The 115,343-nt window shown below is 58.3% G+C and carries 101 protein-coding genes (1 of these 101 cut by a window edge); 37 read left to right on the top strand and 64 right to left on the bottom strand.

Features of this window, described 5'->3' with window-relative positions; all coding sequences use genetic code 11:
• Positions 1-239 precede the first annotated feature (239 nt).
• Positions 240-1,262 (top strand): substrate-binding domain-containing protein, encoded by a 1,023-nt coding sequence (locus ABRP31_RS13175; protein ID WP_349972008.1) that lies wholly within the window; start codon positions 240-242, stop codon positions 1,260-1,262.
• A gap of 170 nt (positions 1,263-1,432) precedes the next feature.
• Here the strand turns inward: ABRP31_RS13175 and ABRP31_RS13170 are convergent, their stop codons facing one another.
• From ABRP31_RS13170 to ABRP31_RS13140, 7 genes are all read right to left on the bottom strand, one after another.
• Positions 1,433-2,383: a FecR domain-containing protein gene (locus tag ABRP31_RS13170; RefSeq protein WP_087273476.1), complete on the bottom strand. Its 951-nt coding sequence runs from the start codon at positions 2,381-2,383 to the stop codon at positions 1,433-1,435.
• Positions 2,380-2,895 (bottom strand): sigma-70 family RNA polymerase sigma factor, encoded by a 516-nt coding sequence (locus ABRP31_RS13165; RefSeq protein ID WP_087273475.1) that lies wholly within the window; start codon positions 2,893-2,895, stop codon positions 2,380-2,382. The genes ABRP31_RS13170 and ABRP31_RS13165 overlap by 4 nt, the downstream gene beginning before the upstream one ends.
• Before the next feature lie 252 nt (positions 2,896-3,147).
• Positions 3,148-4,113: an L-arabinose ABC transporter permease AraH gene (gene araH, locus ABRP31_RS13160; protein ID WP_027902022.1), complete on the bottom strand. Its 966-nt coding sequence runs from the start codon at positions 4,111-4,113 to the stop codon at positions 3,148-3,150.
• 63 nt (positions 4,114-4,176) lie between these two features.
• On the bottom strand, positions 4,177-5,715 hold the full coding sequence (gene araG / locus ABRP31_RS13155; RefSeq protein ID WP_349972007.1) for an L-arabinose ABC transporter ATP-binding protein AraG: 1,539 nt from the start codon (positions 5,713-5,715) through the stop codon (positions 4,177-4,179).
• A 186-nt stretch (positions 5,716-5,901) separates the two neighbouring features.
• Positions 5,902-6,918, bottom strand: a complete 1,017-nt coding sequence (locus ABRP31_RS13150) for a substrate-binding domain-containing protein (RefSeq protein ID WP_087273472.1) — start codon at positions 6,916-6,918, stop codon at positions 5,902-5,904.
• Between the two features lie 219 nt (positions 6,919-7,137).
• Entirely contained in the window at positions 7,138-8,016 is an 879-nt protein-coding gene (locus ABRP31_RS13145; RefSeq protein ID WP_349972005.1) for an SMP-30/gluconolactonase/LRE family protein, read from the bottom strand.
• Positions 8,017-8,092: 76 nt separating this feature from the next.
• A complete protein-coding gene (locus tag ABRP31_RS13140; RefSeq protein ID WP_349972004.1) occupies positions 8,093-8,815 on the bottom strand; it encodes a FadR/GntR family transcriptional regulator in 723 nt (240 codons plus the stop codon).
• A 342-nt stretch (positions 8,816-9,157) separates the two neighbouring features.
• Here ABRP31_RS13140 and ABRP31_RS13135 point away from each other — a divergent pair, with 342 nt between their 5' ends.
• Positions 9,158-10,306: an aldose epimerase family protein gene (locus ABRP31_RS13135; protein ID WP_349972003.1), complete on the top strand. Its 1,149-nt coding sequence runs from the start codon at positions 9,158-9,160 to the stop codon at positions 10,304-10,306.
• Between the two features lie 167 nt (positions 10,307-10,473).
• On the opposite strand, the gene ABRP31_RS13130 is transcribed toward ABRP31_RS13135, so the two are convergent.
• The 13 genes from ABRP31_RS13130 to ABRP31_RS13070 form a co-directional block, all read right to left on the bottom strand.
• Positions 10,474-11,367 carry a metal ABC transporter substrate-binding protein gene (locus ABRP31_RS13130; protein ID WP_349972002.1) on the bottom strand — a complete coding sequence of 298 codons (894 nt, stop codon included), beginning with the start codon at positions 11,365-11,367 and terminating at the stop codon, positions 10,474-10,476.
• A gap of 16 nt (positions 11,368-11,383) precedes the next feature.
• Entirely contained in the window at positions 11,384-12,253 is an 870-nt protein-coding gene (locus ABRP31_RS13125) for a metal ABC transporter permease (protein WP_349972000.1), read from the bottom strand.
• 148 nt (positions 12,254-12,401) lie between these two features.
• Positions 12,402-13,145, bottom strand: a complete 744-nt coding sequence (gene aztA, locus ABRP31_RS13120) for a zinc ABC transporter ATP-binding protein AztA (protein WP_349971998.1) — start codon at positions 13,143-13,145, stop codon at positions 12,402-12,404.
• Complete coding sequence (locus tag ABRP31_RS13115; protein WP_349971997.1) at positions 13,142-13,273, bottom strand: hypothetical protein; 132 nt, start codon at positions 13,271-13,273, stop codon at positions 13,142-13,144. Before ABRP31_RS13115 ends, aztA begins: the two co-directional genes overlap by 4 nt.
• A gap of 75 nt (positions 13,274-13,348) precedes the next feature.
• Positions 13,349-16,117 carry a cystathionine beta-lyase gene (gene metC, locus ABRP31_RS13110; protein ID WP_349971995.1) on the bottom strand — a complete coding sequence of 923 codons (2,769 nt, stop codon included), beginning with the start codon at positions 16,115-16,117 and terminating at the stop codon, positions 13,349-13,351.
• 208 nt (positions 16,118-16,325) lie between these two features.
• Positions 16,326-16,922, bottom strand: a complete 597-nt coding sequence (locus tag ABRP31_RS13105; protein WP_087273458.1) for a cysteine dioxygenase — start codon at positions 16,920-16,922, stop codon at positions 16,326-16,328.
• Between the two features lie 126 nt (positions 16,923-17,048).
• Positions 17,049-17,885 (bottom strand): amino acid ABC transporter ATP-binding protein, encoded by an 837-nt coding sequence (locus tag ABRP31_RS13100; protein ID WP_087273456.1) that lies wholly within the window; start codon positions 17,883-17,885, stop codon positions 17,049-17,051.
• On the bottom strand, positions 17,872-18,663 hold the full coding sequence (locus tag ABRP31_RS13095; protein ID WP_349971993.1) for an amino acid ABC transporter permease: 792 nt from the start codon (positions 18,661-18,663) through the stop codon (positions 17,872-17,874). Before ABRP31_RS13095 ends, ABRP31_RS13100 begins: the two co-directional genes overlap by 14 nt.
• Positions 18,653-19,387 carry an amino acid ABC transporter permease gene (locus ABRP31_RS13090; RefSeq protein WP_087273452.1) on the bottom strand — a complete coding sequence of 245 codons (735 nt, stop codon included), beginning with the start codon at positions 19,385-19,387 and terminating at the stop codon, positions 18,653-18,655. Before ABRP31_RS13090 ends, ABRP31_RS13095 begins: the two co-directional genes overlap by 11 nt.
• A complete protein-coding gene (locus ABRP31_RS13085; RefSeq protein ID WP_349971992.1) occupies positions 19,384-20,601 on the bottom strand; it encodes an aminotransferase class I/II-fold pyridoxal phosphate-dependent enzyme in 1,218 nt (405 codons plus the stop codon). The genes ABRP31_RS13090 and ABRP31_RS13085 overlap by 4 nt, the downstream gene beginning before the upstream one ends.
• The gene (locus ABRP31_RS13080; RefSeq protein ID WP_349971991.1) at positions 20,598-22,034 is read right to left on the bottom strand and encodes an FAD-binding oxidoreductase; all 1,437 of its coding nucleotides are present in this window, start codon (positions 22,032-22,034) and stop codon (positions 20,598-20,600) included. Before ABRP31_RS13080 ends, ABRP31_RS13085 begins: the two co-directional genes overlap by 4 nt.
• Positions 22,031-22,870 (bottom strand): transporter substrate-binding domain-containing protein, encoded by an 840-nt coding sequence (locus ABRP31_RS13075; RefSeq protein WP_349971990.1) that lies wholly within the window; start codon positions 22,868-22,870, stop codon positions 22,031-22,033. The genes ABRP31_RS13080 and ABRP31_RS13075 overlap by 4 nt, the downstream gene beginning before the upstream one ends.
• Before the next feature lie 157 nt (positions 22,871-23,027).
• Positions 23,028-23,861, bottom strand: a complete 834-nt coding sequence (locus ABRP31_RS13070; protein ID WP_349971989.1) for a transporter substrate-binding domain-containing protein — start codon at positions 23,859-23,861, stop codon at positions 23,028-23,030.
• A 245-nt stretch (positions 23,862-24,106) separates the two neighbouring features.
• Between ABRP31_RS13070 and ABRP31_RS13065 the strand changes: the two genes are divergently transcribed.
• The 5 genes from ABRP31_RS13065 to ABRP31_RS13045 all read left to right on the top strand — a co-directional run bounded on the left by ABRP31_RS13065 (position 24,107) and on the right by ABRP31_RS13045 (position 29,642).
• Positions 24,107-24,976: a LysR substrate-binding domain-containing protein gene (locus ABRP31_RS13065; RefSeq protein ID WP_349971987.1), complete on the top strand. Its 870-nt coding sequence runs from the start codon at positions 24,107-24,109 to the stop codon at positions 24,974-24,976.
• Positions 24,977-25,243: 267 nt separating this feature from the next.
• The gene (locus ABRP31_RS13060; protein WP_349971985.1) at positions 25,244-26,464 is read left to right on the top strand and encodes a putative DNA modification/repair radical SAM protein; all 1,221 of its coding nucleotides are present in this window, start codon (positions 25,244-25,246) and stop codon (positions 26,462-26,464) included.
• Positions 26,461-27,303 carry a TIGR03915 family putative DNA repair protein gene (locus ABRP31_RS13055; protein WP_087273439.1) on the top strand — a complete coding sequence of 281 codons (843 nt, stop codon included), beginning with the start codon at positions 26,461-26,463 and terminating at the stop codon, positions 27,301-27,303. Before ABRP31_RS13060 ends, ABRP31_RS13055 begins: the two co-directional genes overlap by 4 nt.
• Before the next feature lie 123 nt (positions 27,304-27,426).
• A complete protein-coding gene (locus tag ABRP31_RS13050; RefSeq protein WP_087273436.1) occupies positions 27,427-27,768 on the top strand; it encodes a helix-turn-helix domain-containing protein in 342 nt (113 codons plus the stop codon).
• A 290-nt stretch (positions 27,769-28,058) separates the two neighbouring features.
• Positions 28,059-29,642: an aldehyde dehydrogenase (NADP(+)) gene (locus tag ABRP31_RS13045; protein ID WP_349971983.1), complete on the top strand. Its 1,584-nt coding sequence runs from the start codon at positions 28,059-28,061 to the stop codon at positions 29,640-29,642.
• Between the two features lie 133 nt (positions 29,643-29,775).
• Here the strand turns inward: ABRP31_RS13045 and ABRP31_RS13040 are convergent, their stop codons facing one another.
• Complete coding sequence (locus ABRP31_RS13040) at positions 29,776-30,627, bottom strand: PhzF family phenazine biosynthesis protein (RefSeq protein ID WP_349971981.1); 852 nt, start codon at positions 30,625-30,627, stop codon at positions 29,776-29,778.
• 357 nt (positions 30,628-30,984) lie between these two features.
• Here ABRP31_RS13040 and ABRP31_RS13035 point away from each other — a divergent pair, with 357 nt between their 5' ends.
• A complete protein-coding gene (locus tag ABRP31_RS13035; RefSeq protein ID WP_349971979.1) occupies positions 30,985-31,839 on the top strand; it encodes an NAD-dependent protein deacetylase in 855 nt (284 codons plus the stop codon).
• Between the two features lie 48 nt (positions 31,840-31,887).
• On the opposite strand, the gene ABRP31_RS13030 is transcribed toward ABRP31_RS13035, so the two are convergent.
• On the bottom strand, positions 31,888-34,251 hold the full coding sequence (locus ABRP31_RS13030) for a DNA polymerase II (RefSeq protein ID WP_349971977.1): 2,364 nt from the start codon (positions 34,249-34,251) through the stop codon (positions 31,888-31,890).
• Positions 34,252-34,434: 183 nt separating this feature from the next.
• On the opposite strand from ABRP31_RS13030, the gene ABRP31_RS13025 reads away from it, so the two are divergent.
• Together ABRP31_RS13025 and ABRP31_RS13020 are read left to right on the top strand one after the other, a co-directional pair.
• Positions 34,435-34,902, top strand: a complete 468-nt coding sequence (locus tag ABRP31_RS13025; protein WP_087273432.1) for a RidA family protein — start codon at positions 34,435-34,437, stop codon at positions 34,900-34,902.
• Positions 34,903-34,905: 3 nt separating this feature from the next.
• On the top strand, positions 34,906-35,430 hold the full coding sequence (locus ABRP31_RS13020; protein WP_349971976.1) for a GNAT family N-acetyltransferase: 525 nt from the start codon (positions 34,906-34,908) through the stop codon (positions 35,428-35,430).
• On the opposite strand, the gene ABRP31_RS13015 is transcribed toward ABRP31_RS13020, so the two are convergent.
• The 4 genes from ABRP31_RS13015 to ABRP31_RS13000 form a co-directional block, all read right to left on the bottom strand.
• On the bottom strand, positions 35,322-35,831 hold the full coding sequence (locus ABRP31_RS13015; RefSeq protein WP_349971975.1) for an AraC family transcriptional regulator: 510 nt from the start codon (positions 35,829-35,831) through the stop codon (positions 35,322-35,324). The genes ABRP31_RS13020 and ABRP31_RS13015 overlap by 109 nt on opposite strands.
• Before the next feature lie 246 nt (positions 35,832-36,077).
• Positions 36,078-37,028 carry a GlxA family transcriptional regulator gene (locus ABRP31_RS13010; RefSeq protein WP_349971974.1) on the bottom strand — a complete coding sequence of 317 codons (951 nt, stop codon included), beginning with the start codon at positions 37,026-37,028 and terminating at the stop codon, positions 36,078-36,080.
• Between the two features lie 153 nt (positions 37,029-37,181).
• The gene (locus ABRP31_RS13005) at positions 37,182-37,715 is read right to left on the bottom strand and encodes a DUF4174 domain-containing protein (RefSeq protein WP_087273425.1); all 534 of its coding nucleotides are present in this window, start codon (positions 37,713-37,715) and stop codon (positions 37,182-37,184) included.
• A gap of 101 nt (positions 37,716-37,816) precedes the next feature.
• Positions 37,817-38,143 carry a multidrug efflux SMR transporter gene (locus tag ABRP31_RS13000; protein ID WP_087273423.1) on the bottom strand — a complete coding sequence of 109 codons (327 nt, stop codon included), beginning with the start codon at positions 38,141-38,143 and terminating at the stop codon, positions 37,817-37,819.
• A 321-nt stretch (positions 38,144-38,464) separates the two neighbouring features.
• On the opposite strand from ABRP31_RS13000, the gene ABRP31_RS12995 reads away from it, so the two are divergent.
• Together ABRP31_RS12995 and ppnN are read left to right on the top strand one after the other, a co-directional pair.
• Entirely contained in the window at positions 38,465-40,423 is a 1,959-nt protein-coding gene (locus tag ABRP31_RS12995; RefSeq protein ID WP_349971973.1) for a DNA topoisomerase III, read from the top strand.
• A 323-nt stretch (positions 40,424-40,746) separates the two neighbouring features.
• Positions 40,747-42,120, top strand: a complete 1,374-nt coding sequence (ppnN, locus tag ABRP31_RS12990) for a nucleotide 5'-monophosphate nucleosidase PpnN (protein ID WP_087273420.1) — start codon at positions 40,747-40,749, stop codon at positions 42,118-42,120.
• 156 nt (positions 42,121-42,276) lie between these two features.
• Here the strand turns inward: ppnN and ABRP31_RS12985 are convergent, their stop codons facing one another.
• Positions 42,277-43,521 (bottom strand): aspartate aminotransferase family protein, encoded by a 1,245-nt coding sequence (locus ABRP31_RS12985; protein WP_349971972.1) that lies wholly within the window; start codon positions 43,519-43,521, stop codon positions 42,277-42,279.
• A 101-nt stretch (positions 43,522-43,622) separates the two neighbouring features.
• On the opposite strand from ABRP31_RS12985, the gene ABRP31_RS12980 reads away from it, so the two are divergent.
• The 11 genes from ABRP31_RS12980 (at position 43,623) to ABRP31_RS12930 (ending at position 54,370) form a co-directional block, all read left to right on the top strand.
• Positions 43,623-44,540: a LysR family transcriptional regulator gene (locus ABRP31_RS12980; protein WP_087274646.1), complete on the top strand. Its 918-nt coding sequence runs from the start codon at positions 43,623-43,625 to the stop codon at positions 44,538-44,540.
• Between the two features lie 518 nt (positions 44,541-45,058).
• Entirely contained in the window at positions 45,059-46,273 is a 1,215-nt protein-coding gene (locus ABRP31_RS12975) for a methyl-accepting chemotaxis protein (RefSeq protein WP_349971971.1), read from the top strand.
• A 9-nt stretch (positions 46,274-46,282) separates the two neighbouring features.
• A complete protein-coding gene (locus ABRP31_RS12970) occupies positions 46,283-46,651 on the top strand; it encodes a response regulator (RefSeq protein WP_122664303.1) in 369 nt (122 codons plus the stop codon).
• Between the two features lie 38 nt (positions 46,652-46,689).
• Positions 46,690-46,980, top strand: coding sequence for an STAS domain-containing protein (locus tag ABRP31_RS12965; protein ID WP_349971970.1), 291 nt, complete (start codon positions 46,690-46,692; stop codon positions 46,978-46,980).
• Positions 46,981-47,026: 46 nt separating this feature from the next.
• Entirely contained in the window at positions 47,027-49,153 is a 2,127-nt protein-coding gene (locus ABRP31_RS12960) for a chemotaxis protein CheA (RefSeq protein WP_349971968.1), read from the top strand.
• 31 nt (positions 49,154-49,184) lie between these two features.
• Positions 49,185-50,843 (top strand): methyl-accepting chemotaxis protein, encoded by a 1,659-nt coding sequence (locus ABRP31_RS12955; RefSeq protein ID WP_349971967.1) that lies wholly within the window; start codon positions 49,185-49,187, stop codon positions 50,841-50,843.
• 38 nt (positions 50,844-50,881) lie between these two features.
• Entirely contained in the window at positions 50,882-51,421 is a 540-nt protein-coding gene (locus tag ABRP31_RS12950) for a chemotaxis protein CheW (protein ID WP_087274635.1), read from the top strand.
• 19 nt (positions 51,422-51,440) lie between these two features.
• Complete coding sequence (locus ABRP31_RS12945) at positions 51,441-52,247, top strand: protein-glutamate O-methyltransferase CheR (protein ID WP_193441885.1); 807 nt, start codon at positions 51,441-51,443, stop codon at positions 52,245-52,247.
• Positions 52,244-52,771 carry a chemoreceptor glutamine deamidase CheD gene (gene cheD / locus ABRP31_RS12940; RefSeq protein WP_087274633.1) on the top strand — a complete coding sequence of 176 codons (528 nt, stop codon included), beginning with the start codon at positions 52,244-52,246 and terminating at the stop codon, positions 52,769-52,771. Before ABRP31_RS12945 ends, cheD begins: the two co-directional genes overlap by 4 nt.
• A complete protein-coding gene (locus tag ABRP31_RS12935; protein ID WP_349971966.1) occupies positions 52,734-53,810 on the top strand; it encodes a chemotaxis response regulator protein-glutamate methylesterase in 1,077 nt (358 codons plus the stop codon). Before cheD ends, ABRP31_RS12935 begins: the two co-directional genes overlap by 38 nt.
• Before the next feature lie 119 nt (positions 53,811-53,929).
• A complete protein-coding gene (locus tag ABRP31_RS12930; protein WP_349971965.1) occupies positions 53,930-54,370 on the top strand; it encodes a CBS domain-containing protein in 441 nt (146 codons plus the stop codon).
• Positions 54,371-54,517: 147 nt separating this feature from the next.
• On the opposite strand, the gene ABRP31_RS12925 is transcribed toward ABRP31_RS12930, so the two are convergent.
• Complete coding sequence (locus ABRP31_RS12925; RefSeq protein ID WP_349971964.1) at positions 54,518-55,447, bottom strand: homocysteine S-methyltransferase family protein; 930 nt, start codon at positions 55,445-55,447, stop codon at positions 54,518-54,520.
• Positions 55,448-55,646: 199 nt separating this feature from the next.
• On the opposite strand from ABRP31_RS12925, the gene ABRP31_RS12920 reads away from it, so the two are divergent.
• The 3 genes from ABRP31_RS12920 (at position 55,647) to ABRP31_RS12910 (ending at position 58,546) form a co-directional block, all read left to right on the top strand.
• On the top strand, positions 55,647-56,468 hold the full coding sequence (locus tag ABRP31_RS12920; protein WP_372489396.1) for a transporter substrate-binding domain-containing protein: 822 nt from the start codon (positions 55,647-55,649) through the stop codon (positions 56,466-56,468).
• Positions 56,465-57,298 (top strand): amino acid ABC transporter permease, encoded by an 834-nt coding sequence (locus tag ABRP31_RS12915; RefSeq protein WP_349971963.1) that lies wholly within the window; start codon positions 56,465-56,467, stop codon positions 57,296-57,298. Before ABRP31_RS12920 ends, ABRP31_RS12915 begins: the two co-directional genes overlap by 4 nt.
• 99 nt (positions 57,299-57,397) lie before the next feature.
• Complete coding sequence (locus tag ABRP31_RS12910) at positions 57,398-58,546, top strand: MalY/PatB family protein (RefSeq protein WP_349971962.1); 1,149 nt, start codon at positions 57,398-57,400, stop codon at positions 58,544-58,546.
• Between the two features lie 170 nt (positions 58,547-58,716).
• Here ABRP31_RS12910 and ABRP31_RS12905 read toward each other — a convergent pair whose 3' ends face one another.
• Positions 58,717-58,968 carry a hypothetical protein gene (locus ABRP31_RS12905; RefSeq protein WP_349971961.1) on the bottom strand — a complete coding sequence of 84 codons (252 nt, stop codon included), beginning with the start codon at positions 58,966-58,968 and terminating at the stop codon, positions 58,717-58,719.
• Between the two features lie 167 nt (positions 58,969-59,135).
• On the bottom strand, positions 59,136-60,686 hold the full coding sequence (locus tag ABRP31_RS12900) for a TerC family protein (RefSeq protein ID WP_349971960.1): 1,551 nt from the start codon (positions 60,684-60,686) through the stop codon (positions 59,136-59,138).
• Between the two features lie 409 nt (positions 60,687-61,095).
• On the opposite strand from ABRP31_RS12900, the gene ABRP31_RS12895 reads away from it, so the two are divergent.
• Both ABRP31_RS12895 and ABRP31_RS12890 read left to right on the top strand, forming a co-directional pair.
• Positions 61,096-62,202, top strand: coding sequence for a Gfo/Idh/MocA family protein (locus ABRP31_RS12895; RefSeq protein ID WP_087272259.1), 1,107 nt, complete (start codon positions 61,096-61,098; stop codon positions 62,200-62,202).
• Positions 62,203-62,445: 243 nt separating this feature from the next.
• On the top strand, positions 62,446-64,020 hold the full coding sequence (locus ABRP31_RS12890; RefSeq protein ID WP_349971959.1) for a lactate dehydrogenase: 1,575 nt from the start codon (positions 62,446-62,448) through the stop codon (positions 64,018-64,020).
• Positions 64,021-64,142: 122 nt separating this feature from the next.
• Here ABRP31_RS12890 and ABRP31_RS12885 read toward each other — a convergent pair whose 3' ends face one another.
• Both ABRP31_RS12885 and ABRP31_RS12880 read right to left on the bottom strand, forming a co-directional pair.
• Positions 64,143-64,535, bottom strand: coding sequence for a hypothetical protein (locus ABRP31_RS12885; protein ID WP_349971958.1), 393 nt, complete (start codon positions 64,533-64,535; stop codon positions 64,143-64,145).
• A 63-nt stretch (positions 64,536-64,598) separates the two neighbouring features.
• Positions 64,599-65,492: a LysR family transcriptional regulator gene (locus tag ABRP31_RS12880; RefSeq protein ID WP_349971957.1), complete on the bottom strand. Its 894-nt coding sequence runs from the start codon at positions 65,490-65,492 to the stop codon at positions 64,599-64,601.
• Between the two features lie 127 nt (positions 65,493-65,619).
• On the opposite strand from ABRP31_RS12880, the gene ABRP31_RS12875 reads away from it, so the two are divergent.
• Positions 65,620-66,981 carry an MFS transporter gene (locus ABRP31_RS12875; protein ID WP_349971956.1) on the top strand — a complete coding sequence of 454 codons (1,362 nt, stop codon included), beginning with the start codon at positions 65,620-65,622 and terminating at the stop codon, positions 66,979-66,981.
• Between the two features lie 73 nt (positions 66,982-67,054).
• Here the strand turns inward: ABRP31_RS12875 and ABRP31_RS12870 are convergent, their stop codons facing one another.
• Positions 67,055-67,939, bottom strand: a complete 885-nt coding sequence (locus ABRP31_RS12870) for a LysR family transcriptional regulator (protein WP_349971955.1) — start codon at positions 67,937-67,939, stop codon at positions 67,055-67,057.
• Positions 67,940-68,035: 96 nt separating this feature from the next.
• Between ABRP31_RS12870 and ABRP31_RS12865 the strand changes: the two genes are divergently transcribed.
• Positions 68,036-69,160 carry a DSD1 family PLP-dependent enzyme gene (locus tag ABRP31_RS12865; protein ID WP_349971954.1) on the top strand — a complete coding sequence of 375 codons (1,125 nt, stop codon included), beginning with the start codon at positions 68,036-68,038 and terminating at the stop codon, positions 69,158-69,160.
• A 655-nt stretch (positions 69,161-69,815) separates the two neighbouring features.
• On the opposite strand, the gene ABRP31_RS12860 is transcribed toward ABRP31_RS12865, so the two are convergent.
• Both ABRP31_RS12860 and ABRP31_RS12855 read right to left on the bottom strand, forming a co-directional pair.
• Positions 69,816-70,826 (bottom strand): aldo/keto reductase, encoded by a 1,011-nt coding sequence (locus tag ABRP31_RS12860; RefSeq protein WP_349971953.1) that lies wholly within the window; start codon positions 70,824-70,826, stop codon positions 69,816-69,818.
• A 101-nt stretch (positions 70,827-70,927) separates the two neighbouring features.
• A complete protein-coding gene (locus ABRP31_RS12855; protein ID WP_349971951.1) occupies positions 70,928-71,821 on the bottom strand; it encodes a LysR family transcriptional regulator in 894 nt (297 codons plus the stop codon).
• 498 nt (positions 71,822-72,319) lie between these two features.
• Here ABRP31_RS12855 and paoA point away from each other — a divergent pair, with 498 nt between their 5' ends.
• The 5 genes from paoA to ABRP31_RS12830 all read left to right on the top strand — a co-directional run bounded on the left by paoA (position 72,320) and on the right by ABRP31_RS12830 (position 79,657).
• Positions 72,320-72,946, top strand: coding sequence for an aldehyde dehydrogenase iron-sulfur subunit PaoA (gene paoA, locus ABRP31_RS12850; RefSeq protein WP_238599616.1), 627 nt, complete (start codon positions 72,320-72,322; stop codon positions 72,944-72,946).
• On the top strand, positions 72,943-73,899 hold the full coding sequence (locus ABRP31_RS12845) for a xanthine dehydrogenase family protein subunit M (protein WP_349971950.1): 957 nt from the start codon (positions 72,943-72,945) through the stop codon (positions 73,897-73,899). Before paoA ends, ABRP31_RS12845 begins: the two co-directional genes overlap by 4 nt.
• A complete protein-coding gene (paoC, locus tag ABRP31_RS12840) occupies positions 73,896-76,094 on the top strand; it encodes an aldehyde oxidoreductase molybdenum-binding subunit PaoC (RefSeq protein ID WP_349971949.1) in 2,199 nt (732 codons plus the stop codon). The genes ABRP31_RS12845 and paoC (ABRP31_RS12840) overlap by 4 nt, the downstream gene beginning before the upstream one ends.
• A 117-nt stretch (positions 76,095-76,211) precedes the next feature.
• On the top strand, positions 76,212-78,407 hold the full coding sequence (paoC, locus tag ABRP31_RS12835; protein ID WP_349971948.1) for an aldehyde oxidoreductase molybdenum-binding subunit PaoC: 2,196 nt from the start codon (positions 76,212-76,214) through the stop codon (positions 78,405-78,407).
• 257 nt (positions 78,408-78,664) lie between these two features.
• Positions 78,665-79,657 carry an aldo/keto reductase gene (locus ABRP31_RS12830; RefSeq protein ID WP_349971947.1) on the top strand — a complete coding sequence of 331 codons (993 nt, stop codon included), beginning with the start codon at positions 78,665-78,667 and terminating at the stop codon, positions 79,655-79,657.
• A 240-nt stretch (positions 79,658-79,897) separates the two neighbouring features.
• On the opposite strand, the gene ABRP31_RS12825 is transcribed toward ABRP31_RS12830, so the two are convergent.
• The 8 genes from ABRP31_RS12825 to ABRP31_RS12790 form a co-directional block, all read right to left on the bottom strand.
• Positions 79,898-80,371: a cupin domain-containing protein gene (locus ABRP31_RS12825; protein WP_349971946.1), complete on the bottom strand. Its 474-nt coding sequence runs from the start codon at positions 80,369-80,371 to the stop codon at positions 79,898-79,900.
• Between the two features lie 57 nt (positions 80,372-80,428).
• Positions 80,429-81,208, bottom strand: a complete 780-nt coding sequence (locus ABRP31_RS12820; RefSeq protein ID WP_349971945.1) for a carboxymuconolactone decarboxylase family protein — start codon at positions 81,206-81,208, stop codon at positions 80,429-80,431.
• 139 nt (positions 81,209-81,347) lie between these two features.
• On the bottom strand, positions 81,348-82,241 hold the full coding sequence (locus tag ABRP31_RS12815) for a LysR family transcriptional regulator (protein WP_349971944.1): 894 nt from the start codon (positions 82,239-82,241) through the stop codon (positions 81,348-81,350).
• A 79-nt stretch (positions 82,242-82,320) separates the two neighbouring features.
• A complete protein-coding gene (locus ABRP31_RS12810) occupies positions 82,321-82,620 on the bottom strand; it encodes an antibiotic biosynthesis monooxygenase family protein (RefSeq protein ID WP_349971943.1) in 300 nt (99 codons plus the stop codon).
• Between the two features lie 555 nt (positions 82,621-83,175).
• Complete coding sequence (locus ABRP31_RS12805) at positions 83,176-84,132, bottom strand: 2-hydroxyacid dehydrogenase (RefSeq protein WP_349971942.1); 957 nt, start codon at positions 84,130-84,132, stop codon at positions 83,176-83,178.
• Positions 84,133-84,163: 31 nt separating this feature from the next.
• Positions 84,164-84,928 carry an SDR family oxidoreductase gene (locus ABRP31_RS12800; protein WP_349971941.1) on the bottom strand — a complete coding sequence of 255 codons (765 nt, stop codon included), beginning with the start codon at positions 84,926-84,928 and terminating at the stop codon, positions 84,164-84,166.
• A gap of 225 nt (positions 84,929-85,153) precedes the next feature.
• Entirely contained in the window at positions 85,154-85,852 is a 699-nt protein-coding gene (locus ABRP31_RS12795) for a fumarylacetoacetate hydrolase family protein (protein WP_349971940.1), read from the bottom strand.
• A 107-nt stretch (positions 85,853-85,959) separates the two neighbouring features.
• A complete protein-coding gene (locus tag ABRP31_RS12790; protein WP_087272203.1) occupies positions 85,960-87,309 on the bottom strand; it encodes an MFS transporter in 1,350 nt (449 codons plus the stop codon).
• A 584-nt stretch (positions 87,310-87,893) separates the two neighbouring features.
• On the opposite strand from ABRP31_RS12790, the gene ABRP31_RS12785 reads away from it, so the two are divergent.
• Positions 87,894-88,817, top strand: coding sequence for a helix-turn-helix transcriptional regulator (locus ABRP31_RS12785; protein WP_372489394.1), 924 nt, complete (start codon positions 87,894-87,896; stop codon positions 88,815-88,817).
• A gap of 917 nt (positions 88,818-89,734) precedes the next feature.
• On the opposite strand, the gene ggt is transcribed toward ABRP31_RS12785, so the two are convergent.
• From ggt to ABRP31_RS12680, 21 genes are all read right to left on the bottom strand, one after another.
• A complete protein-coding gene (gene ggt / locus ABRP31_RS12780; RefSeq protein WP_372489393.1) occupies positions 89,735-91,363 on the bottom strand; it encodes a gamma-glutamyltransferase in 1,629 nt (542 codons plus the stop codon).
• Between the two features lie 8 nt (positions 91,364-91,371).
• Positions 91,372-92,151, bottom strand: a complete 780-nt coding sequence (locus ABRP31_RS12775; protein WP_087272195.1) for an ABC transporter permease — start codon at positions 92,149-92,151, stop codon at positions 91,372-91,374.
• On the bottom strand, positions 92,144-92,914 hold the full coding sequence (locus tag ABRP31_RS12770) for an ABC transporter ATP-binding protein (RefSeq protein WP_349973107.1): 771 nt from the start codon (positions 92,912-92,914) through the stop codon (positions 92,144-92,146). The genes ABRP31_RS12775 and ABRP31_RS12770 overlap by 8 nt, the downstream gene beginning before the upstream one ends.
• Positions 92,911-94,218, bottom strand: a complete 1,308-nt coding sequence (locus tag ABRP31_RS12765) for an acyl-CoA thioesterase/bile acid-CoA:amino acid N-acyltransferase family protein (protein WP_349973109.1) — start codon at positions 94,216-94,218, stop codon at positions 92,911-92,913. The genes ABRP31_RS12770 and ABRP31_RS12765 overlap by 4 nt, the downstream gene beginning before the upstream one ends.
• Positions 94,215-95,288 carry an ABC transporter substrate-binding protein gene (locus ABRP31_RS12760; RefSeq protein ID WP_349973112.1) on the bottom strand — a complete coding sequence of 358 codons (1,074 nt, stop codon included), beginning with the start codon at positions 95,286-95,288 and terminating at the stop codon, positions 94,215-94,217. The genes ABRP31_RS12765 and ABRP31_RS12760 overlap by 4 nt, the downstream gene beginning before the upstream one ends.
• Positions 95,289-95,297: 9 nt before the next feature.
• Positions 95,298-96,884, bottom strand: coding sequence for a class I adenylate-forming enzyme family protein (locus ABRP31_RS12755; protein ID WP_349973115.1), 1,587 nt, complete (start codon positions 96,882-96,884; stop codon positions 95,298-95,300).
• Positions 96,881-97,669, bottom strand: coding sequence for a VOC family protein (locus ABRP31_RS12750; RefSeq protein ID WP_349973118.1), 789 nt, complete (start codon positions 97,667-97,669; stop codon positions 96,881-96,883). Before ABRP31_RS12750 ends, ABRP31_RS12755 begins: the two co-directional genes overlap by 4 nt.
• A 2-nt stretch (positions 97,670-97,671) precedes the next feature.
• Positions 97,672-98,091, bottom strand: a complete 420-nt coding sequence (locus tag ABRP31_RS12745; protein WP_087272180.1) for a PaaI family thioesterase — start codon at positions 98,089-98,091, stop codon at positions 97,672-97,674.
• 220 nt (positions 98,092-98,311) lie between these two features.
• Positions 98,312-99,328: a zinc-binding dehydrogenase gene (locus ABRP31_RS12740; protein ID WP_349973120.1), complete on the bottom strand. Its 1,017-nt coding sequence runs from the start codon at positions 99,326-99,328 to the stop codon at positions 98,312-98,314.
• 39 nt (positions 99,329-99,367) lie between these two features.
• A complete protein-coding gene (locus ABRP31_RS12735; RefSeq protein ID WP_349973122.1) occupies positions 99,368-100,351 on the bottom strand; it encodes an ABC transporter substrate-binding protein in 984 nt (327 codons plus the stop codon).
• 20 nt (positions 100,352-100,371) lie between these two features.
• Complete coding sequence (locus tag ABRP31_RS12730) at positions 100,372-101,139, bottom strand: ABC transporter permease (protein ID WP_349973123.1); 768 nt, start codon at positions 101,137-101,139, stop codon at positions 100,372-100,374.
• Between the two features lie 5 nt (positions 101,140-101,144).
• Positions 101,145-101,906 (bottom strand): ABC transporter ATP-binding protein, encoded by a 762-nt coding sequence (locus tag ABRP31_RS12725; RefSeq protein ID WP_349973126.1) that lies wholly within the window; start codon positions 101,904-101,906, stop codon positions 101,145-101,147.
• Complete coding sequence (locus ABRP31_RS12720) at positions 101,903-102,628, bottom strand: GntR family transcriptional regulator (RefSeq protein ID WP_349973128.1); 726 nt, start codon at positions 102,626-102,628, stop codon at positions 101,903-101,905. Before ABRP31_RS12720 ends, ABRP31_RS12725 begins: the two co-directional genes overlap by 4 nt.
• Before the next feature lie 408 nt (positions 102,629-103,036).
• A complete protein-coding gene (locus ABRP31_RS12715; RefSeq protein WP_349973130.1) occupies positions 103,037-104,707 on the bottom strand; it encodes an ABC transporter ATP-binding protein in 1,671 nt (556 codons plus the stop codon).
• Positions 104,704-105,600: an ABC transporter permease gene (locus ABRP31_RS12710; RefSeq protein ID WP_349973132.1), complete on the bottom strand. Its 897-nt coding sequence runs from the start codon at positions 105,598-105,600 to the stop codon at positions 104,704-104,706. The genes ABRP31_RS12715 and ABRP31_RS12710 overlap by 4 nt, the downstream gene beginning before the upstream one ends.
• Positions 105,597-106,604 carry an ABC transporter permease gene (locus ABRP31_RS12705; protein ID WP_349973134.1) on the bottom strand — a complete coding sequence of 336 codons (1,008 nt, stop codon included), beginning with the start codon at positions 106,602-106,604 and terminating at the stop codon, positions 105,597-105,599. Before ABRP31_RS12705 ends, ABRP31_RS12710 begins: the two co-directional genes overlap by 4 nt.
• A gap of 126 nt (positions 106,605-106,730) precedes the next feature.
• On the bottom strand, positions 106,731-108,338 hold the full coding sequence (locus ABRP31_RS12700) for an ABC transporter substrate-binding protein (protein ID WP_349973136.1): 1,608 nt from the start codon (positions 108,336-108,338) through the stop codon (positions 106,731-106,733).
• Positions 108,339-108,467: 129 nt separating this feature from the next.
• Positions 108,468-109,808, bottom strand: coding sequence for an LLM class flavin-dependent oxidoreductase (locus ABRP31_RS12695; protein WP_349973139.1), 1,341 nt, complete (start codon positions 109,806-109,808; stop codon positions 108,468-108,470).
• 14 nt (positions 109,809-109,822) lie between these two features.
• Complete coding sequence (locus ABRP31_RS12690) at positions 109,823-112,276, bottom strand: TonB-dependent receptor (RefSeq protein WP_349973141.1); 2,454 nt, start codon at positions 112,274-112,276, stop codon at positions 109,823-109,825.
• Positions 112,277-112,281: 5 nt separating this feature from the next.
• Positions 112,282-113,253 (bottom strand): ABC transporter substrate-binding protein, encoded by a 972-nt coding sequence (locus ABRP31_RS12685; RefSeq protein WP_349973143.1) that lies wholly within the window; start codon positions 113,251-113,253, stop codon positions 112,282-112,284.
• 2 nt (positions 113,254-113,255) lie between these two features.
• Positions 113,256-114,086: a class II aldolase/adducin family protein gene (locus ABRP31_RS12680; protein ID WP_349973144.1), complete on the bottom strand. Its 831-nt coding sequence runs from the start codon at positions 114,084-114,086 to the stop codon at positions 113,256-113,258.
• A 722-nt stretch (positions 114,087-114,808) separates the two neighbouring features.
• On the opposite strand from ABRP31_RS12680, the gene ABRP31_RS12675 reads away from it, so the two are divergent.
• Positions 114,809-115,343 carry the 5' portion of an ABC transporter substrate-binding protein gene (locus ABRP31_RS12675; protein ID WP_349973147.1) on the top strand. Its footprint extends 1,097 nt past the window's final position, so 535 of the gene's 1,632 nt are visible here — the first part of the coding sequence; it begins with the start codon at positions 114,809-114,811; the stop codon falls past the right edge of the window.

Here is a 115,343-nt window from a genome sequence, read left to right as displayed (position 1 = left end):
AGCATTTAGAGAAATAAATGATGCTTTTCAGTCAGTTACAAAACATTAAAAAACACTGAAAAAAATAACCCAAACGTTTGGGTAGTGTTGCGCAGCGGTTCGTGCAATCTTTTGGTACGCAGCGCTCCATGCTGGCGCAAAGACCCTGCGCACATCAGAATTCGCGACAAAACTGCGTGAATCATTTGGCGAAATGCGAACATTGCGCCCTGCTCACCCGCGTTACGAGGCATGCCCCTATGAACAGACGCCCAGCCACGCTTCGCGGTATAGCCCAGCAACTCAACGTGCATGTCTCAACCGTGTCCCGCGTGCTCAATGGCACTCTGGATCATGCGGGTCGGGCGGCGTCCAAAGACACTATTGAACGCATTCGCGCCCTCGCCGCCAGCCTTGATTACCAACCCAATACCCACGCACGCACCCTGAAGACCCGGCACAGTCGAGAAATCGCGATTCTGGTCCCGAGACTTTCAGACATCGTGCTGGCCACGGTTTATGAAGGCATCGACGAAGCCGCCAGCGCACGTCGTTATACCTCGTTCGTCGCCAATACCCTCGATCGTCCGGAACGCCAGCGAGAACTGGCCGAACGTGCCCTGGCGCGTAATGTTGAAGGCTTGATCATCAGCGATGTGCATTGCACCCCGGAACCGGGATTTCTAGAGGAGCTGGCGGAGCGGCAAGTACCATTCGTGCTGGTCAGCCGCAGACGTGGTCAGCATTGCTCAGTGACCTCGGACGACGAGATGGGAGGTCGCCTCGCCGCTGAGCACTTGTTTACTCAAGGTCATACTCGCGTCGCGGTGATCGCCGGCGAAGCGCACAGCAGCAACTCCAGCGAACGCACCGCGAGCTTTGTCGCTTACTACCGAGAACGCGGCATTATCATTGCGCCAGAATGCATTGTGCCTGGTCACTTCGACACCGCAGCGGGTTTCAGCACGGGCGAATACCTGCTCAATCTTGCACAACCGCCCACGGCGATCTTTGCGGTCAACGACTTCCTGGCGATCGGCCTGTTCGGGGCCATGCGCAATCGCGGTCTGGTCGCTGGGCGGGATATCGCGGTGGTCGGCTATAACGACACGCCGCTGGCTGCGCACCTGCAACTGACCAGCATCAGCACCAGCATGCATGCGCAAGGCGTACGCGCGGTAGAGACCCTGCTGCAACGCATAGCGGGTGAACCGGTGCAGTCGCATCGCTTCCCGACCGTGCTCACCGTGCGGGATAGCAGTTGTTGCAAACCACTGAGTTGAAATACCTCACTCATCAAACAACATGCAAACTGCTGGATTGAAATGCATTTCCTGTAGGAGCTGCCGAAGGCTGCGAAGCATTTATCCTGACACACCGTGATCGCAGCCTTCGGCAGCTCCTACAGGTCCTGTGTTTGCCGCACAACGCCTGTAAAGACCAGTCTTCCAACTCACGCAGCAACCTGGCGCGCCGTTAGCGTCACCCAATACCGCGTCCGGGTTTGCACTTGCAAAGGCAAGGTAGCAGCGAGCAGGAACAGGATCTTGTCAGTGTCATCCAGGCGGAAGGTACCGGTGACCCTCAACGATTCCAGCGCTGGGTCCCAGCGCAGGATGCCTGGTCGATAGCGGCTCAGATTTTCCAGAAAGCGACCCAGCGGCTGGTTTTCCACGCTTAGCACTCCCTGCCGCCAACCAGGCTGCCGGGTATCGAAAGGCTGCACCGAGGTAATCGCGTCTGCGCTCATGGTCGCTCGCTGGCCGGCTTGCAAACGCATCGACTGACCCTGCTGCGGAGTGAGTTCAACCATGCCGCGCCAAACCGAGACCTGACAGCTTTGTCCGCGCTGACGGATACACAACTCGGCGCCAGTCGCCAACACCAGCCCTTGACCGGTCTTGATGGTCATTGCCGGGGCATTGCTGGCCATGTTCAGCGCCATCTCGCCCTCAATCAGCGACAATAGCCGCCTGCCCTGCTCCAGATCCATATTCAGAGCAGTCGCGGTGTCCAGCTGAAGCAGGCTGCCATCTGGCAAACGTAAGTCTCTGCGCTCCCCCGATGCAGTGCGCAGGTCAGCGCGCCACGCGGCAACCGGCGTTTGCTGGGCCAGCAACCAGCCAGCAGGCAACAAAGCGGCGACTATCAACGTGCGTTTGAGCACCGCACGACGTCCAGAATCGGGTCGATCAAGACTGGCCATCGCCAACTCTGGCGGCAACCCGGCAAAACGCTGACGCAGGCCCTGAGCCTTCTGCCAGGTCTGCTCGTGATGAGTGGACTGCTCGCGCCAACGCTGCAAGCGTGCCCGGTCTTCGGCATTGGCGCCGCCGGACTCCAGCAGGACCAGAAAGTCTGCTGCGTCTTCAGCAATCTGCCGGGACTGCGTAGCGCTGTTCATAGCTCGACCATCAGGCAATGAGTGTAAGCCTGAGCCATGTAGCGTTTTACCGTTCGCTCGCAGACCTGCAAGCGCTCCGCAATCTGCGAGTAATTGAGACCTTCCAGTTGCGCCCAGAGAAATGCACGGCGCACGGGCAAAGGCAGCGCGTCGAGCAGTTCATCGAGTGCTTGCAGGGTTTCCAGCAGAACCCAACGCTGTTCAGGTGACGGAATCACATGTTCGGGCAACGTCGCCAGCGCTTGAAGATAGGCCTGCTCGACGCTGCGACGCTGGTAGTGGTTGATCAGCAGGCGCTTGCCTACCGTCAGCAAGTAAGCACGCGGCTCACGCAATGAGCTCAGTGGTTCGCTGTGCTGGCTGGCCAGCACTTTGACGAACGTATCCTGACTAAGATCGGCAGCATCCCATGCATTGCCAAGGCGACCGCGCAGCCAGCTTTCCAGCCAGCTGCGATGATCGCGGTAGAAACTTTCCAGGGTAGGCTCCAACGGCCCTGCTGCTTCCCTCATCGTCAACCGCTCACTGTGAGTCACTACTTAAAATGAGAATCATTCTAATTAGTTCGGAGGCGAGCGCCAACTTTATTTGTTGAGTTTGCGGTGTGTGCCAGTTTTGCGGCGCCCAAATCGCGGGAAAGCACCGCTCCCACATTAGATCGCACTCCCCCGTGTGAGAGCGGTGCTTGGTCCGGGCCGCATCCGGACGATTTGGGCGCTAAAAATCTTTCCTGAAATAACCTCTCAGGAAGTCTCCCCGACATCTCAACGCCGCTTCATCCGGTCTATGATCACCGCCAGCAACAGGATCGACCCGCGGATCACGTACTGATAAAACGTATCGATGTTCTTCAGGTTCATCGCATTTTCTATGATTGCCAGAATCAACACCCCGGCAATCACATGGCGGATCATGCCAATCCCGCCACTCAGCGACACACCGCCCAGCACGCAAGCGGAAATCACCGTCAGCTCAAAGCCCTGCCCGATCATGGGCTGACCGGACGTCATCCGCGACGCCAGCACCACGCCCGCCAGCGCACCGATCAGACCATGTACCGCGAAGATAATGATCTTGGTGCGATCCACATGCACACCGGCCAGCAACGCCGCTTCCTGGTTACCACCAATCGCCAGGGAGTTACGCCCGTAAGTTGTGTAATTCAACAGCCAGCCGAAAAAGGCAAAACACACGATGGTGATCAGAATCGGCACCGGTACGCCGTACAGCTGGCCGTTACCGAATACGAAGAAATCTTCGTTGGAGACGCCCACCGCCTTGCCATTTGAAAAGATGTACGCAAGGCCACGAACAATCTGCATCGTCGCCAACGTCGCGATCAGTGCGTTGATGCGCAGCTTGGCAATCACAATCCCGTTGATCAGCCCTACTACGAGGCCCATGGCCAACGCGGCGGAGATGCCGAGAAACAGGCTGTCCGTATCGCGAATCACGATCCCGGCGATCACACCTGAGCAAGCCAGCACCGAGCCCACCGACAAATCGAAATGCCCGGATGCCAGGCAAAACAACATGGTGCAGGCGGCGATGCCCACGGTGGAAATCGCCAGCCCCAGACCACGCATGTTCAGGGGTGACATGAAGTTATCGATGAGAAGCGTGCAGAGCACAAAGATGCCCACGGCGGCCATCAGCATCGCCCAGTCATCAATGAAACGACGCACGTTAAGGCCCTGACGCGGAGCCGTCAGACTGGATTCGGTAGACATACGCACCTCTTTCTTGTTTTTCATTCTTGTTTTTCTGCTTGTGCGACACGTAGCGGGTCCGTGTCAGACACGGGTTCGCGGCAATGCCAGTTGCAACAGACGCGCTTCATTTGCTTCGTCGCGATTGAGTTCGCCGGTAATAGCGCCTTCACTCATGACTAGAATCCGGTCAGCAATACCCATGACTTCCATCAAGTCACTGGACACTACGATTACCGCAATGCCGTCAGCCGCCAGGTTATGGATGATCTGGTAAATCTCGGACTTGGCACCGATATCGATACCTCGCGTCGGCTCATCCAGCAGCAGGACTTTCATGGGCATCGACAGCCAGCGCCCGAGGATCGCCTTCTGTTGATTGCCCCCGGAGAGAAACAGCATTTGCTGATCCGGCGAAGGGGTTTTGACGTTCATTGCCTGAATCTGGTGTTTGGCGTTGCTCTTCTCCCAGCGGCCCTGAATCAGGCAGCCCATCGTCACGTGGCGTGGACGCGCACCAATGTTGATGTTTTCGGCAACGCTGGAGAGCGGCACGATGCCTTCTTTCTTGCGGTCTTCTGGGCATAGCAGGATTCCTGCAGCAATCGCATCACGAGGGGAACGAAGCTCAAGGTTCTTGCCGTCGATCTGCAACGTACCGGACTTGCTGCGCGTCAGGCCCGATAACATGCGGAACATCTCGGTACGACCAGCCCCCACCAATCCAAAGAAGCCCAGCACTTCGCCTTTTTGCACGGCGAACGTCACCGGTTCCTGCAAACCAGGCCCCAGTAGCCCGGTGACCCGCAAGCCGGGCCCCTGATGCTGTCTTGGCCGATAGTTGTAAATGTCCTGAATATCGCGACCGACCATGCAGGTCACCAACCGGTCGTGGTCCAGCTCAGCCATATCTTCGAACGTGCGCACGAAGCGCCCGTCCTTGAACACCGTGACGGCATCGCAAACACGGAAGATTTCTTCCATGCGATGGGACACATAAAGGATCACCCGGCCTTCGTCCCGCAGCTTGACGATGATTGCCATCAAGCGATCGATTTCCCGCGCCGACAGGCTGCTGGTGGGTTCATCGAACGCAATCACATGGGCGTTACGTGACATGGCCTTGGCGATTTCCACCAGTTGCCGCTGACCGAGTGACAAGTCGCCAAGCCGGGTCGACGGATCAATCTCGTCGGCCAGCCCTTTGAGCAGCTCCCGCGCCTGACGCAACATGGCGCGGCGGTTGACCATGCCCCAGCGGCTCGGCATGTGGCCGAGCAGCAGGTTCTCGGCGACAGACATCTCAGGCACCAGTTGCAGTTCCTGGTGAATGACCGCGACACCGGCAGCAATGCTGTCGGCGGTGGATTTGAAGGTGTAAGCCTGCTCACCAATCGACAAGTTGCCGCTGCTCGGCTGATAGGAGCCGCCAAGGATTTTCAACAGCGTGGACTTGCCCGCGCCGTTCTCGCCCATCAGCGCATGAACGCTGCCGGGACGTGCTTCAAAAGTGATCTCCGACAGTGCGCGCACGCCGGGAAAGGTTTTGCCGATACCGTTAAAGCGCAGGCTGCCTGCGGGTACAGGCTGTGAGGCGGATTTGACAGTAGCTTGCGATTGCATGAAACCTCCCATTATCAGGATCGAACACCATTCCTGTAGGAGCTAGCTTGCTTGCGATGGCGCCGGGTCAGGCGATAATTTATTCGCTGATATACCGACATCGCGAGCAAGCTCACTCCTACAGGGTCCCGTAGTGCGAGACAGTTCAGCATGAGAAACGCAGAGCGCGAACCTCACGCAGCTCTACTACTTCCAGAGACCAATCTTGGTCAGTACTTCCTGAAAGTTCGCCCGGGTGATCAGTGTCACGTCATCCATCGCGGTGTATTTAGGAGGCTCTTCGCCGGTGGTCACCCACTTGTACATCTGCAGCGCGGTGTTGTAGCCCTCTTTATCCGGGCTTGGCAGCATCGAGCCGAAGAAGCCGCTTTCCTTCTTCTTCAATTCATCGATGGCGTCAGTGCCGTTGATACCGATACCGATCACGTTCGCAGGCTTGAAGCCCGCGCCGGCCGTTGCACGTACACCACCCAGAACGGTGTTGTCGTTCATACCGCCGATGATCAGGTTCTTCGCTGCGGCAGGCAGTTTGGGCAATGCCGAGTTGGTGGAATCCATACTGCCGGGTACGTCGAGGGTCTTTTGCGCTGTGAAGAGGATATGGTCTTCCGGGAGGCCTGCTTTCTTCAGTGCATCTACCGAACCATCGGTGCGCTTCTTGCCGGTATCCAGCTCGTTATAGGTGTTGATAATCGCGTAGGTTTCTTTCCAGTCCCAGTTACGATTCTTCGCCTCGGCGACCATGGCTTCGCCCTGTTTCTGGCCGACTTCGAACGCGGCCATGCCCAGGTACGGGACGTCTTCCATGAACTTGCCACTGGAGTCGACAAATCGATCATCCACGGCCATGACTTTCAAGCCGTTGGCTTTGGCCTTGGCAACAATGGCAGGGCCAAGCGATACATCGGGCGGGCAGATGACGAAGCCTTTGGCACCGTTGGCGGCCAGGCTATCGATAGCGGAAAGGGTTTTTTCACCGTCAGGGACGGCAATTTTGATCACTTCAAAACCATGGTCCTTGCCAGCTTTCTCAGCAAAGGCCCATTCGGTTTGAAACCATGGCTCTTCAGCCTGTTTGACGAGGAAGCCGATTTTGACAGGCTGGTCGGTAGAGCCAGCAGCAGAAACTCCACCCGACAAACCCAGCACAGCAGTAGCAACAGCGGCACAGCAAAGGGAACGGATCCCATGACGACTCAACATAGCTAACTCCTTATTTTTATTGAATAGCTACAGCGTCCAGCGATGAGTTGTGTTGAGGTCATCCGAACCCGAAGGCAATCTGGATCGACATCAAAACAAGAACAAAACAGTCATATCATATTATCAATGACCGGAATGTAACCTAGTGTCACGCCTGCTAAAGCACCGACATGGAACGCTCCTTTTCGAGAAATGAAACAAGTCTTTTGATAACCGCCGTCAGCCCGCGAAACGCGTCGACGACAGGCCCTGTATGCCAACATCGGCCGCCAATAGCGCGCCGTCGAATTGCCCGTGAGCATCGCCCGGTGCCGCGCTGGTGACATACAGCGTGGTCATGTCCGGGCCGCCAAACACGCAACTGGTGGGATGACTGACCGGCAGTTCGACGATCCGCTCAACACTCCCGTCCGGCGCAAAGCGGATCAGGCAGTTGCCGCCCCAACGGGCATTCCATACATAGCCTTCAACATCCATCGCCGAGCCGTCCGGCACGCCGCGAGCGTGCTCGGACGCCCACATCGAGCGCGATCCAAGTTTTCCATCGGCAAGAATCGGGTAGCGATAGATCACACCATCAAGACTGTCGGCGCTGTAAAGCTCATCGCCTTTGGCAGTCCACAACAGTGTATTGACGATGCCCTGGCCTTCAAGCAAAGGCGTGACTGAAGTATCGGCATCTACCCGGAACAAGCCGCCGGAACGTCGAGTGATCGGCAAATCGCCGCCCTCCTCGTCGAGATTGTTCTGCATGGAGCCCAGCCACAAGCGGCCTTGCGCATCGCAACGGGCTTCATTGGCGCGATTGCCGGCAACCGGGTCGGCCTTGCACAACAGCGTTAGGTTTGGCGTGTAGCCAGGAGAATCCAGATCAAGACGGTAGACGCCGCTAGCCAGTGTCACCAGCGCGTCGCCCCGGCGGGTGGGGATGAAGGCCGAGACCGGCTCGGGCAAATGCCATTGCTGATACTGCTCTTCGAACAGGCGGCAAGCCAGTCGGGCCGCAATGTCGACCCAGTACAGGGTCTGGGTTTCTGCGTCCCAGAACGAGCCTTCGCCCAGCATGAAACGGTGCGCTGAAACAGGCAGCCATTGCATATGAAAATGTCCTTTGTTCTTGTTTTTTTAGGTGCTTCTTATAGGTGCTTCAGGGTGTTCGTTTATCAGTGCAACGTTAGTCGGTGAAGCTGTTTGATGCCAAAGCCTGACGGGCAAACGATTCGGCAATCACCCCGGCGGCCTGCTCGATCAAGGTCATACAGGCCCAGACGCCACGTGCTGCATCACGACTGGCAATCGCGTCGGCGAGGTCCTTGTGCAGTGGCAAGGTTTTACCCAACTCACCTGGCACCGCCGACGACACCTCGAACGACACCGCCAACAAGGCACCCAGCGCAGGCAACATCTGCTCGATGAAGCGGTTATGGCTGGCCGCCAGAACTGCTTCATGAAAGCGCCGGTCGGCCAGGTTGTAATCACCCATGTCCGCTACCGATTCTGCCAATGCCGCATACGCCAACTGAATCTCGCTGATCTGCTCGGCGCTGGCCCGCTCGCACGCCCAACGCACCGCCATGGGCTCGATGGTCCTGCGCAAATCCAGCAAATCCTTCACAAAATCTTCTGGCAATCCTTTGCGTGCCAGCCAACTCACAACCTGAGGATCGAACAGATTCCAGTTACGCAACGGTAAAACCCGGGTGCCCACCTTGGGCCCTACTTCCAGCAGTCCCTTGGCGACCAGTGTCTTGATCGCTTCGCGGATCACCGTCCGGCTAACACCCAACTCTTCAGCCAACACCCCTTCGACTTTCAACACCTGACCCGGCAGCACGTTGCCCGCCGCGATCCACGCCCCCAGCCAATCGACTGTGGACGCATGAAAATTATTGCTCATGTGCTGCGCCTCACTACGCGGTCACTTCCGCGATTCGAGGCTAATCATCACATGATTGGCTGTCAAACCTGCCTATGGTGTTGCTTGTAGGAGCTGCCGAAGGCTGCGATGGCTCTAATACTGGTGAAACACCAAATCGCAGCCTCCGGCAGCTCCTACAGAATCGATGCGACCATCAAATAGTATTACGATTAAATTTTCAAGTGGCGTTTTATCGGCTATAAATCCTGATAACTCGCTTTTATAGGATGAATAGTCAGACCAATAAACGTAATGAGTAAGAACCCGGTCCGCATCGAAGGTTCGGTGCAGCCCACCACAACAACAAAAAAGGTACATTCAATGAAACCCTCTTCACTGCTCAGCAGCTTCGGACTGTCCTTGATGATCGCTACCCTCACGGCCAACGCGGCCAGCCTTACCAATGAACACAGCGCCTTTGGCAAGACAGCCGATGGCACTGCCGTCGAGAAATACACCCTGCGCAACAGCCACGGCGTGGAAGCCAACATCATTACCTACGGCGCGACCCTGCAATCGCTGCTCCTGCCGGACAAGAACGGCAAGGTTGAGGATGTGGTGCTCGGGTTCGATGATGTGAAAGGTTATCAGGACAATGGCACCGTCTATTTCGGCGCAACCATTGGCCGTTTCGGCAACCGTTTGGCCGATGGCAAATTCAGCCTGGATGGCAAGACCTATCAGGTGCCGCAAAACGACAAGACCAATGCCCTGCACGGTGGCACCCAAGGTTTTGACAAGCGGGTATGGAAAGCCGAACCCAGCAATGCAGACGGCTCGGTGGGCGTCAAACTCACCTATGTGTCACCGGATGGCGAGATGGGTTTCCCCGGCGAGCTGAAAACCGAGGTGACCTACAGCCTCAATGAGAAAAACGAGCTGCGCATTCACTACAACGCCACCACCAACAAGCCCACCGTGCTGAACCTGACCAACCACAGCTACTTCAATCTGGCGGGCGCGGGTAACGGTGATGTACTCAAGCAAGTCGCTACCCTGCACGCTTCGCATTACACGCCGGTCAACGAGAAGCTGATCCCCACCGGCGAACTGCCTGCGGTCAAAGGCACGCCCATGGATTTCCTGACGCCTACGGCCATCGGCAAGAACATCAAGGCGGACCATCAGCAATTGAAATATGCCGAGCCGAAACAAGGCGGGTTTGACTTCAACTGGGTGCTGGACACTAAAGGCGACGTCAGCAAACTGGCTGCCGAAGTCAGCGACCCGCAATCCGGTCGACGCCTCCAGTTGTTCACCAGCGAGCCTGGCGTGCAGCTGTATACCGGCAACTTCCTGGACGGCAGCATCCATGGCAAAGGCGGCAAGGTCTACCCGCACTGGGGCGCCTTTACTCTGGAAACCCAGCACTACCCGGACGCGCCGAACCAGCCGAAATTCCAGAGCACCCGGCTGGATCCGGGCAAGGCGTATACCCAGACCACCGTGTTTAAGTTTTCAGCACACTAAACACGCAGGAGACCGCCCAGACGGTAGGTTTGTAGGAGCGCACGAGCAGCGCGAGGCCGCGATGGCGGTCTGTCTGATCCAGCGCTATCGCTGCCTCGCGTTGCTCGTGAGCTCCTACATAAAATCATTCCAAATCGGGCAGTTATATTTTTGGTAAAAGCCGAGGGTTACTTGCCTTTCATCGCCGCGACCAACTGATCAACGTTGTACCTGAACATCTGCACATAGCTGGCCGCTGGCCCATTGGCTGGCGATAGCGCTTCCACATACAACTCGCCACCCGGCTTGGCACCGCTGGCATCGGCGATCTGTTTCACCAGGCGCGGATCACCGGAGTTCTCGAAGAAGTACGCACTGACATGCTCCGCCTTGATCTGCCGGATCAGCTTGCCCACATCCGCTGCCGAAGCTTCAGACTCGGTGGAGAAGCCCAGTGGCGAAAGGAACGTGACGCCATACGCATCGCCGAAGTAGCCAAAGGCATCATGTGAGGTCAGCACTTTGCGCTGCGCCACCGGGATCGACTGGATTTGCGTCCGTGCGTAGCTGTCCAGCGCTTTAAGCTGCTCGGTGTAGCGTTCGCCATTGGCCTGATAAACGCTGGCACCCGCGGGATCGGCCTTTTCCAGCGCGGCAACGATATTGCGCACGTAAATCACCGCGTTGGCGGCGCTGTTCCAGGCGTGTGGGTCGGTGATGCGCTGGCCGTCCTCTTCCATGCTGCGGGTCTTGATCCCGTTGGACAGCACCACTGGTTCGCCTTTGTAGCCTGATGCCTTGATCAGCCGATCCATCCAGCCTTCCAGATGCAAGCCGCTGACAAACGCCAGATCAGCTTTCTTTAGCGCCTGAGCGTCGGCCGGGCTGGGCTCATAGACATGCGGATCACCATTGGGGCCGATCAGCGAAGTGACATGCACCCGCTCGCCGCCGACGTTCTGCACCATGTCGGCAATAACTGTAAATGACGCGACAGCTTCCAGCGGTTTGGCCTGGGCCAGAACACTGAACGCGGACAGCACAAGGGCTGCCATCGAACTCAACAGCATTGATCGCTTCATGACGTTCCTCTTGAAATCAGTGGGTCAGGTGGGATTGGGGAAACAGGCCGCGCAGGATGCCCGTGCGGCCGAACAACAGAGAAAAGCCATAGAAAGCGCTGGCGGTCAGGACGATGGCGGGTCCGGAGGCGACGCTCATGTGGTAGGAAATAATCAGTCCGATCAGCCCTGACAATGTCGCTACCAGCGTCGAAATGGCCACCAGTGCGCTCAATGAAGTAGCCCAGAAGCGCGCCGCCGTCGCCGGTAGCATCATCATGCCGACCGCCATCAAGGTGCCCAGCGCCTGAAAGCCCGCCACCAGATTGAGCACCACCAACAGCAGAAAAAGTACGTGATACAGCGAGCCACGCCCGCCGACGGCCCGCAGGAATCCGGGGTCAAAACACTCCAGGACCAGCGGCCGATAAATCAGTGCCAAGAGGATCACAGTGAAAGAAGCGATGCCGCCAACCATGTAGATCGCATCGGCATCGATGGCGAGAATGGTGCCAAACAGCACATGTAACAGGTCCACATTGGAGCCGTGCAGAGAAACGATCATTACTCCGGCTGCCAGCGAGGTCAGGTAGAAACTGGCGAAACTGGCGTCCTCACGCAGGGCGGTCAAACGGCTGACCAGCCCCGACAGCAGCGCGACCGCCAGACCGGCGATCAAGCCGCCAATGCCCATGGCAGGCAGCGACAAACCGAAAAACAGAAAGCCCAATGCGGCACCTGGCAACACCGCATGACTCATGGCATCGCCCACCAGACTCATGCGCCGCAGCATCAACAAAACGCCCACCGGCCCCGAGCCAATCCCCAGCGCCAGACACGCCACCAGAGCACGGCGCATGAAGCCGAACTCGATGAAGGGTTTGATGAGCAAGGTGTAGAGGGTCATGAGAATGCCCTCAAAATCCTGAATGAAATCCGATTCCTTGTAGGAGTGAGCTTGCTCGCGATGCGGTACATCGGCCAACAGGTGAGCGTCTGACCTGACGCCATCGCGAGCAAGCTCACTCCTACAGAACCTGGCACTCCCAAATACATCATTGAGCCTGCTCCCCACACAACTCCGCATCTGCACTCCAGAACTCGGCCATGTTGCGTGCCTTGCGCAGGTTTTCGACGTTGAGCACGTCTGCAGTGGCGCCCCAGGCGATCGCTTCTCGGGCCATCAACAGGGTTTGCGGAAAGTGCTGACGCACCTGATCGATGTCATGCAGCACTGCGATGACGGTTCTGCCCTGTCCGTGCCAGACACGCACCAGCTCCAGCAGATCGCGGGTGGTGCGTGCGTCAATCGCGGTGAAAGGTTCGTCGAGCAGGATAACGGCCGCATCCTGCAGCAACAGCCGGGCGAACAGCACCCGCTGAAACTGTCCGGAAGACAGCGAACCAATGCTACGAGACTCAAAGCCTTCCAACCCCACCGCTTGCAGTGAATCCTGCGTGCGCTTCGCCAGGTCGCGCGTCAAGCCACGGAACGCGCCGATGCTGCGCCACGCGCCCATCGCCACGGTGTCCGCCACGCTCAATGGAAAGCTGCGGTCGATCTCTGCTGCTTGAGGCAAATAGCCCAGGGTTTTGGTCGCCAGATTGCCGCGCTCCACCCGCCCTGACGCCGGCTTCATGGTGCCCGCGATAGCTTTGATCAGGGTTGATTTGCCCGCGCCGTTAGGTCCAACGATCGCCGTAAGACTACCCGCTTCGAAACAGCCATTGATGTGATGCACCGCAGGCCGACGTTCGTAGGCGACGGTCAGGTTCTTGAGGGAAATGGCGGCGCTCATGGAATGGCCACCGCCCAGATGATGGCCAACCACAGTAAAACCAGCATGCCCAGAGCGAGCACGACTCGCTTCCATGCCGATTGAGTGAGAACCGAACCGGCGATGGAAGGAACACGGGGTGCTTTCATGAATCAGTAACCTGCAACGATTCGTTACAGTATTACATATCAGAAAATCTAAATGTTATGAAATAACATTTATGTTCACCATGTACCGATTGCGACAAAGCCTTTTTGCAGATCTTCGATCAACGCCGCCACATCCTCCAGACCGATGTGCAAACGCAGCACCGGGTTCAGCGCCTTATCCGCCAGATTCTCCCGATCACTCAAATCGGCAACTGTGATCAAGCTCTCGTAACCGCCCCACGACGCACCCAGTCCAAACAGACTCAAGGCGCCGATAAAAAGGTCCAGTTGAGCAGGATCGGCATTCACCAGTTCGAACGACAACAAACCGTTGCTGCCACTGAAGTCGCGCTTGAACACCGCGTGATCCGGATGCTCCACCAGCGCCGGATGGAAGACCCTTTTGACCAGAGGTTGCGCCTGTAGCCAATGGGCAATTTCCAGTGCCTGACGCTCATGCACATCCAGCCGCGAGGCCAGCGTCCGGGCGCCGCGCAATACCAGATAAGCATCGTCAGGGCTGACGGTGTTGCCGAAGGTTTCGCTCATTCGCCCCAAAGCTGGCCACACCTCCTTGCGCGTGCAAACGCTGCCCATCACCACGTCGCTATGGCCGCAAATGTACTTGGTCAACGCCATGATCGAGATGTCGGCACCCAGCGTCAGCGGCCGATACAGGTAGCCCGAACCCCAGGTGTTATCGACGGCCAGCAGAATGCCCCGTGGTTTGCACAGTGCTGCGATGGCAGGCAGATCACAGAGTTCGTAGAGCAACGAACCCGGCACCTCGGCGTAGACCATTTTGGTATTGGCTTGCAGCAGCCCTTCCAGCCCGCGTCCATCGGCCGGGAAATAACCGACCTCGATACCGAACGGGGCAAGAAACTCTTTCGCCAGTCTGCGCACCGGGCCATAGACCGCGTCGGTGAGCAGCACATGATCTCCCGGGCGCAGATACGCCAGAAAGGTTTGCGCCGCAGCCGCCAGTCCGGTCGAGAACAGCTTGGTGCGATACCCGCCTTCCAGCTCGGTGACAAAATCTTCCAGGGCAAACCCGGTCGGATTACCCCGCGCGCCGTAGCTCAGAACGCGTTCCGTATCGCGACGCTTACGGATGTCACGCATCTGGCTGAGGCTGTCGAACAGCACGGTGCTCATTCGGGTCACCGGAACATTGACTGCGCGCCCGCCGCTGCCTTTTTCAGTGCGCGCGGCGTGGACCAGCCGTGTCCGCACATCAGAGGTAGAGGACGGGCGCTCAGGCTTTTTTGCGTGCAAAGGCTTCAGACTGTTGATTTCCTGTTCGGTCATTTGCGCCAGCAAGCCTATTTCCCAGGCCAGATACTGACGTGCCGCGTCCTTGTTGCCGGAATGCCGGTCGTGAGTGAAGAACAGGAAGTCGATGCACTGGGCGTCGGCCAGCGCCGTGGAGCTCTCTACCAGCGGCAAGCCCGCTGCTTGCCAGGCTGCAAAGCCGCCCTCCAGCAAACGCACTGTCGCACGTTGCGCTTCAGGTAGTTCAAGAGCCGCCAGTTGCGCGACTTCATGGTTGTCGGCCAGTAAAACCAGCGGTCGTGTTTCATCAGCCACCGCGTTAGCCAACAGTGGGCGAATCGACCAGCGCGAACCTTCGATGTGCGCCTTGCGGAAGCGGGTGCTTGGGCGCAGATCGATCAGGGCAATGGCGTCATCCTTCAAGGCATCAAAGGCGGCCGCCGGTTTGATAATCGGCAACGGTGCAGCCTCCAGGCGCTGAGCGACTGGCAGCGCCAGACCACTGTTGACACCGTCGGCCAGCACGTAAGCCTGATGCCCCAACTGGCGCAGCCAGCCGGCAATAATAGGTGCACGAATGCCATCGGAATCAATCAGCACAACACGCGCATGGCGCACGCCGACGTACAGATCGGTGGACTGAATCAACTGCCCGCCCGGCGTATGTTGCGCGCCCGGCAAGGTCGCTGCGGCAAACTCTTCAGCAGTGCGCACGTCGCACAGGAAAAGACTACGGGTTTTATCTTCTGCCCATCTGGCGACCTGCTCCGCGCTGACGGTTTCGACACCGGTTTTTTGCGCCAATGCATGAGCGGCTTTGCGCTGTTTGCCAAGGGATTCGACCGCCACCTGATCGGGATAACGTCGAGTGCTGCCATGCTCCAGTTGCAGGTCAGCCAGATACCACCCTTGAGTGCCGTTTTCCAAGGCGTAAACCGGATTTTTCACGCCCAGATCGATCAGCGTTTGCGCGCCAATGATGCTGCGGGTGCGACCCGCGCAGTTGACGACAATCGGCGTGGTTTCATCGTTGACCAACGCCGGCAGCCGATAGCCCAGTTCGCCATTGGGGCAGCAAATGGAACCGGGAATGGTCATCTTGCGGTATTCATCGAACGGCCGACCGTCGAGCACCAGCAACGGCTCGCCGCGAGCCTGCCATTGCGCCAGCTCACCAGCGGTGATGTGTGGCGTGTGGCTGGCCTCTTCCACCAGTTCGCCAAATGCCTTGGACGGCACGTGAACCCCGGCAAACAGCTGCAAGCCCGCTGCCTGCCAGCCATTTGCGCCGCCCTGCAGGGTATGTACATGCTGATAACCCAGCGCCGCAAGACGAGCGGCTGCACGTGGGGCCACGTCGCTGCCGGTCTGGTCATAGATCACCAGACGTACGGCAGGATTGGGCGCCAGACGCGGCGCTTCAATTTCCAGTCGGCTATACGGCAGATTCTGCCCGTGGAACAAATGTGCCTCGCCGTATTGGCCGTGCTCACGCACATCAAACAGGGCAATTTCCTGTCCGTCGAAAAGCCACTGCTGCAGTTGTGCTGGAGTGATGGTCTGGCTCATGGAATCTCACAAATTGTTGTATTGACGCAGGGCCTGTGGGAGCTGGGCTTGTGTGCGATAAACGATACTCGGTGCGACTTCCATCCGCGTTTCATGTGTCGCGGGCAAGCACCGCTTCCACAGGTCCCCTGCTCGCTCCAGAGCGGCAGTGGCATCTGAAAAGTTATCGTTGGCGCGCTGCCACAGGCATGCAAACAGAGAAGATCAATCACGCATAAGCCTTGATCGAAGGCTCCATCTGCGAGGCGTTGTAATTCAGCACACGGCCTTCTTCGTTCACGCCAAACCGGCCGTTCAACGACTCCAGCGGACGGCCGTACAAATGGAAATGCAGAGTTGGCGTTTCACCGTCCACACGAATGCCGTGCAGGTCTTCGCCAAGGAAACCGATTGGCGTGCCCGGCTGCACCACGACCTCTTTTTCCAGTTCAAGTCTGGCGTATTCAGGGTTGCTGCCGTCGTCGGTACGGGCCCAGACGTAGTTGATCTCTTGGCCTTGCACAGCAACGATCACGGCCCAGGTCTCATGATTGTGCGGCAAGGTCTTTTTGCCTGGCAGCAGCGAGTTCATGTAAAGCGTTGGCGTATTGCCGTCGTCGTTCAGGCGATAGCGAAAAGCCGTCGAGCCAGCGCCCGGCACCGGTGATGGAAACGTGTCGAAGTTGAACAGGTCATGGCGAGTGGCGAGGCCTTCAAGCAACCCGATGATCTCCTGCAACGCCGCACGGTCTACGCCGCGGTCGTTGATTACACGCACTTGCTGCAAAAGGGTTTCGATGGCTTCGGCACGGTTTTCAATGGTCATAAATACTCCTGGGTTATTTATTGAATTGGAATGCGATCTTCCTGTGGTAGCGGTGCTTGCCCGCAAGCCCAGCTCCCACATGGGAAAGCATTTCAAATCAAAACAGTTGAGGGTCCTCTTACAGCCTCAAACAGAAATGCTGTACCGGCCCAGATTGCCCAGCACATAGGGATCATTCTGTGCTGCCGGACGGCGACCGGAATCACCCAGCGCATGACGCAGAAACTCTTGGGTACGCTCGCTGATCGGCCGCTGGAAAATCTGCTCGGCGCTGCCGTGTTCAACGATCAGACCGTTTTCGGTGAAATACACCACGTCGCTGATTTCTTCGGCAAAGCGCATTTCGTGGGTGACCAGCACGCAGGTCATGCCCTCCTCCGTCAGCTCGCGAATCACGGTCAACACTTCGCCGACCGTTTCCGGGTCCAGCGCGGAAGTCACCTCATCAAACAGGATCAATTCCGGCCGCATCGCCAACGCCCTGGCAATCGCCACCCGCTGTTGCTGACCACCCGACAATTGGCCGGGATAAGCATCCGCCTTGTGTTCCATGCGGACCTTGGCCAGCAGCGCACGAGCCTGTTGCTCAGCCTCGGCTCGGCTGACACCCAGCACCTTGCGCGGGGCAATGACCAGGTTCTCCAGTACCGACAGATGCGGAAACAAGTTGTATTGCTGAAACACAAAGCCAACCCGTTTACGCAGCTCGATGCGGTCGGCTTCGGTGGCCAGCTTGTTGACCTCCGTTGCACCGACCTGGATGGTCCCGCGCTGGGTCTGCAACAGACCGGTGATGCAACGCAGTATGGTCGATTTACCCGAACCCGAAGGCCCGATAATCGACACCGCCTGACCCCGTTGCACCTCCAGATCAATACCTTTGAGGACATGGTTGGTGCCGAACGACAAATGCAGATCGCGCAGGCTGACCAGAGGGCTGGACGCTTTATCAGTAGAAGGCATAACGGCGCTCCAGACGTTGAGTCAAACGGGAAATCGGATAGCAGTAGGCAAAAAACAGTGCCAACAGGCTCAGGTAAATCAGCACCGTGAAACCGGTCTGATTCACGGTATTACTGGCGATCTGTGCGGTGTCGATGACATCGTGGACACCCACCAGCGAAGCCAATGCCGTGCCCATGGTGATCACCGCATAGAGGTTCATCCACGGCGGCAACATTCGCTTGAAGCACTGCGGCAGGATGATCGACGTGAAAATCTGCCAGCGGGTGAACGCCAGTGAGCGTGCTGCTTCCCACTGAGTGCTCGGGATCGAGCCAATCGCACCACGGAAGATCTCCGCGACGTTGGCGCTGGCAGGCAATGCCAGGCCGATGGTGACTTTGACCCAGTCGGGAAACGCTATGTAAGAGCTGCCAATGTGAATCTCGAACGGGAACACGTACGTCGTGAAATAGATCAGCACCAACCACGGCGCATTACGGAAGATCTGCACCCAGATTCGCGCCGGAAGACTCAATATCCAGGCGGGCGACAAGGCCAGCGCACCGATCAAAAGCCCTGCGACAGTACCCAGACCAATCGCCACCAGGCTGATCAGAATGTTCTGCCCGAAGCCCTTGGCCAACGCGGGCGACCATTGCACCAAGGCCATGAACACCGGGCTTTGCGGCGCCGCGAATATCAGCCAGGCCACCACCAGCACCGCCAGAAGGAGCTTGCCCATGTGCCGACGTGGCCAGGCCACCGGCACCGTTGCGGTGGAAGAATCAGTGGCCATAACCAGGCATCCTCAGGCGCGCTTCAAGGGCGCGGCCTACACAATTGACGACGAAGCTCAGCAAGCCAAAGAACGACAGAATCAGGATCATCAACTCCAGCACGTTGTCGCTCTGGGTCCAGATCATGATCGCCGCGTAGGTGATGTCGCCGACGGCAATGGCCGACGCCACAGCGGTCATCTTCACCAGATCAATCAGGTTGTTGATCAGTGACGGCAAGGCAAACCGTAGCGCCAGCGGCAACTGCACATTCCATAGCAACTGACGGCTGCTGAATGCCAGCGAGCTGGCGGCTTCCATGGTGACTGACGGCACTGCCTCGATACCGGCGCGTAATGCCTCGGCATGAAACGCGCCCTTGTGCAGAGAAATCACGATCACCACCCAGGCAAACGGCGTCAGCGGGTTCGCTGCGCCGACCGCCTGAGTCAGCAACATGTTCAGCACCAGAAACGCGCAATAGAGCTGGACGAGCGTCGGCGTGTTACGGGTAACTTCAATGAAGATCCGCGCCGGAGTTGCCAGATAAGCCTTGCCCGAGGTGAGCATTGCCGCCAGCACGACACCCACCAGCAAACTGCCGACAATGGTGAATGCACACAGCAACAGCGTAGTCAGCGCACCGTCCACCATGGATCCGCGCTGATAGGCATCCAGCAAGAAGTTGTAGTTGAGCCCGAACCCGGCGGTCCAGTGCACGAACAGTTCCAGCCAATGACTCATGCCGGGACCTCGCTGTGCAAACGTGCGCAGGCTGCGGCAATGCGCCGTCCAGCTTCGGCAACGCTGGCCGTTGCTGTGGCAATCGACAGGCGGAACCAGGGCGACAGTCCATAGGCGCTTCCTGCAACGCCAGCCACGCCCGACTCAAGCAGCCAGTCGACCACATCGGCGTCGCTATCAATGCGCTGACCGCCCGGACGATAACGGCCGAGCAAACCGGCGCAGCGGACAAACACAAAGAATCCGCCTTGTGGCTCCAGCACCTGTAAGCCATCCACATCGCGCAACGCAGCAACCAATAGATCGCGACGCTGGTGATAAGCCGCGACTTGCTCCGGCAGGAAACCCAGGCCACCTTCAAATGCCGCCAGTGCAGCGGCCTGCCCCACCGACGATGCGCCGGAGGTAGACTGGGACTGGACGACGGTCATGGCAGTAGTCAGTTCTTGCGGACCGGCACCAAAGCCGATGCGCCAGCCGGTCATGGCGTAGGTTTTGGACACCCCACCCACCAGCAGGCAACGCGATTGCAGATCCGGCGCGACGTTGAGCATGTTCAACGCCTGACGGTCATCAAACCGAATGTGCTCATACAGCTCATCAAGCAGGACCAAAACCTGCGGATAGCGGCGCAGGACTTGGGCCAGCGCCAACAGTTCGGCTTCGCTGTACACCGCGCCGCTCGGATTTCCAGGCCCGTTGAGAATCAGCCAGCGAGTGCGCTCAGTGATGTGGCTTTCCAGTTGGGCTGGCGTCAGTTTGCAGCCCTGTTCCAACGGACATTCGATGAACACCGGTTCGCCGCCACTGAAACGTACGCTGTCAGGGAACGACGGCCAGTACGGTACCGGCACCAGCACTTCATCACCGTCATCCAGCGTCGCAGCGAAGGCGTTGTAGATAATCTGTTTGGCACCATTGGCAATCACGATAGAGGGCAGCGTGTAGTCCAGACGGTTTTCCCGTTTGAGTTTGCGCTGCACCGCATGACGCAAGGCTTTTACGCCGGGAGTCGCCGTGTATTTGGTGTCGCCCGCAGCAATTGCCGCATAGGCAGCCTGCTTGATGTGTTCCGGGGTATCGAAATCCGGCTCACCGGTAGTCAGGTCGAGAATATCGACTCCGGCTTCTCGCAAGGCGGTGACGCGGGATTTGGCTGCGGCATTGGCCGACAGCGTGACGCGTTGCACGCGTTTTGACAGACGCACACTCATGGCGCTTCTCCCTGTTCGCCAACCACCAGGACTTTGCCGGGGTTGAGCAGGTTTTTCGGATCCAGCGCCTGCTTGATGCGACGCATCAGGTCCAGCTCTACCGGGCTTTTATAGCGGGTCAGCATCTGTAACTTGCGCTGACCGATGCCGTGCTCGGCGCTGATCGAGCCGCCGAAGGCATGGGCACTGTCATGCACCAGCGCACTTAAAGCGGCGTAATTAGCCATATGCGCTTCAACTGTCGAATCCAGCGGATGGGCCACGTTGTAGTGCAGATTGCCGTCGCCCAGATGGCCGAAAGTGAAGTTGCGCACGCCGGGGAAATGCTTCTGCAACAAGGCATCGGTATGGGCAACGAACTCGACCACACGGGAGATCGGCACCGAGATGTCGTGCTTCATGTTTCGACCGGCGCGTTTCTGCGCGTCACTCATGTTCTCGCGCAGCAACCACAGGGCTTCGCTTTGAGCGAGGCTTTCGGCGATCAACGCGTCGGCCAACAGATCGCGTTCAAACGCAGCGCCCAACACGTCTTCAAACGACTGCCGGGCATGAGTTTCGCTGTGGTTGTCAGACAGCTCCAGCAGTGCGAACCAGGGTTGCGCTGAATTGGAAAAGGGCTTGCGACCTTCCGGGAATTGTTCGCGCAACAGCGCCAGGCAATCCGCCGTCAGTAATTCGAAAGCCGTCAGGCTTGCGCCAAATCCGGCACGAGCGTGGGACAGAAAGCTCACCGCCTGATCCAGCGACTCAAACGCCAGGAACGCCGTTGCCTGCGCTTTGGGCAGAGGAAAAAGCTTCAAGGTCGCAGCGGTGATAATGCCCAGCGTGCCTTCGCTGCCGATGTACAAATCACGCAAGTCGTAGCCGGTGTTGTCTTTACGCAGGCCACGCAAGCCATGCCAGATTTCGCCTTCGGCAGTCACGACTTCCAGACCCAGGGTCAATTCTCGGGTGTTGCCATAACGCAACACCGCAGTGCCGCCTGCGTTGGTGCCCAGGTTGCCGCCGATGGTGCAACTGCCCTCTGCACCCAGGCTGAGCGGAAACAGACGGTCCGCGTCGCGCGCTACGTCCTGCAGGTTTTGCAGGATGCAACCGGCCTCGACGGTGAACGTGTCGTTGTCGGTATCAATGGCACGCACGCGATTCAGACGATCGAGCAGTAACAGCACGGCGTTTCCAGTCTCATCGGGTGTCGCCGCGCCCATCAATCCAGTGTTGCCGCCTTGCACCACAATCGGTGCTTCATGGGTGACACACAAACGCACAACCGCTGCGACCTGTTCGGTGTCGGCCGGATGCACGATAGCCACCACCCGCCCGACATAACTGCCCTGTTTGTCGGTCAGTTGCGGCGCGGCGTGTTCACCGCTTTGCACGTAGCTGGCGCCCAGCAGGTGCTGCAACGCTTCGAACAGGGCTGCACTCATTGCTTGACGGCCAACGGCGCAGCGTTACGGAATTTTTCATGCAGGTCGCGCAAGGCCTGGGAAGGTGCCATGCCGGTGCGCTCACCGACTTCGATCAACCAGCCGCTGCGGTGCCAGTCACGCACAATGGCGTCAAGTCTGGCTTGCACGTCATGTTCGCCCTTGCGAATCCAGATCACCGAGTTGGACGGGATCAGGTCGGTCGGCAAAGGGGTCGAATAATCGGCCCATTCCGCTTCGCTGAGCAGCGCATGCATGGTCGGACTGACGTGCACCGCCGCTACGCAACCGTTGCCGCGCAGGGACAGCAGCGATTCGGACTGACTGCGGAACGCCTTGATCTGCGCACCGTAGGTCTCCTGCAATGGCTTGATGAAGTTGCTGCCCTGGGACACGCACACTGGCTTGCCCTTGAGGTCTTCCCATTTGCTGATGCCCGCACCTTTGCGAATCAGTGCTGCGCCACCCACTTCTTCATAAGGGGTCGGCACGTAATCGAGAATCTCGGCGCGCTCATCGGTGTACTGCATGTTGGCGATCAGCAGATCGACTTTGCCCTGCTGCAGGAACTGCACACGATTGGGTGCAAGTACCGAAACGGTTTCCAGCTCGACGCCCAGTTGTTTGGCGATCCCTTTGGCAAGCTCGACGTTATAGCCAAGATGCTCGCCGGTGGTGGGGTCAATGGTGCCGAATGGCGGGCCACTGAGAATCACGCCGATGCTGATCTTGTGACGCTGCTGGATCTTGTCCAGCGTCGCGTCGGCATGGGCCAGCCCGGCACAGAGCACCAGGCCGAGGGCCGTAAGGGTTTTGCGGGTGAAGAAGGTGTTCATGGGTGTTTCCTTGGTAACCGAAGTCGGTCATTTGGAATAGTGCATCCTGTGGGAGCGGTGCTTGCCCGCGATAAACGATAACGCGGTGTCTCTTCCATCCGCGTCTCATGCATCGCGGGCAAGCCTCGCTCCCACAAAGGGTCAACAAATCGAATCGTCAGCCCTTGAACTGTGCATGCAGCTCAACCAGCGCAGGCGATGCCGGGGTGATGTTGTGGCGCTTCTCAGCCTCGATCAGAAAGCCGGTGCGGTGCCAGTCCTTGACGATGGTGTCCAGCTTGGCCTGGGTGTCGGTTTCGCCCTGACGGGTCCAGATCACCGACGGTGCCGGGTTGAGTTCCGGTGAGATGGCGCGGTAGTCCTTCCATTCAGGAATGCCGGCCAACAATGGATTGATCAGGGTGGAGTCATGAACTGCAGCGACGCAGTTGTTGCCGCGCAGCGCCAGCAGCGATTCGGAAGAGCTTTTGAACGCCTTCAGTTCAGCACCGAACTCAGTCAGCGGCTTGACGTAGCTGCTGCCCTGGGAAGTGCACACTGGCTGACCTTTAAGGTCTTGCCAGGTATTGATCTTGCTGTCCTTCAATACCGCTGCCGTGCCGCCAACCCGATAGAAAGGCGTCGGCACCGAACCCAGAATCTGGCCGCGCTCGGCGGTCCATTCCATGTTGGCGATCAACAGGTCGACCTTGCCCTGCTGCAGGAACTGCACACGGTTGGCTGGCAAGACCGGCACCAGCTCCACTTCAGCACCCAGACGGCGACCGATGTCTTCGGCCAGATCGACGTTCAAGCCCTTGGGTTTCTGGCTGGAAGGGTCGATCGAACCGAACGGCCCACCGGAAAGCAGAACCCCGACCACCAGCTTGTGCCGGGCTTCAATCTTGTCCAGCGTGGCATCGGCCTGGGCCATACCGCTAACGGCGAGCGAAACCAAAGCGCCCAGCATGACGGGCATGAAACGAGAAACTGGAGAGCGAGTGGTCGGCATAATCATTCCCTGTTAATGGTCGGCGTACCCCGACCTGATGTGTGGGCATCCTAGGTAGCGCCGACGATTAACGGAAATTCAAATATCAAATATGGTTATAACTTTCTGTATTCCAGATTTAAGCAAAAACGCTATAAGCTCGTAAAACCTGGCGTTCGTGGAGTTTCTCAAAAACACCGAACGACATTACATAAAAATACGTAATGTATTGAGCTGCCTGAATGATATGAACCGAGCCATTCCCCATGCCGAACAACCCGTCCAGCCCAACCCTTGACCTTGAATTGCTGCGCACTTTCATCGCAGTGGTCGATCACCACAGCTTTGCTGAAGCCGGAGCCCGATTGGCACGCACGCAATCCTCCGTGACCCAGCACATGCAGCGTCTGGAACAACAAGTGGGGGTCAGCCTGTTTCAGAAGCAGGGCCGCCAGAAACAGCTCACCGAACCGGGCCGTCAGTTATTGCGTCATGCCCGACAAATGCTGGCGCTCAATGACGAAGCACTCAACTCCCTGCGCAAGGATAGTTTGAGTGGCGTCCTGCGCATCGGCTCGCCTCACGACATCGCCGATACAATCCTGCCGCCGATCCTCAGCCACATCGCCCGTTCGGCACCGCGCCTGCGCCTGGAGATCGACGTTGGCCGCAGCCCGTTCCTGATGGATGATTTGCATCGGGGTAAAGTGGATCTGGTGATTTCCACTCGCGAAGATCCTGACCTTGAAGGCTTCGCTTTACGAACATCGCCGGTGTGGTGGATCTGTTCTGCCGGGTACATTCACGAGCCAGGCGAGCCGCTACCCTTGATCCTGATTGATGAGCCGAGCATATACCGGCGTTATGCGCTGGAAGCGCTGGAGCGCGCAAACATCCCTTGGCGTCAGGCGTATCTCGCATCCAACCTGATCGGTGTCAAGGCCGCCACCCGCGCGGGGCTCGGGGTCACTGCAAGAAGCATGGAGATGCTTGGCCCGGACATGCGCGTGCTAGGTGAAAACGACGGTCTGCCGCGTCTTCCGGACGTCACTTACCATCTATGGATCAGGCCCAACACGGTCAACCCGCTGGCGCGGCGGGCGTATGATCTGATTCGCGGGAGTCAGGGGTTGTAGGGGAAGTTCTGAGGAGTGGCAGAGGTTTTCAAGTGAAGATTTTGCTCATTTAAATTGGAATGGGATCGTATGTGGGAGCGGTGCTTGCCCGCGATACAGGCAACGCAAATCGCGGGCAAGCACCGCTCTCCATGGGATTGCATTCCAACTCACAATATCCATCCATTCCATTTCTCATAACTGATAAAGCCCATTCACCCGACCGCAGGACATTGCCTCGCGCAACCGAACCCTATACTGTACATAAAAACAGTATCGGAGTTTCCCATGCAGCTGATCGACAAGCTCAGCATCCTCGCTGACGCCGCCAAGTACGATGCTTCATGCGCCAGCAGCGGCGCGCCCAAGCGCAGTTCGGAAGGCAAGACCGGCCTTGGTTCGAGTACCGGCATGGGCATTTGCCATAGCTACACGCCCGACGGACGCTGCGTTTCGCTGCTCAAGATCCTGCTAACGAATTTCTGTCTGTACGACTGCCAATACTGCGTGAATCGCCGCTCCAGTGATGTCCCCCGCGCACGCTTCAGCCCCGAGGAAGTGGTCACCCTGACGCTGGACTTCTACCGCCGTAACTGCGTTAGCGGGCTGTTTCTCAGTTCCGGCATCATTCGCTCGTCCGACTACACCATGGAGCAGTTGATCGAGGTGGCGCGACAGCTGCGGGAAGTCCATGAGTTTCGCGGCTATATCCACCTCAAGACCATCCCGGACGCTGACCCGGCGCTGATCGAAATGGCTGGCCGTTACGCTGATCGTCTGAGCGTCAACATCGAACTGCCCACCGATGACGGTTTGAAAACCCTGGCACCAGAAAAAAACGTCGTCACGATCAAGCAGGCGATGCAGACCATCCATACCGGGCAACAGACGATCCTCAACGAGCCGCGCGCGCCACGCTTCGTTCCCGCCGGGCAAAGCACGCAGATGATCGTCGGTGCTGACGAAACCGACGACAGCACTATCCTTGGCAGCGCTGAATCTCTGTACGGCAATTACGGCCTGCGCCGGGTTTATTATTCGGCGTTCAGTCCGATCCCCAACAGCCCGAAAAGTGTTCCCCTGGCCGCCCCGCCATTGATGCGTGAACATCGCCTGTATCAGGCAGATTTCCTGCTGCGTGGTTACGGTTTCAAGGTCAAAGAACTGTTTCAGGGCGCGGGTGATCTGGCGCTGGACATCGATCCAAAACTCGCCTGGGCGCTGAACAACCGCAGTTTGTTTCCAATGGACCTGAACCGTGCCGATGCGTCACAGATTGCGCGAATTCCCGGCATCGGTATCCGCACGACCAATCGTTTGCTGGAGCTACGCCGCCAGCGTCGAATCCGCTACGAAGACCTGACCCGCATGCGTTGCGTGCTGGCCAAGGCCAAGCCGTTCATCATCACGTGTGACTATCACCCGACTCAGGCAGAGAGCAGCAGCGAGTCGCTGCACATGCTGTTGCGCGACCGCCCTGCTCCGCAGCAGATGGGATTGTGGGGATGATTTGCCTGGATTGCGACGACCTGTTCGACACCTGGCGGCAGCAGGCACGCTGGCTGCTCAGCCATGAAGTCGATCCCAGTCAGGTGAGCTGGAAATCCAGTGACGGTAGTGACCTGTTTGGCTCTGATCACAGCTACCCGGAACAACAAGGGCCCTTTCAGGCACGTATTCCGCTGGCATTGCTGCAACTACTGGAAAACGCCGCGCAGTTTCGAGGCGATCAACGCTGGAGCCTGCTGTACGAAGTGCTATGGCGAGTCAGCCATGGGGATCGCACTGCAATGCTGGCGGGCGACAAACTTGGCAGCGAGCTGCATCGACGGATCAAGCAGGTCAGCCGAGAGGCGCATCATCTGCATGCGTTTCTGCGTTTTGTTGCATTGCCCGGCTCTGAATTGCCGGAGCAATACGCGCAGCCGCAGTATGTCGCGTGGCACGAACCCGCCCACGACATCCTCCACAGCGCCAGCCAGCATTTTGTTGGCCGCATGGGTCAGCATCGCTGGATGATTGCCACGCCCAAAGACGGCGTTTATTACGACGGCCAGCAACTAATCCATCAGCGCATCTGCCCGCCTGCCTGGCAACAACTGGCGCGCAACGCTGACGACCCGGGTGGCGAGTTGTGGCTGACCTATTACAGCCACATCTTCAACCCTGCACGGCTGAATCCGAAAGTCATGGAAGGCCATTTTCCAAGTCGTTTCTGGAAAAATCTGCCTGAAGGACCTTTAATTCCAGCGCTGATCAGTGAAGCCAGAACCGGAAAACAGCGCGACGGTCAAGCCAGCCAGATTGCTGCCAGGCCGGGCAAGCGCATCTCTCGTGGCCCGAGCTAGAGAGGCTTCGTGGATAATCAGCAAGGATCAAAGCCGTCACACATCGAGGGCTTCTGTTAATCTGCTGTACACCTCATACACAACGACCTCTTCACGAGAGCGGTCGGCATCAGGACTTATCGAATGGAAGGCATGGGCCTGAGACTGAAGCTGGAAAGAAAGCGACTCGATCTTTCGCAGCGTGATTTGGGGCTGATTGGCGGGGTTGAGGCCAATGCCCAAGGGCTTTACGAAAGAGGCAATCGCTTTCCGAATGCTGAATACCTCAGGGCCGTTGCTAAAGCCGGAGTCGATGTGTTGTTCGTTATAACCGGATCACGGGAACTGCTGGCGATTGACTCCATTTCGGCGGGCGAAACAAAAGTCCTGAGCGAGCTGGACGGCTTGCCATCCGACGTGCAGGAAGACATCAAGCGCCTGATCAGCACGCTTTCCGTAGGGGAAGAGCAAGCCCCTAAGTCCTGATCAAGTCTCAAACCTTGTAAGAGTTCACAAGCACCGCGAGGCAGCGATGGCGTCTTGTCTGATACAACGCCATCGCGGCCTCGCGGTGCTCGTGCGCTCCTACAGATCCAATGTTTGCTTCGAGAAAGCGTAGCTCCAAGTACACCGGGGCGTTTCCAAAAAACCAAACGGTTCAGCAAACCTTTATCAGCAGGCGCAATCGCCAATCTTCGACTACCTTGCAGTGCTGAAAACCTGCTGGGCCGTTGATCCGTGTCTACGGCCTCTCCCACGATCAAGCCGGAGGCTTCATGACAGTTCTACTCGGACATAACTTCATCAACGGCAAGCGCAGTGCGGCTGGTTCGATCAGCTTGCAAAGCCTTGACGCGACCACCGGCGAAGCCTTACCGCTGTCCTTCATGGAAGCAACACGCGATGAAGTCGACGCTGCAGCCCTCGCCGCGTCCGGTGCCTACCACGCCTACCGCACGACCACCGCACAGCAAAGAGCAACCTTTCTCGACGCCATCGCCGATGAGCTTGACGCCCTCGGCGACGAGTTCATCGCGATGGTTTGCCGCGAAACAGCCCTGCCACCTGGCCGTATCCAGGGTGAGCGTGCTCGCACCAGCGGCCAGATGCGTCTTTTCGCCCAACTGTTGCGTCGCGGCGATTTCTACGGCGCGCGGATTGATCGTGCCTTGCCGGATCGGCAACCGCTACCTCGCCCGGATTTGCGGCAATACCATATCGGTCTGGGGCCTGTTGCGGTATTCGGGGCCAGTAATTTCCCGCTGGCCTTTTCCACTGCGGGCGGTGATACCGCCGCGGCTCTGGCGGCGGGATGCCCAGTCGTGTTCAAGGCTCACCCTGGGCATATGGCGACGGCTGAATGGGCAGCACTGGCGATCATCCGTGGCGCAGAAAAGACGAGAATGCCCGCGGGCGTTTTCAACATGATTTATGGCGGTACCGTCGGCGCCTGGCTGGTCCAGCATCCGGCAATCAAAGCCGTCGGCTTCACCGGCTCGCTGGGTGGCGGCCGGGCCTTGTGCGACATGGCCGCTGCACGTTCGGAACCCATCCCGGTGTTTGCCGAAATGTCGAGCATCAACCCGATTCTGGTCTTGCCTGAAGCGCTCAATGTACGCGCCGAAAAAATTGCCGCGGAACTCGCCGCCTCCGTGGTTCAGGGGGGCGGCCAATTCTGTACCAAACCAGGGCTGGTCATCGGTATACGCTCGCCGCAGTTCAGCCACTTTCTCGAAAAGCTTGGCCACCTGCTAAACGCCCACGCGCCACATACCCTGCTCAACGCAGGCGGCCTGTGCAACTTCGCCGATGGCCTGGGACGACTCGCCAGCCATCCGGGTCTGCATCATCGCGCCGGTCAGGTCCAGCAAGGCAATCAGGCCTATCCGCAGTTGTATGAAGCCGATGTGGCGTTGTTGCTCGAAGGCGATGCGTTATTGCAGCACGAGGTTTTCGGGCCGATGCTGGTGGCCGTCACCGTCGAAGACGCTGAGCAGTTGAAACAGGCGGTACTGAGCCTGCAAGGTCAACTGACAGCGACCTTGATTGCCGAACCTGCAGATTTCGAGGCATTCGCTGAACTGGTGCCACTGATGGAGCACAAGGCTGGACGGCTGTTGATCAACGGCTATCCCACTGGCGTTGAAGTCAGCGATGCGATGGTGCATGGCGGGCCGTATCCGGCGACCTCCGACGCCCGCGGCACTTCAGTGGGTACCTTGTCGATCAACCGCTTTCTGCGCCCGATCTGTTTCCAGAATTACCCGGATTTGCTGCTACCTGATGCGCTGAAAAACGCCAATCCACTGGGTTTGATGAGGTTGGTGGATGGTGTCGGGACGCGGGAGGCGTTGAGTTAATCCCGGCAGACAACATGAAATGCTATCCCTGTGGGGCCGAATTGATTCGGGAAGGCGTTATTTCTGGCGGCACCTGAGCCGCAGCCATAACGGTCCCTTCGCGAATGAAATCGCCCCCACCGGGATGTGCGCTTCAGCCTTGTTTCAAGTCCACCGCCCCCTCAATACAAGTCACCGCCTCACCGCCAATCCAGATGTCGTCGTCAATGCGTTGCACATGAACCCGCCCCTGCCTGCCCAGCGCTGTGCCCTGGCTGACCACATAGCTGTCCGGCGCAAGCCCGGCGCTCAGTAACCATTGCGCGATCCCCGCGTTGAGGCTACCGGTTACCGGGTCTTCCGGCATGCCGTCGCCGGGGATAAAAGCTCGAACTTCGAATTGCGCTTCATGGCCGTCGACCAGCGGATCCCAAGGCGCAAAAACGCCAATCACCAGCCCGCCAAGCTGCGCATAATCGGGCTGCAACGCCAGTACACTGGCCCGATCGGCAAGCCTGAGCGCCAACCATCCGGCACCGTTATCAACCCAGCGAGCGTCAAGAATCGCGCCGTCAGCCAGGCCCATTCCGATGCGAATACGCTCCAGCAACTGCGCCTCGACCGGCTCGGAACGCAACAATGCCGGCGCAGTGAACGCCAGTTGCTTGCCCTGACGTCGAATTCGCACAAGACCGATGCCGCACTCCTGAATGATCTCCTCGCCTTTGGGCTGCCCTCCGCTTTCCAGCCATGCATGACAACTGCCCAAGGTCGGGTGTCCGGCGAACGGCAGTTCGTGCTGGGTGGTGAAGATCCGCAGTCGATAATCTGCGTCCGGATGCTCTGGGGCGAGGACGAAGGTGGTTTCGCTCAGGTTGGTCCATTGAGCGAACGCGGCCATGGTTGCGTCGCTGATCTCGTTGGCGTTGAGCACCACCGCCAACGGATTGCCCTTCAGGGCCTGACTACTGAACACATCAACCTGTTTGAACGGAAAACGACTCATCACTGCCTACTCTGCAAACGCCAAGGCAGCGAGACTCTCATTTCAAGCCGGCAAAGGCAAAGCCGCCGCAATTCTTCACGCCGCCCGAGCGTGGTACTGACGTTGTTTGCCTTCGCTCTTCATACTGAGTACCTCGAAAACGACATACCTGAATCGCGCTGCAACGGTAGGAGCGAACGTGTTCGCGAGATAATGTCCCTGACACACCGCCTCGCCAACAAGTTGCCTCCTACTCTGAAAGCTGAACCTGATGGCGGTTCGCTTGATGGTCATGTCCAGGACTTGAGCCCAATGTGACGGGCACCATTTCAGCACTTGCCGGGTCAGATGGCATTCATGCCACGTGGAGATCGCATCATGCTGGACCGCCCATCCATCGCCCCGGTAGAAGCACTCTTCACGCTCATGGCGCAAAAACGTTTTGTGGTCCTGACCGGAGCAGGCATCAGCACACCTTCAGGTATTCCTGATTATCGGGATAGTGAAGGCGTCAGACGCGGCAAGGCGCCGATGATGTTCCAGGAGTTTCTCGGCTCACCGCAGGCCCGGCGCCGCTATTGGGCAAGGGCAATGCTTGGTTGGCCGCGCGTGCGGATTGCTCAACCCAATGCGGCGCATCGCGCTTTGGCGACGCTGCAATCTCAGCAGTACATCGGCGGGTTGATCACCCAAAACGTCGATACGCTCCACGATCAGGGCGGCAGCACTGACGTCGTTGAGCTGCACGGTAGTCTGCATCGGGTACTTTGTCTGGACTGTGGCGAGCGCTTTGATCGCGCCGCGATTCAACAATTGATGGAGGCGCAGAATCCTTACCTGACTGGCGTCGACGCAGTGCAGGCACCGGATGGCGACACCCTGCTCGACTCTGCCTTCGAATCCCGTTTTCAGGTGCCTAATTGCCCGCATTGCAACGGCCAGCGCCTCAAACCCGACGTGGTGTTTTTCGGCGAGAACGTTGCGCCGCCTACCGCTGCAAAAGCGCTGACCAGCGTGACCCACGCTGACGGTTTGCTGGTGGTGGGCTCTTCACTGATGGCCTACTCGGCATTCCGCTTGTGCAAGGCAATAAGCGAGCAAGGCAAGCCGCTGATCGCCATCAACATCGGCAAAACCCGAGCGGATGAATTGCTGGACCTGAAAATTGAAATGTCGTGCGAGGATTTGTTGCCTGAATTGGTGGAGCGATTGATTGGGCGCGGAGATGTTTGATGCCTGCAATTACCTTTGGGAGCACTCCAGAACCAGATGGGGAAAGATCTAAAACAACCCCAACTGCCCGCCAATCAACGTACTGAAGTCATCATCCACAAATGGCAGGATGGCCTCGGCGATGGGTTGTAGCTGGCGGGTGACGTAATGGTCGTAATCGATCGGCGCGTGCCTGACTTCCAAAGGCTCCGGCCCGGCAACGCTGATGACATAACTGATCCAGCCGCCATTCTGGTACTGCTTGGGGCGACCCAGGCTTGCGTTGTGCTCGTCGGCAAGGCGCGCTGCCCGTACGTGAGGCGGCACGTTACGCTCGTAGTCATCCAGTCGACGCCGCAGCCGCTTGCGATAGATCAGCAAGTCATCCAGCTCACCTGCCACGGTACGACGCACATAGTCGCGGACATAATCCTGATAAGGCCGCCGATGGAAAATCCGCGCGTACAACTCTTGCTGGAATTCCCTGGCCAGCGGCGACCAATCGGTTCGGACCGTTTCCAGACCTTTGTAAACCATTTCATCAGTGCCATCCGCACGCCTGACCAGGCCGGCATAGCGTTTCTTGCTGCCCTCTTCAGCACCGCGAATGGTCGGCATCAGGAACCGTCGAAAGTGCGTCTCGAACTGCAGTTCCAGCGCACTGTCCAGGCCATATTCCTGCAGCAAATGCTCGCTCCACCATTGGTTGACCTGCTGCACCAGCGTGCGGCCAATTCGGGTCGCGTCCTCCTCGCTGTGCAGGCTTTTGAGCCAGACGAACGTGGAGTCAGTGTCGCCGTAGATCACCGTATAGCCCTGGGCTTCGATCAACTGCCGGGTACGGCGCATGATCTCATGGCCGCGCAGAGTGATCGATGATGCGAGCCGCGTATCAAAAAACCGACAGCCACTGGAACCGAGCACACCATAAAAGGCGTTCATGATGATCTTCAATGCCTGGGAAAGCGGCTGGTTGTTCTCCCGTTTGGCGGTCTCACGCCCCTGCCAGACCCGCTCGACAATGGCGGGCAGGCAATGCCGGGTCCGAGAAAATCGCCCGCCGCGAAAACCCGGTACCGAATCTTCGTCAGAGGGATTACGCAAGCCCTCGACCAAGCCCACCGGGTCAATCAGGAAAGTGCGGATGATCGACGGGTACAGGCTCTTGTAGTCCAGGACCAACACCGACTCATACAGTCCCGGCTGCGAATCCATGACAAAGCCACCGGGGCTGGCCTCCGGCATACGCTCGCCAAGGTTGGGCGCCACAAATCCCTGTCGATGCATCAGCGGAATGTACAAGTGACAGAATGCAGCCACTGAGCCGCCGCTGCGGTCAGCAGGTAACCCCGTGACCGAGGCACGTTCCAGCAGAAAGGTCAGCAACTCGGTCTTGGCGAAGATCCGCGTCACCAGTTCGCAGTCCTTGAGGTTGTAACGCGCCAGAGCGGGCTTGTCCTCGGCGAACATGCGGTTGATTTCGTCCATGCGCTGGTAAGGCGTATCGATCGCCTTGCCTTCTCCCAGCAAGGTCTGGGCAACGTTTTCCAGACTGAACGACGGGAAGCTCCAGGTCGCCGAGCGCAGCGCCTCGATGCCGTCGATGATCAGACGCCCGCTGGCATCGGCGAAAAAGTGATTGTTGCGCGATCCATGCTCGCGCCAACCCATGGCCTCCCCACCCCGGCCCAGACGTAACGGCACTTGCAGTCTCTGCGCGTGCTCGTGCAAAACCCGCAAGTCGAACTGCACTACGTTCCAGCCGATGATTGCATCCGGGTCGTGACGTTCAAGCCATTGGTTGAGGCGCTCTAGCAGCAACTTGCGGGTGTCGCAGTATTCGAGTTCGAAGTCGACGTCGCGGTCATCACCATTGGCGGGGCCGAGCATGTAAACCTGACGCTGGCCGCAACCTTCCAGCGCAATGGAATACAACTCGCCTTTTTCCGTGGTTTCGATATCCAGCGACGCCAGGCGCAGTTGCGGCCGGTAATGCTCTGTGGGGCGGATCTGCGCCTCGCACAGCGTGCCATTGCTATCAGCTACACCGCTGAACAGCACGGGGGCAGTAATAAAGCGTTCCATGAGGTAGCGTTCAGGCGGCCGAATGTCTGCTTCGTAGACATCCACCCCGCCTTTGCGCAGAGATTTTTCCAGGTTCATCAGTTGCCGATGCTGCTGGCAATAAACCCCGAGCACCGGACGATGACGGAAATCACACAGGCTCAACTCACGAAGTTCGACCCCGGATTCACTGCGCAACACTGCTTCGGCACGCGCACGCTGTTCGGCAGGAATGAACGCTACTGAAGGTTGCACAGGCAAGCGAATGTGCCGGGGACCGTTATCGGTCGCCAGCCAGAATTCCACCTGCGTACCTTCCGGCGTATCTCGCCAGTGTCGGCTCAGGATAAAGCCCTGCTGCACATCCACCACCACAAACCTCAAAAACCGTCAGGAGCGTGATTCTACTTGGCATTGGCCGGTACGGGGCGACTGATATGCACGACGAAGGCAACAACCAGAGAATCCATAGCTGATCGCTTGCCAATGTCGCTCTCTTGAGGCGATATAGGCACCCTCCTCACTGGATTCATCTTCACCACGGGACGCGACATGTCAGCAGACCAACGCTTCAACCTGATTGCCGAACAGCTTGGTTATAGCTTTGATGGTGAGATCAAGATTGGCGGCAATTATGTGCCCCTGATCCGCCACAACGATGAAATTTACATCAGCGGGCAAATCCCTCGGGTTGGCGACACCGTGGTGGTCACCGGACGGGTGGGTGCCGAGACCACGCTGACTCAAGCGCAATTGGCGGCCAGGGTATGCGCAATGCGCGCTCTGGCTTTGCTGCAACGCAGCACGGGCTCGCTGGACGAGATCAAACGGCTGCTGCGCATGAACCTGTACGTGCAATGCGCTGCGGATTTCACTCAACAAAGCGAAGTGGCCGATGCGGCTTCTGAAGTGTTGTTCTTCGTACTGGGCGATAAGGGCGCACATACTCGCACCTCGATTGGCGTCTACCAGTTACCGAAGAACGCCACCGTCGAGCTTGATCTGATCGCGGGGGTGTAAAGCATGTCCGCACTCAGGATTGAGCGTCTGCAAGGCCGACACGCAGCGTCTTATCGAGACTTGATGCTGGATGCCTATACGCGGCATCCCGAGGCGTTCACTTCTTCCACTGAAGAGCGTGCAGCCCTGCCCTTGTCGTGGTGGCAAAACCGGCTTGATGCTGCACAGGATGCGACGCAAGTGGTGTTTGGCGTCACTGACGGCGACGCCGTCCTCGGTGCTGTCGGGCTGACCTTCAGTAACCGCCAAAGGGCGCGCCACAAGGTTTTGCTGTTTGGCATGTATGTCGTCGCCGAGCAGCAAGGCAAAGGCCTCGGCCAGGCGTTGATCTATGCTGCGCTGGGCTATGCGCGCAGCCGACCGCATGCGTTGCTGGTGCAACTGACCGTCAGTGAAAGCAATACTTCAGCTCGCAGGCTTTACGAGCACAACGGGTTCGAATCCTTTGGTCTGGAGCCACTGGCAGTCGCGACCGAAGCCGGATTTATCTCCAAAGTCCATATGTGGCGAGCGTTACGCGAGATTTGAGACGGGCTCACCGCCTGCAACCTGCGCTCCTGGCCCCGCCAAAGCGCAGGGTTGGTCCCTTCGGTTTTGCTGAACATATGAGAGAAGTGCGCCTGATCGCAAAACCCGCACTCGGCGCTGATCTGCGTGAGAGTCATGTCCGAGTGCTTGATCAACTGCTTGGCTTGCTCGATGCGCTGGTTGCGAATCCAGTCTTGGGGCGACATGCCGGTACTGCGCTTGAATGAGCGCGAGAAATGGCTGCGCGTCAAATCGCAGGACTGAGCCAGAAAAGGCACAGAGACTTTCTTGCTCAGGTCAGCGGTGATGAGTTGTTTGACCAACGCCAGGCGGCTGCTTGAAAGACCACCGGTTACAGGCGCATCAGCCACGTCGTTGACGTTGTGCAGTGGGTTGTCCATGACGATAAAACCTTGCGAAATATCCTTGAGTCCATCTTCGCAGTCGTCAGTTTTCTAACAACCCTCACGGGGGGAGCACAACGGCCATCACGGTGCATGATCAGGACAAATCAGGCTGATATGACGCTGTCGAGCAGCGTACCCAGAACCTGTGGGAGCGATGAGGGCACCGCAGACATCAGGCCTATCGCATCCAGCCTTATCGCGGGCAAGCCTCGCTCCCACAGAGGATTGAAGCAGCCCCCATCACCCAAACTGCTGTCGATACTGACTCGGGGTCAGGCCGAGCCTGTCGCTGAACAGCGAGCGCATGTAACGCACACTGCCAAAGCCACTGCGATGAGCAACCGTCTTGAGCGGCAGCACAGTGGTTTCCAGCAGACTGCGCGCCCTGTCCAGACGGGCGTTCTGGATGAACTCCATTGGCGTCATATTCACCTCACGACTGAACACCCGGGCAAAATGCCGAGGGCTCATGGCCGCCATCGAAGCCAATCGCTCGATTGAGAAATCTTCTTCCAGGTGCTCGATAAGGTAGTTCTGTATCCGGGTAATTGGCGTTTCCTGTGTCGCAACGGTGGCCACCAACGGGCTGAACTGCGCCTGACCGCCCTGCCGTTTCATTACTACCAACAGCACTTTGGCAACGTCCAGCGCGACTTTCTTACCGTGATCCTCAGCTACTAGCGCCAATGCCAGGTCGATACCCGCCGTCACGCCGCCGGACGTCACCAGACGTCGATCCTTGATGTAGATCTGGTCGGTGGTGACCTGCGCAGCCGGGAATCCCTTGATCAGACGCTCGGTGTAATGCCAGTGAGTCGTTACCGTATGACCATCGAGCAAGCCGGCCCTGCCCAGCAAAAAAGCGCCCGTGCAAATTGAACCGTAAAGGGTCGACTCTTGCGCGGCTTGCTGAAGCCACGCCACCAATGGCGGATGGCTGTCGTTATAGGATCCGGGACCACCCGGCACCAGCACTAAATCGAAAGACGTAGGAGCATTTTCAACGCACACGTCCGGATGGACCGTCACTCCGTTCGAGGCGCGAATGGCCGACGCCTGAGTGCCGACGGTCGTCAGTTGATAGTGCCTGGCGGGATCGAGATAGCGGTTAGCGATAGAGAACACCTCCATCGGCCCGGCCATGTCGAGCAGCAGGAAGTCAGGAAACAAAACAATCGCAACGGTCTTCATGGTCTTGCATCGCCCAAATCGAGTTCAATACCCCAAAGCAAAGGCCCGAAACCGACATCGCTTCGGTCTCGGGCCTCGACTCGTGCACATACTACCGTTTTGAGTGATGTTTCGTCGTTGTGGGCTGGCGTGCCAGCCTCAGACTTTCACGACTCAGTCATCGAGTGTTTTAGGGGCACCTTTCGCAGGTTTGCCGGACTTCTCTGCGCCGGGCTTGGCCTCCGGGACAGGAGCAACGGCCGCCGGGGCGGTGGCAGCTTTTTCCTCGGTGGGTAATTGATCAACCGTGGTAAACAGGTCTTTCACAGCAATAGGGCCAAGCTGATCAAGCTTTTTCTCACCGTCCTTGCCCACCAGAACGACTTTGGTTCCCCTGCTCGCCCCCAGTTTCAGCTCTCGTATCAGCGCCATAGTGGCCTGAGGATCAAGGTCTTTACCGTTTCGTTTGCCGATCATGGCAACGACCGTGTAAAGCACCATGTCACGCTCTGCGAAGCCTTTCTGGTTGTCCGGTTCCTTGAGCTCTTTTTGCAGGTTGACCAGCGTCGGGTCCAGAGTGCTCGGTGCGATAACGATCAATGGGCGCGCCTTGCCGCGGTCCTGATTCAGAGGGCTGTCGCTGTCAGCTGCAAGCAGAGGGCCTGCAGAGACAAGCAACGTGGCGAGGGTCAACGACCGGATAAACATAAATGGCTCCTTCAAACCGAGACAGGACACTAGTCGGGCTTTCGACGCTGTTTTAGATGTTTTGTTCTAATCGGGTATAGCTCAAAAGCCTTCGGTACTTTTTATTTAACAGGTGAGGACACCAGTTTCAATCCGACAATGCCGGCCAGAATCAGCAGGAAACACAGAATTCGCAACACACTGCGATCCTCACCCAGCACCAGCATGCCGTAGATCGCCGTGCCCAAAGCGCCGATTCCAACCCACACAGCATAGGCCGTACCCACCGGGATGGTGCGGGTCGCAAGCGAAAGCAGGTACATGCTCAAGCAGATAAAAAAACCGCAGAAAATACTGGGCAGTAGCCGGGTGAAACCGTCGGTGCGGGGCATTACTGCTGCGTAGATGATTTCGCAGGCACCGGCGAATAGCAGAAACATCCAGCTCATCGAACTTCCTTGAATTGGTTTTCTCTAGTTGGCGTTGGGACAAAATAGCGGTGCCAGAGCGGTTGGTGCAAGGTTTGGCGCTGCAGCGACTGAATCCGGACTTGGGACTGGCTTTAGCCCGGAGGAATTTTTTCTGGCCGTGAATGGGCGGCCAATGTACCGGTCCTCCCCCGGCGAAAGCCGGTCCTACGAAATGAAACCCGATTACAGCGGCACCTTCCCACAAGGTTTATCTGTATATCCATACAGATAAACCTTGCCGAAAACGCCCTCACTGCTCATGCTGTGCCCTCATCAAAACCTGTAAGAACGATGGTAACCATGCGGCTGTTTCTGTGCGAAAAACCCTCCCAGGCCAAAGATATCGCCGCTGTATTGGGCGCGAGTCGCCGTGGCGACGGCTGCTGGGTGGGTCCAAATGCTACAGTTACCTGGTGCATCGGCCATCTGCTGGAAACCGCGCCGCCCGACAGCTATGACGCCCGCTACAAACGCTGGGTGCTGGATGACCTGCCCATCGTCCCGGAAAAGTGGAAGATGCTGGTCAAGCCGCGTACCGCCAGCCAGTTCAAAGCAGTCAAGCGCCTGCTGGGTGAAGCATCTGAGCTGATCATCGCCACCGACGCCGACCGCGAGGGTGAAATGATTGCCCGTGAGCTGGTAGACCACTGCCGTTATGGTGGGCCGATCCAGCGTCTTTGGCTTTCGGCACTGGATGACGCATCGATCCGCAAAGCCTTGAATGCGCTGAAGCCCGGGGCCGAAACCTTTAGTCTCTATCACTCGGCTTTGGGTCGCTCGCGGGCGGATTGGCTGATTGGCATGAACATGAGCCGCCTGTTCACCCTGTTGGGCCGACAATCAGGCTATCAGGGCGTTTTGCCAGTCGGCCGCGTGCAAACCCCGACCCTGAGGCTGGTGGTAGATCGGGATCGCAGTATTGCCGACTTTGTTCCTGTCCCGTTCTGGGCCATCGATGTGCAACTGCTCCATGCCGACCAGCCCTTCACTGCCCAGTGGCGCGCCGCAGCGGATGTGTGTGACGACCAGGATCGATGCCTTGACCAGACGATTGCGCAGCAAGCCGCTGAAGCCATGCGCAACGCGGCCAGCGCAAAGCTTCTCAAACTACGGACCGAACGAGTTCGCGAAGCCGCACCGCTGCCTTTCGATCTGGGCACTCTGCAGGAAATCTGTTCGAAAAAGCTTGGTCTGGGTGCTCAGGAAACCCTGGACGTAGCCCAATCGCTGTATGAAACCCATAAGGTCATCACCTACCCGCGCAGCGACTGCGGTTATCTGCCCATCAGCCAGCATAGCGATGCGCCGACGATCATTGCTGCGCTGGGCCGTACAGATCAGACGCTTCACGATCTGCTCAAACATCTTGATCCGACCCGACGTTCAAGAGCGTGGAACGATGCCAAGGTCAGTGCTCACCACGGCATTATCCCCACGGGCGCGGGCAAGTCCCTCGATCAACTGACGGGCAAATACCGCGCCGTGTTTACCTTGATTCGGGCTCGCTACCTTGCGCAATTTCTGCCCAATCATGAATACGATCGTACTCAGGCCGATTTCGACTGTGGCGGCGAAAAGCTTCGCGCTACCGGCAAACTGATCGTCGAGCCGGGCTGGAAACGTGCGCTCCCTGAGGCGTTGGCACCGGCAAAGGGCCGTGAGGCACCTGCGCCACAAGCACTGCCCAAGTTGTCTGAGGGTTTTGATTACCCGGTTGGCAACGTCACCCTCAAAGACCTCTGGACGCAGCCACCCAAGCCGTTCACCGAGGGCGACCTGATCAAGGCGATGAAAAACGTCGCCCGGCTGGTGGAGGATCCGCTGCTCAAACAGAAACTCAAGGACACCACCGGCATCGGCACCGAAGCCACACGGGCCGGGATCATCCAGGGCCTGCTGGATCGCGGCTACCTGACCAAAAACGGTAAAGCCCTGGCCGCGACCCCGGCAGCATTCAGCCTGATCGATGCGGTACCCCGCGCTATCGCCGACCCCGGCACCACGGCCATTTGGGAGCAGGCACTTGATATGGTTCAGGCTGGCGAAATGAGCCTTGAAGAGTTTGTCGCCAAACAGGCTACCTGGATGAGCAAGCAGATTACCCGTTGTATGGGCATGCGCATGGTCATCAGCGCATCCGCCAGCCCTGTCGGAGGCAAGCAGCCCTGGAAGGGCAAACGCAAGACCGCCAAGCGTAAACCAGCGGGAACCGGTGCAACCAAACCGCGACGCACAGCAAAGGCCGCCAGCAAAGTTTGATCGAATACCGGATGCGCGCTGTAACCCATTCACTTGTAAGCAGTTGACGCTCAATTGAATCACCGGTTGAATGGCTACGCCTGCTCACGTAGCGCGCAATCAGCCGCGCTTCCAATTTTAGAGCAGCAATCCAGACAAGGAGGATATCGAGTCAACCGGTTTTGTCGGCCCGCTTCAATCGTGGTGTTGGCTTTTGCCCCACGCTATCGCACATGACACTTGCCCGTCCGGCCGCCTCCTTCATGCATGGCAGTACAGGGCCTCACTATTCAGATGCGCCTGGGTCCGATTGGCTCAGCGGCATTTCTTCAAGGGAATTCAGAATGCCCACAAGACAAGTAATCAACGCCTCGGTCAGCCCGAAAGGCAGCCTCGAAACACTGTCCCAACGGGAAGTACAGCAACTCAGTGCCGCCGGTTCAGGCAGCATTTATACCCTCTTCCGCCAGTGCGCCCTGGCCATCCTCAACACCGGCGCACATGTCGATAACGCCAAGACCATTCTTGAAGCCTACGAGAGCTTTGAAGTCCGTATTCACCAACAGGACCGTGGCGTACGCCTGGAACTCCTCAATGCACCGGCCGATGCATTCGTCGACGGCGAAATGATCGCCAGCACCCGTGAAATGCTGTTCAGCGCCCTGCGCGACATCGTCTACACCGAGAGTGAGCTGGACAGTCAGCGCATTGATCTCGAAAGCTCCCAAGGCATCACCGATTACGTGTTTCACCTGCTGCGCAACGCTCGCACGCTGCGGCCGGGCCTGGAACCGAAGATGGTGGTTTGCTGGGGCGGTCATTCGATCAATACCGAAGAGTACAAATACACCAAGAAGGTTGGCCACGAACTTGGCCTGCGTAGCCTGGACATCTGCACCGGTTGCGGTCCCGGGGTGATGAAAGGCCCGATGAAAGGCGCGACCATCGCTCATGCCAAGCAGCGGATCAATGCAGGCCGTTATCTGGGTCTGACTGAACCGGGCATCATCGCTGCAGAGGCGCCTAACCCGATTGTCAACGAGCTGGTCATCCTGCCCGATATCGAGAAGCGTCTTGAAGCGTTCGTGCGCGTTGGCCACGGCATCATCATTTTTCCGGGGGGCGCCGGCACTGCAGAAGAGTTCCTTTATCTGCTAGGCATCCTCATGCACCCGGACAACCGCGAACTGCCTTTCCCGGTGGTGCTGACCGGTCCGAAAAGCGCAGCGCCGTACCTGGAACAACTGCACGCTTTTGTTGGCGCGACTCTGGGCGAATCGGCTTACAAGCACTACCAGATCATCATCGATGACCCGGCTGAAGTGGCCAGAGAAATGACTGCCGGGCTCAAGACCGTCAAACAGTTCCGCCGCGACCGCAATGACGCGTTCCACTTCAACTGGCTGTTGAAAATCGACGAAGGCTTCCAGCATCCGTTTGATCCGACCCACGAAAACATGGCCTCCTTGCAGTTGAGCCGCTCGCTGCCGCCGCATCAGCTAGCCGCCAATCTGCGTCGCGCGTTCTCGGGGATTGTCGCCGGTAACGTCAAAGACAAAGGCATTCGTCTGATCGAACAACACGGCCCTTATGAAATCCACGGCGACAATGAAATCATGGAGCCTCTTGATCGCCTGCTGCATGCCTTCGTTGAACAGCACCGCATGAAACTGCCCGGCGGCGCGGCGTATGAGCCTTGCTATCGGGTAGTGACGTAACACATAAACGTTGGTTTAAATCCCTCCCTGTAGGAGCGCACGAGCAACGCGAGGCCGCGATGGCGATGTACCAGGGAGACCGCCATCGCGGCCTCGCGTTGCTCGTGCGCTCCTACAGGTCCGTTGTTTGCCACGAAATAGCGCCAGGAACCGCCCCTAACAAACCTGCAGCGGATGTACCGCCTTCTTCCCGGTTTGCGTCAGCACACTCTGCCCTCCCAACCCGGTACAGGACGCCAGCGTCTTGCACACCCCCAACACAATCGCATCGATCTCCTGCTCATTGATCGTCAAGGGTGGCAGCAGGCGAATCGTCTTGCCCCGTGTGACGTTAAGCAGCAGGCCATGCTCGTGCGCGGCAATCGCCGCCAGATTCGGCAATGGCCGGGTCAGCTCGATACCCACCATCAAACCCTTGCCCCGAATCTGCAGTACATCCGGGTGTTCACTCAGGGCAGCGCGCAATCCAGCCAGTAACCGTTCGCCCTGCAACCGAGCGTTACCCAGCAGGTTCTGATCCTTGAGGATGTCCACGACGGTGCAGCCAACCCTGCACGCCAGAGGATTGCCGCCGAACGTACTGCCATGGCTGCCCGGCGTGAACAACTCAGCCGCTTTGCCACGTGCAAGACAGGCGCCGATGGGGATGCCATTGCCCAGGCCTTTGGCCAGGGTCATCACGTCCGGAACGATGCCTTCATGCTGGAAAGCAAACCACTGACCGGTACGGCCCATGCCAGTCTGAATCTCATCCAGCATCAGCAACCAGGCGCGCCGACTGCACAGCTCACGCAAGGCCTTCAGGTAACCCGGTGGAGCTAGTTGCACACCGCTTTCGCCCTGAATGGGTTCCGCCAACACTGCTGTAATGCGATGGCCGTAGGTCTGGCATACCTTGTCCAGCGCCGCTAAATCACCAAATGGCACTTTGACGAAGTCACCCGGTAACGAGTTGAAGCCCAGCCGCACGGCCGGACCGTCACTGGCTGACAAGGTCCCGAGCGTCCGTCCGTGGAAAGCGTTATCCATGACCACGACCAAAGGCTTTTCGATACCTTTGTGCCAGGCGTACAACCGAGCGAGCTTCAGCGCCGTCTCATTGGCTTCAGCTCCGGAGTTGTTGAAGAACGCGCGATCCATGCCGGCCAGACCGGTCAGTTTTTCAGCGAGCTGCTGCTGCCATTGAATGCTGTACAGATTCGAGGTGTGCATCAGCAAGCCTGCCTGTTCACTGATCGCCGCCACCAGCCGGGGATGTGAATGACCCACATTGGTAACCGCCACGCCTGCTACCGCATCCAGATATTCGCGACCCGCCTCGTCCCACAGGCGTGTACCCAGACCGCGAGTAAAACCCAGTGCAAGGGGTTGGTAAGTGCTCATCAGGCTAGTGGCGGTCATGTTTGAAGCTCCATCTCAGGCGTTGTTTTTTCCAGTATCGTTAGCAACCTGAGCTGGATAAACGGCTATTCTCTTCATACATTTTAAAGCTGGGCTTGATAATGGACTTACTCCAGGCAATGTCGGTTTTTGTGAAAGTGGTGGAAACCGGCAGCATGACGGCGGCGGCGCTCGAGTGCGGCATGTCGACCACCATGGTCGGCAACCATTTACGGGCGCTGGAACAGCGGCTGGGCGTCAGTCTGCTTAAACGCACGACCCGTCGGCAGGGCCTCACAGAGTTCGGCGCCACTTACTACCAGCGTTGCGTGGATGTCTTGGCGTTGGTCGCCGACTCCGAGCAACTGGCGGCGCAATCTCAGGATATTCCCCAGGGGACATTGCGGATCACTGCACCTTTCACCTTTGGCTCGGAAAGCCTGGCCCCGGCGCTTAGCGAGTTCATTGACCGTTACCCGCAGATCAAACTGGATATCGTCTGGAGCAACGAGCGAATGGATTTGATCGGCCAGGGGTTCGACGCCGCGATCCGTCTGGGCCGGCTTCATAGCTCAAGCCTGATCGCCAGACCTTTGCAGGACTACACCCTGACCCTGTGCGCCGCGCCGTCTTATCTAAAACGCCGCGGTATCCCCCTCGAGCCCATGGACTTACAGCAGCACGACTGCCTGGCCTTTGCCTATCCGGCGGGTGATGACTGGAGTGCAGCTGAAAAACACTGGCGACTGACCGGTGCGGATGGCGAGGTGCGGGTTCCGGTTAGCGGTCCGATCACCATGAATACGTCTGCCGGTCTGCATAAAGCCGCTCGCGCTGGAGCCGGGATCGTCATGATGCCCGACGCTCTGGTGCGCGAAGATCTGGCCGACGGCAGGCTGATTGCGTTGTTGCCCGATTACCAATTGCCCTGCCGTCCGATGCATTTACTGTATGCCCAGGATCGCTACCGCTCACCAAAATTGCGTAGTTTTGTCGACTTCGTGATGGAGTTGTGGGGGCGTCCGGTGCAAGCGCGGTAGCGTCACGCTCAAAACAGGGCAAACGTTGCTTACCGCACCGCGCTGGCTCGCGGCAACGAGTGGAGCTGCAACAACTGACGAAAAGCTGAGGTGGCGGGATAACCGCTCCCTGCCTTGTCCAACTCTTGTCGGAAATGCTTTCCAAATCAGGCCGTTGTAGCCACTCGCCAGGCTCTATTGAGCAATAGCTTCTGCGCCATCATCAGTCGCTTGACCAGCCGAGAAGACACCAACCGACCCTGAATATAAAAAAATTTACGGTCATTCAAGACAAAATATTTCCGTTCTGGCACTGCCCTGCTACGGTTTTTCCTGAGTCGCTATAAGGGAAAGCCCTGTGATCTCGGGGTTCATCCTCTATTCAAAACGCCACATGCGTAACGACATGCCCTCGAACGAAGAGATTTTTGTCCGACTGCTCGACGATTGACGCCAGTAATGTGACTAAAGTCTCAGCCATCGTTGCAGATAACACGGTATTCATAATATTTCCTTTGTTGCTGTTCAAGGAACGAACCATGACGCCGAGCCCAAACGGTAGCCCTACTCGCCACAAAACTGCTGCGCTTTTCCTCTGGTTTCCACTGGTACCTGCGGCAGCAGGTTGTGCCGCGCTGTTGTTGTCGGCGCCGACGCAGTTGAATATCGGTTTGAGTGCTGCTGTGCTGGCAGTAGGCGTTGCAACCGGGTTATTCGCTGCATCCAGTCAGAATCGTAAACTTCAAGCAGTAAGTCAGGCAGCAGCGCTGTATCAACAGCAAGCTGCGGACAACGCCTCGCTGCAATCCAATGCACAGATCAACGAAGTTCTGCTGGGCGCGATGCCAATCTGGGCCAAGCAGGTAGAAAGCTCGCGCCAGCAGACAGAAACCGCCATCGTTTCGCTGGCCAATCGTTTCACCGGCATATCCTCGCGGCTCCAGGAGACAGTCCACGCGTCTCAACACGCGGCGGGCGATCTGGGCGGAGCAGACACTGATGGTGCCCTGCAGGTTCTCGCGCAGAGCGACAACGACCTGGTTCAGGTCATCAACTCCCTCAAGGCCACCCAGACCAGCCGCGACGAGACTCTCGCGCAGGTTCGCAATCTCACCGCCTACACCGGCGAGCTGCGCACAATGGCCGCCGACGTTGCCGCCATCGCTGCGCAAACCAACTTGCTGGCCCTCAACGCAGCCATCGAAGCCGCCCGTGCTGGCGAGGCTGGTCGTGGTTTTGCGGTGGTTGCCGATGCCGTGCGCAGCCTGTCGAGCAAGTCCAGCGAAACCGGCCAACAGATGTCAGCCAAGGTCGACATCATCAATACCGCTATCACTCAGTTGGTACAGGCAGCCTCCAGCGGCGCCGATCAGGACAGCAACTCGGTGTCGAACTCGGAAAGCAGCATTCAGCGTGTTCTGGAGCGTTTCAAAAGCGTCACCGAGCGCCTCGGCGAATCAGCCGAAATGCTTCAGCAGGAAAGCTTTGGTATCCGTGACGAAATGACTGAAGTGCTGGTCAGCCTGCAATTTCAGGATCGGGTCAGCCAGATCCTGACTCACGTACGAGACAACATTGACGACCTGCATGCCCATCTTCAGCAAGCCACGCAGGCACCCGATCAGGCATTGACGATTGATGCGCGCAGTTGGCTGGCACGTATGGAGGCGACCTACGCCACCGACGAGCAGCGCGACACGCACCATGGCAGCAGCGCCGGTCAGCAGAATTCCCAGGAAATAACCTTCTTTTAGGAGAGCCTCATGGCTAAAAATGTATTGGTTGTCGACGACTCCAGCAGCGTTCGTCAAGTGGTCGGCATTGCTCTGAAAAGCGCCGGTTACGACGTCATCGAAGCCAGCGACGGCCGTGATGCATTGAGCAAGCTCAATGGCCAGAAAGTGCACCTGATCATCAGCGACGTAAACATGCCAAACATGGATGGCATCACGTTCGTCAAAGAGGTGAAGAAGCTGCCGAACTACAAGTTCACGCCAATCATCATGCTGACCACCGAGTCTCAGGAATCGAAAAAGATGGAAGGTCAGGCTGCGGGTGCCAAAGCCTGGGTAGTCAAACCCTTCCAGCCAGCACAAATGCTGGCCGCGGTTTCCAAGCTGATCCTGCCCTGATTTGCCTGTTACTTGATGCCTGATACCGGGAGGTTGCGATGCCGCTTGCATGCGAAGTACTCAATGACACGGCACACGTGAACATCGACGGTGAGCTGACTATCTATACCGCCTCGGAGTTGTCCGCCCAACTGCTGCCCCGGCTGGGCGCAACGCCGCAGATGGAGATCGATCTGTCGCAGATCACCGAAATGGACGGCGCAGGCTTGCAACTGCTGATCATGATCACGCGCGAGGCCTCTAAAGCCGGGACCGCGCTGACCTTGACCGGCCACAGCAAAGCGGTACTGGAAACCCTGCAATTGAGTGGCATGGCACCGACGGTTTAATCACCCTCTTGCCCAGCCACGGCCTCCACGAGAAAAGGAACTGAGCGTGAGCATCAATCTCGACCAGGCATTACAAACGTTCATCGTCGAGGCTCGCGAGCTGTTGGAGGCGATGGAAGAGTCATTGCTGCAACTGGAATGCGAACCCGGTGACGCCGACGCCATCGGCGCAATCTTTCGTGCTGCGCATACCATCAAGGGCTCGGCCGGTCTGTTTGGACTGGACCCGATTGTCAGCTTCACGCATATCGTCGAAGACGTACTGGATCGCCTGCGCGAAGGCTGCGTTGCGGCTGACGCCGGCCTGATCGCTGTGCTGTTGAAGTCCGGCGATCATATGCTCGAATTGATTGAGGTCGTCGCCAGCCAAGGCGGCCAACTGCAAGCTCCGGCTGTGGCCCGGGAGGCCGAGCTGCGCAAAAAACTGCAGGCTTACCAGGCACCCGCCGGCGTCAGCAGCGATGAGCTGGAAGTCATCCCGGACGCAGAAACCCACACCGAACAAACCAGTGCTGTGCTTTGGCATATTTCCCTGCGTTTCGGTCATGACGTATTTCGCAATGGCATGGATCCCTTGTCGTTCCTTCGCTTCCTGAACACGCTGGGTGAAATCGTCACGGTGCAGACACTGACCGATAATTTGCCGGCCCTCGAAGCCTGGGATGCGGAGTCCTGCTATCTGGGATTCGAAATCGACTTTCATTCCAGTGCAACACACGCAGCCATTAATGAAGTCTTTGATTTTGTCCGCGACGAATGCCAGGTGGAAATCACCAGAGCGGACTCGCAGGGGCAGCAGGACCAGATCGGTACTGAACTGATCTCCCAGGCGTCAGACACCCCTGAGCAAGGCACAGCAATGGTGGCCATAGGCGAGTTGCTGGAGGACCAGCGCGCTGTGCCGCGTGTTCCGGCCAATGTCGCCAATGAAAAACAACTGTCCAGTGACAAGCCAGCGGAAAGCAAAGGTAAAGATGGTCGGTACGTGCGAGTCAACGCCGACAAGCTCGACGAGCTGATCAATCTGGTGGGTGAGCTGGTGATTGCCAGCGCTGGCGCCACCCTGCTCGCCCGCACTTGCGACAACGACCCGCTGCAAGAGTCCACCTCGACAGTCTCCGGGCTGGTAGAGGAAATCCTCGACGGTGCCCTGCGGCTGCGGATGATCCCCATCGGCGACACGTTCAATCGTTTCCGTCGGGTAGTCCGGGACGTGAGCCAGGAACTGGGTAAAGACATTGATCTGATTATCAGCGGTGCGGAAACCGAACTGGATAAAACCGTCGTCGAGAAAATCGGCGACCCGCTGATGCACTTGCTGCGCAACGCCATGGATCACGGCATTGAAAGCGCTGAAGCACGGCTTGCTGCAGGCAAGCCTGCCAAGGGCCACTTACACCTGAACGCCTATCACGACTCAGGCAGCATCGTGCTGGAGATCGCCGACGATGGCGCGGGACTGAATCGCGACCGGATCCTTGAAAAGGCCCAGGAACGCGGCTTGATCGCGCCCGGTGCGACCCTCAGCGATCAGGAAATCTACAACCTGATTTTCGAAGCAGGCTTCTCTACTGCTCAAGCTGTCACCAACCTGTCCGGGCGTGGCGTCGGTATGGACGTTGTGAAACGCAACATTACTTTGTTGCGCGGGACCGTCGATCTGGACAGCAAACCGGGTCAAGGCACCGTGATCCGCATTCGCCTGCCACTGACGCTGGCAATCATCAATGGCTTCCTGGTCGGTATCGGCCAGTCTACTTATGTGATTCCTCTGGACATGGTCCAGGAGTGCGTCGAACTCAGTGAAGGTGACCGCCAGATCAGCCGCGAACAAGGTTATCTGGACCTTCGCGGCGAAGTCCTGCCGCTGGTCTACCTGCGTGACCACTTCCACCACGACGGCCCTGCCGCCCGCCGCCAGAACGTCGTAGTGGTGCGTTATGCAGAACACAAAGCCGGACTGGTCGTGGACGACCTGCTGGGTGAGTTCCAGACCGTTATCAAACCGTTGGGCAAGCTGTTCGGCGCACTGCGCGGTATCAGCGGCTCAACCATTCTGGGCAGTGGCGCGGTCGCATTGATTCTCGATGTTCCGGCTTTGCTCAGCCAAATCGTACACCTTGAAACACGCTACACCGCCAATCCAGCCCAATCGCCCGCAACTGCCCGTTGATGCACATGCATGTCCATGGAGGTAACACCCGATGAAATGGTTTTACGATCTGAAGATCGCCACGAAGTTGATCGCTTCATTTCTCACGGTGCTCGCCCTCACCGCAGTTATGGGCGTGTTTTCCATTATCCAGCTGGGTCAGGTAAACGACACCGCCAGCGAGATTCGCGATAACTGGATGCCGTCGATGCGCGCCGCCTCTGGCATGCGTTTCTTCGCGGCAAATTATCGCATCAAGGAAAACCGCCATGTGGCGGCGCTCTCCATGGATGACAAAAATATGATTGCGCAGGAAGCTGCTGCGGAGAGGAAGCAGTTCGAAACTCGCCTGGAGACCTACGAAAAACTGTTGAGCAACGATGAGGATCGCCGCCTCTTCACCATCACCAAAAATGACTGGGCGGGTTATCTGGCAGTCAGCAAAGACTTGCAGGCTCTGTCCAACCAGAGCCGCGAAGATGAAGCGCGTGCCATGCTGGCTGGCGAGTCCAAGCGTCAATTCGATCTGGTCACGAGTGACCTGCAAAAGCTGGTAGAGCTTAATGACGCCGGTGCAGAAGCTGCCAGTCAGCGCGGTGACGCGCTTTACGACAGTGCGCGGGTCTCCATCATCGGCGTATTGATCGCGGCGCTGGTCATCGGCCTGGGTCTGGCGCTGTTCATCTCGCGGATCATTTCCCGGCCGTTGAAAGAAGCCGCCCTGGTTGCCGAGCAATTGTCTGAAGGCAACCTGAACGTGCGTATCGAAGCCGGATCGAAAGACGAAACCGGCATGGTGATCAACGCCATGCAGAACATGGTTGGCAAGCTGTCGCACATCATCGGTGAAGTACGTAATGCCGCCGACAACCTGGCCAGCGCCTCGGAAGAGGTCAGCGCCACCGCTCAGTCCATGAGCCAGGCCACCAGCGAACAAGCGGCAAGCGTCGAAGAAACCAGCGCCTCCATCGAGCAGATGAGCGCCAGCATCAATCAGAACACCGAAAACGCCAAAGTCACCGATGGCATGGCCAGCAAGGCTGCCAAGGAAGCCACCGACGGCGGCGAGTCCGTACAGCAGACCGTTGTGGCCATGAAGAAAATTGCCCAGCGCATCAGCATCATTGACGACATCGCCTACCAGACCAACCTGTTGGCCCTCAACGCAGCCATCGAAGCGGCGCGTGCCGGTGAACATGGCAAAGGCTTCGCAGTGGTTGCCGCTGAAGTTCGCAAACTCGCGGAGCGCAGCCAGGTAGCCGCTCAAGAAATTGGCGAGCTGTCTTCCAGCAGTGTCGACATGGCAGAAAAAGCCGGCAACCTGCTCAACGAAATGGTGCCGTCGATCAACAAGACTTCGGATCTGGTCCAGGAAATCAGCGCTGCCTCGGAAGAGCAGGCTGCCGGTGTTGCGCAGATCAATACGGCAATGACCCAGCTCAACTCGGTCACTCAGCAAAACGCTTCGAGCAGCGAAGAACTCGCCGCCACTGCGGAAGAAATGAGCAGCCAGGCTGAGCAACTGCAACAGGCCATGAGCTTCTTCACCCTGGACGCAGCGCCAAAATCGGCCACTCAACCTGCGAAGTACGACGGATCCTCGGGCTCTTCAAGCCGCAAGCCATCCCGTCCGGCTCCGCAAACGCCGCAAAAATCGTTTGCGTACAACATGGCAAGCACTCCGGATGAATCCGAGTTCACTCGATTCTGAGCGGATCTTCCCACTCGCTTGCCTTGAAGGAGACAGACATGGGCGCTATCGCTACGACACGACAAAACGCGGCGGTCGTTGAAGAACAGGAGCAGTACCTGACGTTCATGCTCGGCACCGAGATGTTCGCCATTGGCATCCTCGGTATCAAGGAAATCATCGAGTACGGCAATCTGACCGTCGTGCCGATGATGCCGGCCTTTGTTCGCGGGGTGATCAACCTGCGCGGTGCAGTGGTCCCGGTAGTGGATTTGTCGGCGCGTTTTGGCCGCCCCAACTCGGCAACTACCCGTCGCAGTTGCGTGGTGATCATCGAAGCCAGCACAGCAGATGGTCAGGCTCAGGATATCGGTCTACTGGTGGATACCGTGTCGGCCGTCATGGACATTCCCGCTTCGCAGATTGAACCGCCACCGAGCTTCGGCGCGAAAATACGCGCCGACTTCATCAGCGGCATGGCCAAGGTCGATGGCAAGTTCGTCATCGTCCTGGAAGTTGGCCAGGTCCTGTCCATCGACGAAATGTCGAGGCTGGCTGAAGTCGATCAGATTCCGGCTATCGAAGCCGAACAACGCTGATCAGGGACGGGCAGAAATCGTGAACGGAACAGTGCTCAACGACAGGGAATTCAGCCAGTTTCAGTCCTGGTTGTACGGGGCTGCGGGCATCAGCCTGTCGCCTGCAAAAAAGGCACTGGTCGCGGGCCGCCTGTTCAAGCGGCTCAAGCACTATGGGCTGGAAAGCTACGGCGAATACTTCAAGCTGATCATGAGTGGCCAGCGCAGCGACGAACTGCAGGTCGCGCTGGATTTACTCACCACCAACGAAACGTACTTCTTCCGCGAACCCAAGCACTTCGATTTTCTGCGCCAGCACGTCTTGCCCAAAGCGACTCCGGGCAAGACTTTCCGGGTGTGGAGTGCCGCAAGCTCTTCGGGCGAAGAACCCTACAGTCTGGCGATGACCCTGGCCGAAAGCCTGGGCACCACGCCATGGGAAATCATTGGTTCGGATATCAGCAGCCAGGTGCTCGCCAAAGCTCGCGCCGGGCATTACCCTATGGAGCGCGCCACCAACCTGCCGGTACCTTTGCTGCACAAGTATTGCCTCAAGGGCATTGGCAATCAGCACGGTACTTTCCTGGTGGATCGGGGGCTGCGCAACCGGGTCAACTTTATTCAGGTCAATCTAAATGAGGCCTTGCCGGAACTCGGCGAGTTCGACGTGATCTTTCTTCGTAACGTGATGATTTATTTTGACCAGGAGACCAAGATCAAGGTTGTTGCCCGTTTGCTCCCGCGCCTCAAGTCCGGGGGGTATTTCATTGTCAGCCATTCAGAAAGCCTCAACGGCGTCAGCGATGCAATGAAACTGGTAGCACCCTCGATCTATCGCAAGCCATGAACACCACCGTTGACGAAGTCTTTCTGGCACCCGGCGATTTTCACTTCGCAACAAGCCCTACCCGCATCCGCACGATTCTCGGCTCCTGTGTGGGCATCACACTTTGGCACCCGACGCGCAAGATTGGCGCCATGTGCCACTTCATGCTGCCGAGCCGCACCCATCGATGCGGTGTGCTGAACGGCAAGTACGCTGACGAAGCGATCGAGCTTTTTATCGAGCAAGCCAAAGCACACCGCACGGCACCCGAGGACTATCAACTCAAGCTGTTCGGTGGCGGTGAAATGTTTCCCAACCACAAGCGCGGCGTGCATTACAGCGACGTCGCGCGGATGAACATCAGTGCCGCGCTGGAGCTTGCCGATAGCCATAACCTGGACCTGATTGCACAGGATATGGGCAGCACGGGCTACCGCAACGTCATTTTCGAACTCAGCAACGGACATGTGTGGGTCAGGCACAAACCAATAAGGACAAGCACGGAACATGGCGACGAAAAAAATAAGCGTACTGCTAGTCGATGACTCGGCGGTAGTTCGTCAAGTTCTGCTGGGCATTCTTAACGACACACCTGACATTCATGTCATGGGTGCAGCTTCTGATCCGATCTTCGCCATGGATAAACTGGCCAAAGAATGGCCGGACGTGATCGTAATGGACATAGAAATGCCCCGCATGGACGGCATTACTTTCCTTAAGAAAATCATGAGCGAGCGCCCCACTCCCGTGGTGATCTGCTCGTCCCTGACCCAGAAAGGCGCGGAAACCAGCCTGCAGGCAATGTCTGCTGGCGCTGTTGAAGTCATTACCAAACCGACTACAGGCCTGAAAAACTTCCTGCTGGAGTCTGCTGCCGAACTGGTAGGCGCTATTCGCGCTGCGGCCAACGCCAACGTCAAGAATCTTGGCAGACGGGCCCCTGCTCCGGTGCTGACTCCGGCCACACGACTGAGCGCCGATGCCATCCTGCCAGCCTTGCAGGGTCACGCGATGGCTCAGACCACCGAGCGCATTGTGGCGCTGGGTACCTCGACCGGAGGCACGCAGGCCCTGGAGGCGGTATTGACCGCACTGCCGCGGGTCTGCCCGGGTATCGTCATCGTTCAGCACATGCCGGAAAAATTTACCGCGTCTTTCGCAGAGCGTCTCAATGGCCTGTGCCAGATCGAAGTACGTGAGGCAAAAAACAACGACCGCATCTTGCCGGGCCTTGCCTTGATCGCACCCGGCGGCAAACACATGATGGTCACCCGTAGCGGTGCGTTCTATCACGTTCAGGTAGTGGACGGTCCGCTGGTCAATCGGCATCGCCCGTCAGTGGATGTGCTGTTTCGCTCAGTGGCCAAATTCGCTGGCAAGAACGCCACAGGCATCATCATGACCGGCATGGGGGATGACGGCGCCAGAGGGCTCAGGGAAATGCTCGATGTCGGCAGTGCCACAGTCGCTCAGGACGAAGCAACGTGTGTGGTGTTCGGCATGCCCAAGGAAGCGATAAAACTGAACGCCGCGCAACGCATCATGCCGCTGCATGAAATTCAGCACGCGATCTTGCACAAATAGGGTTTTTCTAACGCTCTCATGCGGTTTTGCAGCTTGCCCTGCGAAACTCGGTCTACGATGCTACGTGCAGACTGTCAGGCCGCCCTACGCCGACTCGGGTCGTCTCGGGAGAACAAAAAATGAAAACCGTCGCACAACTGCTCAAACTCAAGGCTTCGCACAATCAACAAGTGCACACCATCTCTCCCCATCAGATGGTGCTCGACGCACTTAGACTCATGGCCGAAAAAAACATCGGTGCATTGCCCGTAGTGGACAACGGCAAGCTGGTCGGCGTAGTCAGCGAACGCGACTACGCACGCAAGATGGTCCTCCAGGGCCGCTCCTCGGTGGGCACACCAGTAAGCGCGATCATGAGCAACAAAGTGATTACGGTCGATTCCGCGCAGAGCGTTGAAACCTGCATGGGCATCATGACCGACAGCCATCTGCGCCATCTGCCGGTAGTAGAGGACGGCAAGTTATTGGGCCTGCTGTCTATCGGCGACCTGGTCAAAGAAGCCATTGCCGAGCAGGCCAGCTTGATTGAACAGCTGGAGCAGTACATTCGCGGGGATTGATGCCATCGCGCAATCTCACGGCGAATAACGACCCTGTAGGAGCGCACGAGCACAGCGAGGCCGCGATAGCGTTCTGCCTGCCACACCGCCATCGCAGCCTCGCGGTACTCGTGTGCCCCTACAAATCCCTGGTGTGATTGCCGAGGTCTACACCAGCTTGAAATGGCTGCGTAACGCCGCGATGTGCTCTGGCCCGATACCGCAGCAACCGCCGATAACCGTTGCGCCCTTCTCTACCCATGTACTCGCCCACTGGGCATAAGAGTCAGGCCCCAGATCTTCGCGAATCTCGTGCAGGGTATCGTTGGCGCCCTCTTCTTCCACTTCCATCACCGGAAACGCGTTGGCATACACGCCCAACTCGATCTGCGCCGATGCCGCATCAATCACGTCAAGTGCCGCGACCAGTGCGGCAGCCATGACTTCCGGCTGGCTGCAGTTGAACAGCACGGCACGCGCACCGAGTTCAATGGCAACCGCTGTCGCTTCGGCGACCGTCTCACCGGAGCGCAAACGAGGACCATGGTCTTCACCGTCTTCCAGGGTAAACGATAGCCACAATGGCTTCTCATCCTCACCCAACGCTTCACGTACCGCGCGCACTTCAGCGATCGAGCTTTGAGTTTCAGCCAGCCACACATCGACGCTGGCCTTCAGCCCTTGAATCAAGATGCGATGAATAGCGACAGACTGATCGTGATCAAACAGATCCGGACGATAGGAGCCCAACGCAGGCGGCAACGAACCGGCCACCAGAACTGGCTGAGAAGCCTCTGCCGCGGCCTGCCGTGCAAGCTGACCTGCCAGTTCGGATAACGCCGCAGCGGACGCAGCGAAACGCTCTTCACCCAGGTGAAACGGCACCAGCGCATAACTGTTGGTGGTGATGATCCGTGCTCCGGCGTTGATAAAGGCCTGGTGCGCCTTGAGGACAAATTCCGGGGCTTCGATCAGCGCCAGAGCCGACCATTCAGGCTGACGAAACGGAGCACCAATGCGCATGAGTTCCCGGCCCATTCCACCGTCCAGCAGGCGTAGAGGAACAGACTTTTCGATTGTGGATTCGGTTGCGGACATGGGGAACTCCTGAAAACTGGACGCCCGCTGCGGAAAGCAGCGACTAGATGAATTGATGAGCAGCAGCGATTGATAAAACCCAAAAACTTCGACTTATAACCAAAGCGCAGGCATTTAGATCAATTAATAATTAAGGACATTTTTAATATCGCGTTTAAATATATACCAATTATTTGTGTTCGATCTATTCGGTGATGTGATGAATCTACGTGCTGTTTTGCCTTTGAGCCTTGCTCTGCTGTCCGTCTGCTCTACCGCCATGGCCGGTGCGACGCTGGATAAAATCAATAAAAAAGGCGAAATGGTCGGCGTGATGATGGAGAACTACCCACCGTTTTCCTTCCTTAATGATCAAAACCAGCTGGACGGATTCGACGTCGACGTAGCGAAAGCAGTCGCCGACAAGCTGGGCGTGAAACTGCAACTGGCCACTCCGTCCTGGGACGTCATTGCCGCGGGCCACTGGGGCAACCGCTACGATGTGTGCATCTGTTCCATGACACCGAGCCAGGCCCGCGCTCAAGTGTTCAACTTCCCGGTCGAGTACTACCAGTCGCCAGCGGTCATCGTGGTCAACGCCAAGAATGATGCGATCAAGTCAGCCAAAGACCTTTCGGGCAAGAAAGTTGGCGTCATCAGCGCTTCGACCTACGAGGCCTACCTGAACAAGGATCTGGTGATTGAGGGCGCGGAAGACAAGCCGATCAGCTATCCATTCGACGCCGTTCAGGCTGCACCGTACGACAACGAAACCGTGGCCTTCCAGGACCTGGCACTGGGCGCAGGTGTTCGTCTCGACGCCATGATCACTAACCTGATCACTGCGCGCGAGCGAATCAATCAGGACCCGCGCTTCAAGATCGCTGGCGAGACGCTCTACGCGGAACCCAATGTAGTCGCAACCGAAAAAGGCGATGCGGAATGGGATGCCAAGCTGGTCAAAGTCATCGGCGAGCTCAAGGCCGACGGTACGCTGGGCAAGATCTCCCAGAAATGGATCGGCTCTGATATCACCCAATGAGCCAGCATCAACCTGCCCCGCCTGACCTGAACGCCGGATCTTCGCGCCTGCTGCGAGTTTTCGGCTTTAAAACGCGCCTGTACCTGACCTGGATGGTGATGCTCGGTCTGTGCATCGCGTTTTTCATGAGCTTCGACCTGAAGTTCTCGATTATCGCGGCGAAATGGGAATATCTGGTCGGGCTGCATCTGGCGCCCAACGGCTTTCTGCAAGGCGCTGCACTGACGCTTTTCCTGTGCTTCTGCTCGATATGGCTGTCGCTGATACTGGGCTTTGCGACGGCGCTGGCGCGCTTGTCCAACAGTGCGGTCGCGTTTGGCATCGCCAGTTTCTATGCGTCGTTCTTTCGTGGCACGCCCCTGCTGATTCAGATTCTGTTGATCTACCTCGGCCTGCCGCAACTGGGCGTGGTGCCGGGCGCGATCAGCGCAGGCATCATCGCCCTGTCTTTGAACTACGGCGCTTACCTGAGCGAGATCTTTCGGGCGGGTATCATCGGTGTTTCACCCGGGCAACGCGAAGCCGCTGCTGCGCTGGGCATGCGTCCTACCGTGGTGTTCTGGCAAATCACTTTGCCGCAAGCCATGCGCACGATCATTCCGCCGACCACCAGCCAATTCATTTCCATGCTCAAGGATTCGTCCCTGATCTCGGTGATGGGTGTCTGGGAGGTCATGTTCCTCGCGCAGTCTTATGGTAGGTCGTCCTACCGCTATATCGAAATGCTGACCACTGCGGCGCTGATCTATTGGCTGCTGTCCATTGGGCTGGAGTTGATTCAGGCTCGTCTGGAGCGGCATTACGGCAAAGCTTATAAAAACCAGCGCTGACCTGATCACGGTCCCGTTCAGTCAGCTCAGGTGCGGGTGGACCGATGCGATGGGCGCAGCTAACCTGTCGCCCTTGCTCCCCCGCCTGTAGAGACTGAAATGACGATCAACCTGGACACCGTATTCGAACGCCACGGCACCGACAGCAAAAAGTGGAGCCTGTATCCCGCCGACGTGCTGCCAATGTGGGTAGCGGACATGGATTTCCCGGTGGCCGAACCGATTATTCAGGCGCTGCAGAAACGACTGGAACATCCGCTGCTCGGGTACGGCGTTGCGCAGGACAACCTGCGCCAGACGGTCGTCGATTACCTCTGGCAGCGTTATGCCTGGCGTGTTCAGCCTGAAGAGCTGGTGTTCCTGCCCGGTGTCGAGCCGGGCTTCAACATGGCGCTCAACGCACTGGTCCCGGCCAATTCCGGCGTTGTTTTGCAGACGCCTAATTACTCGCCACTCTCTCAAGCGCCGAATCACTGGCAGCAGCCGCGTATCGAATTGCCCTTCAAGGCCGACGCCAATGGCGAGTACCACACAGACATTGCTGCGCTAAACAGCAAACTGGCCAGCGCCGGCGCCCTGTTGCTGAGTAACCCGCATAACCCGCTGGGCAAAGTATTCAGTGGCGAAGAGCTGCATCTGATTGGCGAAGCCTGCGTGCAGCATGACGTGCTGATCATTTCTGATGACATTCACGCCGATATCCTTTTCGACGGCCGTCGGCATGTGCCCATCGCCTCTCTCAGCCCGCAGATTGCACAGCGCACTGTCACCCTGATGTCGGCGAGCAAGGCCTATAACATCGCCGGACTGAAAACCGCTTTCGCAGTGATTCAGGACCCATCTCTGCGCAAGCGCTTCAATGCCGGTCGGTTGGGTCTGGTCGACAGCGTCAATGTGCTTGGTCTTGAGGCCACGCGCGCGGCTTACAGCGAATGCGGAGAATGGCTGAAAGACGTCAATGCGTATCTGCAGGCCAACCGTGATTATCTGGCCCAGGCCGTGAAAACCCGCCTGCCGGGAGTGATCATGCACCTGCCGCAAAGCACCTATCTCGCCTGGCTTGATTGCTCCGCCCTGGGCCTGGACGATCCCCAGAAATTTTTCCTCGAACACGCCAAAGTCGGCCTCAGCGCCGGAGCGGAGTTTGGTGATGATTGCCAACAGTTCGTACGGCTGAACTTCGGTTGCCCAAGGGTACTTCTGGAGGAAGGGTTGGCGCGGATGGAACGCAGTCTGCGCGATCGTTGAATAAGCACATTACCCTGTAGGAGCTCACGAGCAGCGCGAGGCAGCGATCGCGTCTTTCCTGACACACCGCTATCGCTGCCTCGCACTGCCCGTGAGCGCCTACAGGTTTGTGTTTTCGATGAACACAAAAAAGCCCGGCTAGCCGGGCTGTTCCTGCTCGGACCTCGCGATCAATAGCGCTGATACTGCGAGCCGAATTCTTTGCGGTTTTCTGCAACCACTACTTTCTTGTCCAGATTCACTTCAGCGCGGTCGAAGGTTTTGTTACCGGTACCGGCAACACGAACTTCCGGGGTAGCGACGCTGGAGCGATCTGCAACCTGAGTGGACGCAGCGACGGTCTGGATTGGCGAAGTACTGGCGAAAGCGCCGGTAGCAGTCAGGACCGAAAGGGCAAAGCTCAAAGCGATAGTGCGTTTCATGATGTGGCTCCAATAGTTGTTTCGAAGTGATGGGGCCAATCTAAATTCACTGGCGTCTTATGAAAAACCACCCTTACAGATACTGATTATCAGCCCCGATGATGCTGGAGCGCGAGGTGTCTGGCTCGAGCTTGCCCAGCAACAGCAGGGCTTTCATCACGTGATGGTCACTGCGGCTTGCGCAACAGAACACGGGTGACACGTCGCTCTTCGACGCCCACAACGGTCATATCCCAACCTTCCCAGTCCAGCTTGTCGCCAATCCTCGGCAAGCGATCCAGCAGGCTCATCACCAGGCCGGCAAGTGTCTGGTAGTCCTCGGTCGCATGGGCCTGAAAACCGACCCGTTCACGTACCTGGCTCAGGTTGAGGCCACCAGAGACGATAAAACCGTCCTCCTCAGCCACGACGTCCGGACCTTCAATTTCACTGGCATCGGGTAACTCACCCGCGATGGATTCCAGAATGTCGGTCATGGTCAACAGGCCGATGAAGTCGCCGAATTCGTTGATCACGAACGCGATGTGTGTCGACTCTTTGCGCATCTGCTCCAGAGCATTAAGGATCGTGAAGCTTTCCAGCAAATTGATCGCTTTACGGGCCATGAACTCCAGGTTCGGCTCATTGCCAGCCAGCAGATCCTTGAGCAACTCCTTCTTGTGCACGAAACCTAATGGCTCATCCACACGACCTTCACGAATCAACGGCAAACGTGAATAGGACGAATGCATCAGCTTGGTTCGCACCGTTTCCGGATCATCCGCCAGGTCGATCAGGTCCACCTCGGCCCGCGGTGTCATGGCCGAACGAATCGGACGCTCAGCCAATTGCAGCACACCGCTGATCATCACTCGCTCACGACGGTGGAACACCGCCTCGGTCTGCTCACCCTCGAGCAAATCGGCAATTTCTTCGCCTACTTCATCGGCATCCAGCTTGCGCCCACCCAACAGGCGCAGCACCGCGTGTGCTGTGCGCTCACGCATAGGCCGTGCACCATGCAACGACTTCTTGCGTCGCTTGCGGGCGATCTGGTTGAACAGCTCAATCAGGATCGAGAAGCCAATCGCCGCATACAGATAGCCTTTCGGGATATGGAAGCCCAGGCCTTCGGCAGTCAGGCTGAAACCGATCATCATCAGGAAGCCCAGACACAGCATGATCACGGTCGGGTGCGAATTGACGAACTTTGTCAGCGGTTTGCTGGCGATGATCATCAGGCCGATGGAGAAAATCACGGCAATCATCATCACAGACAGGTGCTCAACCATGCCCACGGCTGTAATCACCGCGTCCAGGGAGAACACGGCGTCCAGCACCACGATCTGCGCAACGATTGGCCAGAATCGGGCGTACGTGCTGTTGCTGGTGCGTTCGGCGACGTGACCTTCGAGTCGCTCATGCAATTCCATGGTGGCCTTGAACAACAGGAACACACCACCGAACAGCATGATCAAGTCGCGCCCCGAGAAGCTGTGATCGAAAAGCTCGAACAGCGGCGCGGTCAGGGTCACCATCCAGGAAATACTGGCCAGCAGACCCAGGCGCATGATCAACGCCAGCGACAGACCAATGACCCGCGCCTTGTCGCGCTGCTCGGGTGGCAGCTTGTCAGCGAGGATCGCGATGAACACCAGGTTATCGATGCCCAGCACCAGTTCCAGAACGATCAGAGTGAGCAGGCCAAGCCAGGCCGTGGGATCAGCTATCCATTCCATAGAACTATTGAATCTCTCGCAGACGGGATTTGACGGACGTTAGTGAGCCTGCCGGACGTAAATATACGTCGGCCGCAAAGGACACACGAGACGGATTATCGAAGGGGGTATTCAGACGAGCAGATCCGCGAGGGGAAGCGGGATCGGCACTGAAGTTAAAAGCGAAGCAGTTAGAAGCAAAGCAACCGGGAGGTTCCTGAACGGTGTTCATACAATCCTGAGATTTATTACGGGCTGTGATCCTACAACGGAAAAGTCACTTTCCCACTCACGAAAAGTATTACAAAGCTTGACATCGTTCTGCCCTCGCCCGTCTTCACATCTGAAATTGCTTTGAACTTCCAGAGCCACCGCGTGCCCCTTCTATAGGTGCCGGGCATACCGCCGGGCGATTCTGGAGGCTTATCTCATGCCAGATGCACAGGGCAAAATCCGTTACGCAGTGGTTGCCGGAGGCTGGATTTCTCAAGGGGCGTTCATGCCGGGCGTCGATCAGACTGATAATTCGGTGATGACTGCACTGGTGACTGGCGACCCGATCAAAGCTGACAAGCTGGCCGAGTTGTACGACCTGAAAAGTTATCACTACGACGAATTCGACACGCTGCTTAAGTCAGGGGAAATCGACGCTATCTATCTGGCGACCCCTAACTTCCGCCACCGGGAGTTTGCCGTACCTGCACTGGAAGCTGGCATTCATGTGTTGCTGGAAAAACCCATGGCAACCAGCGAAGAAGATTGCATTGCAATCACCGAGGCCGCCAAACGCTCGGGCGCCAAACTGATGATTGCGTACCGGCTGCATTTCGAGCCGGGCACTGTGGAGATGATCGGCCGCGTCCGCGCAGGCGAAATCGGCGATCCACGGTTGTTTACAGCGACCTTTGCGCAAACAACAGATCCGAAAAATCACCGCATGCAGAACGGCTATTGGGCAGGACCTGCGGCGGACATGGGGCCGTATCCGATCAATGCGGTCCGCAACCTGTTCGATGCCGAGCCGCTGGAAGTTCATGCCGTGGCTATTCATACGCCGGGGCGCGAAATCAATACGCCGGATACCGTCAGCGTGACCCTGCGCTTTCCGGAAGAACGACTGGCGCAATTCACCGTCAGCTACAGCCTGCCGGGCACCCAGCGCTATCAATTGATAGGCACCAAGGGCGAGTTTGAAGCATCGCCATGCTTCGGTTTTGGTGAAGGCGTCGCGATCAGTTACCGGGCAATCATCGGTGACGAAACCACAGAACATGAACATCCTGTGGTGGACCAGTTCGGCGGCCAGACCCAGTACTTCTCAGACTGCATCCTGCAGGACCGCGAGCCAGAACCCGATGGCGACGAAGGCTGGCGCGATGTGCGGGTACTGGCGGCGATCGAACGCAGCCTGGAAACCGGCCAAGTGCAAAAACTTGAGCCACTGCCAGATCGGCCAGGAATCAGCATTGAACAGGCCCGTCGGTTACCGCTGGCCAAAGTGCCGGAATACATCAATACCGATGAGCCTAATGAGTAAGAGTACTCGGAGCCCCGTCGAAACAGGATTTGATTTCGGCAACTGATGTGGGACCGGCTTCAGCCGGGAAGAGGCCATTACATTCAGCACATCTACATTGTCTGAACGGCAGCCTTCCCGGCTAAAGCCGGTCCCACGTCGGCAACCATGTCGCCTTCCTCATCCAGGTCCCGTTCTAAAGTTTCCATGTAACCGGCCGCTACAAAGTAGATACAAATCCAATCAAGCCAGCATGGAAGCGCTATGACCTCTGTCTCGTTAGTCACTGCCAGCACGCCGCTCATCACTACTCCAGCCACGACCACCGTACCGGTGGGCGCCAACAGTGCGCCTCTGACACTCGCCAGTTCACCCGCCTCCGTGGTTATGCTTGGCCAGGATGTAAAAATCACCGATGCGACCACGTACTCCAATCGGGGTGGTCTGTACAACGCAGAACCAGTGCTGACCCTGGAGCAAAATGTTAGCGACCCGCTGACCGTTGCGATGACACACAACCTGTCGACGAGATCCAATGCGGCACGCTTTCAGGGCTTGGGCGCGGCGCTGCTGGAGCAACTTGCAAAAAACGACTCCACTACTTTTTCCCAGTCCATCATCAGGTCAGCCGCTGGCGACGTGAAAGATGCTTCGGCGCTGAAGTCAGCTCAGACGCAACTGCACGGTAATGCGCAGAACACCATTACCCTGACCCTGAAAACCACCAGTGGCGCAACTATCACCCTGAACTTGAGCAGCGACGATGATGGTCTTGCTGTCAAAGCCGACGTCACAGGCGGCAAGCTCACCGACGGTGAGCGCGAGGCCCTCGCCTCGTTGGCCGATTCGTTTCAGGGCGCGATTGATGGACTTACCGCCAAAACGCCGCGCCTGAACCTCGGCAGTCTCGCCGAGCTTGACCCAAGTCTGTTCTCATCGATTGACCTCAGTGCAAGCCTGAAAGTTGGCCAGGATCAAGTTCAGACCCTGAGTTTCAAAGCTGATGAGAAGACCAAGTCAGTAGACATGAGCGGCCCAGCGGGCAATGTCCAACTGAGCGTCAATAACAACGCGGCGATACTGGGTAATGCACAACAGCAAGCCAAGGCCGTCCAGAGCTACCTTGAGCAATTTGACGCGGCGCAAAGCCGGGGCGAAGGCGATAAAGATCTGATGGCGTTGTTCAAGGATGCGTTTTCATCGCTGCAGAGCGGTACCAAGAGCCTGAGCGGCACCGCCAGTTCCAGCCTGAATAATGTTGATCGCTCAATGTTGACCGGGCTTGCAGACTTCAGCGCATCGCTGACGCAAACCGCCCAGTACATCAACCCGATGCGCCCCGCCGAAGCCGACAAGTTCTCTTATAACGCATCGCAAACTACCGAAATCAAAGGTGCCAGCAACGATAAGCGATCAATCGAGCAGAAACAGACATCCAGCCTCGACGCGTCGTATCACAAAAGCATTTATCCAGGCACGGCATTGGCCCTGGATTCGAACGCCGAGTCGCAAAACTACAGCTTCTATCAGATCAAGGACCAGGCCGACAGCACAACGCGCATTGGCTATGACAAAGGTGTGCTGGTAGAGGCCCGTTCAACTCAGAACGTCAAACAGTCTACAAATGTGCTCAGGTACGAGATGGGTAAACTGGTCGATACCATTAACACCCCGAAAGAGATCTCCACGTCTCGCAACTTGCTGGGGATTATTGACGATGCCCTGCGCAACGACCGAAGCTCGCGGGCTATGACAGGCAAGTCGACGCTTGAGGACGATCTGCTGGCCATTCACGCCAAGGTACTGCTGCAATCCGATACGTCGTCGGTTAGTCGCTGACGCAGGCTTGATTCAGCGGAAAAGCCGCCTGGCAGCCGACACAAGCGTGGCGGCTGTAAGGCGCTCTACCACCTGACGCCAGTTCCACAAGAGATTTGCAGCATCAACTTTTAGCAGACCATTCAAGCGTCGCGAAACAGATCGTGGGCGTCCAGCAACCGGTAGGCGATTTCCGGGTTCTTTTCCAGGCCCCGCCTTATCGCCGCCGGGATCGATTGCCGGGTTTTGCGACACAGCCCCGGCAACTCGTCGATGCTAATCGCGATACCACGCATGCTGCGTACCTCATTAGAACCCGGCATGACCTCTAGCCGAATCCCCAACTGCTCGTACAACTTGCGCTGCATATGCTCAAGGTCGGCCAGACTCTGCAAATTCTCCAGACGCTCCAGCAAGCGTTTCTCTTCCTGGCGGGTCAACGCCAGAATCCGCTGCTCATGCGCCTGCAACAGTTCACGCCCGCAGTTGCAGGCGCCGGGTGGACACGGCTGACGGATAGGGAATGAGGCAGTCATGGGCGCAGCATACCGAGGCTTGTCCTGAATTTGCCATCACGTCTGGACCAATCGACGAGTTTTTCAGGATCGACTATTTTCAAACTCCTTGCTGAGCAAGGCTCGGAACGCGGGGAGCACCGGATTTTCGTTATCGCTGCGGGAAATCATGTGCAGATCAGCATTCAGACTTGCATCACACAACGGACGAAATGCCACCGCACCGCTGTGCAGTTGTTGAGCCGAGGCCGGAACAATCGACAACCCCAACCCCGCCTGAACCATGCTGACAATGGTATGGGTCTGGCCAAGATGATAGGTGTAGTGCGGCGTGACACCGCTCATGGCGAACAGGCCGACAATGCAGTCATAGAAGTAACGGCCTTCATCCGGCGCATACATCACAAAAGGCTGATGATGCAGATCAGCCAGGGCAATCGACGGCTGCGCGGTCAGCGGATGTCCCGAGGGCAACACCACTAACAGCGGCTCGCGGTAAACCAGCTGCGCATCGAACACCTCTCGATCCCTGACCTGGCGCACCAGACCGATGTCGATCAGGTTCGCCGACAGCGCATCCAGTTGCGCATCGGAGACCATCTCCTTGAGCACAAACTCGACTTCAGGCATTTCAATCGCCGCTTTGGCCAGTAACTGCGGCACCAGGCTGTAGGCACTCACTCCGGTAAATCCAAGCGTCAACCTGCCCACTTCCCCCGAAGCCAGACGCCGCGCCGAATTACCGGCCTGCTCGGAGAACGAAAGAATGTGCCTCGCATCCCGCAGGAAGCCGCGACCCGCTGCCGTGAGTCGTACGCCGCGGTTGTTGCGTTCAAGCAGCACGATGCCCAATGAGCGTTCCAGCAACTGGATCTGGCGGCTCAACGGCGGCTGCGTCATATGCAGCCGCGTTGCAGCTCTGCCGAAGTGAAGTTCTTCGGCAGCGGCGACAAAACATCGCAACTGATGTAGTTCCACGATTCAAAATCCGCATCAACCTATCCAGCATCTATGTTAGACGTATATCCACCAACGCTCCTACTATCGGGGAAAGATTTCGTCATATCTTCTAACAAAAATAAAACGTCCCTACAGGAGACGCCCCATGCTTTCAAAATCCATTCCACTGGACCAGGTCGAGGCGCAAGCCCGGGTTGGCCGCCATCGCTTCCTGATTCTTGCCTTGATCTTCATCGTTACCGTGATCAACTACGCCGACCGCGCCACCATGTCGATCGCGGGCACCGGGGTGGTCAAGGACCTGGGCCTGGATCCGATGATGCTCGGCGTGATCTTCTCCGCGTTTGCCTGGGCTTACGCGCTGGGTCAGGTACCCGGCGGCTGGTTGCTGGACCGCTTCGGTGCGCGGCGAGTCTATGGTTGCAGCCTGGTGCTGTGGTCGATCTTCACCATGTTGCAAGGTACCGTCGGCTGGTTCGGTCTGATGGGCGCTTCGGCAGCCATCAGTCTGTTTGCCATGCGGTTCATGCTCGGGCTTGTTGAATCACCTGCGTTCCCGGCCAACAACCGCATCGTTTCCTGCTGGTTTCCCACCAGCGAACGTGGCACGGCCTCGGCGTTGTTCAACTCCGCGCAGTACATGGCGGTGGTGCTGTTCACTCCGCTAATGGCCTGGCTGACCCATGCCTGGGGCTGGGAACATGTATTCTTGTGGATGGGCGGCCTGGGTCTTGCGCTCAGCGTGATCTGGTTTGCTTTCTACCGCGAACCCCACAGTGATAAGAACCTCAGCTCTCGTGAGCTGGAATATATGCGCGAAGGCGGCGCACTGGTGGACCTGGAGCTGACCCGCACGACGAAAAAACCCAAGGCCAGGCTCAGCGAAATCAAGCAGCTGTTCACCAGCCGTACCTTGTGGTCGATCTACCTGGGTCAGTATTGCATCACCGCCCTCACCTACTTCTTCATTACCTGGTTCCCGATCTACCTGATCAAGGGACGCGGCATGACCATCATGGAAGCCGGCTGGGTTGCGGCGCTGCCTGCCATCTGCGGTTTCTCCGGCGGTGTATTGGGCGGCATGCTCTCAGACCTGCTGATTCGCCGTGGAGTGCACCCCTCCATTGCCCGCAAAACCCCTTTCATCATCGGCATGGCAATGTCGACGATATTGGTTTCGGCCAACTTTCTGGACGCCAACTGGATGGTGATCACGGTCATGGCCATCGCCTTCTTCGGTAAAGGTCTGGCGGCGGTCGGCTGGGCAGTGCTGTCTGATACCGCACCGAAGAACATGGTTGGCCTCAGCGGCGGCGTATTCAACGGCATCGGCAATATTGCCGGGATCATCACCCCGCTGGTGATTGGCTACATCGTCGCAGTGACCGGCTCGTTCAACATCGCGCTGTGGTTCGTCGCGGCCCATGGCGTGCTGGGCATTCTGTCCTATGGCTTGCTGGCCGGACGATTTGAGCGGGTGGTGATTGAGGAAAAGGCTGCTGGTTGAGATCACCCAAGTTGAAATGCGACTGCTTGTGGGAGCAGAGCTTGCTCTGCTCCCACAAGCATCACATTCCAGATTAATCTCCCAGCGCCTCTTCAAGAAACGCCACCAACGCCTGCAAACGCGCTGTACGGTTTTTCCGGGAGCGCATCAGCAGGCTGATGGGCGCGCTGTCGAATTCCCAATCAGGCAAAACTCTGATCAACGCCCCGCTGGCCAATGCATCCTTGATGTCCCATTGGGAACGCAACACCAGCCCCAGGTCATGCTCCGCCCAACGCCGTGCGACGCTGCCGTCATTGCTGAGCATTGCCGGTTCGATGCGCAGAGTACGCCGTACCGAATGCTTGCGTAGCTGCCAGAGGGTCACGTCCTCTTCGTTTTCGCGAATGCAAATACACCGGTGATGCAACAGATCCTCGGGCGATTCAGGCATTCCGTGTTGCTCAAGATACGCCGGGCTGGCACACAGCCAACGCTCGTTGTGGGCCAACGTGCGCGCCACCCACGAGCTGTCGCTGACGCTACCGATATGGATCACCGCGTCGCAGTCGTGACGGTCAGGCCAAGGCGTTTCACGCAAATCCAGATGCACCCGCACCTGTGGATGCATCCGGGCAAAGCGGGCCAGTAACGGCGCGATGCGCAACCGGCCATAACCGAACGGCGCTGCCAGTCTCAGCGTGCCATTCAATCGATCATCGGACTGTTTGAAGTCCTCCGGCAGTGCTTCCAGTTGCTCCAGCAACAACGCGCTTTGCCGGGCGAAGCGCTCACCCTCGGCGGTCAGGCTCAACCGTCGGGCAGTTCGGTTCGCGAGGCTGATTCCCAGCAACCCTTCCAGCTTGCGCAGACGCATGGAGAGCGCCGGGGGCGAGACATTCAGGCTTCTGGCCGCCGCACTGAGAGATTCAGAACGAGCCAGTGTCACGGCCAGACGCAAGTCTTCGATGGCGATCATTCAATTTCACTTAATGATAAATGCCACTGCATTGAAGCACAGACTTACGTTAACGACGTAGATTGGCGGCACGTACTGCCAACAAGAGCCAAGACCATGCCAACCCTTCAGACTCTGGACACTCCCGCCGCGATCATCGACATCCCCCGTATGCACCGCAACATCCAGCGTATGCAACAACGGATGGACACGCTGGGCGTTCGCTTGCGCCCCCATGTGAAAACCAGCAAATGCCTCGCTGTCATCGACGCTCAACGTGCAGCTGGCGCACAAGGCATCACGGTTTCTACGTTGAAAGAAGCCGGTCATTGTTTCGCCCATGGCATCGACGAGATTCTTTACGGCGTGGCCATGGCACCGGGCAAACTGCAGCAGGCATTTGAGCTGCGAGTGAAAGGCTGTCGTTTGAGCATCGTGACTGACAGTCTGGTCGGCGCCGAGGCCATCGTCAGCTTTGGCAGAGAACATGGACATCGCTTCGAGGTCTGGATCGAAATCGACAGCGATGGTCATCGCTCCGGGTTGAAAGTCGACGACCCGACGTTGCTGCACGTCGCGCGAACGCTTCATGAAGGCGGCATGCAACTGCTCGGGGTCATGACCCACGCCGGTTCAAGTTACGAGCTGGACAGTCCCCAAGCGCTACAGGCCATGGCCGAACAGGAACGTCGGGCCTGCGTGCTGGCAGCTGAAAAAATCCGCGCCCACGGGCTGCCCTGCCCTGAAGTCAGCATCGGTTCGACGCCCACTGCGCTGTCAGCCACCAGCCTTGAAGGCGTGACGGAAGTACGTGCGGGGGTTTATGTATTTTTTGATCTGGTGATGCTCAACGTCGGCATTTGCCAGCCAGAAGAACTGGCCCTTAGCGTGCTGACTACGGTCATTGGTCATCAGGAAGAAAAAGGCTGGATCATTACCGACGCGGGCTGGATGGCGATGAGTCGGGATCGGGGTACCCAGAAACAGAAACGCGACTTCGGTTATGGACAGGTCTGCAGCGAAAGCGGCGAATGGATTCAGGGTGCAATGTTTGAAGCGGCCAATCAGGAGCACGGAATCGTCAGTACTCGCGAAGCGGATATCACCGTGCGCTATCCGATCGGCAGCCGCCTGCGCATTCTTCCTAACCATGCGTGCGCGACAGGCGCGCAGTTTCCGGAATATCAGGCGGTTGATGCCGAAGGTCGAGTGCAGGTTTGGGGGCGGTTGTATGGGTGGTGATATGTGTTTGGCCTTCGCTGGATGTACACAATTTTCTTGTGTACATATCCGTTTTTGCGTCCATGGCTGATATTGGTTGAGCTTTTACAGCGCGTCACTTTTGATGGATCCGGAAGCCGGCCCAGACAAAAGTACCAAAACGCTCTTACCCCACCACTCGGCAGGCGCCTCAGATCAAAATCAAAAGCGCGGCGGCCTGAGAGCCGACCTGACTATGTGAACTTACCGACTTTCTGTAGGAGCTGCCGAAGGCTGCGAAGCGGTGTGTCAGATCAAGAATGCGTTGGTCGTTGGGACGTCTCGCGAACAAGTTCGCTCCTACCAGTCCGAGGTGCTACAGCCGTTTTCGCTCTGCTTTTGATTTTGATCTGAGGCGCCCCGTTAAACCACGTCGGCCGGAATTCGATGTTGCTGTGTGGGGCAAATCGGCACGGATGCCGGTTTAGCCGCCTCAGGCCATGGATGGCCGGTGGCGGCGGCCCCACGCAGCAATGTCGGATTACGGGCATGCCGAGCGACAGCGAGGTGCCAAGTGGTGGGGTAAAGGCCTTTTGGTTACTTTTGGGCCCCAAAAGTGACGCGCTGTAAAAGCGCAACCAATATCAGCCCCGACTGCGGTAACGGATATGTACACAGCTAAACGACCCAGCCAACCCTACCCCACTTTACGGCCCTGCACCGGATAACCCGGATCGGTATAACCATGGGTCGACGTATGCCCCGGCACCACAAGGCTGTCCACCAGTTTCTCATCGTCCGGACCCAGCTCCAGACTCAGCGCCTCCAGATACGTGTCCCAATGCGCCTCGGTTCGGGGGCCGGCAATGGCGGCGCTGATCAGCTTGTTCTTCAAGACCCAGGCCAAAGCGAAAGCAATCGAAGTCGTACCACGCTCAGCCGCATGTCTGGCAATCGTCTGGGCAATTTTCAGCGACTCGGGACGCCATTCGGTCTGCTGCAAACGCTTGTCACCACGCCCGGCGCGGGAATCTGCCGGAACCTGTGCATCGACCCCGTACTTGCCGCTCAACACACCGCGCGCCAACGGACTATAGGACACAACACCCAAGCCATATTGCTCGGCGGCAGGTAATTGCTCCACCTCCGCACTACGGTCGACGATGTTATACAGCGGCTCACTCGCCACCGGCCGTTCGATGCCCAATTGATCAGCGATACGGACCATCTCCGCAATGCGCCAGCCATGAAAATTGGAAACGCCGTAGTAGCGGATCTTGCCCTGACGAATCAGGTCACCGATTGCCCGAACGCCCTCTTCCATCGGTGCATCGGTCAGCGCGCGGTGGAAATACAGCACATCGATGTAATCAGTACCCAACCGCTTCAGGCTGGCTTCAACCGACTGCATGATCCATTTGCGCGACTGGCCCTGCTCGTTGGGCCCTTGAGTTCTGGGCGTCGGGTAACCGAACTTGGTCGCTAAGACCCAGCTGTCACGCTGCTGAGCAATAGCGCGACCGACCACTTCTTCGGATCGCCCGGCGTGATAGGCATCGGCCGTATCCAGGAAGTTGATGCCTTGCTCGAATGCCTTGTCGATGATGCGTCTGGACGTCTGCTCATCTGTTTCACCGCCAAACATCATTGCGCCCAGGCACAGAGGCGACACTTTCAGAGCGCTGCGGCCAAGATATCGGTAGTCCATAAAGTCCTCTGGAGATTGGCTGAAATACGAATTCAGCCCATCGTAGAGAACCGGAGATTATTGAGTAAGGCCGTAAAGCGAGATGCAGTTATGAAACAGATTCATGTGTTCAAACGCAAGGCGTCCACCACGATCGCCAACGCCCGGGAAGATTGACGACGACTGGCGTAATACAGATGCAGGCCCGGAAAAGTCGGAAACCACTCCTCCAGCACCCAGTTCAAACGGCTCGCATCGACGTGCGGTTGCGCCAGATCTTCCGGGATATACGCCAGACCACCGCCATCCAGAGCGGCCTGAAGCATCTGATACACCCCGTTGAACGTCAGTTGCCCGTCCACTCGAATCTGCAGCTCGGTGTTGCCGTTCGCCAGTTCCCAGGCATAACACCCTCCATGAGTCGGCAAACGCAGATTGATGCAGTTGTGCTGATGCAGGTCATCGGGCTTGAGCGGCATGCCGCGGGTTTCCAGATAGGACGGCGCGCCCACGATGCACATCCGCATGTCCGGCGCGATGCGTACCGCGATCATGTCCTTGGCAACCTGATCACCAAGCCTCAAGCCGATGTCATAACGCTGAGCGACGATGTCCGTCAGGCCATAATCCGTAACAATCTCGACTTTGAGTTCGGGATACTCCGGCAAAACCTTAGCCAGCCTCGGCCACAGAACAGTATTGGCACTGTGATCGGTGGCAGTGATACGGATAGTGCCCCGCGGCTTGTCTCGCATACCGACCACTTCGGCCAGATCAGCATCGATCTCTTCAAAGCGCGGCGCCAGGCTCTCGAACAAACGCTCGCCAGCTTCGGTAGGTGCCACGCTACGAGTCGTACGGGTCAGCAACCGTACTCCGAGACGGTTTTCCAGCGAGCGGATGGTATGACTCAAAGCGGATTGGGAAACCCCGAGCTGGGCGGCCGCACGGGTGAAACTTCGTTCCCGGGCCACGGCGATGAATGCCAGCAAATCGTTGTAGCTGTCCCGCGCCATTCATGAGCCCTCGTCATTTAAAGGCTGGATTAAACCAGCTAGCGCTTAATTCTCTATCCTTTTTGTTTGCAAGATGTATCGAAGCAACCAGAGTCCAAAGCCCTTTAGCACGCCGGATATAAAGGATTGAAGGGTATTGATGAGCTCAGCTCAGGTCTGTATTGCGATCTGTGCGCATAGTCCTGTGAAGCCTGGCCCACTACCTTCACAACTCTCGCAAACCCTTCGCACATTAGCGCATTGATTCATGAGCAGAACGCATAACTGTTAGCGGGCAGAAAACGCAAACTTTCCAGGAAGGTGGAGAGTCGTAACCTTGACCTGTACGAAACGTGACCTGCCTGAAACCGGCCAGCCGTACCAGGCCCAAAGGCGCAAAGACGCCCGGCGCAAGCGAACTTACTGACAAGGCATCGATACAGATGCCGCTGCCCAGCACCGCTGAATTCGCAGCCACCCCATAAGAGTGGGAACAAGACAATGGACGACCGTGACCTGATGAAAATAACCAGACGCAAATTCCTGATCGTGGGCGCAGTAACAGCCACTACGGCCGTGCTCCCTCCATTCATTTCCGCCTTGGCATCGGCGGCCAACCAGATGGCTCGCCCTGTGCGCGCACCGGTCTCACTTGAAGTGAATGGCGTGGCCCGGCAGTTGGACCTGGACACCCGCACCACGTTGCTCGACGCCCTGCGCGAACACTTGCAACTGACCGGCACTAAAAAAGGCTGCGACCACGGCCAATGCGGTGCCTGCACAGTAATCGTCAACGGCAAACGCGTTAACTCATGCCTGACCCTCGCGGTCATGCAGCAAGGCTCGAAGGTCACCACCGTCGAAGGTTTGGGTACGCCAGACAAACTGCACGCCATGCAGGCCGCATTCATCAAGCACGATGGCTTCCAGTGCGGCTATTGCACACCGGGGCAAATCTGCTCCGCCGTTGCCGTGCTCGATGAAATTCGCCAGGGTATCCCCAGCCACGTCAGCCAGAGCCTGACCGATCGTCCGCAACTGATTGCCAGTGAGTTCCAGGAACGCATGAGCGGCAATATCTGTCGCTGCGGTGCGTACTCCAACATCATTGCCGCCATCAGCGAAGTCGCGGAGGTAAGCGCATGAGACCTTTCACTTATGTACGGGCGCAGTCGCCCGCCGAAGCAGCAGCACAGGCTGCCCAGACCGAAGGTGCCAAGTTCATCGCAGGCGGCACCAATCTGCTGGACTTGATGAAGCTGGAGATTGAAACCCCGCTGCACCTGATCGACGTCAATGACCTCGCGCTGGATCGTATCGAAGCCACGCCCGAAGGCGGCCTGCGAATTGGCGCACTGGTTCGCAACACTGACCTCGCCGCCGACGCCCGTGTGCGCAAGGATTACGGCCTATTGTCCAGAGCATTGCTGGCGGGGGCTTCGGGGCAACTGCGCAACGCCGCGACCACCGCTGGCAATTTGCTGCAGCGCACACGGTGCCCGTACTTCTACGACACCAATCAGGCTTGCAATAAACGCCATCCGGGCAGTGGTTGTGCAGCGATTGGCGGCGTCACGCGGCAACTGGGAATTATCGGCGTAAGCAGCGCCTGCATTGCCACCCATCCAAGCGACATGGCCATCGCCATGCGGGTTCTGGATGCACAGGTGGAAACTGTTCGCCCGGACGGTACAACCCGGGCCATTCCCATTGCTGACTTTCACCGTTTGCCCGGCAATACGCCCAACATCGAAACATCGTTGGCAGCCAATGAGTTGATCACCGCCGTTACCCTTCCAGCGCCGATTGGCGGCACGCACATCTACCAGAAAGTTCGTGACCGGGCGTCCTACGCATTTGCGCTGATTTCAGTTGCGGCAGTTGTTCAAAGCAACGGCAAAGGTCGTGTAGCGCTGGGCGGTGTTGCGCATAAGCCATGGCGCGTTGAGGACGCTGAATCGCTGATGCCCGACGGTGCCAAGGCGGTCATGAGCAAGCTACTGGCCGGTGCCACGCCGACCCACGAGAATGAATTCAAAGTCACCCTCGCCGAGCGCACGCTGGCTTCGGTCATGGCGCAAGCGAGGGCTACCTCATGAAATTTGATACTCCGGCCAGCACCAACCCCATCGACCAGCTCAAAGTTGTCGGCAAAGCCACACCGCGCATCGACGGCAAACTGAAAACCACCGGCCAGGCGCATTACGCCTACGAGCATCACGATGCCGTGCCGAATCAGGCTTATGGCTATGTGGTCACTTCAGCCATTGCCAAGGGCCGTATCGGCTCAATGAATCTGGAGGCTGCCAACGCCGCGCCGGGCGTCATCGGGATCGTCACCGCAGCCAGCGCGGGCAAGCTTGGCAAAGGTAAATACAACACCGCGACGCTGCTCGGCGGTCCGGAAATCCAGCATTACCATCAGGCGATTGCGCTGGTGGTGGCTGAATCCTTCGAACAGGCGCGCACCGCTGCGCAACTGGTGCAGGTGGAGTACCTGCGCAGCAACGGCGAATACGATCTGGGCCGCGATCTGAATGCAGCGGTAAAGCCCGAGGGTGAAGCGCCAGACACTGCGCGCGGCGACTTTGCGGGTGCGTTCAGTTCGGCTGCGGTGCAATTCGATGCGACCTACACCACTCCGGATCAGTCCCATGCAGCCATGGAACCGCATACCTCCATGGCGACCTGGGAAGGCGAAAAACTGATCCTCTGGACGTCCAACCAGATGATTGCCTGGAGCGTCGGTGACATCGCGACCACGCTAGGTATGGCCAAGGAAAATGTGCGGCTGGTCTCGCCCTACATAGGGGGTGGTTTTGGCGGCAAACTGTTCATTCGCTCAGACGCCATTCTCGCGGCATTGGGCTCTCGACAGTGCGGCCGGCCGGTGAAAGTTGCGCTGGCCCGCCCGCAGATCATCAATAACACCACGCACCGCCCGGCGACCATTCAACGCATCCGTATCGGCGCTGGTCAGGACGGCAAGATCACCGCGATTGCCCACGAAGGCTGGTCCGGTGATCTCGCGGGCGGTGGTGTGGAAAACGCCGTGCAGCCTACCCAGTTTCTGTATGCCGGTGAAAACCGCATGACCGCCATGCGCCTTGCCACGCTGGACCTGCCGGAAGGCAACGCCATGCGCGCGCCGGGTGAAACACCGGGGTTAATGGCCCTGGAAATTGCCATGGACGAGATGGCGGAGAAGCTCAACCTGGACCCGATTGAGTTCAGGGTCCTGAACGATACTCAGGTCGACCCTAACAACCCGCAGCGACCCTTCTCACAACGCAACCTGATCCAGTGCCTGCAAACCGGTGCCGAGCGTTTTGGCTGGAGCAAGCGCAACCCGCGTCCCGGTATGCAGCGCGAAGGCAACTGGCTGATCGGTATGGGCGTTGGCTGCGCTTACCGCAATAACATTCTGCTCAAGTCCGGCGCTCGGGTGCGTCTGGGCAGCAACGGTAAGGTCACGGTGGAAACCGATATGACCGATATCGGCACCGGCAGCTACACGATCATCGCCCAGACAGCGGCAGAAATGATGGGCGTCACACTGGATGACGTGGTGGTCCGCTTGGGCGACTCGGACTTCCCGGTGTCGGCGGGCTCCGGCGGCCAGTTCGGTGCCAACTGCTCGACTGCCGGTGTTTATGCGGCTTGCGTGAAGTTACGTGAAGCTGTCATCAAGCGCCTGGGTTACACCGCAAACGATGCCGTGTTTGCGGACGGTCAGGTGCAGTTTGCAGGACGCAGCGTTCCGCTGGGCCAGGCTGCGCGTAATGGAGAGCTGGTGGCCGAGGACTCCATCGAGTTTGCCGAGCTGGCCAAGAAGTACCAGCAATCAACCTTCGGCGCGCATTTCGTCGAAGTCGCCGTCAACATGGCAACAGGCGAAACCCGCGTACGACGCATGCTGGCCGTTTGCGCAGCAGGCCGCATCCTCAACCCGACATCGGCCCGCAGCCAGGTGATCGGCGCGATGACCATGGGTGTCGGTGCAGCGCTGATGGAAGAGCTGGCCGTGGACAAACGACTGGGCTTTTTCGTCAATCACGACCTGGCGGGTTACGAAGTCCCGGTACACGCCGACATTCCCGAGCAGGAAGTGATTTTCCTCGACGAAACTGACCCGGTTTCATCGCCCATGAAAGCCAAGGGCGTCGGCGAACTGGGCCTGTGCGGCGTGAGCGCGGCGATTGCCAATGCGATCTACAACGCCACGGGCGCAAGGGTTCGGGAATATCCCATCACGCTGGATAAAGTCCTCAAGTCATTGCCGGAAATGATCTGAGCGCAACGCGCCTGAGGATCACCGAACAATAACGGCTGCTGGCAGACCCAGCGTTTTGCTGCGTCTGCCACCCCTCCTGTTTCTACGCGACTGTGCCCTGCGCAAGGAGCAACGATTTTGAAATTCGACAGCCCCGCCCTTTCCAACCCCATCGATCAACTCAAGGTGATTGGCCAGCCGGTAGACCGCATTGAAGGCACTTTGAAGACAACCGGCACCGCCCGCTATGCCTATGAAAATCACGATGTAGTCGCCAATCAGGCCTATGGCTTTATCGTGGGCGCAGGTATCGGTAAAGGCCGCATCGAGTCCATCGACACCCGGCAGGCGCTGGCGGCGCCGGGTGTGTTAGGCGTTATCACCGCGCAAAACGCCGGGCAAACGGGCAAAGGCGCTTTCTACGTCGCCAAGGCACTCGGCGGTCCTGATATTGATCACTACCACCAGGCTGTCGCCATTGTGGTTGCCGAGACGTTCGAGCAGGCACGTACCGCTGCGCAAATGCTGAACATCGAATATGTGCGCAGCAATGGTCGATTTGACCTCGACGCCGCGCGGCCGGACGCGAAAGCGCCCAAGGCTGCGCCTGATACCTCAGTCGGTGATTTCGAAGGGGCTTTTCGAGATGCGTCGGTGACGCTTGATCAGACCTACACCACGCCCGATCAGTCCCACGCAATGATGGAGCCCCACGCGACCATCGCCGCGTGGAACGGCGACAAGCTGACCTTATGGTGCTCGGTCCAGCTAGTGAGTTGGGCCAAGCGTGACATTGCGCAAACCCTCGGCATCGCCAAGGACAATGTGCACATCATGACGCCCTATATCGGCGGCGGTTTCGGTGGCAAAGGCTCGGTGCTGGCCGACGCGGTACTTGCATCGCTGGCGGCCCGACAACTTGGCCGACCAGTAAAAGTCGCGCTCACCCGGCCCATGATGTTCAACAACACCACCCACCGCCCCGCGACCATCCAGCGCATCCGCATTGGCGCTCAGCGTGACGGCACGATCAGCGCCATTGGCCACGAAAGCTGGTCTGGCAACCTACCCGGCGGCACCCACGAAAAAGCGGCCAACCAGACGCAATTGCTGTACGCCGGGGCCAACCGCATGACCCGCACCCGTCTGGCGGTGCTGGACCTGCCGGAAGGCAATGCGATGCGCGCACCGGGCGAAGCGTCGGGCATGATGGCGCTGGAAATTGCCATGGATGAAATGGCTCAAAAACTCAATATCGACCCGGTCAAGTTCCGCATTATCAACGACACCCAGGTCAATCCCGGGGATTCGACGCGAATTTTTTCCACCCGGCAGCTCATCAAGTGCCTGGAAACCGGTGCCCGGCATTTTGGCTGGGAGCAACGCTCTGCAACGCCCGGCGCGCGCCGGGACGGACGCTGGCTGGTAGGCATGGGAATGGCAGCCGCCATACGCGGCAATCCGGTAAGCAAATCCGGCGCTCGCGTGCGACTGGGCGGTGATGGCGTCGTGACGGTTGAAACCGACATGACCGATATCGGCACCGGCAGCTACACAATCATTGCCCAGACCGCCGCCGAGATGCTGGGCCTGCCCATGGATAAAGTCGTGGTCCGACTTGGAGATTCTACGTTTCCTGAGTCGGCGGGGTCAGGCGGTCAATGGGGCGGCAACTCATCCACCTCGGGCGTCTACGCCGCTTGCGTCAAACTCAGAGAAACAGTCGCCGCCAGATTCGGCTTTGATCCTGGGCACACCCAATTCGTCGATGGACAAGTGATTTCGGCAGGCAAGACTCACCCGCTGGCCCATGCCGCTCAAGACGGTGAAGTAGTGGCTGAGGACAGCATTGAATTCGGTCCATTTCGCCAACAGCAGGAGCAGCAGACCTTTGGCGCGCACTTCGTTGAAGTACGAGTCGACGCCGCTACCGGTGAAATGCGCATCACGCGGATGTTGGCGGTCTGCGCAGCAGGACGAATCCTCAACCCGAAAACCGCACGCAGTCAGGTAATTGGAGCGATGACCATGGGCGCCGGTGCCGCCTTGATGGAAGAGTTGATCGTCGACAAACGACTGGGCTTTTTCGTCAATCATGACCTGGCGGGCTATGAAGTACCGGTGCACGCTGACATCCCGCACCAAGAAGTGATCTTTCTGCCTGACGACGACCCGCGCTCTTCACCCATGAAGGCCAAGGGCGTTGGCGAACTAGGGATTTCCGGGGTTGCAGCGGCCATTGCCAATGCGATCTACAACGCAACGGGGGCAAGGGTTCGGGAGTATCCGATTACCCTGGACAAAGTCCTGAAATCGTTGCCTGAAATGATTTAAGCGAACAGACGCACGTTTCTCTGTAGCAACTGCCGCAGGCTGCGAAAGCACCGCCCTGACACAGCGCCATCGCAGCCTGCGGCAGCTCCTACAGGGAATAGCGTTTCAAGTCAGACAATCATGTTTGTTGATAACCGCCGCCAGGGCGCACATTACTGAGCCCACCTCACAACCGTACTTGGATTAACGCGCATTATCTAAAGCCCGTCTGCTCTGTAGGCTGTTTTCAACGCCATCTGCCTTCTCTGGAGAACAGCATGAAAATGAGAACACTGGGCAAAACCCTCGAAGTTTCGGCATTAGGCCTGGGCTGCATGGGCATGAGTTCGGCCTATGGGCCTGCTGCGGACAAGCAGCAGATGATCACGTTGATACACGCGGCCATTGAACGAGGCGTCAATTTCTTCGATACCGCAGAGGCGTACGGCCCATGGGTCAATGAAGAACTGGTCGGCGAGGCGCTTGCCTCTGTCAAAGATCAGGTAGTGATTGCCACCAAATTCGGTTTCGATATCGACCTGCAGACCGGCGTGCGTGGTAGCGGCTTGAATAGCCGCCCCGAACACATCAAAGCGGTTGCCGACGCTTCACTCAAGCGCTTGAACGTCGATACCCTCGATCTGTTTTACCAGCATCGGGTCGATCCCAATGTACCCATTGAGGACGTGGTTGGGGCGATCACTGATCTGATCGCCGCGGGCAAGGTCCGCCACTACGGGTTGTCCGAAGCCAGTGTGCACACCATTCGCCGCGCCCATGCCGTGCACCCGGTTACCGCCGTGCAAAGCGAGTACTCGTTATGGTGGCGTGAACCCGAGCTGGAACTGCTACCAACGCTGGAGGAACTGAACATTGGTTTCGTGCCGTTCAGTCCTTTGGGCGCAGGTTTTCTGACCGGTAAAATCGATGAAACCACGCAGTTCGACAGCAACGATTTCCGGAACCATGTGCCGCGTTTCACGGCAGAAATGCGTAAAGCCAATCAAGGCCTGGTTGACCTGCTGCGCGGAGTTGAAGCCGAGAAAGGAGTGACACCGGCGCAAATCGCCCTGGCTTGGCTGCTGGCTCGCAAGCCCTGGATTGTGCCAATTCCGGGAACCACCAAATTGCATCGTCTGGAAGAAAATCTTGGTTCCATCACACTGGAACTGACCCCGACAGACTTGGCGGTCATCGACGAGGCGGCAGAGAAGATCCAGCCTCAGGGTGAGCGTTTACCGCAAGCAGCGCTCGCCATGACAGGACGCTGAACCGGAGCATGATGAGATCTGCGTAGAAACATTTCAGGCCTGTCCGAGGACTGAAGTGCGATGTAGATCCCATAATTTGAGCCATAAGCAGACGATGTGCGTGTAAGTGTTGTCTGGTCCTGGCCATCTAGACGTTAAGGCTCATCCCCTGCAACGCTGCAAATAAAAAAGGCCACCCCTCAACGGAGTAGAACCGAGGTGGCCTTGATAACCGTGGTGATCCGCCGGTCGACCTTAAGGTCAACGAGTATTGCGGTAATCTTGCTCGCTCACCTGCTCCATCCAGTTCACGACCTTGCCATCCTGGGCTTCAGCGATGGCTATGTGAGTCATGCCGGTGGTTGCTGTCGCGCCATGCCAGTGTTTGACGCCGGGTGGTATCCACACCGTGTCACCGGCCTTGATGATCTGTATCGCCTTGCCCGACTCTTGCACCCATCCGGTTCCCGCGGTGACGATCAAGGTCTGCCCCAATGGGTGGGTATGCCAGGCTGAGCGGGCACCGGGTTCAAACGTCACTGTGGCGCCGCTGACCCTGGCCGGTTCAGTCCCCTTGAACGGCGCATCAACACGCACCGTACCGGTGAAAAAGTCTGCCGGGCCCTGCACCGAAGGCTGTGATCCGTTGGGCGTGACGGTCACCGGCATCGTCTCCGCGTGGGACTCGAACGCTACTAGAGTGAGCGATAAAGCAGCAGTGGCAAGTGTTCTCATGATGGACCTCACTGGAATTTATTCAGCTCTGAACCGTGAATGCGAGGCGCTGCAACCTCAGCCTTGAGTGCCACGACCTGCAAAAACCTCTTTCAGTACCGGCACCGCCGACATTGCTTTTGGCCAACCGGTGTAGAACGCCAGATGTGTCACCACTTCTGCCGCTTGCTCACGGGTCAGACCGTTGTCCATGGCGCGATTCAGGTGGAACGGCAGTTGTGCTGCCTGGCCTTGAGTAATCAATGCAGCGACGGTCACCAGACTGCGATCCCGTGCCGTCAGGCTGGTTTGTCGCCACACATCTGCAAACAGCACGTCATCGGTGAAACGACCCAGTTCCGGGGCAACATCCCCGGTTGCAGCAGCAACAGCTGCCTTGCGTCGGGCTTCGGCGGCCGGTTCCAGCGTCAGCGGCGCAGTGACCGGTGGCACGATCTGCTCAGCGGGAATACCGCGCTCGGCGAAAACCTTTTTCGCCACGCCCACTGCCGACATCGCGTTCGGCCAGCCGGAATAGAACGCAAGATGGGTAATCAATGCGCTGATCTCGCTGGCCTTGAGGCCGTTGTCGAGTCCGAGCTTCACGTGGCTGGTCATCTGAGCGGTCTGACCAGCAGCCACCAGCGCAGACAGGGTGATCAAGCTGCGATCACGAGGCGACAGCTCCTTGCGTTTCCAGACTTCGCCGAAGAGTAATTCAGTGGTGTATTGATAAAGCTGAGGCGTCACTTCCAGCACATCAGGTGATGGCTTCGGATCTGGCTTGGCTTTGGACTCGCTGCCATCGGACGCAGCGGCAAAAAAGAGTGTGGCGAACGCGGTTGCTATCAGCTTCATGCAGGGGCCTTTCAGATAGGTAAATGTGCCCGGGTTCAGGCTCCGGCGGGCAAACGACCCTTGGACGTTAAAGCACCGAAAGGATCAGGACTATGGGCTATACCCGCATGCAACCATGAGGAGAATTCACCAATACTCTTCAGGGCTGGTACCGCAATGCATCAACCACCAGAGAAAACGCCAGCGAGGCATGCCGACGGTTCGGGTAATAAAGGTGATAACCCGCACACGGCTGACACCAATCGTCGAGCACAGCAATCAATCGACCGTCTTCAATGAATGGTAATGCCCGGTCTTCAGGCACATAAGCCAGCCCCAGACCCGCCACTGCCGCATCCAGACGCATGACGATACTGTTGAACGTCAGTTGCCCTTCCACCCTCACCTTGACCTCGCGGCCATCCTTTTCGAAATCCCAGACAAACAGTTCGCCATGGGTCGGAAAGCGAATATTGATGCAGTTGTGCCCGGTCAGGTCCTGCGGGACTACGGGTGTCGGATGTTTGCTGAAATAGTCTGGTGAACCGACGATTACCCAGCGCAGATCAGGGCTGATCCGCACGGCAATCATGTCTTTGGCAACCCGCTCGCCCAGCCTCACGCCAATGTCGAAACGCTCGGCAACGATATTGGTCAGGCCGGAATCGACACTCACCTCGACATTGATATCCGGGTACTGCGGCAAAAGCTTTTGCAACGCTGGAGCAATGATGGAAATGGCCGCGTGCTCACTGGCGGTGATACGGATAGTCCCCGCTGGCGTTTCACGCTGATCGCTCAACACCGCCAACTCCGAAGTGATCTCGTCGAAACGCGGCTTCACCGTTCGCAATAAACGCTCACCGGCCTCGGTCGGCGAAACACTGCGGGTGGTACGCGTCAACAAACGCAACCCCAGCCGGGCTTCGAGATTGCGGATGGTATGGCTCAAGGCCGACGGGCTGACACCCAGTTTGGCGGCAGCCTTGGTAAAACTGCGATCGGTCGCAACGGCGGCAAAGGCGAAAAGATCGTTGAAGTTTTCCTGCTGCATGCTGGTTTCCGTTTTCTGGGGCAACTGAGTGCCGGAGCTGGCAAGTCAGTCCAATTAAAGCATCTGGAATTGTTACGCCTTACTTTTCCACCATCGGGATAAAGCTGGCGAATGTCAGGCCCGCGCAGGAATCGATCAGCGAGCTGACAATCTCGGTCATCGGCGCGCTGGAGAAATGTGCAGTCATCTGCTCAGCACTGGACCAGTAGCCACTCATGATCCACACATCGTCCCGACTGGCGCTACGAAACAGTGAATAACCCAGGCAGCCCTGCATGGGTTCAATGCGTGCCACGCAGGCCTGCAGATGCTGCTCAAGCTGTGAGTCAGCCTCGGGGTTGATGCGAATTTCCAGGGTGTTGACGGCTTCGATGCTCATGGCTTTCGTACCTGCGCCCGCTTAAGACGGGGTGGAACTTAACCAGCATGCGAGACCATGACTATATGGCTGGATGTAATAAGACTCCTGAACCAGATTCATTAATCAGCAGGAAGCGCTGTGTTCGAGAAGACTTCGTCCATGGGCTTTGAGCTGCCAGAAAGCGATGCTGCACGAGAAAGAACAATGTCATCTTGCGCGACAAAAAAAGCTACAGCCCTCGTGGGAGAAGAGCTGTAGCAAAGCCCGCGTAAAAAACGGATGAGGCCTGTCAAGACAACCGACAGCCTTGGGTGGGCTGTGTCGGGTTGCCCGCAGCGGCGGATTTCAAGCCTCTGCACAGGTTTGGTTAACGGCGATTTGTAGTGAGTGAGATACATCCTGCAATGAAATGCATCTTGTGAGCGCGCTTGCCCGCAATGACGTCAGCGCAAGCCAGACATTCATCGACTGACAAACCGAATCGCGGGCAAGCGCGCTCCTACATCCCATGTTTGCTGCGCGACAGCATTGTGTCAGCAACTCCCGGGCGACTTATGCAGGGCTGCACAAAGGCTAGCCCGTCACACACCGCTCGGGCTTTTTCCCGGCGAAGGTGTCGACCAGACTGGATACGACCATCAGCGCCATACGCGTACGGGTCTGCACGGTGGCGCTGGCCCGGTGCGGTTGCAGCACCACTTGCTCAGTGGCGAACAAGACTTCGGGCACATTCGGCTCATCGACAAACACATCAAGCCCGGCACCGGCGATCTGCCCTGCGTTCAGCGCAGCGACCAGGTCCGGCTCATTGACCAGCTTGCCCCGTGCCACGTTGATCAGATATCCCTCGCTGCCCAGTGCCTGCAAGACCTGAGCATTGATGATGCCTTCGGCCTTGTCAGCCGCTGCCGCGAGAATCAGTGCATCGCTGTCGCGGGCCAGTTCGGTGAGGTCGGCGACGAAGGTGTGCGCAACATCATTCATGGGTTGCAGGTCGGTGTAGCTGATCGGGCACCCAAACGCTGCGGCCCGAACAGCAACGGCGCGCCCTACCCGGCCCATACCGACAATACCGATTCGCATCCCGCTGAATTGACGAGCCAGTGGCAAGGGCACCAGTGGCGTTGCACTTTTCGCCCATTCACCGGCGCGCACATAGCGGTCGCCGGTACACAAACCGCGACACGCCGAAATCAACAGCCCGATGGCCAGGTCGGCTACATCTTCAGTCAGCGCACCAATCGTGGCAGTCACATGAATGCCACGGTCCCGGGCATACGCGAGGTCCACCGCGTCAGTGCCGACACCATTGACCGCGATCACTTCCAGCTTGGGCAACTGCTCCATTACCGCATGAGTAATACCGGTGTGGCCGCCAGTAATCACGCCACGAATATTAGCGCCGTGTTCCTTCAGGTAAGCCGCTTTATCGGTTTGCAGATGATAAGGCCGTACGGTGAACAGCTCATCGAGCTGGGCACGAACGTGTGGAATCAGGATAGGGCTGAGCAACAGGACTTCTGGCTTCATGAGAACCTCTGAAAAGATGACAAGACGGGTTTCAGCCGCGACCGACAAAAGGCATGTTGGTGGCCATGACGGTCATGTTCAAAACGTTGGCGGACAGCGGCAGGCTGGCCATATACGCCACGGCGTCGGCGATATGCTTGACGTCGACCATGGGCTCGACGGCGATCTCGCCGTTTGCCTGGCGCACGCCTTTGGTCATGCGGACCGACAGCTCGGTCAACGCATTGCCGATATCAATCTGGCTGCACGCAATATTGAACTCGCGGCCGTCCAGCGCCAGGGATTTGGTCAGGCCCAGCACCGCATGCTTACTGGCGGTATAGGGCGCAGTGAACGGTCGTGGTGTGTGCGCTGAAATCGACCCGTTATTGATGATCCGTCCACCTTGCGGCTGCTGCCGACGCATCAGCGCAAAGGCGCCCCGCGAACACAGGAACACCCCCGTCAGGTTGGTATTGATCACGTCCAGCCACTTTTCTACCGGCAACTCGTCCATTGGCACCGCAGGCGCATTGATCCCCGCATTGTTGAAGATCACGTCCAGACGACCATAGACCTCTTCGACGGTGGCAAACATTGCATCGACGCTGGCCGGGTCACGCACATCAACCGACACCGCCAGGGCTTCACGCCCTTGACCATGGGCCTCATCGACCAGTGCCTGTAACGGTTCCAGGCGACGGCCGACCACCACGACCTTGTAACCCTCAGCCAACAGAACACGAGCGACGGCCTGACCGACACCACTACCGGCACCGGTCACCAGGGCGATTTTGGAGGAAGTGTTATTGGACATTGTTGTTCTCCTTGTTTCGAATAGGGTGTTGGGCAAACAAACATGCTTCTGGATTCATCCGACCTGTAGGAGCTCGCGAGCACCGCGAGGCAGCGATGGCGCCCTGTCTGGTACACCGCTATCGCGGCCTCGCGGTGCTCGTGCGCTCCTACAGGTTCAATGTTGGCTGTGCGACAGCGGCATCAGCGACACTTGGCCGGCTCTAGAGGGTCTTGCGTTGGTTTTCTAGATCGCGGTCGGCCGTGGACCGACGCGCACTTCAAGCTGACCGACGCCGTCAATTCCTGCGCTGATCACATCGCCCGGCTGGAGTGCATCTACGCCTGGCGGCGTGCCGGTCATGATCAAATCACCGGGCCTGAGCGTGATGGATTGAGACAAGCGGCTGATCACTTCACGCACCGACCAGATCTGATTTTCCAGCGTCGAACGCTGCCGCTCCTCGCCATTCACCGCGAGCCATACGGCACCCTCGCCGGGGTGGCCAATCTGGCTCACCGGCATGATCGTCGTGACAGGCGCCGAACCATCAAACGCCTTGGCGCCGTCCCAGGGCATGCCGGCGACCTTGGCAACTTTCTGCAAGTCGCGACGGGTCAGGTCCAGCCCGGCGGCATAACCCCAGACGTGCTCCAGAGCGTTGTCCTCGGAAATGTTCGAACCGCCCTCGCCGATCGCCACCACCAGTTCGATTTCATGGCAGAACTCTTCAGTCAGCGGCGGGAAAGCGATTTCACCGAGCGCGTCAATCACCGAACTGGCAGGCTTCATGAAGAACACCGGAGCCTCACGCGGCTGCCCGGTGGAGTCTCCCCACGGGTAATTGCGCCCCAGACAAAACACGCGGCCGACCGGGAATCGGGCGTTGCTGCCCTCGACGGGCAACGTTGCAACGGTGGCGGGCGTAAATACGTAATTATTCATTGTTGTCCTCGTGCAACGTCCTGACCAGAGCGTTCAGCCTACGACGCTGAGCGTGTGCAAAGTTGGACGAAAGCGGCTTCGTCCTGGATTAAAAAGGGGTATTTGCCTTAACGGGTCTGCAACTCGATGCGATACAGACGGCCCAACAGCAGCGAATACGACAAGGTGCCAATCAGTGCCACACCGCCGATAAACCAGAAAGCCATGGCGAACGAGCCGGTGGCATGGACGATGCCACCAATGACAATCGGCGTGACAATCCCGCCTATGTTGGCTGCCAGGCTGGTCACCCCACCGGTGAGACCGATCAGCTCTTTAGGGGCGACTTCCGACACTGCCGCCCAGGACGCAGATGCAATCCCCTGCGCGAAAAACGCAGTGGTCAGCACCGCAATGCACAGCGCGTTGGAGTCGGTGAAATTGACCAGCACAATCGACATACCCAGCATCGAGCCCACCACCAGCGGCAACTTGCGTGCGAAGGACATCGAGTAGCCACGACGAATCAACAGATCGGAAACGATGCCCGCCAGCAGAATGCCCACAGTGGCCCCAATAAATGGCAACACGGCGAAGATGCCCACCTTGATCATGGTCAGGTGGCGCTCTTCGATCAGGTACGTCGGGAACCAGGTCAGGAAGAAATACAATGCCGAGGTGCTGGCGAACTTACCGATGCAGATCGCCCAGATTTGTCGATAGCGAAACAGCTCGGCAATCTGCCGCCAGTTGAATTTAGTGCGTTCCTGACTGCTTTTGACCAGGCCACCGCCGTCTTCGATGTACTTCAGTTCTTCCTTGCTGACCTTTTTGCAATTCAGCGGATCGCGATAGACAAACAGCCAGATGATGCCGAACACAATCCCGACCAGGCCGGTGCTATAGAACACATGGCGCCAGTCATAAGTGGTCGCCAGCCACAGCAAAACCCCGGTAAACAACGCGGTGCCCAGATACTGCCCGCACACATAAATGCTGCTGGCCATGCCCCGCTCGCGGGCCGGAAACCAGACCGTCACGGCACGGCTGTTAGCGGGGAATGCCGGGGCTTCCATGGCCCCGACAGCCAGACGCAAGCCGAACAGGGAAGCAAAGCCGCCTGCCAGGCCCTGGCATACGGTAACCGCCGACCAACTGATCAGCGAAACCCCGTAGGTGATCCGCGAACCGAAGCGGTCAGCGACAAAACCCGCTGGCACCAGCGCCAACGCATATGTCCAGGCGAAGGCGGAAAAGATCAGGCCCATCTCAACCTTGTCCAGGCCCAGGTCCTTGGCCATGAACGGTGCCGCGATAGAGATATTCACCCGGTCGACGTAGTTGATGATCGTTGCAATCAGCAACAGCGAAAGCATGAACCAGCGGCGGCGGGTCGGCAGTCGCTGGGAAGTAACGGTGTCTTTGGGGGCGGTGGCAGCGCTTGCCACTGCGGCCTGGGAGGTTTGGGTACTTGACATGAAGTAGCCTCATTATTGTTGGGAGTTGCCGGTTTTCGGACAAAGCAAGCCATCACCCTTGAACCAAGAGCGAAAAGAACTGCCGGGGGATTGAGGCGCCGTTGATCAGCAGATCAGGCGCGCAGCGGTATCAACAGGGGGGACTGAATGTGCATGAGGTGACGCGAGAAGACGCGTAAAACGGAGAGGCAAAGCGGCGGAAATCGGAAGCCATGATACGAGCACCTTTTAATTATTGTTGATAGATGTCGGTCTGCAACGGCCTTCAAGTTATCGTACAACCATGGAAAATCAATGATCCGGTTAGACCGTTTTTTCAGTTAAAGGCGGCGTACATCAAAGAAGTCCAAAAAAATTCGCCATGGGCCAACACCTGTAAATTGCCCTTACATACCCATGAAAATACTGATTTAGAGCCTTTGAAACTTTTGTGCCATCACGCCAATGTTTTGGACATCGACGCAAACCAGTTGCTTGCATTACGGCTAACCGCGCATGCTTGGTCATCATATGAACACCAACAAATAGAGGATTGCGCCATAAAATCCCTAGCGCTCTGGAAAGACCAGCAGGAGTTGTCGTCCATGCACCTGACCCAACGTGTGCCCACCTACGGCATGCAGCAACGCAGCGAGCGGGCTGATTTTTATATCCGCGACAAGACCGCCCGAAGCGCAGAAACCAGTCCCCACCGCCATGAGTATTTTCAGATCCAGATCAATCTGGGTGGCGACACCGTCCAGCACATCGGCAACGTCGAACGGCCCTTCCCGCGCAACGCTCTGGCGTTCATCCTGCCGCATCGCATGCACATGATCCCGCACCCTGCGGACAGCAACTTCATGGTCATCAACTTCTCCCAGACCTTCCTGCTCCCGCACCTGGAGTGCGACCCGCTGGATCTGGAAGATGTGTCGATCCTGCTTGCGCCGGAACTGTCGCCGTTCCGCTTTCAGGAACATCTGGACTTCATTCTTGAACAGAATGAGTTCGACAAAATCTGTGCGTTGCTTGAGCAGATGCGCGCGCTGGACCAGAACCGCCAGTTTGGCACCCGGGAAATGCTCAAGGGCCTGTTGCTGCAACTGATCAGCACGGTTTGCACGTTATATGGCGAGCCACTGGTGAGCCTTGCCGATGGCAATGCCGCACAACTGAGCCGTCGCGATGCATTGACACGAATGTCCGAGTACGTGCGCAAACACCTTGCCGACCCGGACCTGAGCCTGAAAAAAGTCGCCGCGGCTACCTACCTGTCGCCCACGTACCTGACCCACTGGCTGCGTAAGGAAATAGGTAAAACCTTCAGCGAACTGGTTCTGGAACGGCGTATGCACGCCGCGCGCAATTACCTGCTTAACGGCTCAAAACCCGTAGGCGAAGTCGCACGCCTGTGCGGCTTTGCAGATGAAGCGTATTTTTCGAGACGTTTTCGGCAGATACACGGGCTCCCGCCGGGGCAATTCAGACGACAGCAGCTTGAGCCGGGTTTACAGAGAGTCGAGTGAAGATAGCGTAGGCAGCTCGCTCCCCGGGCTGGATCGCAGTGCTTATCAAACGAACCACAACGGTCTGGTTGGAATACCTTTTTGTAGGAGCGCATGAGCGCCGCGAGGCCGCGATGGTGTGTTGTCTGATATACCGCTATCGCGGCCTCGCGGTGCTCGTGCGCTCCTACAGGTCGGGGTTTGTTGAGCTACAGCGCTGTTTCAGTAAAAAGCGCTGCGTCATATCAAAAAAACATAGCAACCTGATTTGGAAAACTTTTCTGTAGGAGCGCATGAGCGCCGCGAGGCCGCGATGGCGTTTCGTCTGATACACCGCTATCGCGGCCTCGCGGTGCTCGTGCGCTCCTAAAGGTCGGGGTTTGTTGAGCTACAGCGCTGTTTCAGTAAAAAGCGCTGCGTCATATCAAAAAAACATAGCAACCTGATTTAGAAAACTTTTCTGTAGGAGCGCACGAGCATCGCGAGGCCGCGATGGCGTTTTGTCTGATACACCGCTATCGCGGCCTCGCGGTGCTCGTGCGCTCCTACAGGTCCGTGTTTGTTGCGTGACAGCGCTGTGTCTGGAAAAAGCGCTGCGTCATATCAAAAAAACATAGCAACCTGATTTGGAAAACTTTTCTGTAGGAGCGCACGAGCATCGCGAGGCCGCGATGGCGTTTTGTCTGATACACCGCTATCGCGGCCTCGCGGTACTCGTGCGCTCCTACAGATCTGTGTTTGTTGCGCGACAGCGCTGTGTCTGGAAAAAGCGCTGCGTCATATCAAAAAAACATAGCAACCTGATTTGGAAAACTTTTCTGTAGGAGCGCACGAGCATCCCGAGGCCGCGATGGTGTTTTGTCTGATATACCGCTATCGCGGCCTCGTGGTGCTCGTGCGCTCCTACAGATCTGTGTTTGTTGCGCGACAGTGCCAGGCTAAAACCCCGCCGCATGCCCATCTCGGCGGCTGTCACTGGCTGCCACATAACCATGGTCTGCATCATCCGACAGCCGCCAGATAAACTGCCCCGAACCGAAGTCCATGTACGGATCCTCCACCGACTTCAAGCGATGCCCCAAATCCCGCAAACCATCTACCGTCGCAGCGGCCAGGGTGTCCTCCAGGTCCACTGAAAAATCCCGATTGACCTTCCAGCGCGGTGCATCGCAGGCCGCCTGAGGCTGCTGGTTGTAATCCAGCATCCGCACCAGCGTCTGCAGATGTCCTTGCGGCTGCATGTCCCCGCCCATTACCCCGAAACTCATCTGCGGCTTGCCGTCCTTGGTCAGGAAGGCCGGAATGATCGTATGGAACGGCCGCTTGCCCGGCGCGACCACATTGGCCGACTTCGGATCACTGGAAAAACCAGCACCACGATTCTGCAAGCTGATCCCGTACTCAGGCACCACAATCCCTGATCCAAAGCCCATGTAATTGGACTGGATGAATGAAATCATCATGCCGTTTTCATCCGCCGCACTCAGGTACACGGTGCCGCCGCTACGCGGCATCCCAAAGCCCGGATCACTGGCTTTGGCCGGATTGATGAGCCTGGCGCGGCTGTCCAGGTACGCATCGTCCAGCATCTGCTCCGGCGTCACCTCCATGCTCGAAGGGTCCGCCACGTACTGATAGATATCGGCAAACGCCAGCTTCATGGCTTCGATCTGCAGGTGCTGGGATTGCGCCGAATCCAGCGGCAGTGAACCCACGTCGAACCGCTCCAGTATCCCCAACGCAATCAACGCCGCAATGCCCTGCCCGTTCGGCGGGATCTCGTGTACGTCATAACCTCGATAGGATTTGGAGATCGGCTTGACCCACTCCGGCTGATAATTGCGCAGGTCGTCCAGAGTCAGTGCCCCGCCAGTCTGCCGGGCGAAACCGACGATGGCCTCAGCGATCTCGCCTTCATAAAACGCCCGGCCACCTTGTTGGCCAAGCAGGCGCAAGGTCCGTGCGGCGTCCTTGAAGACGAACTTCTCGCCGATACGCGGCGCACGTCCGCCGGGCATGAAAGTTTCGGCAAAACCGGGCTGGGTATTGAGCAATGGCACAGCACCGGACCACTTATGCGCCACGGTGGGTGCTAGGGTCACACCGCGCTCGGCCACTTGGGCGGCCGGTTCCAGAATGTCAGCGAACGGCAGCTTGCCGAAACGCTCATGCAGCGCAGCCCAACCGGCCACTGCGCCAGGCACGGTCACTGAATCCCAACCACGTACCGGACGCTTGACGTGCCCTGCGCCATCCTCGCCGTAGCGACCGCGAAAATGCTCCAGATCCCAGGCTTGCGGTGCCGGGCCGGATGCATTCAGGCCATGCAGTTGCTTGCCGTCCCAAAGAATCGCGAACGCATCGCTGCCCAGTCCATTGGACACGGGCTCGACAACGGTCAACATCGCCGCAGCCGCAATCGCCGCGTCCACAGCGTTACCACCGGCCAGCAGAATATTCAGCCCGGCCTGGGCCGCCAGCGGATGCGACGTCGACACCACATTACGGGCGAACAACGGAATACGGGTGGTGGGATAAGGGTTTTGCCAATCGAAAGCCATGAGCACTCCTTGATTCAGTCTTTACGTTGTCGCCGAGCGGCACCCGGCTCCCAGAAAATCACGCGATGCTGGATCGCCCGTACGCTTTGCGCGCCGCACAGGCCAATCAGTGCCAGCAGAATCAGGCCGCTGAACATCGTCGCCATGTTCATGCTCACCGAGCTTGAAGCGATCAGATAACCCAGCCCGCTTTGCGACGAGAGAAACTCGGCCACCACCGCGCCGATCAGCGCCAGGGAAATACCGATCTGCAGCCCGGCGAACACTTCCCCCGCCGCAGCCGGAAACTTCACATGCAGCAGCAAGTACAGGCGCGATGCAGAAAATGCCCGACAGGCGTCCAGCAGTTCCGGATCGGTGCGGCGAATGCCGTTGACCGTGTTGACGAACAACGGGAAGAAACACACCAGCGTCACCAGGACGATCTTCGACGTCATGCCGAAGCCGAACCAGACCAGAATGATCGGTCCCAGCGCGACTTTGGGCGTGGCCTGCAGGCCGATCAACAGCGGATAGACAAAGCGTTCGAAAGTCCGTGATTCAGCCAGCACCGCGCCAAGCACCACAGCCAGTACCGAACCGATCACATAGCCACTCAACGTCTCGATTACCGTTGTCGCGATGTGAGGCCACAAGGTGCCATCGGCAAAACCATTGGCCAGCGCGTGGTACACCGCCAAAGGAGGTGGCAGCAGGTAATCGGAAATACCCAGCCCGCGCACGGCCAGGTCCCAGACCAGAATCAGCACCGCCAGGCTGGTCAGTGGGTACAACAAGGGCAGAAATCTACGCATGGCTGAAATGCCTCCGCAGGTGATGACACAGCGCGGTGAACTGCGGGTCGTTGAGGGTATCGAGGGTTCGTGGGCGCGGTAGAGGGATGGGCAATTCATCAATGATGGTGCCCGGCGACGGCGACATCACCAGCACCCTGTCAGCGAGGAAAACGGCTTCCTGAATACTGTGAGTAATGAACAGCACCGACTTGCGATGCACACTCCAGATGCGCTGTAACTCAAGGGTCAATGCCTCCCGGGACATGGCATCCAGCGCAGCGAACGGCTCATCCATCAGCAGCATGCGCGGGTCATGCAGTAACATTCGGGCAATACCGACTCGCTGCTGCATGCCACCTGACAGTTCGAAAGGATAGTCATTGGCAAATGCCTGCAGGCCCACCAGCTCCAGTAACTGCAGCGCCCTCTGCCGCGCTTCGACCATGGGCAGCCCCAGGGTTTTCGCGGGCAGCAGTACGTTATCCAGCACTGACTTCCAGGGCAGCATATTGGGTTTCTGAAACACCACCCCGCTTTGCCGACTGGGCCCCTGCACCTCATTGCCCGCCAGCTCGATGCGACCGCTGGAGACCGGCAACAAACCTGCCGCGAGTTTCAGCAACGTGGACTTGCCACAGCCGGACGGCCCCAACAATGCAACGAACTCACCCTCGGCAACCTTCAGGTCGATATTGCTCAACGCCTGAATATGGCCACGACGGGTTTCGTAGGTAAGCCCTACCTTTTGCAAACTCAGCGCGGCTCTCATCGTGGCGCTCATTGCAGAAAGCCTTTCGCCGCAACAGCCTGCTCAAGAAAGCTCAACACCCTGCTCCAGCTGTGCTGGTTGGCCAGCGCGTTGGCCGCAGGCGTACCGCCGCCACTGATCAACACCTTGGCCACCGGATGCAGACGCGCAATGACCGTGGTGGGCACATACGGAAAACCGATGGCATGTCCGGCGCCCTGATTGAGCACGAGCTCCACCGGCCAGGCATGACCACGCGCCTTCAGGTCCGATTCGATTTCTGCGCAATAGGCCGTCGAAGGCCAGAAACCGTCATCGTCACCCGAGATCAGCAACAGCGGACCGTTGATGTTTTCCACCGGGATACGCGCCCGCGCCACCGACGGCGCATCCTGTTGCACCGCCACAAAGGCAGGTGCCTGACGAATCGGCGCGCCCGCAGGCTCAGCCACTTCGAACGGACGCCAGTCCACCAGCGGGTTGCCCTGCCAGACATTGACCAGCGGCTGCCCTTGCCAGGTCCAGGCATCGGCGTCCCGGGGTTGATCCGGTCGACCAGCGCGCAAGGTGCCATGTACCACCGAACTGGGTACGTAACCGATGACAGCGCTGACCAATGCCGGAAAGCGCGCCCCCAACAGCAGCGCCAGTTCGCCGCCACGGGACAAACCTGCGACGGCGATAAAGCCGTTCCTGGGCTTGAGCGTGGCAACCACCCACTCCAGCGCCTGCTGAAAATATTCCAGCGGCGTATCGCTGATGTGTTCAGGGCGATTTCGCGCCTTGAAATAGCCCAGCGCCAACGCGGTATAGCCGTGAGCGGCATAGAGCGCAGCACGCTGCTCCGGTGTGCCGCCGCCAGAACCATTGAGCACCACCACGGCCGCACGAGGCTGATCGCCGGCGGGTTGAAACAGCGTGGCGCTGATTCCGCCCTCCCTGATCTCGCTGCGTTGCACGCCAGGTGCCAGATAGTGCTGTGTAAACCCCGCGTTAACTTGCTGGCCCTGAGCATCGGTAAATTGCAATTGAACACGCTGCGCCGCGAGACTTTCCTGAAGAGGTACGGTGACTGGCGGCGCAACCTGTCGCATCGACCACACCAATCCCATGGCATCGGCGCTTGACCAGTCGCCGGCGAACGGTGCGTCTCTGGTCAGATCAAGCTCACCCTGTGCGCCGATCAGAAATTGCGCCTGACTCTCCCAGCGGCTGCCGTCAGCACCGTCCATCCATGCGCGCAACTTCGCTTCGCCCGCTGCCAGCCCGGTGAAACGGATGTGCCGGGGCTGGTCGATCAGCCCTTCATCAGCGTCAATCCAGTACTGCACACTCATTGCGCCTCCTCAGCACGCTTGAGCAATGCGGCGCGGTCGAACTCACTAAAGGCGGGAACAAATTCGTTGGAGAAAATCGTGTCTACCGGCACATCGGCGGTCGGGAACTCCCCGGTTTTCGCCATGGCTGCAATCGCATCCTTGATGATCTGCAGGTTGTATTCACCCGGCACGCGGGCGCTGCCATCCGGGTGATGCAAGGTGTTGCGCAAACGGCGAACCAGCAGCTCGCGGGCATCGGTCAGGCCTTTGCCGTCAGCGTCAGCCGGTTTGCTTTCCGGATGTTGGCGCCAGAACGCCTGCACGCAATACGTCGGATTAGCCTCACAGACCAGTTGCCCCTGGGTATAAGCACGGCCAAAACGACGGATCAGGTCCGGGTTCTCCTTGAACGTGTCCACGTGGGCAACGAAGCCATTGCCGGGGTTTTCCTGAAAGACCGGTGGGTAGGCAATCCGGCGAATCGGCGTACCGGACAACTCCAGCATGTCATCCCAACTGCTGTTGAAATTGAGCGCATCAACCCGTCCGGTTTTCAGCGCCTGAAAGCCTGCACCCAATGCGCCAACTGCAACAAACTCGACGTTCTTGCCCGGTTCCAGCCCAGCAATTCGCAAAGCGGCGCGGCTGTTGGGCAAGGTGCCCCAGGTCAAAGCGCCCACGCCGATCTGCTTACCTTTCAGATCGGCAAGGGACTTGATCGGCGAGTCCGCCAGCACCGCGTACTCCATGGTCTGACTCGGCACGCCGTTATAGAAGTAGCGCACTGGCAGCGGATCCTTGCCGTTGAAGTAACTGGAGATAATCGGCTCGGCCACCGGAAAACCAAAGGTCACACGCTTGCTTGCCAGTTGGGGCAGTAATGCCCCCGCGCCCTGAAACACCACTACGTTGACCTTCAGGCCCTGCTCCTTGAACAGGCCCAGTTCTTCAGCGGCGGCGTAAGCTGCGCCGTCATGCACGGCAGGCGGGATCGCCAGCGCCACGGTTACATCATCGAGTGCCCAAACGTGGGTGGCGGCGAACATCAGGGGCACAGACAGCGGCAGCAATAACTTTGCAAGGGTCATGAGCAGTCCTTATTGAGTCAATCCAGAGAGCGCCTGATCGATCAGGGCGCGGCGGTCGATCTTGTTAGTGGTGGCGAGGGGTAATGCGTCGAGGAACCAGACCCGACGGGGATGCTGGTAAGCCGCGGCGTGCTCCAGCACGAAGCTTTTCAACTGTTGTTCGGTAGCGGCAAACCCTTCCCGCAGGACCACAAATGCGACCGGTTTATGGCCTTTGATGGCGTCTTCCACGGGTACGACGCAAGCCTGCTGGACGGCGGGATGACGCTCCAGAAGCTTTTCTATTTCGCCGGGATAGATGTTCTCGCCGCCGCTGACGAACATGTCGTCGCGTCGGCCGACAAAGGTGTAGAACCCTTGCGCATCGCGGGTAAATACGTCGCCGGTGATGTAGTAACCATCCGCAGTAAACGGCAAAGGCAGGTCCGGACGATGGTGGTAACCGCTCATCAAACCGGGGCTGCGCAGCTCCAGCACACCCTGATTACTCAGCGCGCCCGCTTCGTCACGCAAGCGCACCTGAACCTTGGGGTGGGCACAACCCAGCGACATCGGTGGGCTGGGTAATCCGTCTGGATGGGGCGCAAAGACCACCGGCCCGCCTTCGGTCGTGCCATAGGCGTTGATGACTTTTGCTTCAGGCAGCAGACGATGGATTTGCTCCAACAGGCTGGCGCTCACCGGTGCAGAGCCCATTCGCACGACGCGCACCGAGGAAAAATCGGCTTCGGCCAATAAGGATTTTTCACTGAGCATCATGGCGATCATCGGCGGTACGGCGGTCAACCAGGTGCAGCGGTGGCGCTGAATCGCAGCGATATAACTGGCGGCAGTAAACTGCGGTAGCAGAACCGTTGTCGCATGGGAAGCAAGGCTGAGGAAGGCCAGCGCCAACGCATTCATGTGATAGAACGGCGCAGCAATCAGCGGTTTCTCATCAGCCAGGCGGGTTGCCTGCAACCGGGTTTGCACCACCCATAAATGCGCGGCATGGCTGAGGATTACGCCTTTGGGTTTGCCGGTGGAGCCTGAGGTGTAGAGGATCAGCGCGGGTTCGTCTGCCAGCGGTTCGAAAGCATCAAACGGGCCGGGGTCGGCGAAAGCGGTAAGCCCCTCGGCACTTAACCCTATCGTCTCCAGCCCGGCGGGCGCTGACGGCAAACGACGCGGATCACAGAACAACAACCGTGCCCCACTGTCGGCAATCACGTAATGGATCGTGGCATTGGGAAACTTGTAATTGACCGGCACAGCCACCAGCCCCGCACGCATGATGCCCAGCACCACTGCCAGGTATTCCACGGAATTGGCGGCCAGCAGCGCAACCCGATCACCCTGGGCATAACCGCGCAAGGCAAGCGCCCGGGCGATGCCGTCGGCGAGGGCGTCGAGTTCGCCGTAGGTGATGATTCTTTCTGCAGCGTCATCCCCGGCAGGAGCGAAATTGTTCGCGAGGCGGTGTGTCAGGTTCGCTGCCTTGCGAACACGTTCGCTCCCACCGGTCGAGGCCGTATCGCAGACGCCAACAAACGCGATCCGGTCCCGATCAGCTTGCCGGTCAATCACGCGGCCAAGGTTTTTTATGCCGTTGATCACGAGACAAACTCCAGCACGGTTTCAAACTCGGCAATCTCGACCAGCACCCGGCCCGCTTCGACCCGATGACTCAAGCCCGCCTGTTCAGCCAGCCGCGCCAGTTCAACCGGATCGGCGCAACGCAAGGTGATCGCCGCAAAGCGCTCGTCTCGTTGGCTTAACCGACTGGCGGACGCACCGAAGCGCTGCTCAAGGGTGGCCCGATCGACAATGTCCAGTGCAAAGCCATCGCCCAGTTGACCGAGAGCAGCGTAGCGTGCAGCTTGCGCTTCGGGCTCTGCGCTGAGCACCGTCAGTTTGATAATCGCACTGACGCCATTGGCATGCGTCAGCCACTGCGGCTGCCAGACCAGCTCCGGGGTTTCGTGGTGGCAGTAGTAAACGCGACCGGCTGCAAACTCGTTGGCCTGCAAGCGCACCGTGGTAAAACGTGCGGTCAGCTCGCGCCCCTGATGCTCCACCGCACGGGAGAAGCGTTGTACTGGTTGCACCAGAAAACCGGCGCTGACCAGTTCGCTGTGAGTGGCGTGAGCATTCCTGGTATTCAGCACCAGACCGTCGATGCCCAGTGGGCTGTCCAGCACCTCCTGGCGTAATTTGCGCGTGCCCAGCGGCAGGCCGATGAGTTCGAGATAGCCGCCCGGGAACATCATCAAATGGTTGAGTGAACCCAGCGAGTGATAGCCACGCGGCGTGAGGGTGAAACCCAGCGCAGCGAACACTTGAGCTGCGGTGTCAGTCTCAAAACGAGTGTTGATGACCAGATGATCCAGAGCGGTTTGCATGATCAGGCCTTGGGTGCAGGAGTCGAATACAGGCCACGCCCACTGGCGACCAGATGTCCCTCGCCATCGAATACCTGCGCTTCGGCCACCGAGAACTGCTTGCCGAACTTGATCACCCGGCCAGTGGCGCGCAAATCACCTTTCGCCGCACGGTGGTAGTCAACGCGCAAGTCAACGGTCGGCACGCCCTTGCCGGTTTTCGAGACCAGCGCCCAGTCGGCAGTCAGGTCAACCAGTGCCGCGAGAATGCCGCCGTGGGTATAGCCACCTTCGACGTTAACCACCCACTCTTCGCGCCATTTGGCGGTGAGCTCGATGCTACCCTCTCCCACCTCGATCACTTCAAGGCCCAGCCATTGGTGGTAAGGCCCTTTGAGCAAGCGGGCCTGAATGTCAGCTGCAGTTGGCAATGTATCGGTCATGTTTAATTTCCTGGTTGTTGAGTTTGGTAGGAGCTCACGAGCACCGAGGCAGCGATAGCGTTCTGCCTGAGCCACCGCCATCGCGGCCTCGCGGTGCTCGTGCGCGCCTACAGAAACATGCATTTCAATTCGGTTAGGCGGCTGAATTGAACGTGCAGAGCCCCATGCCGCCGAATCGAAAACTCCGGCAGCGGTACAGCGTTAAACGGTTAAAAAGGGCTCAGGGCTTGACGACAACCTTGCCCAGCACTTCACGGTCGCGGATCAGGGCCAGGCCTTCGGCGGCCTGTTCCAGCGGCAGAACACGGTCGATCAGCGGGTCGATCTTGCCTTCGGCGATCAAGTCCAGCAGGCCCACCAGGTTTTCCTCATAGAAGCTGTTGGAACCCTTGATGTTCAGCTCGAAGCTCCACACGTAGCGCAAATCCTCGGCAGGATCGTGGCCTGCAGTTGCGCCGCACACCAGCAAAGTGCCGCCACGCTTCAGGCATTTGAGCGATGGCACCCAGGTGTCGCCACCGGTGAAGTTGATCACCACATCCACACCGCCTTCGTGAGTGCGGCGTTGTGGCTTGCCGTACTTGGCAATGGCCCACTTGGAGAAGTCGGTCTCGCGATAATTGAGCACGTGATCGGCACCGATTTCCTTGAGGCGCTCGCCCTTGGCATCACTCCCCGCACAGGCAATGACTTCGGCGCCAAGCAGTTTGGCGAGAATCACACTGGCCGTGCCAACGCCGCCGCTGGCACCGAGAATCAGCACCCGGTCACCCGGCTTGACAGTGTTATGGGTGATCAACATTCGGTGCGCGGTGCCGTAAGCCACCGGTAATGCCGCCGCTTGTTCGAAGCTCACCGCCGACGGCAGGCTGATCAATTGACGGGCATCCACCAGAGCGTATTCAGCCATGCCGCCGTCAACCATTTCGCCCATCAGACCGACGTCGGGCTTCAGCGGATTCACCAGGACGCGGTCGCCGACGTTCCAGCCGCTGACGCCCTCGCCCAGTTCAGTAATGGTGCCCGCCAGATCGAGGCCGATCACCACCGGCAGCGGCACCTTGATGCCCGGCATGCCTTTGACGGTAAACACATCGTGGTAGTTGAAAGAAGACGCACCAACACGGATCACGACGTGACCCTGGGTGACTGCCGGTACCGGCTTGTCGCTTACCACACGCAGACGGTCAAGGTCGCCGTGTGCATCGAGTACCAGGGCTTTCATGGTTTTGCTCACTGGGGATTTCTCCTGATTTGGTGATCAATCGGGGATGGATTACTTGAGGGTTTTTGATTCGGCGTAAGGCTTGGTAGCGAACAGGTCATCCTTGAGCGCGCCCTTGACCAGACCGCCTTCAATAAAGACTTTGTGCTGCAACTTCAGGGTCTCGATGTCGGCAGGCTCGAAGGACACGCGGTTCATGGCATTCCACAGGCCGACGTAAACCCTGGCGTCCTTGGTGGGCAGGTTGGCGCTCTGTTCCAGAATGCCGACCACTTCGTCATGGTGGCTCGCGCCCCAGGCCAGGGTGTCGCGCAATGCAGCAATGACTTTGGCCACTGTCTCCGGGTGCTCATCCACCAGTCTGGCGTTCACTGCGCCAACACCGATGTACGGCACGGCATCGGTTTTGGTCAGCTTCTTCCACTCATCCGCGAAGCTGCCCAGACGTTTAACCTTCAGTTCGTCGTCCAGTTGGTCGATGGTCAACGAACGCAAGGCCGCACCATCCACCTGCTTTTGTGAAAGGAACTGCGCCAGTCGCGATTCGTTGCCACCAATCAGCGAGAAGTCCGTGGGCTGAATGCCGTAGTTACCCGCCAATACCGTGCCAGCGATCACCGCCACCGAAGAGCCGGTGGGCGACATGCCGATTTTCTTGCCTTTGAACTCAGCCACCGACTTGATTGGTGAATCCGCAGGCACCACGAACTGCACATCTGCAGGCTGGGTCGCGGCAAAGATTCTGATCGGCACACCTTCTGCGGCGGCGCTGAAAACGCCCGCTACCGGCGCGCCGAAAGCCAGATCAATCGAGCCTGCTGCCAGTGCGCGAATCGGCGCGTTTACATCCGGAAAATGCACGAAGGTCGCGTCGATGCCGCGCTTGGCCAGAAAGTCTTTGGCTTCAAGCACCGAGCCATAGCCCAGACTGACTCCGCTGGTCCAGTAACCAATGCGGACGGCTTCGGCCGCCTGGCTGGAGAAAGAAACAAAAACAGTCGTCGCCAACGCTGCGGCGGCAAAAAGCTTGCGCATGGGTGCAGTTCCTAGAGGGTTCATTGATTGGAGGTTTTCCAGCGAAACAAACGCCGTTCGAGGGGTTTGAGCACACCCGCCTCAAGCAGCAACATCAAAGTGACCAGCAAGATTGTCCAGGCGAAGACCTGATCGCTCTGCACCAGATCGGCCGCCTGCCGCAGGCGGTAGCCGATACCGTCCGACGCGCCGAGGGTTTCCGCCACTAGCGACACACGCCAGCCGAAACCGAAGGCCAGCCGGGCGCCGGAAAAGAAATACGGGAGGATGGTTGGCAGATAAATCTTGAACAGGATCTGGCTGCGCGACATACGAAACGAGCGCGCCAGATCGATGTACTGGCGTTCCACGGTCTGGGCGCCCTGCCAGACGTTGGTCAGGATCAGCGGCATCGACGTCATGAACACCACAAACACGGTGGTCGCATCGGAAATGCCGAACCAGATGATCGCGAAGATCGCCCAGATCGCAGAAGAGACCGTGTTGAACACTGCCAGGATCGGCTCAAAGAATTGCGCCAGGGTTCGGCTTGACCCCAAGGCCAGACCGAGCGGCGTACCGATCAGCGCTGCGAGGGCAAAACCGCTGAACACCCGGCCCATGGTCGCGCTCAGGTCATGCACAAAAGTCGCGCTGTGCCACAGGGTATTCAGAGCAGCGAAGACCTTCTCCGGCCCTGGCAACACGAACGATGGCAAGCGTCCAGCGGCGTACCACCAGGCAATGGCGAACACCGCCACCAGCAGCAGGCGCTGGGCCAATAGAATTACGAAACGGTTGGAAAGCATGCTGTTCATACCTTCAACCGCAATTGACGAACCTGCTCGCTGACATCAGCGGCAGTCGGAGCGCGGGGACGCTGCAAGTCGATCCCGACAATGTCCCGAATCCGCCCCGGACGTGGCTCCAGTACGACTACGCGGTCGGCCAGCACCACGGCTTCTTCCACATCATGGGTGACGAAGACGATGGTCATGCCTTTCAGCGCTTGCAGGCGCAGCAACTCATGGTGCATCTGGCTGCGGGTTTGCGGATCGAGCTTGGAGAACGGTTCATCCATCAGCAGCACGCTGGGCTCCACTACCAGACTGCGCGCCAGGGCCACGCGACTGCGCATCCCGCCAGACAGCTGATGTGGCCAGGCTTTGGCGAATTCTTCCAACTCCACCAACTTCAACGCCGCGTCCGCACGGGCGAGGCGCTCGGCCTTGTTCAGACCAGCCCCTTCCAGGCCAAATGCGACGTTGCTGCGCACTGTGCGCCACGGCAACAGGCGATCTTCCTGGAACATGTAGGCGACGCGACGCCAGCCGTCAAAATCTTCGGCGGCCTGGCCTTCCAGTTGCAAACTGCCCTGATCAGCTTTGAGCAGTCCGGACAGAATATTCAGCAGAGTGCTTTTGCCGCAGCCTGAAGTGCCCAGCAAGGCAAGAATTTCGCCCTGGGCGACCTGTACCGAGATATCACGCAGGACTTCCAGTTCACCAAAATTCTTGGAGATACCGTCCAGGCTTAGCGCGGGAGCTGTGATCGAGAAAAAGGCCTGCGCAGTCATCGGGCAAACCTCGCGGCGAGCATGGGCAGTGACGCACCCGATTCGCTGAGGCTGTCGTAAACCTTCTCGAGCGTCATTGCCTGAAAGGTTTCGATATGGCGGCGGGCAATCAGCTCGGCACGTTTGCCATCGCCCTCTTCGAAGGCGTCAATCATGGCGTTGTGATCGTGCTTGATCTCGGGTTTAGTGCCTTGCACATTGAAACCCAGCGCCACCAGACGGGTCATTTCATCCATCAAACCGGACAAGGTACGCACCAGTCGTTCATTGCCCGAGGCCTCGATGATCGCCATGTGGAATGCCTTGTTGGCGTCCATGAACACATCGATCTGCTCAGACAACGGCGCCAGATGGCGAACCCGACAGGCGGCTTCCAGCGCACGCAATTGCTCAAGATCAACCCGCCCGACAGCGAGCCGCGCCGCCATGGGTTCGAGTTGCACCCGCAGGGCAAAGATTTCTTCCACATCTTTCAAGGTGATTGGCGCGACCTGATAGCCCTTGCGGGGGATAGAACGCAGCAGGTTTTCGTGGCACAGCCGTGTCAGCGCGATGCGGCAACTGCTTTTGCCGATGCCGTACTCGGTCATCAGGTCAGGCTCGGTAATTTTTGTGCCAGGCATCAAGCGGCAGGAAAGAATGTCGCGACGGATGCGGCTGTAGGCGTCATCGCCAAAACTGGCGACTTCGGGTCTGGCGAAGGGCGTGGCGGGAGAAGTCATCTAGCGGCTCAATCCAGTCTGTGAGCAGCTCACAGACTGATTCTGTGAGGCTTACCAATGGCCACTACGCTAATCTAAAACTTCATAAATCCGAACGAACCCTTTCGGCTAAGAATATGCACCACGAGCATAACGTGGGCAGCTCACAGAGTTGAAAGGCATAAGCAAAGGCGGCGTGCTGCATTTGTAGGACAGGCTTTAGCCGCAAGGACAGTGCCTTTGACGTAGCAGATTGGGGGCTGTTCCACCCTTCTCCCTGCTAACAGCGCGGATTCTGTGGGAGCAGAGCTTGCTCGCGATGCATGAGACCCAGCCAGAATAAACACCGCGTTATCGTTTATCGTCGGAATGCCGCCCATACCAAGCCCTGCTTCCACAGAGGATCATCACAGCCATCACTGGCGTCACTCAAATTGCTATCCGGCGCAGCACCAGTGCTCGGGAAAATTCGTCGAGCAGGTCCAGATAACGCCTGCCCGGCACGTCGGCGAGCAAACCTCGGGTATAGGGATGGGCCGGAGCCTGGAAGATTTGTTCGGTATCGCCCTTCTCCACCACCTTCCCCGCCTGCATCACCACTACCTGATCGGAAATCTGCCGGACCACCGCCAGATCATGGGAGATGAACAGGTAACTCAAGCCCAGCCTCTGTTGCAGATCGGCCAGCAGCGCCAGGATCTGGGTTTGCACCGAAGCATCCAGTGCCGAAAGCGGTTCGTCCAGCACCACCAGCTCCGGCTCCAGCGCCAGGGCTCGGGCGATGGCGACACGCTGACGTTGTCCCCCGGAAAGCTGCCCCGGCCGGCAATGCAGCAAACGTGACGGCAGCTCCACCTGCTCCAGCAGTTGTGCGGCGCGGGCCGAGCGCCAGGTTTTGTCGCCGATGGCATAAGCCTGCAACGGTTCGGTGATGATCTGCTCCAGCGTGAAGCCAGGGTCCAGCGACGCATACGGGTTCTGATACACCACCTGAATCCTGCGGCGCAGCGCTTGCCAGTCACGGCGGGTGTATTGGCTGATTTCAGAGCCATCAAACAGCACCCGCCCGCTATCAAGCTTTTCCAGGCCGAGGATCAGTCGCGCCGTGGTGGATTTACCCGAGCCCGACTCTCCCACCAGACTGGTGGTGCCTCGGCGCAGCAGCGTGAAAGACACATCGTCCACGGCAGGCAAACCCGGATTGCGCCAACTGGAAAAGTCCTTGCCCAGTCGCTCGACCACCAACAATGGCCGCTCGTTTTCGAAGGCCGGACTACGGCGTTCGGGCACCACTGGATGAGCCGCCGCTGACAGCGCCGGCACGGTTTTCAATAGTTCGCGGGTATAAGCATGCTGCGGTCGCTGGAACATCTGCCGGGTATCACCGCTCTCAACTACACGCCCACGGTACATCACCAGAACACGATCAGCCCGGTCCAGCGCTACACCCAGATCATGGGTAATCAACAGCACCGCGGTGCCGCGCTCCCGGGCCAGAGCCTGCAACCGATCAAGAATCTGCCGCTGCACGCCGACGTCCAGCGCGCTTGTAGGTTCGTCGGCAATGATCAGCGCCGGATTGTTCGCCAGCGCAATCGCAATCAACACTCGCTGTCGCATGCCACCGGACAATTGATGCGGGAAGCTGCGCTGTACCCGCTCAACGTTTTTCAGGCCGACTTCATCCAGCAAGCGTACGGTGCGTAATCTGGCGGCGGCCTTGGGCACGCCGTGAATGGTCATGGCTTCCTGCAACTGGGCGCCGATGCGTTTAACCGGGTCCAGAGACAGGCCGGGGTCCTGCGGAACAAAGCCCAATACATTGCCGCGCACATTGCGCCATTGCCGTTCGCTGGCGGCGACTTGTTCTGTACCGTTAAGCAAAATACTCCCGGACTCAATGCGGGCATTGCCCGCTAGCAGCCCGACCAGTGCCGATGCGGTGGTGGACTTGCCAGAGCCGGACTCACCCACCACGGCCAGAATCTCGCCAGGGTACAGGGCGAAGTTGATTTGACTGACGCCATCCACCCGGCCCTCTCGGGTCTGGTAGCCGATACTCAGGTCGCTGACCTGTAAAACTGCAGTCGCGGTGCTCATGATTTGTTTCCCTGTAAATCCTGCACTGCGCGCGCCAGCTGATTGGCCGCCAGTACCACCGATGCGACCACCAGCCCCGGCAAAGTCGTGTACCACCACGCGGCGACCATGTAGTTGCGCCCCTCGGAAATCAACAGCCCCCATTCCGGTTGCGGTGGCGGCGCGCCAAAACCCAGAAAGCTCAAGGCCGAAACAGCCAGAACCGCGCTGCCGAACTCCAGTGCTGCGAGGGCCAGCACCGGCCCGGCAGCATGCACCAGGATATGCCGACGTATGATCGTCCAAGGCCCTACGCCACAGGACACCGCCGCTTCAACGAACACCGAAGTGCGCCAACGCAAGACTTCGCCGCGCACCAATCGGGCGAAAGTCGCCACTGACGAAAGCCCCACGGCCAGCGCGATATTCAACGTGCCAAAGCCGAGTACGGTAATAATCGCCATGGCCAACAGCAGCGACGGGATGGCCATCAGCACTTCCACCACGCGCATCAGAAACGCATCCACCAGACCACCGAAGTAGCCGGCGATGACCCCGAGGAGAATGCCTGCCAGCAAGGCGATCGCCACCGCCAGCGCGGTAGCCTGCAACGAAATCGCAGAGCCATGCACCGCTCGGCTGTACAGGTCGCGGCCTAATTGATCGGTGCCAAACCAGTGTCGGGGACCAGGGCTTTGCAGCGCTTCAGTGGGCACGCCCAGCAACGGGTCATAGTGGCTGAACGCACCCGGCCACAATGCCCACGCCAGCACTGTCAGCAGCACGGCAACCCCCAATGGCAGCAACGGTCTGCTGCGTAGCAAGGCAGTGAGTGCGTGGCTCCAGTGCGGCTTGCTGAGCGGTGCACTGGCGAGGCTATCCAGCGCCAGGTCGTTATTCAGTACGCGGGTCATTTGCCGGTTCCTCCATGAATACGGGGATCAAGCAGCGGGTACAGCAAGTCCACCAACAGGTTGACGCTGATGAAGATCAACGCCGCCAGCACCACCACGCCCTGCACCAGCGGAATGTCTTGACCGCTGACGGCGCCCTGGGCCAGTCGGCCGACACCTTCGCGGGAGAATACGGTTTCAGTGACCACTGAACCGGCCAGCAGATTGCCAACGATCACCCCCGACAGACTCAGCAACGGAATGGCCGCGTTATGCAGCAAATGCACGAACAACAACCGGCGTGGGCTGAGACCCTTGGCGATCAATACTTCGACAAAAGGCTGCGCACGCACCGCCTGCAACGAGCGAGTCAGCACCTGGGCAATGACTGCGGCAGTCGGAATTGCCAGGGTCAGCGCAGGCAACACCAAGGCGCTGAAGCCCTGATTGCCCATGGCCGGGAACCAGTGCCACGAAAATGAAAACCCCTGCAGCAGGAGCAATCCGATCCAGAAAGTCGGCAACGACACTGCCACCGACGGGATGCCCAGCAGTGCATTACGCAACCCGTCACGCTTGACCAGATTGGCGGTCAGCGCCAGCGCAATACCCGCCAGCAAGGCGAACCCCAACGCCAGAAACGTCAACGCGGCGGTGGCAGGCAGTGCCTGGGCCAACGACTGAACCACCGGCTCACCGCTCTGTATCGAACTGCCGAAATCCAGATGCACTGCCTTCCACAAGGCAATGCCGTATTGCACGGGTAACGGTTGATCCAGATGGTATTCGGCGCGCAATTCGTCGATTTGCACCTGGTCCACCGCCGTAGGTTCACCCTGCTGGTTGAGCATGATGCTCACCGGGTCGCTGGGTAACGCGTACAGAATCACAAATGACACGCTGAACGCCGCCCACAGCACCAGCAGCGCCTGGCCGATACGGCTGAGCAGATAAATCGATGCCTGCCTGAGCGGAAAGCGGGTCGCGACTTCATTGCCGGGGGTGGTCAGTAAACTGTTGCTCATGGTGGTTCCCATTGAGGTTGAGCGGGTCCATCTGTAGGAGCTGCCGAAGGCTGCGAAAGCATTCGTTCTGACGCTGCGCGAATCGCAGCCTTCGGTAGTTCCTACAGGTCCGTGGCTACTGTGTTTCTACCGCTGCAACCACGTATCAAAAAACTGCAATCGCGATGACGCTTCGTAGTGCAGCCCTTTCACTTGTTTGCCGTGGGCCAGGACCGAGGACAATTCGATCAGGGGAATCGCGTGGCCTTCACGCAAGAGGATCTCGCTGGCCTGATCAGTCAGTTTCTGGCGTTGGGCGCTGTCCAGCGTGGCTGCGGCCTGCTGCAGAATCTGATCCACCTGTGCTGGCTGACGACGGTTGTAGTTACGGCCGTTGACCTCGTAAACGGTACGCACCACGTCCGGATCGGAGCGGGTCAGGTTGAAGAACGTCAGGTGCATATCGCCGCTGGCCTGCAATGCTGCAATTTGACTGATGGTGGATTTGTTCAGACGCAACTCCACGCCCACCTGACGCAACTGCTGTTGTACCAACTCCAGAATCGGCGCGTTCTGCCAGTAACTGAGTTGCAGCGCCAGGCGCTTGCCTTCACGTACACGGATACCGTCAGCGCCCACCTTCCAGCCCGCCTCATCCAGCAGTTGTTTCGCGCCATTCGGGTCATAAGCCAGCAACGAGGAAAAATCGCGGTAGAACGGCGTGCTGCTGGCGAGCAAAGCGGTAGCCGGTTTTTGATAGCGGGAAATGATGCTGCGCAATTGCTCGCGATCAATGGCTTTGATCAATGCCTGACGGACCTTGACGTCGCTGTACAAGGGGTCGGTTTCGTCAGGTGTCAGGTTGTAAACCACGCCAGGATTGGCCCGGGTCAGTAAGGGAACGCTTTGAGCTTCCAGCACGGCTTCGTTCTGCGGCACCACCGCGGTATCGACGTCGATCTGCCCCGAGAGCAGGCTGCCCAGACGTACGCCGGACTCCGGCACGATGACGAACTCGATGCCGTCCAGCCAGGCTTTGCCTTTGTGCGTCGCCAGTGACGATTCCCCGGAATACGCCTCGTGACGCGCCAGCACTACCTTCTGGTTATGCACGAACGATTTGATCACAAACGGTCCACTGCCAATCAGATTGCCTTGGCAACGATCAGCCGGTGGTAGCGCCAGTGTCGACGCCGCCAGCAGACCAAGACTCATGGTCGAGGTGGCTTGCAGGAACTGCGCGTTGGACTGGCCGAACTCGATAACCACCGTATTCTGGTCCGGCGTCTCGATGCTTTTCAGGCCTGTCAGATAGGTCGAACCCAGTACCGAGCGCGCGCCCAGCGCCACAATATTTTCGAAGTTGGCCTTCACCGACGCGGCGTTCAGCGCGCTGCCGTCACTGAACTTGATGCCTTCGCGCAGGTGAAAGGTGAAACGTCGTGATTGGGCATCGACTTCCCAGCGACTCGCCAGCCAGGGCACGATCTCGCCGGTTTTCGGGTCCTGATCGGTCAGTGAATCGACCACCTGCCGGCCCACGTTCAATGCGGTGTTGTTACCTGCCTGCTGCGGATCAATGCAATTGGGGTCGCCATCCAGCGCAACTTTGAGAATGCCGCCCGCCACCGGGCTGGCGTTGGTTTTAGCGCTCGGCGCGTTGGCCTGATCGCCGCATCCAGCGAGGGTTACGGCGACGAAGAGCAAAGCCAGTCGAACGCCGGTGACAAGGTTTAACGAAGTGCTCAAGGTCATAAGGAACAACTTTCTCTGAAGTCTGGCTTGGACCCTGTGGGAGCTGGGCTTGCCCGCGATAAGCCTGGACGCGGTTCACTTTGGATCGCCTTCAGCCTTATCGCGGGCAAGCCCGGCTCCCACAGGGATTTACTGTGCTGCTGAGTAGCGATTCGCGATATACGGCAACCCGAGGTTTTCCCGCAGGCTCTTGCCCTGGTATTCGCGCTGGAACAGCCCGCGACGCTGCAGCTCGGGCACGACGCCTTCGGCGAAGTCGCTGATGCTTTCGTGCAGGCCGCTGAACATCACGTTGAAACCGTCTGCTGCTCCCGCTTCAAACCATTGCTGGAAGTCATCGGCGATGCTTTCAGGGGTGCCGATCAGAATCCGGTGCCCGCCCGACGTCAGCTTGTTGAACAGTTGGCGCACCGTTGGCCGCTCGCGGCGAATCAGGTCGAAGACCAGCTTCTGGCGACTCTTGTGAGTGTTGGTGTCGAACTGTTCCGGCGGTAACGGCACCACTTCGTCGAACGGCAGCTCGGAAAGGTCGAAGCCCAGACTGGTGAACCGGGAGATGGTGCGCAGGAAGGTTTTGGCGTCGAGCAACTCCTGCATACGGTCGTACTTGGCCTGAGCCTCGGCTTGAGTTCGCCCCACCACCGGCGAGACGCCCGGCAGTACCTTCAGGTGTTCCGGGTTACGACCCAGCGCCGCCGCGCGCTGCTTGATTTCGGCGTAAAACGCCTGGCCTTGCTCCACCGTGTGTTGCGCCGTGAACACCAGCTCCCCCGCTCTGGACGCCAAAGCACGCCCGGCATCGGAGGAGCCCGCCTGGGCAATCACCGGATAGCCTTGAAGCGGTCGCGCAGCGTTCAGGGGGCCTTTGACCTGGAAAGATTTGCCGTGGTGATCCAGCACGTGCATTTTCTCGACGTCGAGCCACGTACCGCTGGCCTTGTTCTGAACAAAAGCGTCGTCTTCCCAACTGTCCCAGAGGCCAGTGACCACGTCATAAAACTCTTCCGCGCGTTCATAACGGTCCGCATGCTGAACATGGGCATCCAGATTGAAGTTCTCGCCACCGCCCAGTGACGTGACCAGATTCCAGCCTGCCCGGCCGCCACTCAGATGGTCGATATTGGCCAGCTTGCGGGCAATATTGTAAGGCTCGTTGTAGGTGGTGCTCGCGGTGCCGATCAGGCCGATATTGCGGGTAACCAGCGCCAGCGCTGGCATCAGCACCAATGGGTCCCAGCGCACGCTGTTCGGACCGCGCGCCAGGGCTTCCAGGTCCAGATCAACGTTCAGGCTGTCGTTGAAGAACAGCGTATGAAAACGGGCTTTTTCCAGAGTCTCGGCGATCCAGCGAAAGTGACTGAAGTCCTTGAACGAATCGGCAGCCGCCTGCGGATGACGCCAGCTGGAGCCCAAAATCCCGGCGCTGGGAATGAACGCGCCAAGGATGATCTGTGGTTTTGCGTTGCTCATGCTTGATGCCCCTGTCAGAAGGTGTAACTCACGCGGGTGTACCAAAGGCCACCATAGGGATCGAATGGCGAGATGCTGCCGAATTTCGGGAAGCCGTTGACGTCGCCAGCGGGGTAAGCGTTGTTGTCGGCCCGCACGTCGAACAGGTTGTTGGCGCCGACTGCTACACCGAGGCTGTCGGTCAACGCATAGGCGACTTCCAGATCAGTGATCCACTTGGCACCGAAGGTCACGTCGTAGTCAGGATTGACGTCACGGGAGATGACTTTGTCGTAGCGATTGACTGCCAGATTGATGTCGAACCTGTCGATCTTCCAGTTACCGCTGAGGATCAGCTTGGTTTTGGGATTGGCCACGGTCAGATAGCCTTGGGCAACCCGGTCGAACAGTTCGAGCCCGGTGGACGCCAATGCGGAAGGTGTGGATTTGATGCTGTCGATTTCAGTCTTGTTGTAGTTGAAGGCAAGACCGTATTTGACGCTGCCATAGCGGCCGTAATCGACTTTGTAATCAGTGACCAGATCAATACCGCGGGTGGTGGTGTCGGCCGCGTTGGTGAAGTATTTCACCCGGTAACCGGGCCGGTAGCCCTGCTGCTGAAGTATCTGGTCAACACTGTTGCCGAACAGAAAACCGGTCAGGCCGATGCGGTCCTTGATTTCGATCTGGTAAGCATCGAGGGTCAGGTTCGCCGCAGGCACCGGTTTGTAGGTGAAGCCCACGCTGATGTTGCGCGACTTTTCCGGGTCCAGGTCGCTGGCGCCCAAGGCCTTGGCCAGTGCCGAATCAACTCTGGCAGTCTTGGCCTCAACGAACTGCAGCACACCGTTGACCGAGGTGTACTGGTTGGAGGTCTGCGCATAGGTGGACTGCGACAACGACGGCGCCCGGAAGCCGTTGCTCAGGGTGCCGCGAATAGCAAATTCGGGGGTGAAATCGTAGCGCAGCGCGAGCTTGCCGCTAGCGGTATTGCCGGAACTGTCGTCATATTTCTCAAAACGCCCGGCGACGCCGACGTAAAGCTTTTCGGTCGGGTTGATGCCCAGATCCAGATAGGTCGCATAGCTGTTACGGCTGTTCTGCCCTTCGTCTTCGGGCGTGAGCGTAATCGCGCCTTGCGCACCGATGGCTGCCGGTCGCCCGGCCAACGGGCCGCTCGGGTAAACATAGCCGCCATTGATATACGAAAGCGGGTCATCGGACTCTGTCTTGTAACGCTCATGACGGTGCTCGGCGCCCCAGGAAACCTGCAAGGGTTTGGCCAGGCCGACTTCGAAGGCACGGGTCAGGTCGAGGTTATTGGTCCATTGATCGAAGGTATTGGAGTAGGTATCGAAATGGGTCGGGCTGGAAGGTCCCAGCGATGCATTGAGTGTTTCATCGGTACCGGCCTGCCCCTTGTCCCGGCCGAAGGTGGAGCTCAGGTCCCAATTCCAGTCCTTGACCAGACCCTTGGCCCCTGCCGCGACCTGATAGTCGATCTCTTCAAGGGTGTAGAACGGTGCCGTACCGTCGGGATAGATCTCGGGAATGATGTTGGTTGAATTCGGCCGTCGGTAGTTCTGCCCGCCCCGTGCATCGCGTTTGCTTAGCGTGGAGAAGGAATACAGGCTCAGGTCGTCATTGAGCGGCAGCTCGGCGTTGTAACCGACGTTGATTGCCTTGATCTTTGGCAGCCCGTTTTTTTGCAGTTCGCGATTCGTCGTCGCTTCTCGCGGATCGGCCGAGCCATCGGGTTGCGTGTAGTACAACGCCCCCGTCGCATCACGGGAACGGACGGCAGTCTGCTGCGACTTGGCGTCCAGAGCAAAATTGAAGAAACCATCGTTGGGCAGCGCAAAACCGGCGTTGAGCGCCTGCTTGATAATCTCGCCATCACCTTTGTAATACTCGCCAAACTGGGTGCTGGCCGAGCCCCCGTTGTCGTTTTGCTTGAGGATGATATTGATCACCCCGGCGATGGCGTCCGAGCCGTATTGAGCCGAAGCCCCGTCGCGCAGTACTTCGATGTGGTCGATGGCACTGATCGGGATCATGTCCAGATCCACCGGATTGGTGCCGTAGGCCGCCGTCGAATCGAGATTGATCACTGCGCTGTTATGACGGCGCTTGCCGTTGACCAGTACCAGCACGTTGGAGCCGTTGAGGCCGCGCAAACTGTAAGGCCGGGCGATGCTGTCATTGGAGCTGCCCGACGGTCGCTGGCTGAAGGAAGGCAGCGACTTTTCCAGCGCACCACGCAGGCTGCCAGAACCGGTTTTCTCCAGTTGCTGGGCGCTGATCACATCGATCGGTGCCGGGCTGCTGGTGACGGTCCGAGCTTCACTGCCCCGAGAGCCGGTGACAATCACTGTGTCCAACGTATCCGTGCTGCTGTCAGCGGCCAGCGCCACGCCCGGCAGCAGGCTGAAACCGGCGAGGAACAACGGTGCCAGCGAAGGTGCCACCGCGTAGGAGTTCATTTTCATAAGAATCAACTTTCCAGAATTTGCTTGAAATCGTTACGCCACAGCGGTCGCACATCGACCTGCTGGCGAATCAATTGATGTTCAAAAAAGGCGTCAGCGACTTGCTGCTGGGAGGCGATGGACTGCTCTGAAACCGGCACCATGCGCTGCGCTTCGCCACGCAGACGGAACTGATCCAGATACAGCGCAGCGTCTATGCCGGTGATGTCCTGATTACGCTGTGCCCAGGCTTGCGGGTTGTTCTGCACCCAGGCCCAGGTGGCGCGCTCACGCTGGAGAAAGTCAGCGACCTGCGCACTGCGTTGCGGGTCCTGCAAGACCCGCTGCGTGGTGGCAATCAGCGTGTTGCCCCGGTAGTCGCTGACGTTTGGCAAGCGGGTGCCGCCGGACTGCACGGCCTGAAGCACGGAAATCCCACCGCCGATTACCGCATCCAGGTGCCCACTGCGGAACGCGATCAGTGCCTCCTGGATCGGCATCGGGATCGGTTGCACGTCCTTGAGAGACAGACCGTGCTGACTGAGCAGACGCAGCAGGAAGTAATGGGTATTGGTGGCCCGCACATAACTGATCTTCTTGCCCTTCAGATCGACGACTTGCTGGATACCGGCATCGTTGCGCACCACGATGCCGATGTCGCTGACATCACCAGGAATGGTTGCTACCAGCGCTATCGGTACCTTGGCAATTGAGGCGAAAATCGGCGGAATCTCGCTCATATACACGTAGTCGAGGCTGTCGCTGTTCAGCGCTTCCAGGACCAGATTGCCGCCGCCGATGTCGACCCACTCGACCGGATAAGGCGTATCGAGCTGCCCGGCCAGGCCCATGAACGAAGCTGCCGAGCCCTTGTAGCGCCAGACGCGCAGCGGCGCCTGTTGCGAGCCTAGTACTGGCGGGGTGATGGAAGCCAGCAAGCCACCGGCGGCGGCAATCGCACTGCCCGTCAGCAGTTTGCGTCGGGTAATAGCAACCATACTCAGGCCAACAGATCAGGTTGCTGGGCGATGATCTCGTCCCACAGCGGCTGGAAGTTGAGCCAGGCAAATAGCTCGTTACGCGCCCTGCTTTGGGCACTTGGCGGTTCAACCTGCGGAATCACCGGCACCCCGGCGGCACGCGCCAGCAAGTGCGAACGCGCTACGTCTTCGGCGAGAATGAAACGCCAGGCCGCGCTTTCGACCGTTTCCCCGACGGTCCAGACGCCGTGGTTTTGCCAGAACAACAGGTTATTGCCCGCAAAGCTGTCGACGAACGCGCCGGTCACGATGTCGCGGTCCTGCTCCAGGGTGCCGTCGGCTCTACGCAAATCGTGACGCGGGAAAATCGCCTGATCGCCGACGAAGGCTCCCGCTTCAGCCGTGATCGGATCGAACAGTTGGGCAAGCGATGACCATGTGCGGCCGTAGAAGCCATGCAAATGGGCAATGCCTACCACTTCCGGGCGGGCTTGCTGTAAGCCGTAGTGCAAGTCTAGCGCGCTGGTATTGAGCAGTCCGTCGCCTTCGACGACCTGGCCTTGAGCGTCAACGCGAAGCAATTGCGAAACGCTGATCCGGGAAAAAGGCACGCCCAGCGGGTTGATCCAGTAGTGGTCGGTTTCGATGGGGTCGCGCGCCGTGAAGTGCCCGGCAAGGCCGACTTCGAATCCATAACGGGAAAACAGACGATAAGCGGCCGCCAGACGTTGCTTGCGATGCAACCGCTCTTGCAGCAAATCGGCATGGCGCGGAACGGTGTCGAGTGTCAGACGGTTATTGCTGTTAGGCAGGCTGTAGATGCTTTTAGTGACGGTGGGTGCATGGCTCATTCGGTTCTACTCAACCAGTGCTCGTGTTGCCGAGCTTTTTTCTTCAGGCGAACGCCGTCACTGCGCGGATATCAATGGCGCGACGACAGGTTGGCAATTCAAGGAGGTCGGAGCACGCAGCGCTGATAGCCGGTGGGTCCGAAACGGGCAGGAAAACTAGCTGGTCATGGTCGAGATCCCTCGCATAGTGGCGGGTTATTGCTCTCCTCCACCGTGCGAGGGGTCGGGTCGAGTCATCGTGCTGTTGCCGCTTGTGCGGCTGACGCTTAAGAACCTAAAGCATGGAAATGAGCTTGTGAAATTCCTTATCGATCTAACCTAATATTTAATAAGGTTATTTATTATCGTCCAGTTCATTCCCTAAAGGCATATCCAGGTGATAGAGCCCTTATAGGCGAGTGGCGCAGTTGCCACCGCTGGAGGCGCTTGAACCATGGCTCATCAGGCGCGAACCACTAAATAAATATCAAGCATAATAAAAATCCAAACCAATCAATAAAATACATATTAGCTTAGAACCAAAAAGCCTTTTACAGCGACTAATCATAAGAATACGGTCTTAGAAAATCAGCCTGACTGTGTGATCAGTCAGCCTTCCGTGCACCCACTTCCCGCTGTGTAAAGGATTCATCCATGCCCCTGAGACATTCCTCGGCAACACCCAATCACGCCACAGGCGTAGCGATACACAGCCTCATGGGTCACGGGTCGAGGATTGCGCGATGAGTAAACGCTTCCCCTTGCTTCGCCTGCTGGCCGCCTGTGCCACAGCTGCTACCCTGCTGGGCTGCTCACCGTCCGCTCAGGACCTGGAAGCCAACAAGACCTTGAAGATCGCTTTTTTCCGCGATAACACCACGTTGGTCAGCCTCGACCCCTTTCAGGTTTACTGGCTTGAGCACCGAGTGGTACTGCGCAACGTCGCCGAATCGCTGACCGATCAGGACCCGCAGAACGGCAAGATCATTCCCTGGCTGGCCGAAAGCTGGGAAGTCAGCGACAACGCGCTGGAATACACCTTTCATCTGCGCAAAGACGTGACCTTCAGCAACGGCACGCGCTTCGATGCCCAGGCAGTAAAAGCCGCCTATGACTCCAACAAGGCCTTCGCCGCCCAACTGCCCACCACATTCGGCGCAACCTACCTGAAGGGCTACGATCACGCCGAAGTCGTCGATGACTTCACCGTGAAGCTGGTGCTGTCCACACCCAATGCAGGCTTCCTGCAGGCCACCTCTACCACCAACCTTTCGATTC

Origin of the sequence: Pseudomonas caspiana (genome assembly GCF_040224095.2) — a bacterium.
Classification (GTDB): Bacteria; Pseudomonadota; Gammaproteobacteria; order Pseudomonadales; family Pseudomonadaceae; genus Aquipseudomonas; species Aquipseudomonas caspiana.
Note: the sequence above shows the minus strand (reverse complement) of the source record. Positions and strands in the feature narration are given on the sequence as shown.

Coding starts and splice junctions, on each gene's coding strand:
- ABRP31_RS13025 (WP_087273432.1), top strand. CDS start 34,435: ATGTCAGCAGACCAACGCTTCAACCTGATTGCCGAACAGCTTGGTTAT.
- ABRP31_RS13175 (WP_349972008.1), top strand. CDS start 240: ATGAACAGACGCCCAGCCACGCTTCGCGGTATAGCCCAGCAACTCAAC.
- ABRP31_RS12910 (WP_349971962.1), top strand. CDS start 57,398: ATGACGATCAACCTGGACACCGTATTCGAACGCCACGGCACCGACAGC.
- ABRP31_RS12965 (WP_349971970.1), top strand. CDS start 46,690: ATGCCGCTTGCATGCGAAGTACTCAATGACACGGCACACGTGAACATC.
- ABRP31_RS12685 (WP_349973143.1), bottom strand. CDS start 113,253: ATGGTTGCTATTACCCGACGCAAACTGCTGACGGGCAGTGCGATTGCC.
- ABRP31_RS13010 (WP_349971974.1), bottom strand. CDS start 37,028: ATGAAGACCGTTGCGATTGTTTTGTTTCCTGACTTCCTGCTGCTCGAC.
- ABRP31_RS13060 (WP_349971985.1), top strand. CDS start 25,244: ATGCAGCTGATCGACAAGCTCAGCATCCTCGCTGACGCCGCCAAGTAC.
- ABRP31_RS13065 (WP_349971987.1), top strand. CDS start 24,107: ATGCCGAACAACCCGTCCAGCCCAACCCTTGACCTTGAATTGCTGCGC.
- metC (WP_349971995.1), bottom strand. CDS start 16,117: ATGAGCCAGACCATCACTCCAGCACAACTGCAGCAGTGGCTTTTCGAC.
- ABRP31_RS12865 (WP_349971954.1), top strand. CDS start 68,036: ATGCCAACCCTTCAGACTCTGGACACTCCCGCCGCGATCATCGACATC.
- ABRP31_RS13080 (WP_349971991.1), bottom strand. CDS start 22,034: ATGAGTGCAGCCCTGTTCGAAGCGTTGCAGCACCTGCTGGGCGCCAGC.
- aztA (WP_349971998.1), bottom strand. CDS start 13,145: ATGAGCGCCGCCATTTCCCTCAAGAACCTGACCGTCGCCTACGAACGT.
- ABRP31_RS12710 (WP_349973132.1), bottom strand. CDS start 105,600: ATGACCCGCGTACTGAATAACGACCTGGCGCTGGATAGCCTCGCCAGT.
- ABRP31_RS12690 (WP_349973141.1), bottom strand. CDS start 112,276: ATGAAAATGAACTCCTACGCGGTGGCACCTTCGCTGGCACCGTTGTTC.
- ABRP31_RS12915 (WP_349971963.1), top strand. CDS start 56,465: ATGAGCCAGCATCAACCTGCCCCGCCTGACCTGAACGCCGGATCTTCG.
- ABRP31_RS13140 (WP_349972004.1), bottom strand. CDS start 8,815: ATGAGCAATAATTTTCATGCGTCCACAGTCGATTGGCTGGGGGCGTGG.
- ABRP31_RS12790 (WP_087272203.1), bottom strand. CDS start 87,309: ATGTCAAGTACCCAAACCTCCCAGGCCGCAGTGGCAAGCGCTGCCACC.
- ABRP31_RS12705 (WP_349973134.1), bottom strand. CDS start 106,604: ATGAGCAACAGTTTACTGACCACCCCCGGCAATGAAGTCGCGACCCGC.
- ABRP31_RS12975 (WP_349971971.1), top strand. CDS start 45,059: ATGACGCCGAGCCCAAACGGTAGCCCTACTCGCCACAAAACTGCTGCG.
- ABRP31_RS12985 (WP_349971972.1), bottom strand. CDS start 43,521: ATGACCGCCACTAGCCTGATGAGCACTTACCAACCCCTTGCACTGGGT.
- ABRP31_RS12795 (WP_349971940.1), bottom strand. CDS start 85,852: ATGAATAATTACGTATTTACGCCCGCCACCGTTGCAACGTTGCCCGTC.
- ABRP31_RS12810 (WP_349971943.1), bottom strand. CDS start 82,620: ATGAGCATCGAAGCCGTCAACACCCTGGAAATTCGCATCAACCCCGAG.
- ABRP31_RS13165 (WP_087273475.1), bottom strand. CDS start 2,895: ATGAGGGAAGCAGCAGGGCCGTTGGAGCCTACCCTGGAAAGTTTCTAC.
- ABRP31_RS13130 (WP_349972002.1), bottom strand. CDS start 11,367: ATGAAGCGATCAATGCTGTTGAGTTCGATGGCAGCCCTTGTGCTGTCC.
- ABRP31_RS12875 (WP_349971956.1), top strand. CDS start 65,620: ATGCTTTCAAAATCCATTCCACTGGACCAGGTCGAGGCGCAAGCCCGG.
- ABRP31_RS12760 (WP_349973112.1), bottom strand. CDS start 95,288: ATGACCCTTGCAAAGTTATTGCTGCCGCTGTCTGTGCCCCTGATGTTC.
- ABRP31_RS13000 (WP_087273423.1), bottom strand. CDS start 38,143: ATGAGCTGGATGTTTCTGCTATTCGCCGGTGCCTGCGAAATCATCTAC.
- araG (WP_349972007.1), bottom strand. CDS start 5,715: ATGCAATCGCAAGCTACTGTCAAATCCGCCTCACAGCCTGTACCCGCA.
- ABRP31_RS12900 (WP_349971960.1), bottom strand. CDS start 60,686: ATGGAATGGATAGCTGATCCCACGGCCTGGCTTGGCCTGCTCACTCTG.
- ABRP31_RS12970 (WP_122664303.1), top strand. CDS start 46,283: ATGGCTAAAAATGTATTGGTTGTCGACGACTCCAGCAGCGTTCGTCAA.
- ABRP31_RS12860 (WP_349971953.1), bottom strand. CDS start 70,826: ATGGACTACCGATATCTTGGCCGCAGCGCTCTGAAAGTGTCGCCTCTG.
- ABRP31_RS12765 (WP_349973109.1), bottom strand. CDS start 94,218: ATGAGTGTGCAGTACTGGATTGACGCTGATGAAGGGCTGATCGACCAG.
- ABRP31_RS13045 (WP_349971983.1), top strand. CDS start 28,059: ATGACAGTTCTACTCGGACATAACTTCATCAACGGCAAGCGCAGTGCG.
- ABRP31_RS13035 (WP_349971979.1), top strand. CDS start 30,985: ATGCTGGACCGCCCATCCATCGCCCCGGTAGAAGCACTCTTCACGCTC.
- ABRP31_RS12825 (WP_349971946.1), bottom strand. CDS start 80,371: ATGAGAACACTTGCCACTGCTGCTTTATCGCTCACTCTAGTAGCGTTC.
- ABRP31_RS12885 (WP_349971958.1), bottom strand. CDS start 64,535: ATGACTGCCTCATTCCCTATCCGTCAGCCGTGTCCACCCGGCGCCTGC.
- ABRP31_RS12770 (WP_349973107.1), bottom strand. CDS start 92,914: ATGAGCGCCACGATGAGAGCCGCGCTGAGTTTGCAAAAGGTAGGGCTT.
- ABRP31_RS12680 (WP_349973144.1), bottom strand. CDS start 114,086: ATGAGCCATGCACCCACCGTCACTAAAAGCATCTACAGCCTGCCTAAC.
- ABRP31_RS12895 (WP_087272259.1), top strand. CDS start 61,096: ATGCCAGATGCACAGGGCAAAATCCGTTACGCAGTGGTTGCCGGAGGC.
- ABRP31_RS12905 (WP_349971961.1), bottom strand. CDS start 58,968: ATGAAACGCACTATCGCTTTGAGCTTTGCCCTTTCGGTCCTGACTGCT.
- ABRP31_RS12820 (WP_349971945.1), bottom strand. CDS start 81,208: ATGAAGCTGATAGCAACCGCGTTCGCCACACTCTTTTTTGCCGCTGCG.
- ABRP31_RS13085 (WP_349971992.1), bottom strand. CDS start 20,601: ATGAGTGTGCGTCTGTCAAAACGCGTGCAACGCGTCACGCTGTCGGCC.
- ABRP31_RS12955 (WP_349971967.1), top strand. CDS start 49,185: ATGAAATGGTTTTACGATCTGAAGATCGCCACGAAGTTGATCGCTTCA.
- ABRP31_RS12950 (WP_087274635.1), top strand. CDS start 50,882: ATGGGCGCTATCGCTACGACACGACAAAACGCGGCGGTCGTTGAAGAA.
- ABRP31_RS12855 (WP_349971951.1), bottom strand. CDS start 71,821: ATGGCGCGGGACAGCTACAACGATTTGCTGGCATTCATCGCCGTGGCC.
- ABRP31_RS12925 (WP_349971964.1), bottom strand. CDS start 55,447: ATGTCCGCAACCGAATCCACAATCGAAAAGTCTGTTCCTCTACGCCTG.
- ABRP31_RS13040 (WP_349971981.1), bottom strand. CDS start 30,627: ATGAGTCGTTTTCCGTTCAAACAGGTTGATGTGTTCAGTAGTCAGGCC.
- ABRP31_RS13115 (WP_349971997.1), bottom strand. CDS start 13,273: ATGAAAGCACCCCGTGTTCCTTCCATCGCCGGTTCGGTTCTCACTCAA.
- ABRP31_RS12980 (WP_087274646.1), top strand. CDS start 43,623: ATGGACTTACTCCAGGCAATGTCGGTTTTTGTGAAAGTGGTGGAAACC.
- ABRP31_RS12800 (WP_349971941.1), bottom strand. CDS start 84,928: ATGTCCAATAACACTTCCTCCAAAATCGCCCTGGTGACCGGTGCCGGT.
- ABRP31_RS13020 (WP_349971976.1), top strand. CDS start 34,906: ATGTCCGCACTCAGGATTGAGCGTCTGCAAGGCCGACACGCAGCGTCT.
- ABRP31_RS12920 (WP_372489396.1), top strand. CDS start 55,647: ATGAATCTACGTGCTGTTTTGCCTTTGAGCCTTGCTCTGCTGTCCGTC.
- ABRP31_RS12830 (WP_349971947.1), top strand. CDS start 78,665: ATGAAAATGAGAACACTGGGCAAAACCCTCGAAGTTTCGGCATTAGGC.
- ABRP31_RS13090 (WP_087273452.1), bottom strand. CDS start 19,387: ATGAGTCATTGGCTGGAACTGTTCGTGCACTGGACCGCCGGGTTCGGG.
- ABRP31_RS13170 (WP_087273476.1), bottom strand. CDS start 2,383: ATGAACAGCGCTACGCAGTCCCGGCAGATTGCTGAAGACGCAGCAGAC.
- araH (WP_027902022.1), bottom strand. CDS start 4,113: ATGTCTACCGAATCCAGTCTGACGGCTCCGCGTCAGGGCCTTAACGTG.
- ABRP31_RS12805 (WP_349971942.1), bottom strand. CDS start 84,132: ATGAAGCCAGAAGTCCTGTTGCTCAGCCCTATCCTGATTCCACACGTT.
- ABRP31_RS13075 (WP_349971990.1), bottom strand. CDS start 22,870: ATGAACACCTTCTTCACCCGCAAAACCCTTACGGCCCTCGGCCTGGTG.
- ABRP31_RS12870 (WP_349971955.1), bottom strand. CDS start 67,939: ATGATCGCCATCGAAGACTTGCGTCTGGCCGTGACACTGGCTCGTTCT.
- ABRP31_RS12775 (WP_087272195.1), bottom strand. CDS start 92,151: ATGCGTAGATTTCTGCCCTTGTTGTACCCACTGACCAGCCTGGCGGTG.
- ABRP31_RS13100 (WP_087273456.1), bottom strand. CDS start 17,885: ATGCCTTCTACTGATAAAGCGTCCAGCCCTCTGGTCAGCCTGCGCGAT.
- cheD (WP_087274633.1), top strand. CDS start 52,244: ATGAACACCACCGTTGACGAAGTCTTTCTGGCACCCGGCGATTTTCAC.
- ABRP31_RS12815 (WP_349971944.1), bottom strand. CDS start 82,241: ATGCAGCAGGAAAACTTCAACGATCTTTTCGCCTTTGCCGCCGTTGCG.
- ABRP31_RS12785 (WP_372489394.1), top strand. CDS start 87,894: ATGCACCTGACCCAACGTGTGCCCACCTACGGCATGCAGCAACGCAGC.
- ABRP31_RS13050 (WP_087273436.1), top strand. CDS start 27,427: ATGGAAGGCATGGGCCTGAGACTGAAGCTGGAAAGAAAGCGACTCGAT.
- ABRP31_RS12750 (WP_349973118.1), bottom strand. CDS start 97,669: ATGCAAACCGCTCTGGATCATCTGGTCATCAACACTCGTTTTGAGACT.
- ABRP31_RS12695 (WP_349973139.1), bottom strand. CDS start 109,808: ATGAGCAACGCAAAACCACAGATCATCCTTGGCGCGTTCATTCCCAGC.
- ABRP31_RS12745 (WP_087272180.1), bottom strand. CDS start 98,091: ATGACCGATACATTGCCAACTGCAGCTGACATTCAGGCCCGCTTGCTC.
- ABRP31_RS12935 (WP_349971966.1), top strand. CDS start 52,734: ATGGCGACGAAAAAAATAAGCGTACTGCTAGTCGATGACTCGGCGGTA.
- ABRP31_RS13135 (WP_349972003.1), top strand. CDS start 9,158: ATGAAACCCTCTTCACTGCTCAGCAGCTTCGGACTGTCCTTGATGATC.
- ABRP31_RS13005 (WP_087273425.1), bottom strand. CDS start 37,715: ATGTTTATCCGGTCGTTGACCCTCGCCACGTTGCTTGTCTCTGCAGGC.
- ABRP31_RS12730 (WP_349973123.1), bottom strand. CDS start 101,139: ATGCTTTCCAACCGTTTCGTAATTCTATTGGCCCAGCGCCTGCTGCTG.
- ABRP31_RS12995 (WP_349971973.1), top strand. CDS start 38,465: ATGCGGCTGTTTCTGTGCGAAAAACCCTCCCAGGCCAAAGATATCGCC.
- ABRP31_RS12890 (WP_349971959.1), top strand. CDS start 62,446: ATGACCTCTGTCTCGTTAGTCACTGCCAGCACGCCGCTCATCACTACT.
- ABRP31_RS13015 (WP_349971975.1), bottom strand. CDS start 35,831: ATGGACAACCCACTGCACAACGTCAACGACGTGGCTGATGCGCCTGTA.
- ABRP31_RS13145 (WP_349972005.1), bottom strand. CDS start 8,016: ATGCAATGGCTGCCTGTTTCAGCGCACCGTTTCATGCTGGGCGAAGGC.
- ABRP31_RS13125 (WP_349972000.1), bottom strand. CDS start 12,253: ATGACCCTCTACACCTTGCTCATCAAACCCTTCATCGAGTTCGGCTTC.
- ABRP31_RS13105 (WP_087273458.1), bottom strand. CDS start 16,922: ATGACCATTGAAAACCGTGCCGAAGCCATCGAAACCCTTTTGCAGCAA.
- ABRP31_RS12715 (WP_349973130.1), bottom strand. CDS start 104,707: ATGAGCACCGCGACTGCAGTTTTACAGGTCAGCGACCTGAGTATCGGC.
- ABRP31_RS12725 (WP_349973126.1), bottom strand. CDS start 101,906: ATGACTGCGCAGGCCTTTTTCTCGATCACAGCTCCCGCGCTAAGCCTG.
- ABRP31_RS13150 (WP_087273472.1), bottom strand. CDS start 6,918: ATGTTGAGTCGTCATGGGATCCGTTCCCTTTGCTGTGCCGCTGTTGCT.
- ABRP31_RS12720 (WP_349973128.1), bottom strand. CDS start 102,628: ATGACTTCTCCCGCCACGCCCTTCGCCAGACCCGAAGTCGCCAGTTTT.
- ABRP31_RS12845 (WP_349971950.1), top strand. CDS start 72,943: ATGAGACCTTTCACTTATGTACGGGCGCAGTCGCCCGCCGAAGCAGCA.
- ABRP31_RS12930 (WP_349971965.1), top strand. CDS start 53,930: ATGAAAACCGTCGCACAACTGCTCAAACTCAAGGCTTCGCACAATCAA.
- ABRP31_RS12700 (WP_349973136.1), bottom strand. CDS start 108,338: ATGACCTTGAGCACTTCGTTAAACCTTGTCACCGGCGTTCGACTGGCT.
- paoA (WP_238599616.1), top strand. CDS start 72,320: ATGAAAATAACCAGACGCAAATTCCTGATCGTGGGCGCAGTAACAGCC.
- ppnN (WP_087273420.1), top strand. CDS start 40,747: ATGCCCACAAGACAAGTAATCAACGCCTCGGTCAGCCCGAAAGGCAGC.
- ABRP31_RS13095 (WP_349971993.1), bottom strand. CDS start 18,663: ATGGCCACTGATTCTTCCACCGCAACGGTGCCGGTGGCCTGGCCACGT.
- ABRP31_RS13055 (WP_087273439.1), top strand. CDS start 26,461: ATGATTTGCCTGGATTGCGACGACCTGTTCGACACCTGGCGGCAGCAG.
- ABRP31_RS12735 (WP_349973122.1), bottom strand. CDS start 100,351: ATGCGCAAGCTTTTTGCCGCCGCAGCGTTGGCGACGACTGTTTTTGTT.
- paoC (WP_349971949.1), top strand. CDS start 73,896: ATGAAATTTGATACTCCGGCCAGCACCAACCCCATCGACCAGCTCAAA.
- ABRP31_RS13070 (WP_349971989.1), bottom strand. CDS start 23,861: ATGCCGACCACTCGCTCTCCAGTTTCTCGTTTCATGCCCGTCATGCTG.